The 114,559-nt window shown below is 70.9% G+C and carries 101 protein-coding genes and 1 tRNA gene (1 of these 102 only partly in view); 44 read left to right on the top strand and 58 right to left on the bottom strand.

Annotated features, from left to right (window positions below):
• Positions 1-25: 25 nt before the first annotated feature.
• Together ACIQNU_RS07210 and ACIQNU_RS07205 are read right to left on the bottom strand one after the other, a co-directional pair.
• Complete coding sequence (locus ACIQNU_RS07210) at positions 26-268, bottom strand: DUF397 domain-containing protein (protein ID WP_401361821.1); 243 nt, start codon at positions 266-268, stop codon at positions 26-28.
• Entirely contained in the window at positions 269-1,129 is an 861-nt protein-coding gene (locus ACIQNU_RS07205; RefSeq protein ID WP_401361818.1) for a helix-turn-helix domain-containing protein, read from the bottom strand.
• 213 nt (positions 1,130-1,342) lie between these two features.
• Between ACIQNU_RS07205 and ACIQNU_RS07200 the strand changes: the two genes are divergently transcribed.
• Both ACIQNU_RS07200 and ACIQNU_RS07195 read left to right on the top strand, forming a co-directional pair.
• Entirely contained in the window at positions 1,343-2,032 is a 690-nt protein-coding gene (locus tag ACIQNU_RS07200; RefSeq protein WP_401361816.1) for an ATP-binding protein, read from the top strand.
• Positions 2,023-2,463, top strand: coding sequence for a hypothetical protein (locus ACIQNU_RS07195; protein WP_401361814.1), 441 nt, complete (start codon positions 2,023-2,025; stop codon positions 2,461-2,463). Before ACIQNU_RS07200 ends, ACIQNU_RS07195 begins: the two co-directional genes overlap by 10 nt.
• Positions 2,464-2,630: 167 nt before the next feature.
• Here the strand turns inward: ACIQNU_RS07195 and ACIQNU_RS07190 are convergent, their stop codons facing one another.
• The 5 genes from ACIQNU_RS07190 to ACIQNU_RS07170 form a co-directional block, all read right to left on the bottom strand.
• Positions 2,631-2,804 (bottom strand): hypothetical protein, encoded by a 174-nt coding sequence (locus ACIQNU_RS07190; RefSeq protein ID WP_401361811.1) that lies wholly within the window; start codon positions 2,802-2,804, stop codon positions 2,631-2,633.
• Positions 2,805-3,004: 200 nt separating this feature from the next.
• Positions 3,005-3,769 carry a DUF899 domain-containing protein gene (locus ACIQNU_RS07185; protein ID WP_401361809.1) on the bottom strand — a complete coding sequence of 255 codons (765 nt, stop codon included), beginning with the start codon at positions 3,767-3,769 and terminating at the stop codon, positions 3,005-3,007.
• 209 nt (positions 3,770-3,978) lie between these two features.
• Positions 3,979-5,022: a phosphatidylinositol-specific phospholipase C domain-containing protein gene (locus tag ACIQNU_RS07180; RefSeq protein ID WP_401361806.1), complete on the bottom strand. Its 1,044-nt coding sequence runs from the start codon at positions 5,020-5,022 to the stop codon at positions 3,979-3,981.
• A 166-nt stretch (positions 5,023-5,188) separates the two neighbouring features.
• On the bottom strand, positions 5,189-6,994 hold the full coding sequence (locus ACIQNU_RS07175; RefSeq protein ID WP_401361804.1) for an FUSC family protein: 1,806 nt from the start codon (positions 6,992-6,994) through the stop codon (positions 5,189-5,191).
• 236 nt (positions 6,995-7,230) lie between these two features.
• Positions 7,231-8,724 carry a membrane-associated oxidoreductase gene (locus tag ACIQNU_RS07170; protein WP_401361801.1) on the bottom strand — a complete coding sequence of 498 codons (1,494 nt, stop codon included), beginning with the start codon at positions 8,722-8,724 and terminating at the stop codon, positions 7,231-7,233.
• 213 nt (positions 8,725-8,937) lie between these two features.
• On the opposite strand from ACIQNU_RS07170, the gene ACIQNU_RS07165 reads away from it, so the two are divergent.
• The gene (locus tag ACIQNU_RS07165; RefSeq protein ID WP_401361798.1) at positions 8,938-9,804 is read left to right on the top strand and encodes a serine protease; all 867 of its coding nucleotides are present in this window, start codon (positions 8,938-8,940) and stop codon (positions 9,802-9,804) included.
• 72 nt (positions 9,805-9,876) lie between these two features.
• On the opposite strand, the gene ACIQNU_RS07160 is transcribed toward ACIQNU_RS07165, so the two are convergent.
• Positions 9,877-10,686 (bottom strand): nucleotidyltransferase domain-containing protein, encoded by an 810-nt coding sequence (locus ACIQNU_RS07160; protein ID WP_401361796.1) that lies wholly within the window; start codon positions 10,684-10,686, stop codon positions 9,877-9,879.
• Between the two features lie 75 nt (positions 10,687-10,761).
• Positions 10,762-11,742 carry a threonine/serine dehydratase gene (locus ACIQNU_RS07155; protein ID WP_401361793.1) on the bottom strand — a complete coding sequence of 327 codons (981 nt, stop codon included), beginning with the start codon at positions 11,740-11,742 and terminating at the stop codon, positions 10,762-10,764.
• 175 nt (positions 11,743-11,917) lie between these two features.
• On the opposite strand from ACIQNU_RS07155, the gene ACIQNU_RS07150 reads away from it, so the two are divergent.
• Together ACIQNU_RS07150 and ACIQNU_RS07145 are read left to right on the top strand one after the other, a co-directional pair.
• Complete coding sequence (locus tag ACIQNU_RS07150) at positions 11,918-12,325, top strand: RidA family protein (protein WP_401361790.1); 408 nt, start codon at positions 11,918-11,920, stop codon at positions 12,323-12,325.
• Positions 12,322-12,786: a GNAT family N-acetyltransferase gene (locus ACIQNU_RS07145; RefSeq protein WP_401361787.1), complete on the top strand. Its 465-nt coding sequence runs from the start codon at positions 12,322-12,324 to the stop codon at positions 12,784-12,786. The genes ACIQNU_RS07150 and ACIQNU_RS07145 overlap by 4 nt, the downstream gene beginning before the upstream one ends.
• Before the next feature lie 33 nt (positions 12,787-12,819).
• Here the strand turns inward: ACIQNU_RS07145 and ACIQNU_RS07140 are convergent, their stop codons facing one another.
• From ACIQNU_RS07140 to ACIQNU_RS07125, 4 genes are all read right to left on the bottom strand, one after another.
• The gene (locus tag ACIQNU_RS07140; RefSeq protein ID WP_401362530.1) at positions 12,820-13,851 is read right to left on the bottom strand and encodes an IS30 family transposase; all 1,032 of its coding nucleotides are present in this window, start codon (positions 13,849-13,851) and stop codon (positions 12,820-12,822) included.
• 498 nt (positions 13,852-14,349) lie between these two features.
• The gene (pip, locus tag ACIQNU_RS07135; RefSeq protein WP_401361784.1) at positions 14,350-15,324 is read right to left on the bottom strand and encodes a prolyl aminopeptidase; all 975 of its coding nucleotides are present in this window, start codon (positions 15,322-15,324) and stop codon (positions 14,350-14,352) included.
• A 9-nt stretch (positions 15,325-15,333) separates the two neighbouring features.
• A complete protein-coding gene (locus ACIQNU_RS07130; protein ID WP_401361782.1) occupies positions 15,334-16,167 on the bottom strand; it encodes a uracil-DNA glycosylase in 834 nt (277 codons plus the stop codon).
• 131 nt (positions 16,168-16,298) lie between these two features.
• Positions 16,299-17,066 (bottom strand): SDR family NAD(P)-dependent oxidoreductase, encoded by a 768-nt coding sequence (locus tag ACIQNU_RS07125; RefSeq protein ID WP_401361779.1) that lies wholly within the window; start codon positions 17,064-17,066, stop codon positions 16,299-16,301.
• A 158-nt stretch (positions 17,067-17,224) separates the two neighbouring features.
• On the opposite strand from ACIQNU_RS07125, the gene ACIQNU_RS07120 reads away from it, so the two are divergent.
• A complete protein-coding gene (locus ACIQNU_RS07120; protein WP_401361776.1) occupies positions 17,225-17,878 on the top strand; it encodes a TetR/AcrR family transcriptional regulator in 654 nt (217 codons plus the stop codon).
• Positions 17,879-18,133: 255 nt separating this feature from the next.
• A complete protein-coding gene (locus tag ACIQNU_RS07115) occupies positions 18,134-19,261 on the top strand; it encodes an RNA-binding S4 domain-containing protein (protein WP_401361773.1) in 1,128 nt (375 codons plus the stop codon).
• A 48-nt stretch (positions 19,262-19,309) separates the two neighbouring features.
• Here ACIQNU_RS07115 and ACIQNU_RS07110 read toward each other — a convergent pair whose 3' ends face one another.
• The 3 genes from ACIQNU_RS07110 to ACIQNU_RS07100 all read right to left on the bottom strand — a co-directional run bounded on the left by ACIQNU_RS07110 (position 19,310) and on the right by ACIQNU_RS07100 (position 21,619).
• A complete protein-coding gene (locus ACIQNU_RS07110; RefSeq protein WP_401361771.1) occupies positions 19,310-19,795 on the bottom strand; it encodes a DoxX family protein in 486 nt (161 codons plus the stop codon).
• Between the two features lie 155 nt (positions 19,796-19,950).
• Positions 19,951-20,643 carry a class I SAM-dependent methyltransferase gene (locus ACIQNU_RS07105; RefSeq protein WP_401361768.1) on the bottom strand — a complete coding sequence of 231 codons (693 nt, stop codon included), beginning with the start codon at positions 20,641-20,643 and terminating at the stop codon, positions 19,951-19,953.
• A 64-nt stretch (positions 20,644-20,707) separates the two neighbouring features.
• Complete coding sequence (locus tag ACIQNU_RS07100) at positions 20,708-21,619, bottom strand: acyltransferase domain-containing protein (RefSeq protein WP_401362527.1); 912 nt, start codon at positions 21,617-21,619, stop codon at positions 20,708-20,710.
• Between the two features lie 192 nt (positions 21,620-21,811).
• On the opposite strand from ACIQNU_RS07100, the gene ACIQNU_RS07095 reads away from it, so the two are divergent.
• Positions 21,812-22,072 carry a DUF6343 family protein gene (locus ACIQNU_RS07095; protein ID WP_401361765.1) on the top strand — a complete coding sequence of 87 codons (261 nt, stop codon included), beginning with the start codon at positions 21,812-21,814 and terminating at the stop codon, positions 22,070-22,072.
• Between the two features lie 75 nt (positions 22,073-22,147).
• Here ACIQNU_RS07095 and ACIQNU_RS07090 read toward each other — a convergent pair whose 3' ends face one another.
• The 3 genes from ACIQNU_RS07090 to ACIQNU_RS07080 form a co-directional block, all read right to left on the bottom strand.
• On the bottom strand, positions 22,148-22,528 hold the full coding sequence (locus ACIQNU_RS07090; protein ID WP_401361762.1) for a tetratricopeptide repeat protein: 381 nt from the start codon (positions 22,526-22,528) through the stop codon (positions 22,148-22,150).
• Positions 22,529-22,647: 119 nt separating this feature from the next.
• Entirely contained in the window at positions 22,648-23,247 is a 600-nt protein-coding gene (gene coaE, locus ACIQNU_RS07085) for a dephospho-CoA kinase (RefSeq protein ID WP_401361759.1), read from the bottom strand.
• A gap of 153 nt (positions 23,248-23,400) precedes the next feature.
• Positions 23,401-24,339: a PAC2 family protein gene (locus ACIQNU_RS07080; protein WP_401361757.1), complete on the bottom strand. Its 939-nt coding sequence runs from the start codon at positions 24,337-24,339 to the stop codon at positions 23,401-23,403.
• A gap of 268 nt (positions 24,340-24,607) precedes the next feature.
• Here ACIQNU_RS07080 and ACIQNU_RS07075 point away from each other — a divergent pair, with 268 nt between their 5' ends.
• Entirely contained in the window at positions 24,608-25,585 is a 978-nt protein-coding gene (locus tag ACIQNU_RS07075; protein ID WP_401361754.1) for a right-handed parallel beta-helix repeat-containing protein, read from the top strand.
• Between the two features lie 91 nt (positions 25,586-25,676).
• Here the strand turns inward: ACIQNU_RS07075 and rpsA are convergent, their stop codons facing one another.
• Entirely contained in the window at positions 25,677-27,176 is a 1,500-nt protein-coding gene (gene rpsA, locus ACIQNU_RS07070) for a 30S ribosomal protein S1 (protein ID WP_401361751.1), read from the bottom strand.
• A gap of 436 nt (positions 27,177-27,612) precedes the next feature.
• Between rpsA and ACIQNU_RS07065 the strand changes: the two genes are divergently transcribed.
• Together ACIQNU_RS07065 and hrpB are read left to right on the top strand one after the other, a co-directional pair.
• Positions 27,613-28,428, top strand: a complete 816-nt coding sequence (locus ACIQNU_RS07065) for a class I SAM-dependent methyltransferase (RefSeq protein ID WP_401362524.1) — start codon at positions 27,613-27,615, stop codon at positions 28,426-28,428.
• A gap of 145 nt (positions 28,429-28,573) precedes the next feature.
• Positions 28,574-31,162: an ATP-dependent helicase HrpB gene (gene hrpB, locus ACIQNU_RS07060; protein WP_401361748.1), complete on the top strand. Its 2,589-nt coding sequence runs from the start codon at positions 28,574-28,576 to the stop codon at positions 31,160-31,162.
• Here the strand turns inward: hrpB and ACIQNU_RS07055 are convergent.
• The 5 genes from ACIQNU_RS07055 to polA form a co-directional block, all read right to left on the bottom strand.
• Positions 31,152-32,150, bottom strand: a complete 999-nt coding sequence (locus tag ACIQNU_RS07055) for a DUF3068 domain-containing protein (protein WP_401361745.1) — start codon at positions 32,148-32,150, stop codon at positions 31,152-31,154. The genes hrpB and ACIQNU_RS07055 overlap by 11 nt on opposite strands.
• A 21-nt stretch (positions 32,151-32,171) precedes the next feature.
• Positions 32,172-32,306, bottom strand: a complete 135-nt coding sequence (locus ACIQNU_RS07050; protein ID WP_401361742.1) for an SPW_0924 family protein — start codon at positions 32,304-32,306, stop codon at positions 32,172-32,174.
• Positions 32,307-32,501: 195 nt separating this feature from the next.
• Positions 32,502-34,208 carry a lytic transglycosylase gene (locus ACIQNU_RS07045; protein WP_401361739.1) on the bottom strand — a complete coding sequence of 569 codons (1,707 nt, stop codon included), beginning with the start codon at positions 34,206-34,208 and terminating at the stop codon, positions 32,502-32,504.
• Between the two features lie 226 nt (positions 34,209-34,434).
• Complete coding sequence (locus ACIQNU_RS07040) at positions 34,435-34,752, bottom strand: hypothetical protein (RefSeq protein WP_401361736.1); 318 nt, start codon at positions 34,750-34,752, stop codon at positions 34,435-34,437.
• Between the two features lie 309 nt (positions 34,753-35,061).
• Positions 35,062-37,815, bottom strand: coding sequence for a DNA polymerase I (polA, locus tag ACIQNU_RS07035; RefSeq protein WP_401361733.1), 2,754 nt, complete (start codon positions 37,813-37,815; stop codon positions 35,062-35,064).
• Between the two features lie 188 nt (positions 37,816-38,003).
• On the opposite strand from polA, the gene ACIQNU_RS07030 reads away from it, so the two are divergent.
• From ACIQNU_RS07030 to ACIQNU_RS07000, 7 genes are all read left to right on the top strand, one after another.
• Positions 38,004-40,298, top strand: coding sequence for an FdhF/YdeP family oxidoreductase (locus ACIQNU_RS07030; protein ID WP_401361731.1), 2,295 nt, complete (start codon positions 38,004-38,006; stop codon positions 40,296-40,298).
• Between the two features lie 125 nt (positions 40,299-40,423).
• Positions 40,424-40,897 carry a PaaI family thioesterase gene (locus ACIQNU_RS07025; RefSeq protein ID WP_401361728.1) on the top strand — a complete coding sequence of 158 codons (474 nt, stop codon included), beginning with the start codon at positions 40,424-40,426 and terminating at the stop codon, positions 40,895-40,897.
• Positions 40,898-41,585: 688 nt separating this feature from the next.
• A complete protein-coding gene (locus tag ACIQNU_RS07020) occupies positions 41,586-42,809 on the top strand; it encodes an ABC transporter substrate-binding protein (protein WP_401362521.1) in 1,224 nt (407 codons plus the stop codon).
• A gap of 126 nt (positions 42,810-42,935) precedes the next feature.
• Positions 42,936-43,868 (top strand): branched-chain amino acid ABC transporter permease, encoded by a 933-nt coding sequence (locus ACIQNU_RS07015; RefSeq protein ID WP_401361726.1) that lies wholly within the window; start codon positions 42,936-42,938, stop codon positions 43,866-43,868.
• Between the two features lie 5 nt (positions 43,869-43,873).
• The gene (locus ACIQNU_RS07010) at positions 43,874-45,700 is read left to right on the top strand and encodes a branched-chain amino acid ABC transporter permease (protein WP_401361724.1); all 1,827 of its coding nucleotides are present in this window, start codon (positions 43,874-43,876) and stop codon (positions 45,698-45,700) included.
• Positions 45,701-45,705: 5 nt separating this feature from the next.
• Entirely contained in the window at positions 45,706-46,635 is a 930-nt protein-coding gene (locus ACIQNU_RS07005) for an ABC transporter ATP-binding protein (protein WP_401361722.1), read from the top strand.
• Complete coding sequence (locus ACIQNU_RS07000; protein ID WP_401361719.1) at positions 46,632-47,348, top strand: ABC transporter ATP-binding protein; 717 nt, start codon at positions 46,632-46,634, stop codon at positions 47,346-47,348. The genes ACIQNU_RS07005 and ACIQNU_RS07000 overlap by 4 nt, the downstream gene beginning before the upstream one ends.
• A 74-nt stretch (positions 47,349-47,422) precedes the next feature.
• On the opposite strand, the gene ACIQNU_RS06995 is transcribed toward ACIQNU_RS07000, so the two are convergent.
• A complete protein-coding gene (locus tag ACIQNU_RS06995; protein WP_401361717.1) occupies positions 47,423-48,076 on the bottom strand; it encodes an ANTAR domain-containing response regulator in 654 nt (217 codons plus the stop codon).
• A gap of 102 nt (positions 48,077-48,178) precedes the next feature.
• Here ACIQNU_RS06995 and ACIQNU_RS06990 point away from each other — a divergent pair.
• Positions 48,179-48,251: transfer RNA gene (locus tag ACIQNU_RS06990), tRNA-Leu, on the top strand.
• Between the two features lie 107 nt (positions 48,252-48,358).
• Entirely contained in the window at positions 48,359-49,138 is a 780-nt protein-coding gene (locus tag ACIQNU_RS06985; protein WP_401361714.1) for a helix-turn-helix domain-containing protein, read from the top strand.
• A 47-nt stretch (positions 49,139-49,185) separates the two neighbouring features.
• Here the strand turns inward: ACIQNU_RS06985 and pyk are convergent, their stop codons facing one another.
• Positions 49,186-50,622: a pyruvate kinase gene (gene pyk / locus ACIQNU_RS06980; protein WP_401361711.1), complete on the bottom strand. Its 1,437-nt coding sequence runs from the start codon at positions 50,620-50,622 to the stop codon at positions 49,186-49,188.
• Positions 50,623-50,805: 183 nt separating this feature from the next.
• Positions 50,806-51,519, bottom strand: coding sequence for an SIMPL domain-containing protein (locus tag ACIQNU_RS06975; protein WP_401361709.1), 714 nt, complete (start codon positions 51,517-51,519; stop codon positions 50,806-50,808).
• Positions 51,520-51,724: 205 nt separating this feature from the next.
• Between ACIQNU_RS06975 and ACIQNU_RS06970 the strand changes: the two genes are divergently transcribed.
• Positions 51,725-53,530: a 5'-nucleotidase C-terminal domain-containing protein gene (locus ACIQNU_RS06970; protein ID WP_401361707.1), complete on the top strand. Its 1,806-nt coding sequence runs from the start codon at positions 51,725-51,727 to the stop codon at positions 53,528-53,530.
• Positions 53,531-53,621: 91 nt separating this feature from the next.
• Here ACIQNU_RS06970 and ACIQNU_RS06965 read toward each other — a convergent pair whose 3' ends face one another.
• The 5 genes from ACIQNU_RS06965 to ACIQNU_RS06945 all read right to left on the bottom strand — a co-directional run bounded on the left by ACIQNU_RS06965 (position 53,622) and on the right by ACIQNU_RS06945 (position 61,068).
• Positions 53,622-55,055, bottom strand: coding sequence for a lysine N(6)-hydroxylase/L-ornithine N(5)-oxygenase family protein (locus ACIQNU_RS06965; RefSeq protein ID WP_401361704.1), 1,434 nt, complete (start codon positions 55,053-55,055; stop codon positions 53,622-53,624).
• The gene (locus tag ACIQNU_RS06960) at positions 55,052-56,476 is read right to left on the bottom strand and encodes a pyridoxal phosphate-dependent decarboxylase family protein (RefSeq protein WP_401361701.1); all 1,425 of its coding nucleotides are present in this window, start codon (positions 56,474-56,476) and stop codon (positions 55,052-55,054) included. Before ACIQNU_RS06960 ends, ACIQNU_RS06965 begins: the two co-directional genes overlap by 4 nt.
• Positions 56,477-56,613: 137 nt before the next feature.
• Positions 56,614-59,151, bottom strand: a complete 2,538-nt coding sequence (gene pepN / locus ACIQNU_RS06955; protein WP_401361699.1) for an aminopeptidase N — start codon at positions 59,149-59,151, stop codon at positions 56,614-56,616.
• 703 nt (positions 59,152-59,854) lie between these two features.
• On the bottom strand, positions 59,855-60,175 hold the full coding sequence (locus tag ACIQNU_RS06950) for a chorismate mutase (protein WP_401361696.1): 321 nt from the start codon (positions 60,173-60,175) through the stop codon (positions 59,855-59,857).
• An 11-nt stretch (positions 60,176-60,186) separates the two neighbouring features.
• Entirely contained in the window at positions 60,187-61,068 is an 882-nt protein-coding gene (locus tag ACIQNU_RS06945; protein ID WP_401361694.1) for a helix-turn-helix domain-containing protein, read from the bottom strand.
• 145 nt (positions 61,069-61,213) lie between these two features.
• On the opposite strand from ACIQNU_RS06945, the gene ACIQNU_RS06940 reads away from it, so the two are divergent.
• Positions 61,214-62,983 carry a beta-galactosidase family protein gene (locus ACIQNU_RS06940; RefSeq protein ID WP_401361692.1) on the top strand — a complete coding sequence of 590 codons (1,770 nt, stop codon included), beginning with the start codon at positions 61,214-61,216 and terminating at the stop codon, positions 62,981-62,983.
• A gap of 87 nt (positions 62,984-63,070) precedes the next feature.
• Here ACIQNU_RS06940 and ACIQNU_RS06935 read toward each other — a convergent pair whose 3' ends face one another.
• Positions 63,071-63,856, bottom strand: a complete 786-nt coding sequence (locus tag ACIQNU_RS06935) for a S1 family peptidase (RefSeq protein ID WP_401361689.1) — start codon at positions 63,854-63,856, stop codon at positions 63,071-63,073.
• A 253-nt stretch (positions 63,857-64,109) separates the two neighbouring features.
• On the opposite strand from ACIQNU_RS06935, the gene ACIQNU_RS06930 reads away from it, so the two are divergent.
• The gene (locus ACIQNU_RS06930; protein ID WP_401361686.1) at positions 64,110-64,997 is read left to right on the top strand and encodes a hypothetical protein; all 888 of its coding nucleotides are present in this window, start codon (positions 64,110-64,112) and stop codon (positions 64,995-64,997) included.
• 87 nt (positions 64,998-65,084) lie between these two features.
• Positions 65,085-65,825: an ankyrin repeat domain-containing protein gene (locus ACIQNU_RS06925; RefSeq protein ID WP_401361683.1), complete on the top strand. Its 741-nt coding sequence runs from the start codon at positions 65,085-65,087 to the stop codon at positions 65,823-65,825.
• Between the two features lie 49 nt (positions 65,826-65,874).
• On the opposite strand, the gene ACIQNU_RS06920 is transcribed toward ACIQNU_RS06925, so the two are convergent.
• Positions 65,875-66,843: an SDR family oxidoreductase gene (locus ACIQNU_RS06920; RefSeq protein WP_401362519.1), complete on the bottom strand. Its 969-nt coding sequence runs from the start codon at positions 66,841-66,843 to the stop codon at positions 65,875-65,877.
• 11 nt (positions 66,844-66,854) lie between these two features.
• Positions 66,855-67,646: an SDR family oxidoreductase gene (locus ACIQNU_RS06915; RefSeq protein ID WP_401361680.1), complete on the bottom strand. Its 792-nt coding sequence runs from the start codon at positions 67,644-67,646 to the stop codon at positions 66,855-66,857.
• 69 nt (positions 67,647-67,715) lie between these two features.
• On the opposite strand from ACIQNU_RS06915, the gene ACIQNU_RS06910 reads away from it, so the two are divergent.
• Genes ACIQNU_RS06910 through ACIQNU_RS06895 form a run of 4 tightly spaced genes read left to right on the top strand, consistent with a single transcriptional unit; the run spans position 67,716 to position 71,132 of the window.
• A complete protein-coding gene (locus tag ACIQNU_RS06910; protein WP_401361677.1) occupies positions 67,716-68,483 on the top strand; it encodes an enoyl-CoA hydratase family protein in 768 nt (255 codons plus the stop codon).
• The gene (locus tag ACIQNU_RS06905) at positions 68,480-69,340 is read left to right on the top strand and encodes a CoA transferase subunit A (RefSeq protein ID WP_401361675.1); all 861 of its coding nucleotides are present in this window, start codon (positions 68,480-68,482) and stop codon (positions 69,338-69,340) included. The genes ACIQNU_RS06910 and ACIQNU_RS06905 overlap by 4 nt, the downstream gene beginning before the upstream one ends.
• Positions 69,337-70,080, top strand: coding sequence for a CoA-transferase subunit beta (locus tag ACIQNU_RS06900; protein WP_401361672.1), 744 nt, complete (start codon positions 69,337-69,339; stop codon positions 70,078-70,080). The genes ACIQNU_RS06905 and ACIQNU_RS06900 overlap by 4 nt, the downstream gene beginning before the upstream one ends.
• Before the next feature lie 8 nt (positions 70,081-70,088).
• Entirely contained in the window at positions 70,089-71,132 is a 1,044-nt protein-coding gene (locus tag ACIQNU_RS06895) for an NAD(P)H-dependent flavin oxidoreductase (protein WP_401362517.1), read from the top strand.
• A gap of 23 nt (positions 71,133-71,155) precedes the next feature.
• On the opposite strand, the gene ACIQNU_RS06890 is transcribed toward ACIQNU_RS06895, so the two are convergent.
• From ACIQNU_RS06890 to ACIQNU_RS06875, 4 genes are all read right to left on the bottom strand, one after another.
• On the bottom strand, positions 71,156-71,563 hold the full coding sequence (locus ACIQNU_RS06890; protein ID WP_401361669.1) for a phage holin family protein: 408 nt from the start codon (positions 71,561-71,563) through the stop codon (positions 71,156-71,158).
• 71 nt (positions 71,564-71,634) lie between these two features.
• Entirely contained in the window at positions 71,635-72,792 is a 1,158-nt protein-coding gene (locus ACIQNU_RS06885; protein WP_401361666.1) for an acetyl-CoA C-acetyltransferase, read from the bottom strand.
• A gap of 46 nt (positions 72,793-72,838) precedes the next feature.
• Positions 72,839-73,465 carry a TetR/AcrR family transcriptional regulator gene (locus ACIQNU_RS06880; RefSeq protein ID WP_401362514.1) on the bottom strand — a complete coding sequence of 209 codons (627 nt, stop codon included), beginning with the start codon at positions 73,463-73,465 and terminating at the stop codon, positions 72,839-72,841.
• A 54-nt stretch (positions 73,466-73,519) separates the two neighbouring features.
• On the bottom strand, positions 73,520-74,308 hold the full coding sequence (locus ACIQNU_RS06875; RefSeq protein WP_401361664.1) for an SDR family oxidoreductase: 789 nt from the start codon (positions 74,306-74,308) through the stop codon (positions 73,520-73,522).
• A gap of 87 nt (positions 74,309-74,395) precedes the next feature.
• Between ACIQNU_RS06875 and ACIQNU_RS06870 the strand changes: the two genes are divergently transcribed.
• Positions 74,396-75,559 carry an acyl-CoA dehydrogenase family protein gene (locus tag ACIQNU_RS06870; protein ID WP_401361661.1) on the top strand — a complete coding sequence of 388 codons (1,164 nt, stop codon included), beginning with the start codon at positions 74,396-74,398 and terminating at the stop codon, positions 75,557-75,559.
• Complete coding sequence (locus ACIQNU_RS06865; RefSeq protein ID WP_401361658.1) at positions 75,559-76,542, top strand: acyl-CoA dehydrogenase family protein; 984 nt, start codon at positions 75,559-75,561, stop codon at positions 76,540-76,542. Before ACIQNU_RS06870 ends, ACIQNU_RS06865 begins: the two co-directional genes overlap by 1 nt.
• Before the next feature lie 48 nt (positions 76,543-76,590).
• Here the strand turns inward: ACIQNU_RS06865 and ACIQNU_RS06860 are convergent, their stop codons facing one another.
• Positions 76,591-77,481 (bottom strand): NAD(P)-dependent oxidoreductase, encoded by an 891-nt coding sequence (locus tag ACIQNU_RS06860; protein ID WP_401361656.1) that lies wholly within the window; start codon positions 77,479-77,481, stop codon positions 76,591-76,593.
• A 59-nt stretch (positions 77,482-77,540) separates the two neighbouring features.
• Here ACIQNU_RS06860 and ACIQNU_RS06855 point away from each other — a divergent pair, with 59 nt between their 5' ends.
• Entirely contained in the window at positions 77,541-78,521 is a 981-nt protein-coding gene (locus ACIQNU_RS06855; RefSeq protein ID WP_401361654.1) for a LysR family transcriptional regulator, read from the top strand.
• 37 nt (positions 78,522-78,558) lie between these two features.
• Here ACIQNU_RS06855 and ACIQNU_RS06850 read toward each other — a convergent pair whose 3' ends face one another.
• Positions 78,559-79,359, bottom strand: coding sequence for an SRPBCC domain-containing protein (locus ACIQNU_RS06850; RefSeq protein ID WP_401361651.1), 801 nt, complete (start codon positions 79,357-79,359; stop codon positions 78,559-78,561).
• A gap of 108 nt (positions 79,360-79,467) precedes the next feature.
• Between ACIQNU_RS06850 and ACIQNU_RS06845 the strand changes: the two genes are divergently transcribed.
• The 4 genes from ACIQNU_RS06845 to ACIQNU_RS06830 all read left to right on the top strand — a co-directional run bounded on the left by ACIQNU_RS06845 (position 79,468) and on the right by ACIQNU_RS06830 (position 86,463).
• Positions 79,468-80,379 (top strand): chitosanase, encoded by a 912-nt coding sequence (locus ACIQNU_RS06845; RefSeq protein ID WP_401361648.1) that lies wholly within the window; start codon positions 79,468-79,470, stop codon positions 80,377-80,379.
• Positions 80,380-80,480: 101 nt separating this feature from the next.
• A complete protein-coding gene (locus ACIQNU_RS06840) occupies positions 80,481-85,679 on the top strand; it encodes a caspase family protein (protein WP_401361645.1) in 5,199 nt (1,732 codons plus the stop codon).
• The gene (locus ACIQNU_RS06835; protein ID WP_401361643.1) at positions 85,676-86,020 is read left to right on the top strand and encodes a hypothetical protein; all 345 of its coding nucleotides are present in this window, start codon (positions 85,676-85,678) and stop codon (positions 86,018-86,020) included. Before ACIQNU_RS06840 ends, ACIQNU_RS06835 begins: the two co-directional genes overlap by 4 nt.
• Positions 86,017-86,463, top strand: coding sequence for a hypothetical protein (locus ACIQNU_RS06830; protein WP_401361640.1), 447 nt, complete (start codon positions 86,017-86,019; stop codon positions 86,461-86,463). The genes ACIQNU_RS06835 and ACIQNU_RS06830 overlap by 4 nt, the downstream gene beginning before the upstream one ends.
• A gap of 130 nt (positions 86,464-86,593) precedes the next feature.
• Here ACIQNU_RS06830 and ACIQNU_RS06825 read toward each other — a convergent pair whose 3' ends face one another.
• The 3 genes from ACIQNU_RS06825 to ACIQNU_RS06815 form a co-directional block, all read right to left on the bottom strand.
• Positions 86,594-88,054 carry a glutamate synthase subunit beta gene (locus tag ACIQNU_RS06825; RefSeq protein WP_401361639.1) on the bottom strand — a complete coding sequence of 487 codons (1,461 nt, stop codon included), beginning with the start codon at positions 88,052-88,054 and terminating at the stop codon, positions 86,594-86,596.
• Complete coding sequence (gene gltB, locus ACIQNU_RS06820) at positions 88,047-92,558, bottom strand: glutamate synthase large subunit (RefSeq protein ID WP_401362511.1); 4,512 nt, start codon at positions 92,556-92,558, stop codon at positions 88,047-88,049. Before gltB ends, ACIQNU_RS06825 begins: the two co-directional genes overlap by 8 nt.
• A gap of 561 nt (positions 92,559-93,119) precedes the next feature.
• Positions 93,120-93,851 carry a VIT1/CCC1 transporter family protein gene (locus tag ACIQNU_RS06815; RefSeq protein WP_401361637.1) on the bottom strand — a complete coding sequence of 244 codons (732 nt, stop codon included), beginning with the start codon at positions 93,849-93,851 and terminating at the stop codon, positions 93,120-93,122.
• Between the two features lie 946 nt (positions 93,852-94,797).
• On the opposite strand from ACIQNU_RS06815, the gene ACIQNU_RS06810 reads away from it, so the two are divergent.
• The 6 genes from ACIQNU_RS06810 to ACIQNU_RS06785 all read left to right on the top strand — a co-directional run bounded on the left by ACIQNU_RS06810 (position 94,798) and on the right by ACIQNU_RS06785 (position 102,056).
• A complete protein-coding gene (locus ACIQNU_RS06810; RefSeq protein ID WP_401361635.1) occupies positions 94,798-95,829 on the top strand; it encodes an ADP-ribosylglycohydrolase family protein in 1,032 nt (343 codons plus the stop codon).
• Positions 95,830-95,939: 110 nt separating this feature from the next.
• Positions 95,940-97,127 carry an ADP-ribosylglycohydrolase family protein gene (locus tag ACIQNU_RS06805; RefSeq protein ID WP_401362509.1) on the top strand — a complete coding sequence of 396 codons (1,188 nt, stop codon included), beginning with the start codon at positions 95,940-95,942 and terminating at the stop codon, positions 97,125-97,127.
• A 6-nt stretch (positions 97,128-97,133) separates the two neighbouring features.
• Positions 97,134-98,390, top strand: a complete 1,257-nt coding sequence (locus tag ACIQNU_RS06800) for an ADP-ribosylglycohydrolase family protein (RefSeq protein WP_401361633.1) — start codon at positions 97,134-97,136, stop codon at positions 98,388-98,390.
• Positions 98,387-99,907 carry an ADP-ribosylglycohydrolase family protein gene (locus ACIQNU_RS06795; RefSeq protein ID WP_401361631.1) on the top strand — a complete coding sequence of 507 codons (1,521 nt, stop codon included), beginning with the start codon at positions 98,387-98,389 and terminating at the stop codon, positions 99,905-99,907. The genes ACIQNU_RS06800 and ACIQNU_RS06795 overlap by 4 nt, the downstream gene beginning before the upstream one ends.
• Positions 99,907-101,142, top strand: coding sequence for a CaiB/BaiF CoA transferase family protein (locus ACIQNU_RS06790; protein ID WP_401361629.1), 1,236 nt, complete (start codon positions 99,907-99,909; stop codon positions 101,140-101,142). The genes ACIQNU_RS06795 and ACIQNU_RS06790 overlap by 1 nt, the downstream gene beginning before the upstream one ends.
• Entirely contained in the window at positions 101,139-102,056 is a 918-nt protein-coding gene (locus ACIQNU_RS06785) for an HpcH/HpaI aldolase/citrate lyase family protein (protein WP_401361627.1), read from the top strand. The genes ACIQNU_RS06790 and ACIQNU_RS06785 overlap by 4 nt, the downstream gene beginning before the upstream one ends.
• An 18-nt stretch (positions 102,057-102,074) precedes the next feature.
• Here ACIQNU_RS06785 and lgt read toward each other — a convergent pair whose 3' ends face one another.
• From lgt to hisI, 11 genes are all read right to left on the bottom strand, one after another.
• Positions 102,075-103,031, bottom strand: coding sequence for a prolipoprotein diacylglyceryl transferase (gene lgt, locus ACIQNU_RS06780; protein WP_401361625.1), 957 nt, complete (start codon positions 103,029-103,031; stop codon positions 102,075-102,077).
• A gap of 95 nt (positions 103,032-103,126) precedes the next feature.
• Positions 103,127-103,903, bottom strand: a complete 777-nt coding sequence (locus ACIQNU_RS06775; RefSeq protein WP_401361623.1) for a thioredoxin domain-containing protein — start codon at positions 103,901-103,903, stop codon at positions 103,127-103,129.
• 81 nt (positions 103,904-103,984) lie between these two features.
• Positions 103,985-104,860 carry a tryptophan synthase subunit alpha gene (trpA, locus tag ACIQNU_RS06770; RefSeq protein ID WP_401361621.1) on the bottom strand — a complete coding sequence of 292 codons (876 nt, stop codon included), beginning with the start codon at positions 104,858-104,860 and terminating at the stop codon, positions 103,985-103,987.
• Positions 104,857-106,143 carry a tryptophan synthase subunit beta gene (gene trpB / locus ACIQNU_RS06765; RefSeq protein ID WP_401361619.1) on the bottom strand — a complete coding sequence of 429 codons (1,287 nt, stop codon included), beginning with the start codon at positions 106,141-106,143 and terminating at the stop codon, positions 104,857-104,859. Before trpB ends, trpA begins: the two co-directional genes overlap by 4 nt.
• Positions 106,144-106,179: 36 nt before the next feature.
• The gene (gene trpM / locus ACIQNU_RS06760; RefSeq protein WP_401361617.1) at positions 106,180-106,488 is read right to left on the bottom strand and encodes a tryptophan biosynthesis modulator TrpM; all 309 of its coding nucleotides are present in this window, start codon (positions 106,486-106,488) and stop codon (positions 106,180-106,182) included.
• The gene (gene trpC, locus ACIQNU_RS06755; RefSeq protein WP_401361615.1) at positions 106,373-107,182 is read right to left on the bottom strand and encodes an indole-3-glycerol phosphate synthase TrpC; all 810 of its coding nucleotides are present in this window, start codon (positions 107,180-107,182) and stop codon (positions 106,373-106,375) included. The genes trpM and trpC overlap by 116 nt, the downstream gene beginning before the upstream one ends.
• Before the next feature lie 156 nt (positions 107,183-107,338).
• Positions 107,339-107,701, bottom strand: coding sequence for a DUF2752 domain-containing protein (locus ACIQNU_RS06750; protein WP_401362506.1), 363 nt, complete (start codon positions 107,699-107,701; stop codon positions 107,339-107,341).
• Positions 107,702-107,990: 289 nt separating this feature from the next.
• The gene (locus ACIQNU_RS06745; protein ID WP_401361613.1) at positions 107,991-108,212 is read right to left on the bottom strand and encodes an HGxxPAAW family protein; all 222 of its coding nucleotides are present in this window, start codon (positions 108,210-108,212) and stop codon (positions 107,991-107,993) included.
• A gap of 126 nt (positions 108,213-108,338) precedes the next feature.
• Positions 108,339-108,998 (bottom strand): TIGR02234 family membrane protein, encoded by a 660-nt coding sequence (locus ACIQNU_RS06740; protein ID WP_401361611.1) that lies wholly within the window; start codon positions 108,996-108,998, stop codon positions 108,339-108,341.
• A gap of 316 nt (positions 108,999-109,314) precedes the next feature.
• Positions 109,315-110,793, bottom strand: a complete 1,479-nt coding sequence (locus ACIQNU_RS06735; RefSeq protein WP_401361609.1) for an anthranilate synthase component I — start codon at positions 110,791-110,793, stop codon at positions 109,315-109,317.
• Positions 110,794-110,804: 11 nt separating this feature from the next.
• Positions 110,805-111,173 (bottom strand): phosphoribosyl-AMP cyclohydrolase, encoded by a 369-nt coding sequence (gene hisI, locus ACIQNU_RS06730; protein ID WP_401361607.1) that lies wholly within the window; start codon positions 111,171-111,173, stop codon positions 110,805-110,807.
• 137 nt (positions 111,174-111,310) lie between these two features.
• On the opposite strand from hisI, the gene ACIQNU_RS06725 reads away from it, so the two are divergent.
• Positions 111,311-111,946: a TIGR03085 family metal-binding protein gene (locus ACIQNU_RS06725; protein ID WP_401361605.1), complete on the top strand. Its 636-nt coding sequence runs from the start codon at positions 111,311-111,313 to the stop codon at positions 111,944-111,946.
• A gap of 45 nt (positions 111,947-111,991) precedes the next feature.
• On the opposite strand, the gene ACIQNU_RS06720 is transcribed toward ACIQNU_RS06725, so the two are convergent.
• Both ACIQNU_RS06720 and ACIQNU_RS06715 read right to left on the bottom strand, forming a co-directional pair.
• Positions 111,992-113,227: an MFS transporter gene (locus ACIQNU_RS06720; RefSeq protein WP_401362503.1), complete on the bottom strand. Its 1,236-nt coding sequence runs from the start codon at positions 113,225-113,227 to the stop codon at positions 111,992-111,994.
• 114 nt (positions 113,228-113,341) lie between these two features.
• Positions 113,342-113,932 carry an ArsR/SmtB family transcription factor gene (locus ACIQNU_RS06715; protein ID WP_401361603.1) on the bottom strand — a complete coding sequence of 197 codons (591 nt, stop codon included), beginning with the start codon at positions 113,930-113,932 and terminating at the stop codon, positions 113,342-113,344.
• Positions 113,933-114,098: 166 nt separating this feature from the next.
• On the opposite strand from ACIQNU_RS06715, the gene ACIQNU_RS06710 reads away from it, so the two are divergent.
• Together ACIQNU_RS06710 and ACIQNU_RS06705 are read left to right on the top strand one after the other, a co-directional pair.
• Entirely contained in the window at positions 114,099-114,317 is a 219-nt protein-coding gene (locus ACIQNU_RS06710; protein WP_401361601.1) for a hypothetical protein, read from the top strand.
• Positions 114,318-114,392: 75 nt separating this feature from the next.
• A protein-coding gene (locus tag ACIQNU_RS06705) for an SPFH domain-containing protein (protein ID WP_401361599.1) crosses the window boundary here: on the top strand, positions 114,393-114,559 show its 5' portion. Its footprint extends 1,051 nt past the window's final position; 167 of the gene's 1,218 nt are visible here — the first part of the coding sequence; it begins with the start codon at positions 114,393-114,395; its stop codon lies beyond the right edge, outside the window.

Here is a 114,559-nt window from a genome sequence, read left to right as displayed (position 1 = left end):
TCACCGTGGCGCCCGCCGTCACGTGTCACTGGAGCAAGAAATCCGCTTCGCCCGCCTTCGCCCCCATGATGAACGCGGTGATCTCCCCACGGGTGTAGATCAGGGCCGGCCCGTCGGGATCGGCGGACTGGCGTACGGCCACTCTGCCGTCGGCCAGCATCATGGCTTCGACGCAGTTGCCGCCGTTGCCGCCGCTCCAGGGCTTGTGCCAGCCCTCGCTGCCTAGTTCACGGGCGGGCATACCGTTGTATATCCCGGGTCGATCCATTCACAGCTCCTTGCGGAGATCCCGCAGGATCTCCTTCGTGCGATGTGCCGTGGCGGCCTGAGCCGCCATGCGGTCCATGACCTCCAGGTGGGTTGCCACCTCGTTGCGTCCGTCGAGATAGACGGCGCCGGTCAGGTACTCGCTGTAGACCATGTCGGGCAGTTCCGGCACGGCGAATCGGAACAGCACGAACGGCCCGTAGGTGCCGGGGTGCGGCCCGGCGGCGAACTCGGCGATCTGGAGCGTCACATTCGGCAGCTTCGCGGCTGTCAGGAGCTTGTCGATCTGGCCGCGCATCACCTCGGATCCGCCCGCCTGGCGGCGCAGGGCGGTCTCGTCCATGACGACCCACAGGCGGGGCGCGTCCTCACGGGTGAGCAGTTCCTGTCGCTGCATCCGCAGGTCGACATGGCGCTCTATGTCCTCGGGACTGGTCTGGCCGACGGCTCCGGAGAGCATCACGGCGCGGGCGTAGTCCTTCGTCTGGAGCAGTCCGGGAACGAAATGGGGCTCGTACGTCCGGATGAGGCTCGCGGCGCCTTCCAGGCTGACGTACATCGAGAACCAGCCGGGCAGGATGTCGTGGAAGCGCTGCCACCAGCCGGGCTGGTTGGCGTCCTCCGCGAGCATCACGAAGGCGTCGGCCTCCTCGTCGGAGACGCCGTACGACTTCAGCAGGAGCTGGAGATACGGGATCTTGAGCGCGACCTCGGCCATCTCCATACGGCGCACGGTGGCCGGGGCGACACGGAGGACCTTGGCGGCCTCCTCACGCTTGAGGCCGGCGCGTTCCCGCAGGTCCTGGAGGCGTCGGCCGAGTACGACCTGGCCGACGGTCGGCGCGGACCGCGGTTCGCTCACGTCCACCTCCAGACAGTCACGATGATTACGGCAGCACTAGAACGCGACCCAACTGGGGCCGCGTGGCGTGCTGTTGCGAGCAGTGTGCCATGGGCGCCCGCCGGGGCACACTGCACTCTGCATATTTCAGAGTGCCACTTGCCAAGTGTTCACGGCGGGGAGATAGTGGCAAACGTGACTCCGTCCGCGCCGTTAGGAACAGAAGCCACCGAAGTGGGTACAGGTCCCGTAGCCGCCGCCGGGGCGACCCCCGGCGATTCCGCCGGGCGCCGCTTCCGCTTCGAGCTGGCCGCCCACCCCGGCTCGCCCGCCCAGGCCAGGCGCCTGACCAGGGCGAGGCTGACCGGGTGGGCCGTCGGTGAGGACACCTGTGACGCCGCTGACCTGGTCGTTTCCGAGCTGGTCACCAATGCGATCGTGCACACCGCGTCCGAGCTGATCGTCTGCGAGCTGCACGACGAGGTCGAGAAGGTACGCATAGCGGTCCGTGACGAGGGGTGCGCTCCGGGTGAGCCGCGGCCTTCGCCGCAGCGCCCCGAGGAGGAGCACGGACGCGGACTGCTGCTGGTGGCGGCCGTGGCGAGCGCCTGGGGGGCGCACGAGACGGAGCCCGGACTCCTGGTCTGGGCGGAGCTGCCGCGAGCCGAGCAGAGTGCGGGACAGGGCACCGGGAAGATCGCCTCCCCGCCCCACGCACGGGACGCACAGACCCAGGACGCACAGATACCGGACACACAGGCACACCACGCGCAGGCGCACCACGCGCACAGCCCGCAGCACCACGCACAGCAGGACGCAATGACGCAGGACGCACCGCCGCGGGACTCCGAATCGCCGAGCACGGTGGCGACGGGGCCCGAAGCGGACGGGGCGGTCCGCGGAACGGGGGCCGAATGGGTGTGACGACCGCACGGACGCTGAGCCTCGACACGCTGGTCGCTCTCGACCGCAGACGCCCCCGCGGCACCCGGGAGATACGCGCACAGCGCCTTGAGGTGCCGTCCGGGATGACGGTCCCGCTGGGCTGCGACGCGGTGTCCGTGCCCGCGACCTACGCGCGCAGAATCCTGGCCCGGCTGCCCCGCGTGGGCTGTGTCTACGCGGATCCGGCGCACTGGTGGTGGATCGTCCCGTCGGATTCCGACGTGGCCCTCGACTGGCCGGCGCCCGCGCGGTACGCGACGGGGGCCCTGCTCCCCGACCCGGGCCGGCCGCCGGGGCTGATCCACCGGCCGGACGGGACGGTGCCGTACACGCCGCCGATCCCGCTCTATCTTGCCCTCTGCCGAGTCACTGGGACGCCGCCCGCCTGGTCGCGTCCCGTGACGGCCTGACCGGCGATGCTGGGGGTGTCGCCCGGTCACCCGGTCCGACCGGCGGCCCGTGGGGGTGCCGCCGGTCGGACCGCTTCGTCCGATCACACCGCCCCGTCACACAGCGTCGCCCACGAGGTCGCGAGGTCGGCCGCGATGTCCGGACTGTACGGCTCGGTACGGGTATGTCAGTCCGACGCCTCGCGGGCCCGCACGATGACCAGGAACGCGTCCGACGCCAGATCCATGACGACCTCGGCCTGCTGACCCTCGCTGCGGCGCGCCTGCGCGAACTCCTCCGCGGGCCAGGACCCGCGGGGCCCTCCGGCCGGGAAGCGCTCCAGCACCATGCGTCTGTTCACCGCGTTCTCCTGTTCTGACCATCGGCCCACCGTTCGTGTTCACGGGCCGTTCAAGTAGGAGAACGCGTCAGGGGCCGTTTCGGGTCGCGATGTGACGGGACCGACACCGATTCGGTGACATCACCTTGCCCTCGGTGCCGCCCCCGTCACCGTCAGTCCCCGTCACCATCAGTCCCCGTCACCATCAGTCCCCGTCACCATCAGTCCTCGTACTCGTCGTGGTAGCGGACCCGGGGGCTGCCGGCGGGGGCGCCGAGCGCCGACGACCTGCCCTGGGGCTCCTCCCACTCCTCCTGACGGCCGAGCGCGGTCAGGTCGAGGAAGGTGCTCGTGGAGCCGAGCCCGTCGAGACCGCGGCCGAACGTCGAGTACGTGTGGTACGCGCGGTCGCCATGGCGCAGGAAGCAGCTCAGGCCGGGCAGCTCGAAGGGCTGCTCACCATTGACGTAGTAGTCGGTGCCGGAGCGCTCGTGCTCCTCCTTGGTGCGGTAGTTGTACGAGATCGGCGCGACGGTCTCGTCGAAGGAGACATGGAAGTCGAAGTTGAACTCGCTGCCGTAGGAGGAGTACCAGGGCACCGTCCACCCCATCCGGGCCTTGAACGGAAGGATCTTGGTGAAGGGCGCCCGGGACACGGCGGCGAACGAGGTGCCGCGGGCCCGCAGATGAGCGAGGTGTCCGACCTGGTCGAGGAAGGACGAGCAGCTACGGCAGCCGGCGTCCCACTCGGGGTCGAACATGAAGTGGTAGACGACGAGTTGGTCCCGGCCGTCGAAGAGGTCGAGGAGGGTCGCCTTGCCGTCGGGGCCCTCGAACACGTACTCCTTGTCGACCTCCACCATGGGCAGCCTGCGCCGCTCCGCGTTCAGTTCGTCACGCGCGCGGGTGGCGGCCTTCTCCTTGGCCAGCAGCGCGCCGCGGGCCGCCAGCCAGTCGTCGCGCGAGACGATCTGGGGAAGTGACATCGTTCCTCCTCCGGACGGTTCGGTGGTTCTCAGGGGGATGGACCGTCCGGTCATCGGGAACTCATCGCTCGGCGCGCGGAATTTCTCCAGGAATTTTTTCGGCCCGCTTCCGCCGACGTGTCACGGCGAACCCCGGCGCGGGCGGCGGGCCCGTGCCGGGGCTGAGGGGGCGGGGCGGTCCGGGGCCGCCCCAAGGCCGTCCGGAGGGGTCAGCCCCGGGGCACAACCGTGGCGAGGACCTGCGGCAGCGGGTACCAGTCCGCGGAGACGATGCTCGCCTGGTTCTTCGCGAGCAACGCCACCCGCTCGCGGGCCTGGGCCTCGGTCGGGTTGGTGCCGTCGATGGCCGGGGACACGTTGTGGGCGTCGGTCATGATGACGAGGTAGTTCCGGTCGCCGTACCACTTCGTGTCGATGGAGCCGCCCGCGTAGGCAGAGGCGTCGCCGTCGAAGACGACGAACCAGGGGCGGATCGTCGGGTCGGTGTAGCGGGTGCGGGGGTCGCCCGCCGCCGCCTTGTGCACGGCGGGGAAGGCGGCGGCGGTGCCGAGGCGGCCGTTCGCCGCGAGGTCCCGGAGGTGGGTCGCGTACTCGCGGTCCGTCCAGAGGGTGTCGAGCGGGTTGCTCTCCTCGACGGTGCCGGGGATCAGCTCCACGATGAACTTGCCCGCGAGTGCGGAGCGCTGGGGCCAGCCGTTCGCCTGGACGGCCGCGTCCAGCGTGGCGTGGCCCGCGGCCAGGTCGCCGGGCCGGAACAGGGCGTCGCCGAGCTTGGCCGACAGGAGGGCGTCGAGTTCGGCGGGGCCGCGCCCGTTGTTGGCGAGGAAGCCGTCCTTCATCTCCACCTTGAGGACGACGGGCCGGTGACCGGGGTTGGCGTCGTGCCAGCTCCTGATGTCGGAGAGGCAGCCGGTGAGGCTCTGGTTACGGGCCTTCGTCCGGAGCTGGGCCGGGGTGGTGGCGTTCTCGCAGTTGTTGTCGTTGCCGAGCGGATTGCTGTGCGACACGCGCCAGCCGCTGCCGAACACATTGGTCCATACGTCGAGTTCGAGCATTCCGGCGCCGGAGTCCAGCGCGTCGGCGAAGTACGGGTACTTGGACTTCTCGTACGCGTTGTGCACGCCGACACCGGTCGTCGACGAGTAGGGCGACTGCGCCGGGGCGACGGCGACCGCGGGCCCGCCCGCCGCCACCAGCGCCGCTGCCGCCACCAAGGTCACCACGGTCCCCGTGACCCTCTTCGTGCTCCCCATGCTCCCCGACCCCTTCCCTTGCTTCCGTCTACGTCCGTAGCTTGCGTCAACTCACAAGAAACGTAAGGGAGTTGTGTGGCGCTGGGGAAGACGACGGCTTACCGGACCGGGGCGCGGGAGCAGCGAGTGCCGGTGGAGCGGCCGTGGACGGGTACGGGGAGGGCCGTCAGAGTGCGGCAGGCGGTCGAGGGCCGTCGTTCAGATGAACCGCCGTCGCCGTAGTGGCGTCGACCAGGAGTTCGAGCCGGGCGGCGGTCTCGGCGGTGCCCGCCGTGTGCCGGGCGAGGACGGTGAGTTCGGCGGCGGACAGCGCGGCGGCGGCCCGTACCTGCGCGAGGGAGCGGTACGCGTCGCGGCGCAGCGCCCAGCTCGCCGCGCGGTCGTCGGAGCCGCCGAGCACATGGCCGAGGTAGTCGTCGGCGGCCCGCGCGGCGACCGCGAGCCGCGCCCGTACGCCGTGGCCGCGCTGCCCCGGCAGCGGCAGGTGGCCGACGATCAGCACGATCGCGCAGGCGAGCAGCGTCTCGCCGATCCGGCCGGCGGCGGCCTGCGGTTCCCCGCCCACCTGGACCAGGCCCAGGACGAGGACCGTGACGACGGCGGTCTGGGCGGCGAAGTGCCGGGTGCCGACGGGGATGAGGGCGCCCGCGACGGCGACGACACCGACGGTCCCGTACGGCGTGGGCACCAGCGCGGCGAGTCCGGCGAAGAGGCCCGCGCCCAGCAGGGTGCCGAGCGCGCGGCACAGCACGCGCGACGCCAGCGGCCCCAGGTCGGGCTTGACGAGGAAGACGGCGGTGGCCGGGAGCCAGTACCAGTGCGGGTGGTGCAGCGACTGTGCGACGGCCGTGGAGACGCCGAGGCACAGGGCGACCCGTACGCCGTACTCGCGCCCGGCGGGTCCGACGGCGCGGCGGAAGCCCGTACGGAGTGCGGGTCCTGCCCCCACGGTGACCGGGGCATGGGCGGTCGTACCGGTGTCGAAGGCGTCGGCCGCGTGCAGCAGCGCGTCGTCCAGGGCGCGCAGGGCCGCCGTCGAGCGGGCGGGCGCCGGGAGCGGGCCGCAGGGCCTGGCGTCGCGGACGGCGGCGGCCAGCCGAGTCGGGCCGTCCGCCGCACGGGCGGGCAGCGGAGCCCCGCGCCAGGCGAGCGCGGTCGCCGCCTCGGCGAGCGGCAGCGCGGCGACGTACTGCGCGTGCAGCTTCCGCTCGGCGCCGGAGCGGCGGGGGCGCAGCGGCCGGGGGCCGCGCAGCGCGTCCTGTGCCTGGTCGAGGGCGGCGGTGAGCGCGACCCGCCGGGCGACGGCGTCGGCTCCCCCGGCGGCCCGTAGCAGCGCGGCGACCGCGTCGTAGACGGCGGCGACGGCGGCCCGTTCGATGTCGAGGCCGCGCGCGCCGGGCGACGGCAGGGCGAGCCGCAGCGTGAGCAGCCAGCCCGCGCCCGCGAGGAACAACAGGGCGCGCTGCGCGGGCGGTTCGGGCAGCGGCATGCCCACGCCGGCGGCGGCAGCGACGAGGAGTTGGGTGCCGGCGCCGGACGCGACGGGTCCGATGGCGCTGAGCGCGCCGCCGATCAGCCCGAGCCCGGCGAGCAGCGCGGTCAGGCCGAGCGTGACGAGCAGCGCGGGTCCCTCGCCGCCGCGCAGTCCGGCCGCGTAGGAGCCGATGAGCAGGCCGGTGGCGCCGGCGAGCGCGGGGACGCCGATGCGGTACGCGGAGGCGTGGCGGCTGCCCGGCCGGTCGTTGATCCCGGCGAACATCGCGCCGAGCGCGGCGGCGACCCCGGCCGTCGGGCGCCCCGCGAGTACGGCGAGCAGCAGCAGCGGCCCGGCGGCCAGCGCCCCGCGGACGACGGCGCTCCACGGGACAGGGCCGCGCTGGGTACGCAGGGCGTGCCCGAGCCAGGGCGGAACGGAGCGGGGGCTCCGCACGGAGGCGGGCGGGGGCGGGGGTGTGGGGGTGCGGGCGCGCACGGGGCTCCTGTCGGACGTCGTACGGGACGGCGGGAATAGGGGGTGCCGTCGGACGACGTCGGCCGGGACTGCGCTGTCCACGGTACGGCGCGTTCGCGGAGGGAAAGCGGCCTCCGTGTTTCCGCGATGTGACACTTCGCGGGTCGGCCTGTGCGACGCGTCACCGCGACGGGAGCCCCGCCCGACGAAAGCCCCGCCCAACGGAAGCCCGCACACCCCTCTACTGCTCTACTGCTCTACTGCCGGCTGATCACCCGCGTGATACCGGTCGCGATCGTCGTGGCGAGGATCCAGCCCATGACGATCAGGGCGTAGGAGAGCGACTGGTACCAGCCCTCCGGGGCGTACGCCTGTTCCTGGCCGAAGTCGATGACCGGGAGGAGCAGGTCCAGGGTGTAGAAAACGGGCTGGAAGGTGGGGGCCTCGCCGGGTTTGAGTGCGGGCGGGTGGTGGAGCGTGAAGACGACGGAGCCGACGGCGAGCAGGGACGCGAGCCAGCCGGCGGCCCGTATCGGCCGGAAGCCGTAGCCGACGGTCACCTCCTGGAGGTGGCCCCAGACCTTCGCGTACCAGGGCAGCGTGGTCCGGTGCCGGCGCTGTTTGGCGAGCTGGACGGCGCGGGCGGCGGCCTCGTCGCCGATACGGCGGTAGGCGGTGGCGAGCTGTTCGTAGGAGAACGGCACATAGCCCGCGGTGTCCCGGTCGAGCAGCGGCAGCCGACGGGCGGCCGGTTCGTGCGGGGCGAGCGTGGTGTACGTGAGGCCGTCGAGGTTGACCTCGCGGGGCCAGGTCTCGGGGGCGACGTGGAGGAGTTCGAGCTGGGAGCGGCGGAGGTTGACCTTGCCCTGGACGGGCGGTGAGGCGCGCAGCCACATCTCGCCGCAGACCATGCTGCTGGCGCGCAGGGCCATGCCGCCGGGGTTGGCGAGCCGGGCGTAGGCGAGGTTGAGCTGCCCGGGGATGCGCGCGCCGCGCAGGTCGACCAGGCCCTCGGCGTGCAGCCGCATCGCGCGGAGGTCGGAGCCGACGGTGAGCCGTTCGGCCTGGAGGACGCCGGCGCCCGGGTGGACGAGACGGGCGTCGTCCAGGTCGACGTTCCCGGCCACCACCGCGCCGTCCAGGCGGATTTCGCCGTACGCGACGAGTTCGCGGCCCCAGACGTCGTCCTCGCAGGCGCCCTGGTTGAACTGGAGTACGGGTTCGCGCACGGAGCCACCGGGCCGCGCACCCCCGCTGTCCGGCACCCCCAACCGCGCCCGGTCCAGGAAGAAGGCCCCGGAGATCCTGGCCCCGCCGAGCAGCACAGGCCCCGCGATCCGGCACCCGGTGATCCGCAGCACCCCGTCGACCCGCAGCGTCGCGGCCCGCATCCCCGGCAGCACCGATTCGCTGAGGTTGAGCTGTCTGACCTGGGCGCCGTAGAGATTGAGCACCTCGTCGAACCGGCAGCCCCACAGGCGTATCGCGCAGTCGACGGTCGCGTACTGGAGGTCGAGGCGGCCGGTGACACGGGCGCCTGTGAGGCGCAGGGCGGGTATCTCGCCGTCCGTGCGGGGGCCGGACAGGAGCAGGGCGCGCAACACCTCGGCGCGTACGGTCCGTTCGGGTCCCCAGTCGCCGGAGACCACGGCGTCCTCCGGTTCGCCGTCCGGCCGCAGGTCGACTCCGGCGCCGCTCGGGAACGCCTCCCACAGTCGGCGCTCGGCGGGGTTCAGGTCGGTGATCTCCATCGCGGGGACTCTGTCCCGACGCCGGACGGAGTGTCAACCCCGCACACCGGCACCCCTCTTACAAGCGGCGATACATCAACAGCCGCCTGTCTCCGGGATGTTCGATTCCTGGGCCCTGTTGTCCGCTGAGCCCGACGCCATCACAATGCGCATGACAACAGCACCACTCCACAGGAGCCCCACAGGGCTCCGCACCGGAGAGGAACCCCCCACATGAAGTCATCCCTCGTCGGCGCGCTCACCGCGCTTCTGCTCCTCGGAGCGGGGGCCGCGCCCGTGGCCGCCGCGAGCCAGGCGCCGTCGGCACCCCGGTCGGACGCCCGCGCCCAGGCGGACGCCGGTATCCAGGCCGTCAACTTCGCCGGGACGGTGGCGCTCAGCAACTGTTCCGGTTCGGTCGTCCGCATGCCCGACTCGCTGCCGACGGACCCCGCGCTCGTCATGTCCAACGGCCACTGCCTGGAGACCGGGTTCCCGGCCGCCGGACAGGTCATCGTCGACCGGGCGTCCAGCAGGACCTTCAGCCTGCTCAACTCGGCCGGCACCCGGGTCGCGACCCTGCGCGCCAGCAAGATCGCGTACGGCACGATGACCGACACGGACGTCTCGCTGTACCAGCTGACCAGCACGTATCAGCAGATTCAGACCTCGTACGGCATCGCGGCCCTGGAACTCTCGGACCAGCACCCCACACAGGGCACCGCGATCAGCGTGGTCTCGGGCTACTGGACGCGGATCTACAACTGCAACATCGACGGCTTCGCCTACCGCCTCAAGGAGGGCTCCTGGACCTGGAAGGACTCGGTCCGCTACACCTCGGCCTGCCAGACGATCGGCGGTACGTCGGGCTCCCCCGTCGTGGACCAGGCCACCGGCAAGGTCGTCGCGGTCAACAACACGGGCAACGAGAACGGCGGTCGCTGCACCGACAACAACCCGTGCGAGGTCGACCAGAACGGCACCGTCACCGTGCGCCAGGGCATCAACTACGGCCAGCAGACGTACGGGATACCCGCGTGCGTGGGCGCGGGAAGCAAGATCGACCTGAACGCGCCCGGGTGCACATTGCCGAAGCCGTAGCGGTAGCGGTAGCGGTAGCGGTATGCGGGGGCCGGACCGGTGGGTCCCTTACGCAGGGACCGGCGCGGTCCGTCACGTACGGGCCCGGGGACCGGCCTCCGCCTTGTCGAACTTGTCGAACAGTTCCTCGATCGCCGTGACGCCTCGTGTCAGGGAAGCGGGGTCGTCGGCGCGCAGCTCGGCGAGCACCGCGTCGACGCCCCGCAGTCCGGCCCGCTCAAGGAGCCGTTTCTCGTTGGTGACCCACTCGCCGCGCGCCGCCAGCACGCCGTGCGCCGTCTCCATCGCGGAGGTGGCGAGCGCGCCGGCGAGTTCGGTGAGCCGGCCCGCCGTGACGTGGTTGCCCTTGGCGTACGCGAGGGTGAAGCGGGCCCGGCCGTGCCAGTGCTCGGACGCGGTACGGCGCAGCGCGTCGGGGTAGCCGGGGCGGGGCAGTTCGCCGCGCAGCACCTGGTTGACGGCCAGCTCGGCGACCACCAAGTAGCTGGGGATACCGGCGAGATGGAACATCAGCGGCTCCCAGTGGAACCGTCCTTCGGCCGCCTCCCGGCACTCGTGCTCCACGACGTCGAGGTCCCGGTAGTGGACGTCGACGCGGCGCCCGTCGATCGTCAGCCACGCCCCGCCGTTGAACACGCCCCCGCCCCATCCACCGACGTCGGACGCCTCGCCCTCCCAGCCGAGCGTGCGGCACAGGGCGCGCAGGTCGTCCGGGTCGAATCCGCCCCGGTAGTAGACAGCGAGGTCCCAGTCGCTGTCGGGCCGCTCGGTGCCCTGGGCGCGGGAGCCGCCGAGGGCGACGGCGACCACGGTCGGCAGCCCGGCGAGCCGATCGGCAACCAGGTCGAGGAACGCGTCATCGGTGAAGGTGGAGGTACGCATAAGGCCGTTGACGCTAGCAAACACGCCCCGAGGCGAGAAAGAACTTTACGACGAGGGAGAGCCGGCCTTCGCGGGCTACGCGCGAGCCACCAGATCGCCCGGGTCGGTGTTCGCGCCGCACAGCACCACGCACACCCGCTCCCCCTCGTCGGGCGTGTACGCACCGGTCCGTACCGCCGCGAGCGCGGTGGACGCCGCGTGTTCGACGGCCAGTCTCCGCTGGTCCCACAGGCCTTGACGGGCCGTCACGATCGTGCTGTCGGGGACCAGGACCGAGACGCAGTCCGTACGCCGGGCCCAGTCGAGCGCGGCTGCCGAGACGCGCCGGGCGCCGAGCGAGTCCGCGGCGACGGAGTCGACCGGGACGTCGACCAGGTGGCCGGCCTCGATCGACGCGTTTAGGGCGCGGCAGTGTTCCGGTTCGGCGGCGACGACCCGTACGCCGTGCTCATGGGCCGCCGCCGCGACTCCGCTGAACAGTCCACCGCCACCGACCGCGACGACCACCGTGTCCAGGGCGGGCAGCGCCGCGTGGATCTCCTCCATGAGGGTGCCGGCGCCGGCGGCGATCAGCGGGTTGTCGTAGGCGTGGGACAGGATCGCCCCCGTGTCGGCCGCGTACTGCCGCGACGCCTCCAGGGCCGTCGCGTACTCCGTGCCGACCTGGTGGATGTCGGCGCCGAGGCTCCGCAGCTTGGCGACCTTCACGGCGGGCGCGTTCTCCGGCAGGAACACGGTGGCGCCGACCCCGCACCGGCGGGCCGCCCAGGCGCAGGCGAGACCCGCGTTGCCGCCCGACGCGATGACCACGCCGGCCTCCGGCATGTCACCGGTCTCGACATGCGCCGCCGTGAAGTTGGCGGCTCCCCGCGCCTTGAACGAGCCCGTGTGCTGACTGAACTCGTAGGCGAACCAGCCGTCCGCCGCGCCGATCTCACCGGCGTCGGCCGCGAAGACACCGACGGGCCGGGTGAGCCCGGCGATCCGGCCGGCCGCGGCTTTGACATCGGCGTAGCTGATCACGGGTTCGCTGAGCAGGGGATTCGGGGTGGTCATGCCCTCATCGTAAGCAGAGGGGGTGAGGGCGGAGGGGGCGGAGGGGACGGCGGTACGGGAGCCGGAGAGGGGGCGGCGGGTCGAAATGGGGATGCGGCGCGACGGGTGATCCGCGCATGATCGCGGGAGGTCCCGTTTGGACAGCCCACGCCCGAAACCTTCTGGAGCCGCCGCCGTGATCCGTCGTACCACCGTCCCGTCCCTCTTCACCCCACCGACGTACGCGCACGCCTCCGTGGTCGAGGCGGGTACGCGGATCGCCTTCCTCGCCGGGTCCGTACCGCTCGACGCCGAAGGGCGGCTGGTGGGCGAGGGCGATCCGGTGCGGCAGGCCGAGCAGGTGATCGCCAACCTCACCGAGCAGTTGCGCGCGGTGGGCAGCGACCTGGGGCATGTGGCGTACACGGACGTCTATGTCGTCGCGGCCGAGCCGGGGCCGCTGGCCGCCGTGTGGGAGGTGGTGCAGGCGAGTGGCCTGAGTACGGGCCCGCACTCCTCGACCCTGCTCGGCGTCGCCTGCCTCGGCTACCCGGGCCAGCTCGTGGAGATCACCGCCACGGCCGTCGTACCGGACACCCTGTGAGCGAGACCGAAGCGATCACGCTGCGGCGCGCCGAGCCGACCGACGCCACGGCCGCCGCCCACGTCTTCCTCCGCTCCTTCAGAGCGGCACTCCCGACCGTCGTCCGTCCCCGTACCGACGACGAAGTGCTCTGGTACTTCCGCGAGGTGCTGGTACCGCTCCAGGACACCTGGGTGGCGGTCGCGGACGGCGAGATCGTGGGCGTGATGGCCCTGGACGGCCGCGAACTGTCCCAGCTCTACCTGGCCCCGGAATGGCGCGGCCAAGGCATCGGCGACCGCTTCATCACCCTCGCAAAGTCCCACAGCCCGACCGGCCTTACCCTCCAAACCTTCCAGATCAACACCCCGGCCCACCACTTCTACGAACGCCACGGCTTCACTCCGACGAAGTGGACGGACGGCACAGAAAACGAGGAAAGGGAACCATCCGTCCAATACGAATGGCCCCCACCCCACTAACGGCGCATTCCAGGGGTCGTCGCAACACAGTGATCAACTGGCTGTCGCCAGGAGCTTAGCGAGACGCTCGGCTGGGGTTTCCCAGTCGAGCGTTTTGCGCGGGCGGCCGTTGAGTTCGGCGGCGACGGCGTCCAGCTCCTCGCGGTTGTGGCGGTGCAGGTCCGTGCCCTTGGGGAAGTACTGCCGGAGCAGGCCGTTGGTGTTCTCGTTCGACCCCCGCTGCCAGGGGCTGCCGGGGTCGCAGAAGTAGACGGCCATGTCGGTGGCGGTGCTGAACTCCTTGTGCAGGTGCATCTCGGAACCCTGGTCCCAGGTGAGAGAACGCCTGAGCTGGGCCGGGAGCGTGGAGACGGTCCGTATGAGCGCGTCACGGACCTGGGCGGGCCGTCGGCCGTCGGGGAGGTGGACCAGGGCGACGAAGCGGCTGGAGCGTTCCACCAAGGTTCCGATCGCGGAGCCGTGCCCCTTGCCGATGATGAGGTCGCCTTCCCAGTGCCCGGGGATGGCCCGGTCGGCGACCTCGGCCGGACGTTCGCTGATCATGACCATGTCCTTGGACATGCGGGGCTGGCGCCGGGTCGACTGGCGGTGCGGTCTGCGCATGGTCCGGCCAGTGCGCAGGGCGCGGGCCAGGTCGCGGCGGAGTTCGCCGCGGCCCTGGAGGTAGAGGGCCTGGTAGATCGTCTCGTGGGCCACGTGCATCTCCGGCCGGTCGGGGAAGCGTATGCGCAGAATCCGGCATATCTGCTCGGGGCTCCAGCGGCGTTCCAGGTGCTCCTGGACGAAGTTCGCCAGCGCCGGGTTCTGGCCGATCTTCCCCGGTTTCGGGCGCGGTTTGCGGGCGTCGGCGCGGGCCTGCGCCGCATGCGGCCGGTAGGCCCACACCTTGCTGCCGGCATAGAGGACGCCGTTGCGGCGTATCTCCCGGCTGATGGTGGAGGGGCTGCGGCCCAGCTCGGCGGCGATCGTCCGCATGGACGCCTTCTCCCTGAGCCGATCGGCGATGTGGATGCGCTCCGCCTCCTGGAGACAGCGAGAAGGGCCGGCCGTGGTCGACACCCGTATCGGGGGTGTCGACCACGGCCGGCCCTTGTTCGCGTTGCGCCCGTTGCGCCAGACCTTGCCGGTCCGCCGGTTGATGCCGACGACCCGGCAAGCCTCTGAGTTGCTGTACCCCTCGCATGAGCTGGAAGTATGCCGCCCGCTCAGCGGTCAGCCTCTTCCTGCCCTGCGGCTTGCGGTCCTTCCGGATCGGGTGGTCCATCGCATCCCCTGAGCTGGGGTGTTGCGACGACCACTAGAAGGGAAGAACACCACCACAGCCCACTCCCACACCCCCACCCCGCCCCAACCCGCTGTAGGCAGGCGTCCCGCCCAGTACGAATGGCCCCCACCCCACTAACACCACCACTGCCCGCCCCCACACCCCCACCCCGCCCCAACCCGCTGTGGGCAGGCGTTCCGCACGGCGGAACGGGTGGGCACAGCCCAAGACGCAGAGCCCCCAAACACACCCAGAACCCGAGGCACCCCCCAGCCGGCCGCAGGCCATACGGCACCCGACTATCCGGTCAGCCGGCCGCAGGCCCCCCCCCCATACTTGTCAGTAGCCCGCACCAACTCCGCCCCCACCCCCGCCGCCCCCGCGTCATGCCCCACGTCATCCACCACGATCAACTCACTCCCCGGCCACGCATGATGCAGCCGCCACGCCGTCCCGAGAAGATTCCCGAAGTCGAGGCTCCCCTGCACCAACGTCCCCGGGATCCCACCCAGCCGAGGCGCATCGCGCAGGACGACCCCGTCCTCGCCAAGAAAATGATCGTGGGCGAAATAGTGCGCGACCGTCCGGGCGAACCCGGCACGGAACACCGCGTCCTCGTACCGCGCCACCGACCGCGCCGGCGCCGGCACAATCGCCGTCTCCCAGTCGGTCCACGCCCGCGCGGCCCGCTCCCGTACCTCCGGGTCGGTCGAGGCGAGCAGCCGGTCGTACGCCACCGCCAGATCCCCGTCCCGCTCACCGACCGGCACCTCGTCCCGGAAACGCGCGAACGCCTCAGGGAAAATCCGCCCCAACCCCCGCGTGAGCAGGGCGACTTCGGCCCGTGACCCGGTCGCGATCCCGGTGAGGACCAGCTCCGAGACGACACCGGGAACCGTCTGCGCGTACCGCAGCCCGAGCACCGCCCCCCACGACCCGCCCCACACCAACCACCGTTCGATCCCGAGCCGTTCGCGCAGCAGCTCCAGGTCCGCGATCAGATGCGCGGTCGTGTTCACGCTCATATCGGTCCCGTACACGCTCGCATGCGGCGTCGAACGCCCGCAGCCGCGCTGATCGAGCAGCACGATCCGGTACACCTCCGGATCGAACCACCGCCGAAACCCGGGCGTGCACCCCGAACCGGGCCCGCCGTGCAGCACGACGGCGGGCTTGCCGCGCGGATTGCCGCAGACCTCCCAGTACACGTGGTTGCCGTCGCCGACATCGAGCATCCCGTGCTCGTACGGTTCGATTTCCGGGTAAAGGATCACCCCGGCACTCTACGGTCGCCGGCCAACCCCCTTGCCTCGCACACCCGCACCCGCATCTCTGTACGGCGGGATCCCGGCCACGCCCGCGGCCTCGCGCAGCACGTCCCGCAGCATCGCTGGGGTGAGCCGACCGGTGAAGGTGTTGTGCTGGCTGACGTGATAGCACCCGAACACCTCCAACGCGGCCCCCCGCCCAAGCTCACCACCGCCACCGCCACCGCCACCGCCACCGCCGCCACCACCCCCGCCCCACTCCAACGTCACCCGCGCACCATGCGCGAACCCGGGTCGCGGCCGGGGCACCCTCCACCCGGCCGCCGCGAACGCGGGCAGCGCCGCCTGCCACCCGAACGCCCCGAGCACGACCGCCGCCTTCAACCCCGGCCGCAACAGCTCCAGTTCCCGTACGAGCCAGGGGCGACAGGTGTCCCGTTCCGCCGGGGTCGGCTTGTTGTCGGGCGGAGCGCAGTGGACGGGCGAGGTGATGCGGACGCCGCGCAGCGTCAGCCCGTCGTCGGCCGAGAGGGAGTCGGGCCGTGAGGCGAGCCCGAGGTCGTGCAGCGCGGCGAACAGCACCTCGCCGGAACGGTCGCCGGTGAACATCCGGCCGGTCCTGTTGCCGCCGTGCGCGGCGGGCGCGAGCCCGACGACCAGCAGCGAGGCGTCCGGCGGCCCGAACCCGGGCACGGGCCGCGCCCAGTACGTCCAGTCCCGGAAGGCGGCCCGCTTCGTACGACCCACCTCCTCACGCCAGGCGACCAGGCGGGGACAGGCCGCGCAGCCCGGAATCCGGGCGTCGAGCGCGCCCAGCGATTCCAGGTCCGCGACCACGGGTGTGTCCATGCATCCACGGTAGGTCAGGGGTCTGACATCCACGCTGCGCCATGGGCCGGGACGCCGGACCGGAGAGCCGACCACCGCACCGGGGAAGGCTCCGCGCCGGATCAGGTCTCCACAGGCCGTCGCCCGGTCGCTCAGAGGAGGGCGCCGCCGGATACCTCAATGCGCTGGGCGGTGACCCAGCGCAGGCCCTCGGAGGCCAGCGCGGCGATGGCGTCGCCGATCTCCTCAGGTTCGCCGACACGGCCGAGCGCGGTCTGTCCGGCCAGAACCTGGCGCATCTCGGCGTCGTCCCGCATCGCTCCACCGTTGAAATCGGTGGCGGTCGGTCCCGGGGCGATGGAGTTGACCCGGATGCCGCGCGGGCCGAGTTCTGCGGCGAGGGTACGGCTCAGGGCTTCGACGGCGGCCTTCGAGGCGGAGTAGACCGAGGTGGCGGGGCTGGTGTGGCGGGTCAGTGACGTCGAGACGTTGATGACACGGCCGCCTCGGCTCAGCAGCGGCACAAGTGACTGCATGAGGAAGAACGTGCCCCGGACGTTGGTGCCCATCACCGTGTCGAAGTCGTCGATCGTGACGTCCTCCAGCGGTCCGAAGATCCCCACTCCCGCGTTGTTGACCACGATGTCGAGCCGCGAAGTACCCCAGCGCTCCAACTGCTCGCCCAGTTCGGAGGTGAAGGACGCGAAAGAGGAGACGTCGCTGATGTCGAGCCGGAGAACAGCGGCAGTCCCACCCACCGCCGCCACCTGTTCCACCGTCTTCTCAGCCCCGGCCGCATCACCGCGGTGGGTGACCACGACCCGCACCCCGCGTCTGGCCAGAGCGATGGCCGCGCCGCGCCCGAGACCGCGATTCGCACCGGTCACCAAAGCGATCAAAGCGATCTTGTCGGTCGTCATGAACTGTTCCTCCACCGCGCGGCTACCAGAGGCCACCGGAATTCACTCGGCGCCACAGATACGATGCGAGTCACTCGACTCGCCTTACTTTCGTACCGTAAGCAGGGCAAGCGAGGCGAGTCAAGTGACTCGCCTCGGGTCTGCGACATACTGTCCGCATGGCAGCAGAACTCTCCGCACACCACCGCAAACTCGCTCAGCAGAAACGCGAGGCGATCACCACCGCAGCCACGGAACTGTTTCTGGATCGCGGCTACGACGGCACCTCACTGGCCCGGATCGCCGAAGCGGCCGGGGTCTCGAAGTCCACCCTGTTCAAGCGGTTCCCCACCAAGGCGGCCCTCTTCGAGGCCATCGTCACCGAGTCCTGGCAGCGTGACGCCGGCGACGCCGCCGCGCGGCCACAGACCGGAGATCTGCGCTCCGGACTGACAACCATCGGCCACCGCTATGCCGACCTGATCGGCCGGCCCGGCATGACAGCCCTGTTCCGGATCGTCATCGCCGAAGTGCCTCGCTTCCCCGAACTGGGACGGATGCAGTTCCAACTCGGCAAACTGCCCTATTTCACCTCCGTTCAGCACTACTTGGAATCCGAGCACGAGGCGGGCAACGCTGATGTCCCGGACGCGGTGAGCGCCGCGAACCAGTTCCTCGGCATGATCGCCAACTACGTCCTGTGGCCCCGCATGCTCCTGACCGACTGGAACCCCGCAGCCTCCGACATCCACGAAGCCGTCGAACAGGCCGTCCAGACCATGCTCGCCAGATACACCCCGACCCGCCGTCCTGACCCGAAGCCGGAACGTTGATCACTTGAGGGTGCCACCGTTTGCCGTACAGGCGGCCGACGCGTCCAATTCCGCGAACTGCTCACCTACGCGAGGCCAGGCGACACCGTGCACATCTCCGAGATGGTTCCGCCTCGCACGAGGCACAGGACACATCCTCGACGTACCGGACACCCTCCACCGCAAGCAGGTGGCCCTGCGCATCCACGACGGCGAGCTCTCCGCGACGGACCTCACCGCCCGCCACCCACGCACCGGCGAGCTGCACTGTCCACCGTGAAGTTCTGGAGTTCGCCGGCGGCGACGGCGAGAGTCTGCACCATGCACGACCTCCAGCGAGAACTGACCTACGACGGACTGCGCGCGGCCAACGCCAAGGGCAGCAAGGGCGAACACCGCCCTGCCGTCCCGGCCGACAAGACCGACGCCGTGCGCACCACGTACCTGGAGAACCCCTCCATCCCCGCCCTCGCCCGCAACCACGACGTCAGCCGCGGCGCAATCCGCACGGCCGACCTGGAGCCTGCCGAGCGGGCCGCGCTCGACGAGGACTTGTCGTCCACGGTCCCGCGCGCCCTGAGTCCTCCTTCGACGGGCGTCAGCGGTGTCGGACAGTTCGAGCCGTTCCACCCGGGGAACCCCGGAAATAAGCCCGGACACCGCTCGCGACCGACGACTAAGGTCGGGGACATGGCTGGACAGGACAACACCGGAAGGACCCCGAAGACCCCGGACAGGGAGAACCCTCGGGGCGCGGACACTGGGGCGGAACCGGGCGCGGAAACGAGTACGGGTACGGGTGTCGGCGAGGGATCGGACCTCGGTACGGACGTCGATGCCCGTACGGGTACCGGTTCCGGTACGAACTCCGACGCCGGTGCGCCGGCGGGCGCCACCGTCGCCCCCGACCCTTCCCAGGGCAGCGTCCGGGTCGACAGCTGGATCTGGTCCGTACGGCTGGTGAAGACCCGGTCCATTGGCGCCACCGCCTGCCGGGGTGGCCATGTGCGGGTCAACGGTGAGCGGGTGAAGCCCGCCTACGCGGTCCGGGTCGGCGACGAGGTCCGCCTCCGCCATGGTGGCCGCGAACGGATCGTCGTGGTCAAACGCGTCATCCGCAAACGCGTCGGACCCCCTGTCGCCGTCGAGTGCTACGTCGACAACAGCCCTCCCCCGCCCCCACGAGAGGCGATCGCCCCCGCCGGTGTACGGGACCGGGGCGCGGGCCGCCCGACCAAACGCGACCGACGCGAGATGGAACGCCTGCGCGGTGTACTCGGCCCCGGAGGCCCCGGAAGCCCGGGAGACCCGACCGGCACACCCGGCGTATCCGGTGCACCCGCCGAACCCCGACGACGGCGGCCGAGGACTCCCCCGACCGCACCGGGAAAGTCCTCGCGATGACGAACTGAGCCACCTGCCCGGCCGGGCGATCAACCCGGCCGGGTCTGGTCAGGCCCGCTGTCGCACCAGCCGGAGCAGCTCTCCTGTGCGGTGCCGGCGGGCCCAGGCGATCAGGGCGAGCGGCACGATCAGTATCAGCGGGGTGGCCGCGTTCTCACCGTCGAACACCGTCACCTGGGTGATGAAGGCGCCGACCATCAGCAGACTGAGCGCGATCGCCGCCACCGAGACCAGCGCCGGGATCACCAGGGCGACACCACCGAGGAGTTCGAGGACCCCGACGGTGTACATCCCCGGCCGACCCCAACCCATCTTGTCGAACGACTCGACGGCGGAGGAGTGCGCGATCAGTTTCGGCACCGCGCTCGCGATCACATAGAACAGAGCGAGCAGGACCTGGAGCGAACGCAGCGCGATATCGGCTCGGCGCCCGGCGCGCCGCGTACCGCTCCGGGCGGCGGAGCGGGCCGTACCGTTGGCGGCGGTGTCGACGGTGGCGGCGGTGCCTGCGGTCTCGACAGTGGTCTCGGACATGGGGTTCTCCTCTGTGGGGACGCTGCGCTTGCTGTCACAGAGGTAGACGACGGACCCGACCCCAACTCATCGCGGCACAGGAAACTTTCCCGGACTCATCCAGCGGTCAGCGCCGGACCACGCGCCCGACCCCACTCCCGAACCCGACCCGTGACTCAAGCCGCCGGCACCGGCTCCGGCACCGCCCTGACCCATATCCCGTCCTCCGTGAGATACCGGTCGACTCTCAGCCCGGACTCCGCGAGTGCGTCCTCGAACGCCTCCTTGGTCAGGGGACGGGAGAGGAACGTCTGGGTCCAGGTCGCGTCCGGGAACACATACTCCGCGCGCACCGAGTGGACGCCCTCCGACACCGGCTCCGCCGACAGCATCCGCACCGTGAACCCGTGCGGGTCGACCCGCTCGCGCGGCAGGTTCTCGTGGTAGTCGGCGCCTTCGCGCTGGATCAGCACACAGCCGTCGTCGGCGACATGGCGACGGCAGGTGTCGAGGAATCCCCGGCGCACATCGAGGTTCCCCGTGTGGACCAGGAACGACGCGAGCATCACCACATCGAAGGTCTCCGCCAGGTCCAGCCCTTCGATCGGACCGCATATGGTGCGCGCGCCCCGGACCCGCTCCAGCATCTCCGGGGATTCGTCCACGGCGGTGACATCGAATCCCCGTTCAAGCAGCGGATGCGTCACCCGCCCCACTCCGCAGCCCAGTTCGAGCAGACGAGCCCCCGTCGGTACGGCCGCCGCGATGATGGCGGGCTCGTCTCCCACGGGCAGTCGGCTGTACAGCTCCACCGCGCAGCCGTCCGGCGTGATCTCGCCGGGCCCCGTGCCCTCGTGTCCCTCACGCATCTCAATCTTCATACCCGTCCAACGCGCCACGCCCTCCCGTCAGTTCCCGCCGATGTGGATTCCGTCACATCGGAAACCATCCGTGCCGGACGTACCAGTGCCCACCGGCTCGGAGGTGGTCGCCGACCGCGCGCTCGACCGCGGTGCGCCGGGGCAGCAGGTCAGGCGCCAGGTCCGGGTCGCCGAAGACGAAATGGACGGGTGCCTTGTCATCGGGCTGGAGTCGTGGTTCGCGGGTCGGGTCCGTCAGCCGGAAGCGGTCCTGGAACCGGACGATGTTGGAGTCCTCGGGCAGATAGCTCTTCAACTGCGGGTCGAGCAGCCAGGAGTGACAGGTCGCGACCGTGTGGCGCTCCTCGGGGAAGTACCGGGGGAAGAACTCCCGCGCCCGGTCGATCGAGGCCTCGCAGGCGCTCGGGGTGAGGGGACCGCGGAAGTCGGGGATGTGGAGGCCCAAGGAGCGGTCTCCCGCCCCGGCGCCGATTCCGGCGGCCTGGACGACCGGCCCCAGGGTCTCGCCGAGCCGCGCCCGATGGAACTGGAGCCGGCCCAGCTCGTACAGCTCCCCATGGAAATGGAGGGAGTTCCACCAAGGGAAGAGGAGCCCGGGGGTGCCGTGCCTTCTGCGGTGGACGGCCAGATGGCGGCCCAGGTCGGCGAGGGTGCGCCGGGACACGTCGTCGGGTATCCCGCGCTCACGGTGGTAGGCCCGTGCATGGGGCAGCGCGGCGACGAACACGAACACGGAGAAGCACCGGCCGAGCGGATCCTTCTCGTCGGGCAGCGCCCGGGGGGCGATGCCCTGGTCCGGATCGCCCATACCGTGGACGAGGCCGCTCACGGAGCGTTCCATGAGCCAGCGGAGGTCACGGTCAGCGGTGAGGCGGCGGCCCAGGGCGACGAGTTCGTTGATGTCCTGGTGCGGCACGGCGAGGTCCAGCAGGACGTCGGGCAGCTCGTCGGTGTCCGGCAGCACGGCCTCCACCTGCGGAAGGTCCGGGTTCTCCAGCTCCTTCAGCCAGCGCGCGAACCCGTCCTCGCCCCTCAGCTCATCCAGCACGGCCTGTCCCTCTCCACTCGCCCGCCTCGTTCGTCCATCCCGTACGTCCACTTTGTCGTGCTCCGGCGGATGCGGGAGGTACTTTGCAATAAGGAGTGATGATGCACGATGCGTACGGGCAGTGAACCGATGACCGCGCGCAGTCCCCTGCGGATGCGTTTCTGGCTGAGCGTGTGGGGGCTGATCTGGACGGTCGCGGGAACCGTGGCGTTCGCCCTGGCCGGGCGGCCGGGCTGGGCGGCGGCCTGTGCCGCGCTGTGGCTGGTCGTCACCGTGGACATGGTGATGATCATCCGGCACATCCGGCAGGGTCCTCATTTTCAGCCGGGCCGGGACGTACCCCCGTATCAGCCACCGCCCGACCGCTGACCGACCTCCCTCTCACGTCACGTGAGCGCCGTACGCGCGCCGCGTGGGCATGTCGCGGGCCTTCCGGGCGGGGCGTCACTCGTCGAATCGGGCCGCTGCCACGTACTCCGGGCAGGGGTCGAGGGCCGCCGCGAGCCGGAAGTGCCTGACGGCCTCCTGGGGGCGCCCGGCGCGCTCATAGGTGCGGGCCAGCGCGAAGTGCGCGAACGCGTTGTCCGGTTCCCGCTCCAGGACGATGGTGAATTCGAGTTCGGCGGGACGCAGTTGCGCGGCGGCGAAGAAGGCACGCGCGCGCAGCAGCCGCGCCGCCGTGTTCTCCGGGTGTGCCGCGATGACCGGGTCGAGGAGCTTGACGGCTCCGCGGGGGTCTCGTGCGGCAAGGAGCTGTTCGGCGGCACGGAAGTCGATGACAAGCGTTTCCGGAGTACGTCGCATGGGTCCGCTGCTCTCGGGCACGAATGAGTCCTTCCCTGACCGTACGGTTTCAACGCGCATCACGCGCGCCGGTATTCCTCCCCGCCCCTCCCTCATCCTGCCCGCCCCAGCCCACCCTTACTGTCGCGGCGGCTCCGCGGTCACGCCCTCGCGCGCGTGGTGAGGTCCGCCCAGACCTCCCGCACCCGGGTCTCCAACTCGGGCAGCGACAGGTCGTTGTCGATGACGATGTCCGCGATGGCCAGCCGTTCGTCGCGGGTCGCCTGTGCGGCCATCCGCGCGCGGGCGTCCTCTTCGGTCATGCCGCGCAGCCGGGTCAGCCTGTCCAGTTGGGTCGCCGGGTCCACGTCCACGACGATCACCAGGTCATACAGTCCCGACAGGCCGTTCTCGGTGAGCAGGGGGACGTCGAAGACGACTACGGCGTCCTCGGGGGCGTCCTCTTCCAGTTCGGCGGAGCGGGCGCCGACCAGAGGGTGCACGATCGAGTTGAGCTTCGTCAGCTTGTCGGCGTCGGCGAAGACGATCGCGCCCAGTGCGGGCCGGTCGAGCGAACCGTCCTCGGCGAGCACGTCCTCGCCGAAGGCTTCAACGATCGTGGCGAGTCCGGGAGTTCCCGGTGCGACCACCTCGCGTGCGATCCGGTCCGCGTCGATCAGGACGGCGCCACGCTCCACGAGGAGACGCGACACCTCGCTCTTGCCGGCTCCGATGCCCCCGGTCAGGCCCACTTTCAGCATGACCCGCAGCTTAGGGCGTGCGGCACCAAGTGTCCTTTGCGGTTCAGGGACAACAGCCTCACCCGTCACCCGTCACCCGTCACCCGTCACCCGTCACCCGTCACCCGTCACCCGCGCGTCACCCGTCACCCGCGACCCGTCACCCACCACTCCTCAGCCGTCGCCTTCGCGCTCCGCAAGGAATCGCTCGAACTCCTGACCGATCTCGTCGGCCGAGGGGATGTCGGTGGGCTCGGCGAGCATGTTGCCCCGGGTCTCGGCCCCGGCGGCGGCGTCGAACTGGTGCTCAAGTCCCTGGACCAGCGCGACCAGTTCCTCGTCGCCCTCCTGGATCTGCCGGTCGATCTCCATCTGCGTGCGGTACGCCTCGGTGCGCAGCGCGTGCGCGACGCCCGGCAGGACCAGGCCCGTACCCGCGGTGATGGCCTCCAGGACCGTCAGCGCCGCGTCCGGGTAGGGCGAACGGGCGATGTAGTGCGGCACGTGCGCGGCGACGCCCAGGATGTCGTGGCCGGCCTCCATGAGGCGGTACTCGACCAGCGACTCGGCGCTTCCGGGGACCTGTGCCTCGTCGAAGGGGCTGGTGTGTCCCGGCACCAGGTCGGTGCGGTTGCCGTGCGGGGTGAGACCCACCGGGCGGGTGTGCGGGACGCCCATCGGGATGCCGTGGAAGTTGACGGAGAGTCGCACACCAAGGCGTTCGACGATCTGCTGTACGGCGACGGCGAAGCGCTCCCACTCCACGTCCGGCTCGGGCCCGGACAGCAGCAGGAAGGGCGCGCCAGTAGCGTCCTGGACGAGCCTGACCTCCAGCGTGGGCACCTCGTAGTCCGTCCAGCGGTCGCGCCGGAACGTCAACAGGGGGCGTCGCGCGCGGTAGTCGACGAGCCGGTCGTGGTCGAAGCGGGCCACGACCTGGTGAGGCAGCGAGTCGAGCAACCGGTCGACGATCTGGTCGCCGGTCTCACCCGCGTCGATGTAGCCGTCGAAGTGGTAGAGCATGACCAGTCCGGCCGATTCCTGGGCCAGTGCCATGTCGACGACAGCCAGGCCCTTCGGCTCCCATACGTACAAACCCTGCGGATCTAGCACTGTGACCGCTCCTCCTCGTGTCCACCATTCAGAACGCGCCCCAGGACACGAGCATTCCCGTCCGGCGCCCCTCACATCCGACTCTCACCCGGCACTCACCCCTCACTTCTCCTTGTTCACGTTCCTGAATCTCTCTGTCTCCGTTTTTGGTCCAGACCTTGACGCGGACATGCAGTCCCTCTACCGTCCCGGGGCACTGGGTGTTCAGCAATACGCCCAGAGTTCATATACCAGAATGCAGCGTACGCCTACGGGAAGGCTGATCCGCATGCGCACCCGAACACTGCTCACCCCGACCGCAGCCGCGATAACAGCGGTCATCGCCTTGTGCGGCCTGGGCGCCTCGACAGCCGTGGCCGCCCCCGATGCCGCCGCCGCGGTCATCAATGTGACCACCGCCGCCCAACTAAAGACCGCGCTCACCTCCGCGGCGCCCGGCGACACCATCCAGCTCGCGGACGGCACGTACACAGGCAACTTCAAGACCACGATCGTGGCGCGCTCGGACGCCAAGATCACGCTCAAGGGCTCGTCCAAGGCCATCCTGACGGCGAGTGGCGGCTACGGTCTGCACCTCAACGGCGCCTCGTACTGGACGGTCCAGGGTGTGACCGTCACCGGCGGCCAGAAGGGCATCATGATCGACTCCGCCAAGGGGGTCGTCGTGGACAACGTCACGGTGCACGGGCTCGACATGGAAGGCGTGCACTTCCGCAACTCCAGCCCCGACGGCATCATCAAGAACTCCCGTATCTACGACACGGGGAACGACGGGCGTGGCATGGGTGAGGGCGTCTATGTCGGCTCGGCGAACACTCTGTCCGACAAGAGCGACCGCGTGCAAATCCTCAACAACACGATCGGCCCGGACGTCGGCGGCGAGAACATCGACATCAAGGAAGGCACGACCGGCGCGAAGATCTCCGGCAACACCTTCGACGGCAACGGCCTCACGGGCGCCAACTACGACGACTCCTGGGTCGACGTGAAGGGCAACAACGTCGTCGTGGAGAACAACACCGGCAAGAACACCACCAACAACGGCTACGAGACCCACACGCAGCAGTCCGGTTGGGGCTGCGGCACGGTCTTCCGCGGCAACACGTCGAACCTGAGCGGCTCCAACGGCGCCCACCAGCTCGCGTTCAACGTCACCAACTACAGCTCCAGCTGCAAGACCACGGTCTACAGCAGCAACACGGTGTCGGGCGGCAAGGGCCTGACGAACATCACCGTGACGCCGTAGCCATCCCCGCACACAGCAACGAGTGCCCGCACCCCCGAAGGGTGCGGGCACTCGTCTACGTGCTGCTGTGCCGCTGTCTAGCGGTGAGCGATCAGCTCTGGCCGCCGGCCAGCTTCTCGCGCAGCGCGGCCAGGGCCTCGTCCGACGCCAGGGCGCCGGAGTTGTCCGCGGACTCCGAGGAGTACGAGCCACCGCCGGACGCGGCCGGAGCCGCACCCGCCGTGTCGCCGCCCTCGGCCGCCGCCTGGGCGTCGGCCTCGCGGGACTTGATGACCTGCGCCTGGTGCTGCTCGAAGCGGGTCTGCGCCTCGGCGTACTGGTGCTCCCACGCCTCGCGCTGGGTCTCGTAGCCTTCGAGCCAGTCGTTGGTCTCGGGGTCGAAGCCCTCGGGGTAGATGTAGTTCCCCTGGTCGTCGTACGACGCGGCCATGCCGTACAGCGTCGGGTCGAACTCGACCGAGGCCGGGTCGGCACCGAAGGACTCGTTGGCCTGCTTCAGCGAGAGGCTGATGCGGCGACGCTCCAGGTCGATGTCGATGACCTTGACGAAGATCTCGTCGTTGACCTGGACGACCTGCTCCGGGATCTCCACGTGGCGCTCGGCCAGCTCGGAGATGTGCACCAGACCCTCGATGCCCTCGTCGACGCGGACGAACGCACCGAACGGAACGAGCTTGGTGACCTTGCCGGGGACGACCTGACCGATCTGGTGCGTCCGGGCGAACTGCTGCCACGGGTCTTCCTGCGTCGCCTTGAGCGACAGGGAGACACGCTCGCGGTCCATGTCGACGTCGAGGACCTCGACGGTGACTTCCTGGCCGACCTCGACAACCTCGGAGGGGTGGTCGATGTGCTTCCAGGACAGCTCGGAGACGTGCACCAGGCCGTCGACGCCACCCAGGTCCACGAAGGCACCGAAGTTGACGATGGAGGACACGACGCCGGAGCGGACCTGCCCCTTCTGGAGGGTGGTGAGGAACGTCTGGCGGACCTCGGACTGGGTCTGCTCCAGCCAGGCACGGCGGGACAGGACCACATTGTTGCGGTTCTTGTCCAGCTCGATGATCTTCGCCTCAAGCTCCTTGCCCACGTAGGGCTGGAGGTCGCGGACGCGGCGCATCTCGACCAGGGAGGCCGGGAGGAAGCCACGGAGGCCGATGTCGAGGATGAGACCACCCTTGACGACCTCGATGACGGTACCGGTGACGATGCCGTCCTCTTCCTTGATCTTCTCGATCGTGCCCCACGCGCGCTCGTACTGCGCACGCTTCTTGGACAGGATGAGACGGCCTTCCTTGTCCTCCTTCTGGAGAACCAGGGCCTCGATCTCATCGCCAACGGCGACGACCTCATTGGGGTCGACGTCGTGCTTGATCGAAAGCTCGCGGGAGGGGATGACGCCTTCGGTCTTGTAACCGATGTCGAGCAGGACCTCGTCCCGGTCGACCTTCACGATGACGCCGTCGACGATGTCGCCGTCGTTGAAGTACTTGATCGTCTCGTCGATCGCGGCGAGGAAAGCTTCCTCGTTACCGATGTCGTTGACCGCTACCTGCGGGGTGGTGGCGGTGGTCTCGGTGCTGCTCGTCATGTGGGAAAGGGCTCCGGTACGGACATTGAAGTCGTAGGTACTGCTACGCCGGGAGCCCGTGTCGCTCTGATGAAGCCGGACAGCTCAAGAAGCGCGATTCCCGGCCCCTCCCTCAACGGGAGAACGGAACGCGCCTCGACAACCGAGGGGACATACAACAGATGCGAGCGCAGCCTGCTAGGTCTGAGGAGCGCAGGCTCGCAGCGCAACTTGTAGCATACGGGGGCCGCAGGGCAGGGTCAATGCGCGAAGGCGCACACCCGGGGCGGATCGCCCCATACCCGGCACAAGAACTGTTGTATGAGGCCACACGGGCCGCAGCGCGCTCCGGCGCGACGCCCCGCGGCGGTTGTGCCGCGGTTCTGCCACGGTCCCGCTGCGTTCCGCTGTGTGGTCCCGCTGTGGTTTTCGACGGAAGAGTACGACGAGGGAGCCGATCATCCAAGAGCGCGAGCTGCCCGAGCCGGAGGCCACCCGGCGTACCGCTTCGGGCACCGAGAGCAGCCGTGCGAACCGCGGCTGGTGGGACCGGAACGCGGACGAGTACCAGAGCGATCACGGCGCGTTCCTCGGCGACGACCGTTTCGTGTGGGGCCCCGAGGGGCTCGACGAGGCCGACGCGGGTCTGCTCGGTCCGGCGGGGGGTCTCGCGGGTCGGGCGGTTCTGGAGATCGGCGCGGGCGCGGCGCAGTGTTCGCGCTGGCTCGCCGCGCAGGGCGCGCGGCCCGTCGCCCTGGACCTCTCGCACCGCCAGTTGCAGCACGCGCTGAGGATCGGCGCCGAGGGGGTGCCACTGGTGGAGGCGGACGCGGGGGCGCTGCCGTTCGCCGACGGCTCGTTCGACCTGGCGTGTTCGGCGTACGGTGCGCTGCCGTTCGTGGCGGATCCGGTGCGGGTCCTGCGGGAGGTGCACAGGGTACTGCGGCCCGGCGGGCGCTTCGTGTTCTCGGTGACGCACCCGATCCGCTGGGCGTTCCCGGACGAGCCGGGTCCGGAGGGCCTGTCGGTGGCGGCCTCCTACTTCGACCGCACGCCGTATGTGGAGCAGGACGAGCGGGGCGGCGCGGTGTACGTCGAGCACCACAGGACGATCGGCGACCGGGTTCGGGACGTCGTCGCGGGTGGCTTCCGTCTGCTGGACCTGGTGGAACCGGAGTGGCCGGCCTGGAACAGCCAGGAGTGGGGCGGCTGGTCGCCGCTGCGGGGTCATCTGATCCCGGGGACTGCGATCTTCGTCTGTGAGCGGGAGTAGCCCCCGGGAGCGGCCCGGCCACGGCCCGGCCACGGCTGGTGAACAGCCTCGGAAACAGCCCGGGATCAGTCATACAAACTGACTGCCAGGGCGTGCCTGTGGACAACCCGACACGGCGTCCGCCGCCGAGGCCCAGACTGAACGCATGATCCGAACCGACGCACTCGACCGCCTCCCGGTACGCACCGCCGTACCCGGCCTGCTCGCGGCCCTGGACGCCCACGGCACCGCCGTGCTGTGCGCTCCGCCGGGCACGGGCAAGACGACGCTGGTGCCCTTGGTGCTGGCGGGGCTGCTCGGGGACACGGCCATAGGTGCCGGGCGGGTGGTCGTCGCCGAGCCGCGGCGGATTGCGGCGCGGGCAGCGGCGCGCCGTATGGCCTGGCTGTTGGGTGAGCGGGTCGGCGAGAGCGTGGGGTTCACGGTGCGCGGCGAGAGGTCCGTCGGCCGGAGAACCCGTGTGGAGGTCGTCACGACCGGTGTCCTCCTCCAGCGCCTCCAGCGGGACCAGGAGCTGTCCGGGGTCGATGCCGTGATGCTCGACGAGTGCCATGAGCGGCATCTCGACGCGGACACGGTCGCGGCGTTCCTCCTGGACGTACGGGCGGCGCTGCGGCCCGAGCTGCGGCTGCTGGCGGCATCGGCGACGACCGACGCGGAGGGCTGGGCCCGGCTGCTCGGCGGGGCGCCCGTGGTGGAGGCGGAGGGCACCACGTATCCGGTGGACGTGGTGTGGGCGCCACCTCCGCGCGCGGTACGGCCGCCGCACGGCATGCGGGTCGATCCGGCGTTGCTCACGCATGTCGCGTCGGTGGTGCGCCGGGCCCTCGCCGAGCGGCCCGGGGACGTGCTGTGCTTTCTGCCCGGAGTAGGGGAAATCGCCCGGGTGGCGGGGCAGTTGGGCGGGCTGGGGGACGTCGAGGTGCTTCAGGTGCACGGCCGGGCGCCGGCGGCGGTGCAGGACGCGGTGCTCGCGGGAGGCTCGGGGCGGCGGGTGGTCCTCGCGACATCGGTCGCGGAGTCGAGTCTGACGGTGCCGGGGGTGCGGATCGTCGTCGACTCGGGGCTCGCGCGGGAACCCAGGGTCGACCACGCGCGGGGACTCGGGGCGCTGACGACGGTGCGGGCGTCGCAGGCGGCGGGTCGTCAGCGTGCGGGCCGGGCGGGGCGGGAGGCGCCGGGTGCGGTGTACCGGTGCTGGACGGAGGCGGAGAACGGCAGGCTGCCCCGATTCCCCGCGCCGGAGATCAAACTCGCTGATCTCACGCCGTTCGCGTTGCAGACGGCGTGCTGGGGAGATCCGGACGCCTCCGGTCTCGCCCTGCTCGATCCGCCGCCCGCCGGGGCGATGGCGGCGGCGCGATCGGTGCTCACGGCGATCGGCGCGGTCGACACCGCATCGGGGCGGCCGACAGCGCGCGGTACGCGGATGGCGCGGCTCGGACTGCATCCCCGGCTCGGCCGGGCCCTGCTCGACGGCTCCCGGGAGATCGGCGTGCGGCGGGCGGCCGAGGTGGTGGCGCTGCTCAGCGAGGAGCCGCCGCGCGAGTACGGCGACGATCTCGCCGGGGCGTGGCGGGCGGCACGGCGCGGAGGCGACGCGTACGGGGCGCGGTGGGGTGCGGAGGTACGGCGGCTGACATCGGCCCTGGAAACCCCGGCGGACCGTGGTACCCCGCCGGATCGGGGCGGGGCCCCGGAACCCGCCTCGCCGGGCGAGCGGGCCCCGGCGCCGACCGGCATCCGGGGCCAGGACGGTCAGGACCACGCCGCCGGGCTGGTCGCGGCGCTCGCCTTCCCCGAGCGGGTCGCGCGGGACCGGGGCGAGGGCGGGTACCAGATGGTGTCGGGTACGCGTGCGGAGCTGGCGGACGGTTCGACGTTGCGGGGCACGCCGTGGCTGGCCGTGGCCGTCGCGGACCGGCCGGTCGGTGCGGGACATGCGCGGGTACGGCTGGGGGCGGTGATCGGTGAGGACGTGGCCCGCCGGGCGGCGGCCCCGCTGCACGGGGAGGGTGAGGAGGTGGCCTGGGTGGACGGTGACCTGGTAGCGCGGCGCGTCGAGCGGCTCGGGGCCGTCGAGTTGGCGGTGCGCCCGCTGCGCAACCCCGATCCCGGGCTGGTTCGGGAGGCGCTGCTGGACGGGTTGCGCCGGGAAGGGCTGGGGGTGCTGCGGTGGAGCCGGGACGGTGAGGTACTGCGGCAGCGGCTGGCCTTTCTGCACCGGCGGCTGGGCGGCGCCTGGCCCGACGTGGCGGACGAGGCGCTGCTGGGCCGGGCCGGGGAATGGCTGGAGCCGGAGTTGAGCCGGGCACGGAACCGGGCGCAGTTGGAGCGGATCGACGCGGGGCAGGCGTTGACGCGGTTGCTGCCGTGGGCGACCGGTGAGGCGGCGCGGCTGGACGCGTTGGCGCCGGAGCGGATGGAGGTGCCCAGCGGATCCCGGATCCGGGTGGACTACGCCGATCCGGAACGGCCGTTGCTGGCCGTGAAGTTGCAGGAGATGTTCGGGCTCGCGGAGACCCCGGAGGTCGCAGGGGTGCCGCTGCTGGTGCACCTGCTGTCGCCTGCGGGGCGGCCGGCGGCGGTGACGGCCGACCTGGCGTCGTTCTGGCGGGACGGGTACCGGGCGGTGCGGGCGGAGTTGCGGGGACGGTATCCGAAGCATCCCTGGCCCGAGGACCCGGCGACGGCGGAGCCCACGCGGCACACGAAGGCGCGGCTCAGACGTTGACGGGTTGAGGCGCCGGTTCCGGGTCGCCCGTGGGGGCCGGGTCGCCGGGGCGGCGGCTGCGGGCCTCCAGGACGAGCGACAGGGTGAGCAGGGCGGCGCCGAGTCCGAGGAATCCCCACGGAAGATAGGAGGTGAGCAGCACGACAAGGACCCGCTGGGACTTGACGAGGTCCACCGTGTACTTGATGTAGTCCTCGCGCATCTTGACGTGTCCGGAGAAGGCGGTGACCTTGTCGCGGTCGCCGAGGAGGGTGCCACCGCGCAGCTCCTCCCGGTGGATCTCCTCGCCGTAGACAGGCGCGCCGGTGACGGGTTCGACCCAGAATTTGCGGACGGTCGTGTACCAGCGGGTGGTGCCGGTCTTGGCCACGGATTCGGGGGTGATGCCCTCGACCGGCATGACCTTGGGCATGCTGACCTTGGTCCAGGGGATGGTCTGCTCGAAGTAGTAGACGTCCAGGCCGCGGAAGTTCTGGGTGCCCTTGTAGTGGATGGGGGCGGTGGTGCGGGTCTGGGCGTCGAAGTACTCGTAGTCCCGTTTCTCGGTGAGGAAGGGCCATTTGAACTCGATGCCCTGGCGTTTGACGGGGTCGCCGTCGACCATCTCACCGGTCGCGTGGACGGGTTCCTGGCTGTGGGCGTCGAAGATGTAGCGCTCGGGGATCTTGGAGACCATCTCGCCGTCGGGGCCCTGGACATAGGAGAGGGAGTCCCAGACGACGACGTCGCGTCCGGCGCTCTTGCCGATCTTCTGCGCCTCCTCGACGTTGCCCTTGAGGGTCTGCACGATGGTGATCTTGTCGACCTGCTTGGCCTGCATCGTGCCGTAGTCGAGAAGGGTCGCGGGCTTCGCCTCCAGGACCATGTCCTGATACTGGCTGGGCGGGATCTTCGCGAGCCGGGGGAAGGCGTACCAGCGCAGCAGCGGGGACAGGGCCGTGAAGAACACGGCGAGGGCGAGCAGGATCAGGCTGGCCTTTCGGCGCATCGCGACGGCCTCCCTTACCGGTTACGGATGTGCGGGGACGGTGGTGAGCAGGGGTTTGGGTGAGGTCTCGCCGGGTGGTGCGCCGACGGCCGAGACGGTCAGGACCAGGGCGAGGGCGACCGAGAGGCCGATGGCTGCGGCGATGAGGGCGCGCATGGCTGGGCCTCCCGGTGCGACAAGAATCTGATGCTGCGTCAGGGCTGGGGCACCGTAGCAATGGAGGGGCGAGATGAGAACACGTCGCACACACAGCGGCGCCCCTCGGCCCGTGGAGTGGGGCGGAGGGGCGCCGGTGACGCCTGTCGCTGGTGGCGGGCGGAGGCCCCCGGTGCGGGGGCCGTGCCGGGGATGTCAGGCGGCGGGAGGTGCCTCGACCTTCAGTTCGACGGTGAGGGCGGCTCCGCCGGTGGTGGTGATACGGAGCAGGAAGGTGCCGGTGGTGTCGTCGGCGTAGAGCTTGGGGAGCTTGAGGAGTCCGTCGGCGTCGGTCGTCAGGCCCGTAAGGGTGCGGACGGGCTGGCCGTCGGCACCCTCGAAGTAGGGGCCCTTGTCGTTCTCGGTGGCGTCGTCGGCCGCCTTGACGAGGGTGGCGGTCGCGGCGACGCGGTCGGCCGGGGCGCCCTGGTAGGTGGCCTTGACCTCGACGTCGTCGGCGAACGTGCCGCCCGGGGCGCAGCTCAGTGCCGTGTCACTGGTCCGGGCGAGGGCGTCGGCCTCGCGGGCGGTGACGGTCGCCGCGAAGTCGAGGCCCTGGACGGTGCGGCCGACGACGGTGGCGCGGACGGTGAAGCCGCCGGTCTTCTCGCCGGCCTGGAGAGCGGGCGCGGTGGCGATGCCGCCGGCGCCGGTGACGACCGTGGCGACCTTCTCGCCGCCGGTGAAGGTGGTGTCCGTGTCACCGACGAGGGTGAAGCGGATCCGGACCTTCGGTACGGGCGTGCCGGTCCTGGTCTGGGCGCGGGCCTTGACCTGCGCGGCGAAGGCGTCACCGGCGGTCGCCGTGAGGGTGCCGGTGTCCGCGTCCTGGAGGCTCGCCACCGAGTCCGTGCCCGTGGGCGGAGTGGTGGGCGGATTCGTCGGCGTGCCGGGGCCGCCGCTGCCGGGCGGCTTGGTCGGCTCATTGACCGGATCCTTCGGCTTGCCCGACGGCGGCATCTTCGGGGACTCGCCCGGGTCGGGCGAAGACCCGGAGCCGGATGACGTGCCGTCGCTGCGATCGCGGGGCACGGTGCCCGTGCCGTCCGGGACCTCGTGGGTGCCGCGGCGGTAGTACTCCAGCCACGACAGCACGGTGTTCAGATAGTCCGTCGAACGGTTGTAGCTGAGGATGGCCGCGCGGAGGTCGGAGGTGACCGCCAAGTCGCGGTCGCCGGCGCAGAGATAACGGCCGGCGGCGAGGGCCGCGTCGTAGATGTTGTTGGGGTCCCGCTTGCCGTCGCCGTTGCCGTCGGCGCCCCAGCCCTTCCCGTCGGGGCCGCCCTGGCCCCAGGTGGAGGGGATGAACTGCATGGGGCCGACCGCGCGGTCGTGGACGCTGTCGCCGTCGTAGACACCGTTGTCGGTGTCGGTGATCAGGGCGAAGCCGTTGCCGTCGAGTACGGGGCCCAGGATCGGGGAGGTGGTGGTGCCGTCAGCGTCGACGCGACCGCCCCTGGCATGGCCGGACTCGACCTTGCCGATCGCGGCGAGGAGTTGCCAGGGCAGGTTGCAGCCCGGCTTGGAGGCGCGGAGGGATTCCTCGGCCTTCTTGTACGCGTCGAGGACCGTGGCCGGGATACCCGCTTCCGCAGGACCGCGGCTGACGGGGTCACCGATGGTGGGCGGTGCGGTGGGGCTGTTGAGCGGGGGCAGCTCGGTGTAATAGGGGGAGTCGCCGGTGGCGGATCCACCACCGTCGGCGGTGCCGTCGGCCGAGGGTTCGGACCCGGACGTCCGCTGACCGCCGCCCGCGTCGTTCACCCCCGGAGCCTGGGACGCGGCCAGTGCCGCGACCGCTGCCGCGGCCACCGCCGTGGTTACCGCCCCTCTGCGCAGCCTCCTGCCGAATTGCGCCGCCATTCCGTGGACCCCTCCGTAGTTGACGTCCGTGCCGCGCGCTCCCCAGCGCTCCGACCCAGGCGACCCTACGGCAACTTCCCCCGCGCAGACAGTTGTTCGTGCCCGATATTCACCGGTTGTCCACGAGCCAGTCGTTCGGCGGGAACGGGCTGGTGGGAAAGGGGACCGGCGAGGACCCGGAAGTCAGGGCCAAAGCCCCTCAGGGGCGCGGTGGTTCGGGCTCCGGTTACCGGAAATGGCGCAAAGAGGCGGCCCGGGTGAGGGCGCGGCGGAGCGCTGAGACGACGATCGGATCGTCTTCGGGGTGCTCGCGGCGCACGCTGACATCGGGGCAGAACGGTCCGCCGGGTCCTCGGTGCCGGATGCGGGGCCGGAACGACAGCGCCGCCCGGATGTCGGGGGACATCCGGACGGCGTACTCCCGTTCCCGGGCGGCACGGCGCAGGCGCTCGGCGGCGGCACCGACCCGGGATATCGGCGCGAGGACGACCACGAGCACACCGGCGACGCCCCCGTCGAGCCGTGCGCGCAGCATGTGACCCATGCCAGGCATCCTCGCGGGGCGCCACGGGGGTGGCCCGGGGGCGGGGTCCAAGCGGGTGACCGTCAAGGGCAACCATGGGTGCCCGTTCGGGCCCCACCCAGTAGCCCGCCAACCGCGAAACGGACTCTCGTACGGGAAGAACCCCCAGGTCAGCAGGCTTCACCGGGCCCGTACGGACAAGACCGACCGGCGCCCCGCGCCTCAAGCCGTCCACACCCGGCCCCGCACCTCAAGCGCCCTGCACCTCAAGCGCCCCGCCCCAGACAACCCGCTTCCCCACCCACCTACTGCGCCGGCCCACCACGCCGACTAATGCGCCGCCGATTCCCAGTCGTCCCCCACGCCCACCGACACATCCAGCGGTGCCCGCAACTGCACGGCGTCGGCCATATGCGTGCGGACCAGGGATTCGACCTTCTTACGCTCACCGGGGGCGATCTCCAGGACTACTTCGTCGTGGACCTGGAGCAGCATGCGGGAGGTGAGGCCGGCCTCGGTGAGGGCACGGTCGACGTTCAGCATGGCGATCTTGACGATGTCGGCGGCGGTGCCCTGGATGGGGGCGTTCAGCGCCATCCGCTCGGCCATTTCGCGGCGCTGACGGTTGTCGCTGTTGAGGTCGGGCAGATAGCGGCGGCGGCCGAAAAGGGTCTCTGTGTACCCGGTCGCGCGGGCCTCGTCGACGACACGGCGCAGATAGTCCCGTACACCTCCGAAGCGCTCGAAGTAGGTGTCCATCAGGCCGCGGGCCTCCGCCGCCTCGATGTTCAGCTGCTGCGAGAGGCCGAACGCCGACAGACCGTACGCCAGGCCGTAGGACATGGCCTTGATCTTGCGGCGCATCTCCGCGTCGACGCCGGAGCGGGTGACACCGAAGACCTGGGACGCGACGGTGGTGTGCAGATCCTCGCCGGAGGTGAACGCCTCAAGCAGGCCCTCGTCCTCGGAGAGGTGGGCCATCACGCGCAGCTCGATCTGGCTGTAGTCCGCCGTCATCAGCGACTCGAAGCCCTCGCCGACGACGAACCCGCGGCGGATCGCGCGGCCCTCGTCGGTACGGACGGGGATGTTCTGCAGGTTCGGGTCGGTGGAGGACAGGCGGCCCGTCGCGGCCACGGTCTGGTTGAACGTGGTGTGGATACGGCCGTCCGCCGCGACCGTCTTGATCAGACCCTCGACGGTGACCCGCAGCTTCGCCTGCTCCCGGTGGCGCAGCATGATCACGGGCAGTTCGTGGTCGGTCTGGGTCGCGAGCCAGGCGAGGGCGTCCGCGTCCGTCGTGTAACCGGTCTTGGTCTTCTTCGTCTTGGGCAGGTCCAGCTCGCCGAAGAACACTTCCTGGAGCTGCTTGGGCGAGCCGAGGTTGAACTCGTGCCCCACGGACGCGTGCGCCTCCTTCACCGCCTGCTGCACGGCGCCCGCGAACATCTGCTCCATCGCCTCCAGATGGGCGCGGTCGGCCGCGATGCCGTGCCGCTCCATCCGGGCGAGCAGCGCCGACGTGGGCAGCTCGACATCCCGCAGAAGGTCGGCCGCGCCGACCTCGGCGATGCGGCTCTCGAACGCTTCGCCGAGGTCGAGGATCGCGCGGGCCTGCACCATCAGCGCATCGGCCTCGGCCTGGTCGTCCGCGCCGAACGCGAGCTGACCGTCGGCGGCCGACGCGGGCTCCAGCTCCCGGCCGAGATACTCCAGCGACAGGGCGTCCAGCGCGAAGGAGCGGCGGCCCGGCTTGACGAGATACGCGGCGAGCGCGGTGTCCATGGTGACGCCCTCGACGCGCCAGCCGTGCTCGGCGAACACCCGCATGACGCCCTTGGCGTTGTGCATGATCTTCGGCTTCGCGGGGTCGGCGATCCAGGCGGCGAACGCCGTCTCGTCGTCCTCGTCGAGCTGCGCCGGGTCGAACCAGGCGGCGGTCCCGTCCGCCCCGGCCAGCGCCACCTCGGTGACCGAACCGGTCCCGAGCGACCACGAGTCCACGGCGGCCAGGCCCAGGACCTCACCGCCGTGCTCCCCCAGCCAGGGCGCGACCTCGCCGGTGCCCAGCACCGTGCCGTCGACCTCGACGCCCGCCTCGGGCTGCGCCGGAGTCTCGGCCTCGGCGCCCGGGTCGACGGCGAGCAGCCGCTCCCGCAGCGACGGGTTACGGATCTCCAAGGTGTCCAGGACCAGGGCGACGCCCTTGCGGTCATAGGGAGCACGCTCCAGGTCGGCGACCGCCTTCGGCAGCTCGACGTCGCGCACCATCTCGGTCAGCCGACGGTTGAGCCGCACCGCGTCCAGGTGATCGCGGAGATTCTGCCCGGCCTTCCCCTTGACCTCCTCGACCCGCTCGACCAACTCGGCGAACGACCCGAACTGGTTGATCCATTTCGCGGCGGTCTTCTCACCGACCCCCGGAATACCCGGCAGATTGTCGGACGGGTCACCGCGCAGCGCCGCGAAGTCGGGGTACTGCTGGGGCGACAGACCGTACTTCTCCTGAACCTTCTCCGGCGTGAACCGGGTCAGCTCGGAGACACCCTTCGTCGGATACAGGACAGTGGTGTGCTCGCTGACCAGCTGGAACGCGTCCCGGTCTCCGGTGACGATCAGCACCTCGAAACCCGCGGCCTCGGCCTGCGTCGCGAGGGTCGCGATCACGTCGTCCGCCTCGAAGCCGTCGATCGCGAACCGCACCGCGTGCATCGCGTCCAGCAGCTCACCGATCAGCTCGACCTGGCCCTTGAACTCGTCGGGGGTCTTCGAGCGGTTCGCCTTGTACTCCGTGAACTCCTCGGAGCGCCAGGTCTTGCGGGAGACGTCGAACGCGACCGCGAAGTGCGTGGGCGCCTCGTCACGCAGGGTGTTCGCGAGCATCGACGCGAAGCCGTAGATCGCGTTCGTCGGCTGGCCCGTCGCGGTCGTGAAATTCTCCGCGGGCAGCGCGAAGAACGCGCGATACGCGAGCGAGTGCCCGTCCATGAGGAGCAGGCGCGGCCGGTCGCCGCCCGCCGTCGTCTGCGCCGGACCGGCCGGATTCGCCGGGCTGACCGTCTTCTTCGATGCTTTCTCTGCCACGTCCCCGATCCTGCCACGCCCCACTGACAACCGGCCCCGCCCCGGGCCCGTACCGGACCGGTGTCCACCCTTGCCGGACCGGCGTCCACCCTTGTCGAACCGGCATCGCAGGGGAACCGGATCGGTGTCAGAGGCACATGGGAGACTCGGCCGAGTACCCCGAAGCGCGTGCTCGAAGAGGAGCAGAGATGGCCAGCAAGCCTCCCCAGAGTGATCCGGTGCAGGACGCACCGCAGGTCAGCGCCGTCCAGCACGCCGCGGCGGGACTGCCCGCGATCGGTCACACCCTGCGCATGGCCCAGCAGCAGATGGGTATCCGGCGCACCGCGTTGACGCTGCTCCGCGTCAACCAGAAGGACGGCTTCGACTGCCCCGGCTGCGCCTGGCCCGAGCCCGACCACCGGCACGCGGCCGAGTTCTGCGAGAACGGCGCGAAGGCGGTCGCCGAGGAAGCGACGCTGCGCCGGGTCACCCCCGACTTCTTCGCGGCGCACCCCGTGACGGACCTGGCGACCCGCAGCGGGTACTGGCTGGGCCAGCAGGGCCGCCTCACGCACCCCATGTACCTGCCCGACGGCGCCGATCGCTACGAACCGGTGACCTGGGAGCGGGCCTTCGCGATCATCGCCGAGGAGTTGGCCGCGCTCGACTCGCCGGACGAGTCCGTCTTCTACACCTCGGGCCGCACCAGCAACGAAGCCGCGTTCCTGTACCAACTGTTCGCGCGCGAGTGGGGCACCAACAACCTGCCGGACTGCTCCAACATGTGCCACGAGTCGTCGGGCTCCGCGCTCACGGAGACCATCGGCATCGGCAAGGGCAGCGTCCTCCTGGAGGACCTGTACCAGGCCGACCTGATCATCGTCGCCGGACAGAACCCGGGCACCAACCACCCCCGCATGCTGTCCGCGCTGGAGAAGGCCAAGGCGAACGGCGCGAAGATCATCTCCGTGAATCCGCTGCCCGAGGCGGGCCTGGAGAAGTTCAAGAACCCGCAGACCCCCAAGGGCCTCCTCAAAGGCGCCCCGCTCAACGACCTGTTCCTGCAGATCCGCCTCGGCGGCGACCAGGCCCTGTTCCGACTCCTCAACAAGCTGATCCTGGAGGCGGATCACGGAGTCGACGAGGACTTCGTCCGCGAACACACCCACGGGTACGAGGAGTTCGTGGCCGCCGCGCGCGCCGCCGACTGGGACGACACCCTCACGGCGACCGGTCTGGAACGCCCGGCCATCGAGGAGGCGCTGCGCATGGTGCTCGCCTCCCGGCGCACGGTCGTCTGCTGGGCGATGGGCCTGACACAGCACAAGCACGCGGTGCCGACGATCCGGGAAGTCGTCAACTTCCTGCTGCTGCGCGGCAACATCGGCCGTCCCGGCGCCGGCGTGTGCCCGGTACGCGGCCACTCGAACGTGCAGGGCGACCGCACCATGGGCATCTTCGAACGCCCCGCACCCGCGTTCCTGGACGCCCTGGAGAAGGAGTTCGGGTTCGCTCCCCCGCGCGAGCACGGCTACGACGTCGTCCGGGCCATCCGCGCGCTGCGCGACGGCGAGGCGAAGGTGTTCTTCGCGATGGGCGGCAACTTCGTGTCCGCGTCACCCGACACCGAGGTCACCGAGGCGGCGATGCGGCGCGCCCGCCTCACCGTCCACGTGTCGACCAAGCTGAACCGTTCGCACGCCGTGACCGGGGCACGCGCGCTGATCCTGCCCACACTCGGCCGCACCGAGCGTGACCTCCAGGTCGGCCCGGAAGGGAAAAGCACGGAACAGTTCGTGACCGTGGAGGACTCCATGGGCATGGTGCACGCGTCACGCGGGCGCCTGGAGCCCGCAAGTCCCCACCTGCTGTCCGAACCGGCGATCGTGTGCCGCCTCGCCCGCGCCGTGCTCGGGCCCGACAGCGACACCCCGTGGGAGGACTTCGAGAAGGACTACGCGACCGTACGCGACCGCATCGCGCGCGTGATCCCCGGTTTCGACGACTTCAACGCGCGCGTGGCGCACCCCGGGGGCTTCGCCCTGCCGCACGCCCCGCGCGACGAACGACGCTTCCCCACCGCGACCGGCAAGGCCAACTTCACCGCCGCGCCCGTCGAGTACCCGAAGCTGCCCGCCGGCCGGCTGCTGCTCCAGACCCTGCGCTCGCACGACCAGTACAACACCACGATCTACGGTCTCGACGACCGCTACCGGGGCATCAAGAACGGCCGCCGCGTCGTCCTGGTCAACCCCGACGACGCGCGGGAACTGGGCATCGCCGACGGCTCGTACACCGATCTGGTGAGTGAGTGGGAGGACGGTGTGGAGCGGCGGGCACCCGGGTTCCGCGTCGTGCACTACCCCACCGCGCGCGGGTGCGCCGCCGCGTACTACCCGGAGACGAATGTGCTGGTGCCGCTGGACGCGACCGCCGACACCAGCAACACGCCCGCGAGCAAGTCCGTCGTCGTCCGGCTGGAACAGACCGCCACGGCCTGAGCGGCGGGAACAAACCGGCACCGCCTAAGCGTTCGCTCAGTCGACCTGATAAGAACAGGCTGCACACAGGGTGCACACGGCACGTAACGCCGTAACGCCTTACGACGACGAACGGAGCCTGCCCCATGGGCGAGCAGCACACCGTGAAGTTCCCGCAAGAGGTCATCGACGAGTACGCGGCGCTCGGCGTCGACCTGGCCGCCCTGTTCTCCGCCGGCCATCTCGGCAGCCGGATGGGTATCCAGATCAAGGAGGCGTCGGCGGACCGCGTCGTCGGCACCATGCCCGTCGAGGGCAACACCCAGCCCTACGGGCTGCTGCACGGCGGAGCGTCCGCGGTGCTCGCCGAGACCCTCGGCTCGGTCGGCTCGATGCTGCACGGCGGCGTCGGCAAACTCGCCGTCGGCGTCGACCTCAACTGCACCCACCACCGCGCCGCCAAGTCCGGCCTGGTCACCGGCGTCGCCACACCCGTCCACCAGGGCCGCTCCACGGCCACGTACGACATCGTGATCAGCGACGAGGACGGCAAGCGGGTGTGCAGCGCGCGGCTGACGTGCCTGCTGCGCGAGGTCTCCCCGGGCGACGCCCCACGCTGAGGCGGCGGGTGCGGCAGCCCCCACCCGGCAGCCGCACCGCCCAAGCCCATACCCATACCCCCAGCCCCAGCCCCAGCCCCAGCCCCAGCCCCAGCCCCAGCCCCAGCCCCAGCAACCCCATACTCCCCTCAAGCCCATTGATTCCGGATTCTCCGGACTTCCGTTCGCGACCCTCCCGAAAAGGCCTTTTGCCGGGGACAGCCGGACAACTCGGTGTATCGCTGAGCGGACATAAGTGGCTGATTCCTCGGAACTACGGCTGAATGCCGATCTTCCCTTCTTCCGTCGGTCGCGGTAACGCTACGTAACACGCGCGCAATACGGCCGCCCCCGGCCGATCTCCGCCGGCACCCGCCTCCGTGATCTTTCCCAGCCGCTTCGTACGGCCTCCGATTCCAAGAACTCCGGACCCCGCCCGACGGCCAAGCGGAGGTGGGGGTTTTCAGAATGTGGACGGCGGAGGCAAAGCACCAGACCAGCCGACACTCCCCTTTACGGAACCTCAAATTCCGCCCCGTCATAACAAGAGAGTCACAAGCACGCCAGCATCACTGCCTAAGGCCAAGGACCAGGCTTAGAGTCACCGCCAGTCACCGCTCCATCGGGAGTTCGGTACCAGCGCGGCAGGCGGCCGACTCAGCAGAGAAGGCCCCGCCAGCGGAAAGGACTGATTGTGCGACAGCGTTCTTTGCTGATCCTTACCTCCGTTCTCACCACCGGAGCCCTGACCCTCACCGCGTGTGGCTCCCGTGACGACAGCGGCAAGAGCGGCAGCGGCGACGGCGACACCACCACGCTGACCATCGGCGTCGACGCCCCCCTCTCCGGCGAGAACTCCGCCACCGGCCTCGGCATCCAGTACGGCGCCCAGATCGCCGTCGACGACGCCAACAAAAAGAACACCGTGCCGGGCGTCAAGTTCAAGCTCCTGGCCCTCGACGACAAGGCACAGCCCGCCACCGGGCAGCAGAACGCCACCGCCCTCGTCGGCGACAAGAGCGTCGTCGGCGTCGTCGGCCCGCTGAACTCCGGCGTCGCCCAGTCCATGCAGCAGGTCTTCGAATCCGCCAACCTGGTCGAGATCTCGCCGTCCAACACGAACCCCGAGCTGACCCAGGGCAAGAACTGGCAGACGGACAAGAAGCGCCCGTACAAGACGTACTTCCGCACCGCCACCACCGACGCCCTCCAGGGCGGCTTCGCGGCCGACTACGCCTTCAACGGCCTCAAGAAGAAGAACGTCTTCGTCGTCGACGACAAGCAGACCTACGGCGCCGGCCTCGCCAAGATCTTCAAGGAGCAGTTCACCAGCCTCGGCGGCAAGGCCGTCGGCACCGACCACGTCAACACCGGCGACAAGGACTTCGGCTCCCTCGTCACCAAGATCAAGGCCGCCAAGGCCGACATCGTCTACTACGGCGGCCAGTACGACGAGTCGCAGCTCATCACCAAGCAGCTCAAGGAAGCCGGCGTCAAGATCCCGCTGTTCGGCGGCGACGGCATGTTCACCCCGACCTACATCGAGACCGCCGGCGCCACCGCCGAAGGCGACCTCGTCACCTCCGTCGGCGTCCCCGTCGACACCCTGCCCGCCGCCAAGGAATTCATCGCCACCTACAAGGCCAAGGGCTACAAGGGCGACTACGGCACCTACGGCGGCTACTCCTACGACGCCGCCACCGCCATCATCAACGCCGTGAAGGCCGCCAAGGCCGCCAACGGCGACAAGCTCCCCACCGGCGACGACCTCCGCTCCAAGGTCGTCGAAGAGGTCGGCAAGAGCGACTTCGAAGGCATCACCGGCAAGGTCTCCTTCGACGAGTTCGGCGACACCGGCAACAAGCAGCTCACCGTCTACCAGGTCAAGAGCGGCAAGTGGGAGGCCGTCAAGACCGGCACCTACACCGGCTGACACCACCAGCACACCCGCACCACACCAGCACCACACCAGGGCCGCGCGGAAGGCAGACCCCAACCGCGCGGCCCACCTGTTACCCCCACCCTTGCATTCACTTCCAGCGACAATGGAGGCCATGCGGTGAACACCCTGCCGCAGCAGCTGGCCAACGGGCTGCTCCTCGGCTCGATGTACGGGCTGATCGCCATCGGATACACGATGGTGTACGGCATCGTCCAGCTGATCAACTTCGCCCACGGCGAAATCTTCATGACCGGCGGCTTCGGTGCCCTCACCGTGTACGCGTACGTGCTGCCATCCGGAATATCGATCTGGACCGCCCTCCCCCTGATGCTCATAGGAGGCGGCCTCATCGCCGTCCTCTTCGCCGTCGGGGCGGAACGGTTCGCCTATCGACCACTACGCGGCGGCCCACGCCTGGCCCCCCTCATCACCGCCATCGGCCTCTCCCTGGCGCTCCAGGAAGTCGTACGCAACTTCTACCCCAAGGCCGACAAGCCCCGCGTCTTCCCCGAACTCGGCAGCGGCTCCTACGACATCGGCTCCCTCACCATCAGCAACGCCGACATCTTCCTCCTCGGCGCAGCCGCCCTCTGCATGACCTCACTCGCCCTGTTCGTCCGCCGCAGCCGCACCGGACGCGCCATGCAGGCCACCGCCCAGGACCCCGACACCGCACAGCTCATGGGCATCGACACCAACCGCATCATCGTCATCGCCTTTGCCATCGGCGGCTTCTTCGCCGCCGTCGCCGCCGTCGCCTACGGCTTCAAATACGGCCACGTCGAATACCGCATGGGCTTCCTCATGGGCCTCAAGGCATTCACCGCCGCCGTACTCGGCGGCATCGGCAACATCTACGGCGCCATGCTCGGCGGCATCGTCCTCGGCCTCTCCGAAACCCTCGCCAGCGCCTACATCGACGGCATCCCCGGCATGCAGCAGCTCGGCGGCGCCAGTTGGGCCAACGTCTGGGCCTTCTGCCTCCTCATCCTCGTCCTGCTGTTCAGGCCACAAGGCCTGCTCGGCGAACGCGTCGCGGACAGGGCGTGAACACGATGACGACCACCACCAAGAACACGGCCACCCCGACGGCCACCGCCCTCATCCCCCTCCCCCAGGCCACCGCCCGCGCCCTCACCGTCGCCGGCGGCATCGCCACCGCCGTATCCGCCTTCCTCGCCTGGACCTGGACCAGCGACTTCCCCGGCGACCTCACGGTCTACGGCTACCCCGGCGGCCTCCAGTGGATGACCCTCATCGCCGGGCTCATCACCACCCTCTACGGCCTCGCCGCCTACGACATCCCGGCCCTGCGCCGCGTCAACCCCGGTGGCACCGACGCACCCCTCTTCCTCGCCGCACTCGGCGCCTTCGGCACCACCTGGTTCACCGTCATCGCCATCGCCGCCAAACTCGGCGGCGTCGCCAACCTCGAACCCGGCGGATACATCGCCGCCGTCGCCAGCCTCCTCCCCGTCATCGGCGCCCTCGCCCTCCCCCAGCACACCGGCACCACCCCCGGCGACGGCACCAACCCCGTAAAAGAAACCCTGCGCACCCTCATCAGGAAGCCCGACCGCTTCCCCGCCCCGCAGGAAATGCGGCCCTGGCTCCAGCGCGCCGTCATCACCCTCACCGCCGTCATCGGCCTGGTGATCTTCACCTACGGCATCGACACCCCCTCCGAAGAAGGCGAAACCTTCATCGGATACCTCATCGTCGTCGTCTTCGCCGCCTGGGCCCTCATCACCGCCGGCATCGTCGACCGCCTCTCCCGACTCGCCGCCGACAACCGCGCCTTCACCCTCGCCATGGGGTTCATCGCGGCCATCGCCTTCCCCTTCACCCAAAGCGACGACCACTACGCCAACATCGGCGTCAACATCCTCATCTTCGGAACCGTCGCCCTCGGCCTCAACATCGTCGTCGGCCTCGCCGGACTCCTCGACCTCGGCTACGTCGCCTTCCTCGGCGTCGGCGCCTACGCCGCAGCCCTCGTCTCCGGCTCCGAATTCTCCCGCTTCGCCGGCGTCCAATTCCCCTTCTGGGCCGCCGCCCTCACCGGCGCCGCCGCATCCCTCATCTTCGGCGTCCTCATCGGCGCCCCCACCCTGAGGCTCCGCGGCGACTACCTCGCCATCGTCACCCTCGGCTTCGGAGAAATCTTCCGCATCGCCGTCAACAACATGGACGGCGACTCCGGACCCGACATCACCAACGGCCCCAACGGCATCCCCGCCATCCCCGACCTGGAATTCTTCGGCTTCAACCTCGGAGAATCCCACGACATCGCCGGCATCACCCTCGGCCGATTCGCCAACTACTACCTCCTGATGGTGCTGATCATGGCCATCGTCGTCCTCGTATACAACCGCGCATCCGACTCCCGCATCGGCCGCGCCTGGGTCGCCATCCGCGAAGACGAAACCGCCGCCACCGCCATGGGCATCAACGGCTTCCGCGTCAAACTCATCGCCTTCGCACTCGGCGCCACACTCGCCGGACTCGCCGGCACCGTCAGCGCCCACGTCACCTACAACGTCGTACCCAACCCCTACCAATTCGCGGGCTCCACACCACCCAACTCGGCGTTCCTCCTCGCCGCCGTCGTCCTCGGCGGCATGGGCACCGTCAGCGGCCCCCTCCTCGGCGCCGCACTCCTCTACCTGCTCCCCGAAAAACTCGTCTTCCTCAAAGACAAATCACTCCTCGCCTTCGGCATCGCCCTCGTCCTCCTCATGCGCTTCCGGCCCGAAGGCATCATCGCCAACCGCCGCCAGCAACTCGAATTCCACGAAACCGGGCAACTCGACGTACCCGAACAAGGGCTCAGCCCCGAATCGGCCACACCCACCGTCGACGTCACCAAGGCGGGGGCGTAACCACCATGACAACCACCACCCCGACCACCACCGGCACCCCCGTACTCGAAGCCACCGGCGTCACCATGCGCTTCGGCGGCCTCACCGCCGTACGCTCCGTCGACTTCACCGTCAACAGCGGCGAAATCGTCGGACTCATCGGCCCCAACGGCGCCGGCAAAACCACCTTCTTCAACTGCCTCACCGGCCTCTACATCCCCACCGAAGGCCAAGTCGCCTACAAAGGCACCGTCCTGCCACCCAAACCCCACCTCGTCACCCAGGCAGGCATCGCCCGCACCTTCCAAAACATCCGACTCTTCTCCAACATGACCGTCCTGGAGAACGTCCTCGTCGGCCGCCACACCCGCACCAAAGAAGGACTCTGGTCCGCACTCCTCCGCGGCCCCGGCTTCCGCAAAGCCGAAGCCGCGTCAGAAGAACGCGCCATGGAACTCCTCACCTTCATCGGCCTCGCCCACAAACGAGACCACCTCGCCCGCAACCTCCCCTACGGCGAACAACGCAAGCTCGAAATCGCCCGCGCACTCGCCAGCGACCCCGGACTCCTCCTCCTCGACGAGCCCACCGCCGGCATGAACCCCCAAGAAACCCGCGCCACCGAAGAACTCGTCTTCGCCATCCGGGAACAAGGCATCGCCGTCCTCGTCATCGAGCACGACATGCGCTTCATCTTCAACCTCTGCGACCGAGTCGCCTGCCTCGTCCAAGGCGAAAAACTCGTCGAAGGCACCAGCGACGTCGTCCAAAGCGACGAACGCGTCATCGCCGCCTACCTCGGCACCCCCTTCGAAGGCGCACCCGAAGACCCCGCCATCGAAGAAGTCCAAGCAGCCGAAGCCGCCGCCGATCACGACGAAAACCCCGTCCAGGACGCCGCCCCCGCCAAGGCACCCCACCCCACGGACGGCCCCTCGGAAGGAGACGACCAGTGACCACACTCCTCCAGGTCGAGGACCTCAAAGTCGCCTACGGCAAAATCGAAGCCGTCAAAGGCATCTCCTTCACCGTCGAGGCCGGCCAGGTCGTCACCCTCATCGGCACCAACGGCGCCGGAAAAACCACCACCCTCCGCACCCTCTCCGGCCTCCTCAAGCCACTCAGCGGCAAAATCACCTTCGACGGGAAACCCCTCACCGGCACACCCGCCCACAAAATCGTCTCCCTCGGCCTCGCCCACTCCCCCGAAGGCCGCCGCATCTTCCCCCGCCTCACCATCGCCGAAAACCTCAAACTCGGCGCGTTCCTCCGCAAGGACCAGGACGGCATCCAAAAAGACATCCAACGCGCCTACGACCTGTTCCCCATCCTCGGAGAACGCCAGAAACAAGCCGCCGGAACCCTCTCCGGAGGCGAACAACAAATGCTCGCCATGGGCCGCGCCCTCATGTCACAACCCAAACTCCTCATGCTCGACGAACCCTCCATGGGCCTCTCACCGATCATGATGCAGAAAATCATGGCGACCATCACCGAACTCAAAGCACAAGGCACCACCATCCTGCTCGTCGAACAGAACGCCCAAGCAGCGCTCTCACTCGCCGACCAGGGACACGTCATGGAAGTCGGCAAAATCGTCCTCTCCGGCACAGGACAAGACCTCCTCCACGACGAATCCGTCCGCAAGGCATACCTCGGCGAGGACTGACACACCGGGCAGTGACATGGCGGAGGGCGGTATCCCCGGGGATACCGCCCTCCGCCATGTCACGACCCCGGGATCTACGACCCCTTCGCCGACTTCTTCTCCTTGGCGTCCTCAATGACCGCCTCCGCCACCTGCTGCATCGACAAACGCCGATCCATCGACGTCTTCTGAATCCACCGGAACGCCGCCGGCTCCGTCAACCCGTACTCCGTCTGCAACACCGACTTCGCCCGATCCACCAGCTTCCGCGTCTCCAGCCGCTGCGTGAGGTCCGCGACCTCCTTCTCCAACGTCCGCAACTCCGTGAACCGCGACACCGCCATCTCAATCGCCGGCACCACATCACTCTTGCTGAACGGCTTCACCAGATAAGCCATCGCACCCGCATCACGCGCCCGCTCCACCAGATCGCGCTGCGAAAACGCCGTCAGCATCAAAACCGGCGCGATCGACTCCTCGGCGATCTTCTCCGCCGCCGAGATACCGTCCATCTTCGGCATCTTCACATCCAGGATCACCAGATCAGGGCGGTGCTCCCGAGCCAGCTCGACAGCCGCCTCACCGTCCCCCGCCTCACCGACGACGCTGTAGCCCTCCTCCTCCAGCATCTCCTTCAGATCGAGACGGATCAGCGCCTCGTCCTCGGCGATGACGACACGGGTGGTCAGCGGAGGCACGTGCGACTTGTCGTCATCGGCAACGGGCTGGTGCGACTCGGGGGCGGTCACGGGGGCTCCTTGGTCAGGGCAGAGATACAGCTCCCAAGAGCGTACCGAGCTACGGTATGGTGGGGGCACGGCGGGTGACCCCGTACCTTCGTTTTACAGGAAGCCTCGGTAGTCCAGCGGTAGAGACACGGTGCTCAAACCACCGCCAGCGTGGGTTCGAATCCCACCCGAGGCACTTTTCCTTAGATCTCAAGGTCACGACACCAAAGCGGATGTCCACGTTCTCGTGAACATCCGCTTTTTCGCTACCCAAAGCAGCGACCGGTGACGCAGAGTAGTCACATGGACCACCACAGCTCTTCGATCCGCGAACAAGCGGTCGCACTCATGCGCCAGGGAATCCCCAACCACGTCGTCGCCGAACATCTCGGTATCCCTCGCGGAACCATCGGATGGTGGCGCAGCGAAGACCGCAGGTTACGAGGTGAGGTGTACGAGCAGCCAACGGACTGTCCTCGCTGCACGCAACGCCCGTACGACCGAGAGGCGTACGCCTATCTGCTGGGCCTCTATCTCGGAGACGGGCACATCATCGCCAAGCGGAAACAGCACCACCTGTCGATCTTCTGCAATGCGAAGCAAACCGGACTGGTCGCGGCGGCCGAGCAGGCAATGTTCAAGGTGATGCCCCAGGCGAACATCAGCCGCAGGACCAGGACGGGCTGCACCGAGGTCAAGTCGTACAGCATGCATTGGCCCTGCCTGTTCCCCCAGCACGGTCCCGGCAAGAAGCATGAGCGGGTCATCGCGCTGGAGCCTTGGCAGCAGGATGTCGTGGACGCCCATCCGTGGGAGTTCCTGCGGGGGCTCATCCACTCCGACGGGTGTCGGGTCGTCAACTGGACCGAGCGGACCGTCGGTGGTGAGCGGAAGCGCTACGAGTATCCGCGGTACTTCTTCACGAACGTCTCCGACGACATCAGGGGGCTGTACACGGACACTCTCGACGGACTCGGCATCACATGGACCCACTGCACCCGACAGGGGAATCCGTACAACATATCCGTGGCCCGCAAGACCGATACCGCCCTCATGGACCAACACATCGGGCCGAAGTACTGATCCGTGCTCAGTACCCCGGCCCTGGTATCCCCGTCGCGACGGGGTGCTTACTTCGGGGAGTCGTCCTCGCCGATGTGGTGGACGCGGACCAGGTTGGTCGAGCCGGAGACTCCGGGCGGGGAGCCGGCCGTGATGACGACGATGTCGCCCTTTTCGCAGCGCCCGATCTTCAGGAGCTGTTCGTCGACCTGGTCGACCATCGCGTCCGTGGAGTCGACATGCGGGCCGAGGAAGGTCTCGACGCCCCAGGTGAGGTTGAGCTGGGAGCGGGTCGCCGGGTCGGGGGTGAAGGCGAGCAGCGGGATGGGTGAGCGGTAGCGGGAGAGGCGTCGGACGGTGTCGCCGGACTGAGTGAAGGCGACGAGGAATTTGGCGCCGAGGAAGTCGCCCATTTCGGCGGCGGCGCGGGCGACGGCTCCGGCCTGGGTGCGGGGCTTGTTCCGTTCGGTGAGCGGCGGCAGTCCCTTGGCGAGGATGTCTTCCTCGGCGGCTTCGACGATGCGGGACATGGTGCGGACGGTTTCGACGGGGTACTTGCCGACGCTGGTTTCGCCGGAGAGCATGACGGCGTCGGTGCCGTCGATGACGGCGTTGGCGACGTCGGAGGCTTCGGCGCGGGTGGGTCGGGAGTTGTCGATCATCGAGTCGAGCATTTGGGTGGCGACGATGACGGGTTTGGCGTTGCGCTTGGCGAGTTTGATGGCGCGTTTTTGGACGATGGGGACCTGTTCGAGGGGCATTTCGACGCCGAGGTCTCCGCGGGCGACCATGATGCCGTCGAAGGCGGCGACGATGTCGTCGATGTTCTCGACGGCTTGGGGTTTTTCGATTTTGGCGATGACGGGGAGGTGGCGGCCTTCTTCTTTCATGATGCGGTGGACGGCGTCGATGTCGTGTCCGGTGCGGACGAAGGAGAGGGCGATGACGTCGAAGCCGGTGCGGAGGGCCCAGCGGAGGTCTGCTTCGTCTTTTTCGGAGAGTGCGGGGACGGAGACGGCGACGCCGGGGAGGTTGAGGCCTTTGTGGTCGGAGACCATGCCGCCTTCGATGACGGTGGTGTGGACGCGGGGGCCGTCGACGGAGGTGACTTCGAGGCAGACTTTGCCGTCGTCGACGAGGATGCGTTCGCCGGTGGTGACGTCGGTGGCGAGGCCGTCGTAGGTGGTGCCGCAGGTGTGGCGGTCGCCTTGGTGGCCGTCTTCGACGGTGATGGTGAAGGTGTCGCCGCGTTCAAGGAGTACGGGGCCTTCGCTGAAGCGGCCGAGTCGGATCTTCGGGCCTTGAAGGTCGGCGAGGAGGCCGACGCTGCGGCCGGTTTCGTCGGCGGCTTTGCGTACGCGCTGGTAGCGGTCCTCGTGGTCGGCGTAGGTGCCGTGGCTGAGGTTGAAGCGGGCTACGTCCATTCCGGCTTCTACGAGTGCTTTGATCTGCTCGTACGAGTCGGTGGCGGGGCCCAGGGTACAGACGATTTTTGCTCGGCGCATGGGTCGAGCCTAGGGCTTACCGGTGGGTAGAGAATTGGTCGCGCATGACTACTCAACAACCTTTGCGTGAAGGACTCTTGACAAGTGTTGAATTGTGCGCGGGGGTGCTCCGATGAGCATATGGGGCGCCCCCGTGCGCTGTTTTCCGGGGCGGTTTTTCTGTGACTGCGGGTGGTGTTTTGGTCACAGGTGGGGTGGGGCCATGGTGAAGCGGGCGTTGACCTCTGCGTAGACGTGTTGGCGTTGGGGTTCGAGGTCGAGGGGTGCGGCTTCGTCGGTGGCGCTGCCTGCGTAGGCGGCCATGCGCATGCCGCCGCCGGCCATCTCCATGGCGGGGTAGGGGTTGGTGTTTTCGGCGCCGATGTCGGCGAGTTCGACGAGGGCGGCGAGGGTGGTGCCGAGGGCGTCGGCGTATTCGCGGGCGCGTTGGACGGCTTCTTGGACGGCGGTGCGGCGGGCTTGGCGGTGGGCGGGTGAGTCGGGGCGGAGGTCCCACCAGGGGCCGTCGACGTGGGTGAGGTCGAGGTCGGCGAGGCGGGTGGTGAGTTCGCCGAGTGCGGTGAAGTCGGTGAGTTCGGCGGTGAGGTGGACGCGGCCGTGGTAGGCGCGGATGCGTTCGCCGCGGCCGTGTTTGGTGAGTTGGGGGCTGATGGAGAAGGCGCCGGTTTCGAGTTTTTCGACGGCGTCTCCGTAGGTTTTGACGAGGTCGAGGACGGTGGTGTTGCGGCGGGTGAGGTCGGTGAGTGCTTCGCGGCGGTCGGTGCCGCGGGCGGTGACGGTGATGGCGATGCGGGCGATTTCGGGGTCGACGTCGAGGTGGGCTTGGCCGCGGACGGCGATGCGGGGGGCGTCGGGGGTGCCGTAGGGGACGGGGGGTGGGGGTTCGTGGGTGGTCATGTCCCCACTGTGGCATCGGGGCCGGGGCCTTTGGGTGGTCGGCGGCTTGTCATCCGATGGAAATGTGTGGGGGGTGTTGCGGGAGGGCGTGGGTGGTCCAGAATCTACGCGCGTTGTGTCTCGGTCCATCGGCGGCACGCGCCACCCCCACGCGTGCGCGGTCGCCGACCGTGTCCACTGGTTTCGAAGGTGTCAGGGAGTAGAAATGCCGCTCGACAGAAGGTCGTTCCTGGGTCGGACCGCTGCGACGGGGGCGGGGGTCGCGCTGGCGTCCTCGGTGGCCTCGCCCGCGGTGGCGTCGGGTTCCGGGGGCGCGCATCAGGACCGGGCGAAGCGGTATTCGTTCACGGTGCTGGGGACGACGGATCTGCACGGCAATGTCTTCAACTGGGATTACTTCACGGACAAGGAGTTCGACGACGCGGCGCACAATGATGTGGGCCTGGCGAAGATCTCGACGCTGGTGGAGCAGATCCGTAAGGAGAAGGGGCGTGGGAACACGCTGCTGATCGATGCGGGTGACACGATTCAGGGTACGCAGCTGTCGTATTACTACGCGAAGGTCGATCCGATCACGGCGAAGCGTGGTCCGGTGCATCCGATGGCGCAGGCGATGAACGCGATGCGTTATGACGCGGCGGCGCTCGGTAACCATGAGTTCAATTATGGGATTCCGGTGCTGCGGAAGTTCGAGGAGCAGTGCTGTTTCCCGCTGCTGGGTGCGAACGCGCTGGATGCGAAGACGTTGAAGCCGGCTTTCCCGCCGTATGTGATCAAGAGCATGCGTACGCCGCATGGGCGGGATGTGCGGGTGGCGATCCTGGGGCTGACGAATCCGGGGATCGCGATCTGGGACAAGGCGAATGTGCAGGGGAAGATGGTGTTCCCGGGTCTGGAGGAGCAGGCGGCGAAGTGGGTGCCGAAGCTGCGGTCGATGGGTGCGGACGTGGTGATCGTGTCGGCGCATTCGGGGTCGAGCGGCACGTCGTCGTACGGGGATCAGGTGCCGTATGTGGAGAACGCGGCGGGTCTGGTCGCGGAGCAGGTGCCGGGGATCGACGCGATTCTGGTGGGTCACGCGCATGCGGAGATCGCCGAGAAGTTCGTAACGAACAAGCAGACCGGTAAGCAGGTGCTGTTGTCGGAGCCGGCCAAGTGGGGTCAGCGGCTGACGGTGTTCGACTTCGACGTGGTGTGGGAGAAGGGCCGCTGGACGGTCGAGAAGGCGGGGGCGAAGGTCCTCAACTCGAACACGGTGGCGGAGGACCCGAAGATCACTCGTCTGCTGTCGGACGAGCACAAGAAGGTCGTGGCGTACGTCAATCAGGTGGTGGGGACGAACGCGGTCGCGATGACGTCGGCTGAGGCGCCGTACAAGGATGTGCCGATCATCGATTTGATCAATCACATTCAGGCGGCGGCGGTGAAGGACGCGCTGGCGGGTACGGAGTATGCGGCGCTTCCGGTGCTTTCGCAGGCGGCGTGTTTCTCGCGGAGTGCGGTGATTCCGGCGGGTGAGGTGACGATCCGTGATGTGGCGGGTCTGTATGTGTTCGAGAACACGCTGGAGGCGCGTCTGATGACGGGTGCGCAGATGAAGGCGTATCTGGAGTTCTCGGCGAATTATTTCGTGCAGACGGCGGCGGGTGCTCCGGTGGATCCGGCGAAGCTGACGAATGCGAACAACACGCCGGACTACAACTACGACGTGGTGAGCGGGTTGTCGTACGAGGTGGACATCGCGAAGCCGGCGGGGTCGCGGGTGTCGAAGGTGATGTTCGAGGGTGCTCCGCTGGCGGATGGTGCGCAGTTCGTGTTCGCGGTGAACAACTACCGTGCGAATGGCGGCGGTAACTTCCCGCATGTGGCCGCCGCCAAGCAGGTGTGGGCGAATTCGGACGAGATCCGTAACACGATGATCTCGTGGGTGAAGACGAAGGGGGCCATTGACCCGGCGGAGTTCGCTTCCGTCGACTGGAAGCTGACGCGGGACGGTGTGCCGGTCTTCTAGGAGCGGGTTTCGCCGGGGGCCGGTGCGGAATCTGCGGGCCGTCTGTGGCTGGTCGCGCAGTTCCCCGCGCCCCTGCGGGCGCGGATCCCGCTCAACGCGGTTCCACCAGTGGTGTGAGGGTTTTGGCCGGTCCGGGTGTGGTGTGCTCGGGCCGGTCGAGGCCGAAGGTGGTGAACGCGGTGCGGTGGGGCAGTGGGTAGGGGTTCTTGCCGGTGAGGGTGTTGAGGATGGTGGCGCTGCGCCAGGCGGCGAGTCCGAGGTCGGGGGCGCCGACGCCGTGGGTGTGGCGTTCGGCGTTCTGGACGTAGATGTGGCGTCCGGTGCGGCTGATGGAGGGGTCGAGGGTGAGGCGGTAGTGCTGGTCGATGCGGGGGCGTTCGGATGCGTCGCGGCGGAGGTAGGGGGCGAGTCCGGCGAGGAGGTGGTCGAGGGGGCGTTCGCGGTAGCCGGTGGCGAGGACGACGGCGTCGGTGGTGAGGCGGGTGCGGGTGTTCTGCTGGGTGTGTTCGAGGTGGAGTTCGACGCGGGTGGTGGCGACGCGGCCTGCGGTGCGGACGGTGACGCCGGGGGTGAGGACGGCGTCGGGCCAGCCGCCGTGGAGGGTTCGCCGGTACAGCTCGTCGTGGATGGCGTTGATGGTGTCGGTGTCGATGCCTTTGTGGAGTTGCCATTGGCGGGGGACGAGGCTGTCGCGTACGGGTTCGGGGAGGGTGTGGAAGTAGCGGGTGTAGTCGGGGGTGAAGTGTTCGAGGCCGAGTTTGGAGTACTCCATGGGTGCGAACGCTTCGGTGCGGGCGAGCCAGTGGAGTTTTTCGCGGCCCGCGGGGCGTGCGGTGAGCAGGTCGAGGAAGATTTCGGCGCCGGACTGTCCTGAGCCGATGACGGTGACGTGGTCGGCGGCGAGGATGCTGTCGCGGTGGCGGAGGTAGTCGGCGGAGTGGATGACGGGGACGCCGGGGGCTTCGGCGAGGGGTTTGAGGGGTTCGGGTACGTGGGGTGCGGTGCCGATGCCGAGGACGATGTTCTTGGTGTAGGTGCGGCCGAGGGCTTCGGCTTCTCCGTCGGCGTCGGTCTGGGTGAAGTCGACTTCGAAGAGGGTGCGTTCGGGGTTCCAGCGGACGGCGTCGATCTGGTGGCCGAAGTGGAGTCCGGGGAGGTTTTCGCTGACCCAGCGGCAGTAGGCGTCGTATTCGGCGCGTTGGATGTGGAAGCGCTCGGCGAAGTAGAAGGGGTAGAGGCGGTCGCGGGTGCGGAGGTAGTTGAGGAAGGACCAGGGGTTGACGGGGTCGGCGAGGGTCACGAGGTCGGCGAGGAAGGGGACTTGGAGGGTGGCGCCGTCGATGAGGAGTCCGGGGTGCCAGTGGAAGGCGGGCCGTTGGTCGTAGAAGACGGTGTCGAGTTCGCTGAGGGGGTGGGCGAGGGCGGCGAGGGAGAGGTTGAAGGGGCCGATGCCGATGCCGACCAGGTCGCGGGGTGCGTCGGGTTCGTGGCGGGGTGCCGGGATGGTGGGTCGGGTCGGGCTCATCGGGGGGTGTGTCCTTCCACGAGGGTGAGGAGGGCGGTGAGGTCGGCGGGGCGGGTGTGGGGGTTGAGGAGGGTGACTTTGAGCCAGAGGCGTCCGTCGGCGCGGGCGCGGCCGAGTACGGCGTGGCCGTTGTCGAGGAGGGTGCGGCGTACGGCGGCGATGTGGGTGTCGTCGGTGTCGCGGGGGCGGAACAGGACGGTGCTGATGGTGGGTGGGGCGTAGAGGTCGAAGGCGGGGTGTGCGGCGGTGAGGTCGGCGAATTCGCGTGCGTGGGCGCACACTTGGTCGACGAGGGTGGCGAGTCCGGTACGGCCGAGTGCTTTAAGGGTGACGGCGATTTTGAGGATGTCGGGGCGGCGCGTGGTGCGGGGGGAGCGGCCGAGGAGGTCGGGGAGTCCGGCTTCGGTGTCGTCGTCGGCGTTGAGGTAGTCGGCCTGGTGGGCGAGGGTGTCGAGGTCGGTGGGGGTGCGGACGGCGAGGAGTCCGGCGGCGACGGGTTGCCAGCCGAGTTTGTGGAGGTCGAGGGTGGTGGTGTCGGCGTGTTCGATGCCGGTGAGGCGGGGGCGGAGGGTGTCGCTGAAGAGGAGGCCGCCTCCGTAGGCGGCGTCGATGTGGAGGCGGGCGCTGTGGGTGGCGCACTGGTCGGCGATGCGGGGCAGTGGGTCGATGAGTCCGGCGTCGGTGGTGCCGGCGGTGGCGACGACGAGTGCGGGTCCGTCGGTCTGTTCGAGTGCCTCCCCTACGGCGAGGGGGTCGAGTACGCCTCGGGGTGTGGGCACGATCAGGGGTGCGGGCAGTCCGAGGAGCCAGGCGCCGCGTACGACGGAGTGGTGGGCGTTCTCGCCGCAGACGATGCGTAGGGGGCCGAGGAGTTCGCGTGCGAGGAGCAGGGCGAGTTGGTTGGCCTCGGTGCCGCCGGTGGTGACGATGCCGCCGGCGGGCGCGGCGCCGGTCTCACTGGTCTCACTGCTCCCCCCGGTCTCACTGGTCCCGCCGGTCCCGTACACCTGGGCGGCGAGGGTGCGTACCACGAGGGTTTCGAGTTCGGAGGCGGCGGGTGCCTGGTCCCAGGAGTCGAGGGAGGGGTTGAGCGCGGACACGGCGAGGTCGGCCGCGGCGGCGACGGCGAGGGGTGGGCAGTGGAGGTGTGCGGCGCACAGTGGCTCGGCGGGATCGGCGGCGCCTTCGGCCACCGCGCGCACCAGTTCCCGCAGGGCGGTTTCGCTTCCGGTGCCCTGCTCGGGGAACAGTGGCTCGCAGATGTCCCGTACCCGCTGGGCGACGGCGTCGGGCCCGCCGCGTGGCAGTGGCCCGCCGCGTGCCTCGGCGCCGTCGCGCAGCGCGTCCAGCACGGTGTCGACCAGTGGGCGCAGCGCCTGCGGCCCGTGAACGCCCCCGGCGAGGGGCGGCAGACTGCTCATGCTGGTGGTGCCCTTCGGGTGCGTGAGGCCAGAGGGCACCAGCCTGGACCCCGTACCGGTGCGGAATCCGTCCGGTACGGGGAACCGAACCCGAAAGGGTGAGCGCGGGACGGAACGCCGTCGGGGGCGGCGCGGTGTCAGGCGCCGCGTACCCGCAGGGCCCGCGCCAAGTCGTCGAGCTGGTCGGTGAGTTTGCGGCGCAGGGCGGGGGTGGGCCCGGCGTCGCGGAGGCAGGTCTCGCCGAGGGCGAGGGTGTCGGCGTCGACGGCGTGGACGGGGAAGGCGTGCTGTCCGGCGGCTGCGGCGATGGCGGGTCCGCGGCGGGCGGCGAGGGCGACGGCGTCGGTGAAGAAGCGGGGTACGTACTCCCGTACGAGGTCGGCCTGTTCGGGTTTCCAGAAGCCCTGGGCGGTGGCGGTGAACAGGTAGTTGGACAGGTCGCCGGTGGAGTCGGTGCCGTCGGTGCCGTCGGTGCCGAACAGGGCGTTCCAGGCGGCTTGTTTGGCGGCCGGGTCGGGCAGGGCGGCGCGGCAGCGGGCGGCGCCTTCCTGGCCGGTGGCGCTGGGGTCGCGGGCGAGTTCGGCGTCGATGGCGGTGCCGTCGGTGGCGCCGAGTACGGCGAGCCGGGTGAGGATGCGCCAGCGCAGTTCGGGGTCGAGTTCGGGTCCGCCGGGTACGGTGCCGTCGGTCAGCCAGGCGGTGAGGGTGCCGGGGCGGGCGGCGGAGTCGATGAGGTGGCGTACGGCGAGGAGGCGCAGGCCGGGGTCGCGGCCGTCCTCGGTGCGGCGGATGAGGTCGCGGCAGAGGTCGGTGAGGGTGGCGAGCGCTGCTTCGCGGCCTGCGGGGTTCAGATAGCGGTCGGCGATCTGGGTGCGGGCGAAGCCGAGGACGCCTTGGACGAGTGCGAGGTCGGTCTCGTCGGGGAGGTGGGCGCGGGCGGTCTCCAGGTAGGCGGCGGGTTCGAGGTCGCCGTCGCGGACCATGTCGCGCAGGGTGTTCCACAGGACGGCGCGGGTCAGCGGGTCGGGGACGCCGGAGAGGGAGCGCAGGACCGTCTCGGCGGAGTGTTCGTCGAGGCGGATCTTGGCGTAGGTGAGGTCCTGGTCGTTGGGGACGACGAGGGCGGGGCGTACGCCGGGGAACGGTTCGGGGGTGGTGGTGTCGGGGATGTCGGTGTCGTGGCGGTCGCGCAGGACGAGGGCGCGGGCGTCGGTGAGGTCGCGGTCGTAGGTGCCGACGGTGACGCGGTGGGGGCGGCTGCCGGCGCGGTCGACGGTGAGGGTCCAGTGGCCGGGTTCGGTGGCGACGGTTGCGGTGAGGGTGTCGACGCCGGTGGTGCGCAGCCAGGCGTCGGCCCAGGCGTGGACGTCGCGTTCGGTGGCCGATGCGAGGGATGCGATGAAGTCGGCGAGGGTGGCGTTGGCGAATTTGTGGCGGGTGAAGTGGGTGTTGATGCCGGTGAGGAAGTCCTTCTCGCCGAGCCAGGTGGTGAGTTGGCGCAGGGCGGAGGCGCCTTTGGCGTAGGAGATGCCGTCGAAGTTGAGGAGTGCGGACGCGGTGTCGTCGACGGCGTCGGGGGCGACGGGGTGGGTCGAGGGGCGCTGGTCGGCGTCGTAGCCCCAGGGGTTGCGGACGGCGCCGAAGTCGACCCAGGTGTCGGTGAAGCGGGTGGCTTCGGTGAGGGTCTGGTAGCCCATGTATTCGGCGAAGGACTCGTTGAGCCAGATGTCGTCCCACCACTTGAGGGTGACGAGGTCGCCGAACCACATGTGTGCCATCTCGTGGGCGATGACCATGGCGCGGGTCTGCCGCTCGGTGTCGGTGACGGCGGAGCGGAACACGAATTCGTCGCGGAAGGTGACGAGTCCGGGGTTCTCCATGGCGCCGGCGTTGAACTCGGGGACGAACGCCTGGTCGTAGGAGTCGAAGGGGTAGGGCTCTTCGAACTTCTCGTGGTAGCGGTCGAAGCAGGCGCGGGTGATGTCGAGGAGTTCGTCGGCGTCGGCGTCGAGGTGGGGGGCGAGGGAGCGGCGGCAGTGCAGGCCGAAGGGCAGGCCGCGGTGTTCGGTGCGGAGGGAGTGCCAGGGGCCTGCGGCGACGGCGACGAGGTAGGTGGAGATCAGGGGGGTTTCGGCGGCTTTCCAGCGGCCGTCGCCGAGGTGTTCGGTGGTGCCGTTGGCGAGGACGGTCCAGCCTTCGGGGGCGGTGACGGTGAGGTCGAAGACGGCCTTGAGGTCGGGCTGGTCGAAGGCGGCGAAGACGCGTTGTACGTCGTCCATGAAGAGCTGGGTGTAGAGGTACGTTTCGCCGTCGGCGGGGTCGGTGAAGCGGTGCATGCCTTCGCCGGTACGGGAGTAGCGCATCGTGGCCTCGATGCGCAGGGCGTGTTCGCCCTCGGTGAGGGTGAGGGGGATGCGGTTGTCTTCGAGGGTTTCCGGGGGGAGGGGGGTGCCGTCGAGGGTGAGGGAGTGGATTTCGGCGGGCTTGATCTCTACGAAGGTGTCCGCGTCCGCGCGGGAGGTGAAGCGGATTTCTGTGCGGGAGACGAAGGTGGCGTCGTCTCCGGCTCCGTCTCCGTCTCCGGTGAGGTCCAGGTCGATCGTGTAGCGGTGGATGTCTAGGAGCTGGGCTCGGTTGTGCGCTTCTTCGCGCGTCAGTACGGACATGGGGGACATGGTGCCGGATCGCTGGGCGCTTGGCCTAGGCGGTGTCTTGGCGCGGGGGGTGTCTCGGTGCAGGGGCTGTCCGGCCCCCGGGGGGCACCTGCGGTGGGCCCTGCCTTGCGGGTGCCCTGCGTCTTGGGCTGTGCCCACCCGTTCCGCCGTGCGGAACGCCTGCCCACAGCGGGGCGGGTGGGGGTGCGGGGGCGGGTGCGGGTGCGGGTGCGGGGTGAGTGGGCGGGACGGCTGGCCGCAGCGGGGGCGGGTGCTGGTGCGGGAGCGGGTGCGAGGTGCGTGGGCGGACCGCCTGCCCGCAGCGGGCACGTCCCGGTGCGGGAGCGGGTGCGAGGTGCGTGGGCGGAACGGGTGCCCACAGCTGGTGCGGGGACGGGTGCGAGGTGCGTGGGCGGAACGGCCGCCCGCAGCGGGTCCGGGTGCGGGTGCGGGAGCGGGTGCGTGGGCGGAACGCCTGCCCGCAGCAGGTCCGAGTGCGGGAGCGGGTGCGTGGGCGGAACGCCTGCCCGCAGCAGGGCCGGGTGCGGGTGCGTGGGTGGAACTGCTGGCCGCAGCGGGTGCGGGTGCGTGGGCGGAACGGCTGCCCGCAGCGGGTCCGGGGGCGGGTGCGTGGGTGGAGCTGGTGGCCGTAGCGGGGGCGGCGGGTGGGCGGTGCGCATGGCCGCGCCGGGAGGGTAAGGGACGGTTGCAGGCGTGGAGGGGGTTACTGGGTGCCGTCTGCGATTTGTTCGTGGTGGCGGATTACCTCGGCGATGATGAAGTTGAGGAGTTTTTCCGCGAAGGCCGGGTCGAGTTTGGCGTTTTCGGCGAGGCGGCGTAGGCGGGTGATCTGTTCTGCCTCGCGGGACGGGTCCGCCGGGGGCAGTTGGTGGGCGGCCTTCAGGTGGCCCACCTGCTGGGTGCATTTGAAGCGTTCGGCGAGCATGTGCACCACGGCGGCGTCGATGTTGTCGATGCTGTCCCGCAGCCGGGCGAGTTCGGCGCGCACGGCGGGGTCCACGTCGTCGGTGTTGCTGGTGGTCATGGGGGATCACCCTACGGTGACCGGAGCATCGGGGGATCGTCGGGGTCGGGGACCGTGGTGCTCCAGCCACCGTGTACGGCGCGGCCCTGCTGTTCGCGGAAGCGGACCGGTGCCATGCCGACGCGGCGGGTGAACAGGCGCGAGAAGTACGCCGGGTCGTCGTATCCGATGCGGCGGGCGATGGAGGCGACGGGCAGTTCGGTGGCGACGAGGAGTTCCTTGGCGCGGCCGAGCCTGATACCGAGGAGGTAGTCCTTGGGGCTGCGGCCGGCGGCGCGGCGGACGACGGTGCGCAGTTCGGCGGGGGTCATGCCGTGCCGGGCGGCGTGTTCGGCGACGGACAGCGGCTGGAAGGCGTCGCGGGCGAGCGCCTTCAGGACGGGGTCGCCGTCGGGGGCGAGGTCGGCGCGGGCGCGGCGCAGGGCGACGAGGAGTTCATGGACGGCGGCGCCGGTCTCGACTTCCAGGAGCGGGTTGCCGCGCCGGGCGGCCCGTGCGATGCGGCCCACGGCGGCGCGGGCGCCGGTCGCGTCGGAGAGGGCGACGACCGGCCGGTCGGGCTCGATGTAGCCGAGTTCGGTGTAGGTGGTGGTGGCGGGTCCGGTGAAGTCGACGAAGCATTCGTCCCAGCCGGTGCCGGGGTCGGGTCCGTAGTGGTGGGGTACGCCAGGGGTGAGCCAGAGCACGGCGGGGGCCGTGACGGGGGTGCGGCGGCCGTCGGGGGCGCGGAACCAGCCGCCGCCGGCGCTGATGACGACGGCGACGTGGTGGTCGAGGGTGCGGGGGCCGACGGTGGGCAGGGTGCCGTACTGGAGGCCGACGCCGAGGCAGACGAGGCCGAGGCGGTGGTGGACGGGGCTCGGCGTGAAATACCGCATCCAGGTGTGGTACATCCGCTGCCGTCCTTTCCGTACGCGTCCGGTGCGTCATCGGGTCCGTCTGTCGGTCTGTCCGTCCAATCACCTCCGATCTTTGTCCATGGACCGTGCCGCCCGCCAGAGGTGATCGTGACGGCGGTATGTGAAGCGGGAGGACGCGATGGCCGAGTTCAGGGTGGGCGAGGACGACTTCGAGGTGGACGGGCGACCGGTCCGGCTGCTGTCGGGCGCCCTCCACTATTTCCGGGTGCACGAGGCGCAGTGGGGGCACCGGCTCGCGATGCTGCGGGCGTTGGGCCTGAACTGTGTGGAGACATATGTGCCGTGGAATCTGCACGAGCCGCGCCCCGGTGAACTCCGTGATGTGGCGGCGGTGGGGCGGTTCCTGGACGCGGTGCGTGCGGCGGGGATGTGGGCGATCGTGCGGCCGGGCCCGTACATCTGTGCGGAGTGGGAGAACGGTGGGCTGCCGCACTGGGTGACGGGGCCGCTGGGGTCGCGGGTGCGGACACGGGATCCGGAGTTCCTGGCTGCGGTCACGCGGTGGTTCGAGGTGCTGTTGCCGGAGATCACGCGGCGGCAGACGGGGCCGGGTGGAGACCGGCCGGGGCCGGTGATCATGGTGCAGGTCGAGAACGAGTACGGCTCCTACGGTTCGGACGGTGTCTATCTGCGGCATCTGGCGGGTGTGCTGACGGATCTCGGCGTGACCGTGCCGCTGTGCACGTCGGACGGGCCCGAGGATCACATGATCACCGGGGGTTCGGTCCCGGATGTGCTGGCGACCGTCAACTTCGGCTCGCACGCGGGGCTGAGCTTCGAGAGGTTGCGGCGGCACCGGCCCAAGGGGCCGCTCATGTGCATGGAGTTCTGGTGCGGCTGGTTCGACCACTGGGGTGCCGGGCCCGTCGTACGGGATGCGCGGGACGCGGCTCAGGCGCTGCGGGAGATCCTGGAGTGCGGGGCGTCGGTGAATCTGTACATGGCGCACGGCGGTACGAGCTTCGGTGGCTGGGCGGGGGCCAACCGGGGCGGCGAGCTGCACGAGGGGCCGCTCCAGCCCGATGTCACCTCCTACGACTACGACGCCCCGGTTGATGAACGCGGGCGCCCCACCGAGAAGTTCCGGCTGATGCGGGACGTTCTCGCCGAGTACGCGGACGGGCCGCTGCCCGATGTGCCGCCCGCACCGCCGGCGCTGGCCGCGCCGGTGACCGCTGATCTCGGCGGCTGGGCGCCGCTGGACGCGGTCCTTGATGCGCTCGGTGGTCCGGAGGGGCGGTACGCGGTGCCGCCGACGTTCGAGGAGTTGGACGTGGACCGGGGTCTGGTGCGGTACGCGGTGACGGTGCCGGGGCCCCGGGAGCCGTATCCGCTGCGGGTGCGGGGGCTGCGGGACCGGGCGGTGGTGACGGTGGACGGGGTGCGGGCCGGGGTTTTGACGGAGGAGTCGCCCGCCCTGGCGGCGCCGGTCGCGGGGCACGCGCGCGTGGAGCTGTGGGTGGAGTCGCTGGGCCGCGTCAACTACGGGCCGCGGACCGGTGAGTCCAAGGGCATCACCGGGGGCGTCCTGCACGAGCGGCAGTTCCTGCACGGCGTACGCGCGCGGGGGCTGCGTCTCGACGCGTTCGACGAGGGGGACCGGGTGCGCGGGATTCCGGTGGGCCCGGTGCCCGCGGACCGCTCCCCCGGGCTGTACCGGGGGGTGGCCGAGGTGCGCGGCGCGGGCGACGCGGCGCTCGAACTGCCGGGGTGGACACGGGGGTTCGTGTGGGTCAACGGGTTCGCGCTGGGCCGCTACTGGTCGGTGGGTCCGCAGCGGTCGCTGTATGTGCCGGGGCCGGTGCTGCGGGACGGCGTGAACGAGGTGTGGGTGCTGGAGCTGGAGGAGGCGCCGGAGGGTGGGGCGGCGCGGGTCACGCTGAGCTGAGGGACCTACGGTGCCCCGCGGGGCCGGAGTGCGCGACTCCGGCCCCGCGAGGGTCCTCACGTACGGGTGCTCAGGACGCCGACCGACCTACAGGGTGGCCGCCGCCGAGGCGATGTTCGACGCGAAGGTCGAGACCTCGCTGTAGACGCCGGGGTAGCCCGGCAGTGCGCAGCCGTTGCCCCAGCTCACGATGCCGACCTGGATCCAGGCGCCCGCGTCGTCCTTGCGGAACATCGGGCCGCCGGAGTCGCCCTGGCAGGTGTCCACGCCGCCCTGCTGCACGTATCCGGCGCAGATCTCCTCGCTCGGCACGAGGTCGGAGCCGTATGCCTGCTGACAGGTGGCGTCGCTCACGAAGGGCACGTTGGCCTTGAGCAGGTAGCGCTGCTGGGCGCCGCCCTGGGTCGCGGCGCCCCAGCCCGCGACGGTGAAGGTGCCCGAGTTGTACGCGGTGGTGGTGGCGATCTTGAGGGTGGGCAGGTTGATGGGCTGGGCGAGCTTGATGAGCGCCCAGTCCTTGCCCTTGCCGTTGTAGCCGGGGGCCTGGAGGACCTTGGTCGACTTGACCTTGATCGCGCTGGCGCTCTGCAGGTCGACGACGCCGGCCGTGGCGGTGATCGAGGTGTTGTTGCCGGATCCGCTCACGCAGTGCGCGGCGGTCAGGACTATCTGCTGGGTGTACAGGGCGCCGCCGCAGCCCATGGAGAGGCGCACCATGAACGGGAATTCGCCCTGGGCGGCACGGGTTCCGCCGACGACGGGCGCGGGCGCTGCCTGCGCGGTGGAGAGGGGCTGGAGCGAGACCGCGGCGAGGGCGACCGCGGTGACGGCGAGGAGTCGTCTCACGCCGCTGATCTTCTTGAGGAACTTCACCGTACGTCCTTTCGTGGGGGGTGGTGCGTGGGGGGAGCGTGGGGGTGGTGCGTGGGGGGTTGCGCGCCGTGGCCGGTCCCCGCCGTCCCCCGCACAGGAACCCGTGGGTGGCATGGACCCGCCAAAGCGTTGTTGGATTATCGAGATCGCCGGACGTCCACGGCAAGGGCCGGTTTCCGGTCACCTGCCGCGCCCCACCGGCGCGAATCCACCTACAGTGGAAATCGGTTCAGCGCCTTCAGGGGGTATGGACGTGGCGAACGGCGGAACGGTCGAGCACGGCTATCCGCATCTGGAGACGGTGCGGGCGGCGATCACCGCGCTGTACCGGCGGCTGTCCCCGGACACCGTCCAGACCTTCGCGACCAGCGTCGTCCCGTCCGACGTGGCCTTCTCCGACGAGGACGATCTCCATCTGGGGGCGCAGCGGGTGGCGCGCGAACTGGTGCGGCACTACCGGTTGCCGGACGCGCGCATGATCATCAGCTTCCGCGAGATGCACCATGCCGCGAATGTGGAACTGGCGGCGGGGCCCGAGTACTTCATCGAGTTGAACGACCGCTTCCGGACGCATCGGCGTGATATCGGGGCCGCACTCGCCCATGAAGTGATGCATGTGTACCTGCACCGCCTGGACCTGTCGTTCCCGGGAACACGGGACAACGAGATCCTGACGGACACGGCGGCGGCGTATCTGGGGGCGGGGTGGCTGCTGCTCGACGCGTACCGGGAGGACGCCACGTCGTCGCAGAAGCTGGGGTATCTCACCCCTGAGGAGTACGGGTACGTACTGGCGAAACGGGCGCTGGTCTTCGGTGAGGACCCTTCGCCGTGGTTCACGAGTCCGCAGGCGTATCCGGCGTACACACGGGGTCTTGCCCTGGCGCGGCGGGACGGGCAGCAGCCGCCGTTGACGGCCGCCGGGTGGGCGGGGCGGCGGCGGTACGCGAAGGACCGGCGGTACGCGCAGGACCATCCGGGTTCCGGCGTGCGGACGGGGCCGTACTCCTTCGACGGAGGTTCACCCCTGCGGGTGGCTTTCCCGTGCCCGACCTGCCACCAGCGGATCAGGGTGTCGGTCCAGGGTCCGGTGCGGGTGCGGTGTGTTTTGTGCAGGACGGTGCTGGACTGTACGACGTAGCCAGGACCCCGCGCCCCCTCCCTCGCCCCCTCTCCCCCGCCGACAAATGCGTTGCGGGCGGGGAGGAGGGGTGGGCAGGGTGAGGGGATGGGTGATCAGTTGGTCGAGGCCGTGTATCAGGGGGACGAGCGGGGCCTGGCGAGGGTGTTGGAGAGCGGCGTCGAGGTCGATTCGGCCGGGGACGACGGGCTGACCGCGCTGTATGTCGCCTCCGTGCAGGGCGAGGCCGCCCTCGTACGGCTGCTGCTCGCGGCCGGCGCCGATCCCGACCGACTGAGCGCGGACGCGGACCTTCCGCTCTGTGGCGCGGCCTGTGGCGGATACGCCGAGGTCGTCCGTGCCCTGCTCGGCGCGGGTGCGCGGCCCGACCTCCGTGAGGAACACGGGTTCACGGCGCTGACCTGGGCCGTCCGCCAGGGCCACGGCGAGACGGTGGATGCGCTGCTCGACGGCGGCGCCGACCCGGATCTGCCGGGACCGGACGGCGTACCGCCGCTCGTGGCGGCGGCCCGGCGCGGCGGCCCGGCGAGTGTGCGGGCGCTCCTCGCGCACGGCGCCCGTGACCGCGCCGCCGCCCTGGCCGAGGCCCGTGACTGGCGGGACCGGGATGTCGAGGCGGAGCTGCGGGCGGGCCTCGTGGAGGCGTACGGCCCGGACAAGGAGACGCGGACCACCCGTACGCGGCACGCGGACGGCACCGAGACCATCGAGGTGGAGGTCCTCCGGGACGGCACGCCGGCCGCGGGCAACAACCAGGAGAACGGGCACGCGGCGATCGTCGCCCTGCTGGAGACATCCGGCACCGGCCGACCCGAACCCTCCATCTGACCTGGACTCTCCACCTGGCCCGAACCCGCCCCCGCCCCCACCCTCCGCATCAGGCCCCGTACACCGCCCCCGGCGCCTCCGCCCGCGCCAGCAGTTCGCGCGCCGCGTCGCCCGCCTCCGCCGGGGTCCAGCGGGCGCCTTTGTCGACGGTCGGGCCGGGGCGCCAGCCCTCCATGACGGTGATCCGGCCAGCCTCGGTCTCGAAGACGCGGCCGGTGACCCCGTCGCTGGCGGGCGCGCCCAGCCAGACCACCAGCGGGGACACGTTGTCGGGGGCCATCGCGTCGAAGGAGGCATCGCCGGGCGCGGCCATCGTCTCGGCGAAGGTCCGCTCGGTCATACGGGTACGGGCGGCCGGGGCGATGGCGTTGACCTGGACGCCGTACCGGGCGAACTCCGCCGACGCGACGAGGGTGAGGCCGACGATGCCGGCCTTCGCGGCGCTGTAGTTGCCCTGTCCGACCGAGCCCAGCAGACCCGCTCCGGAGCTGGTGTTGACGACCCGGGCGACCGGCGTACGGCCCGCCTTGCTCTCCGCCCGCCAGTGCGCCGCCGCGTGTTTCAGCGGCAGGAAGTGGCCCTTGAGGTGGACCCGGATCACGGCGTCCCACTCGTCGTCGCCGAGGTTCACGAGCATCCGGTCGCGCAGGAATCCGGCGTTGTTCACGAGGGTGTCCAGGCGGCCGAAGGTGTCCAGGGCGGTCGCGACCAGGGACGCGGCGCCCTCCGTGGTCGCGATGTCTCCGCCGTGGGCGACCGCGCTGCCGCCCAGCGCCCGGATCTCCGCGACCACGCGGTCCGCCGGGCCCGCCACCCGGTCCCCCGCTCCCGCCCCCGTACCGTCGGGCGATCCGTCGGGCGACCCGTCGAGCGCGACCCCGAGGTCGTTGACGACGACGTGGGCGCCCTCGGCCGCGAAGGCCAGCGCGTGGGCGCGCCCCAGCCCCCGCCCGGCCCCGGTGACCACGACCACTCGCCCCGCGCACAGCCCGCCCCGGTCCGCCGATGCGTCCGTCACGTCAACTTCCGTCACGTCAACTCCCCTTTCCCGTAGGTCTCTTCGGCCCTGTTGACCGTGGCGGCGTCCAGGAACGCCGGCCGTTCGCCGCCGCCGTGCACCAGCAGGCTCGCCCCGCTGATGTACGCGGCCCGGGGCGACGCCAGGAACACCGCCGCGTCGCCGATCTCGTCGGGTTCGGCGAGGCGGCCCAGCGGTACCGTGCGGCCCACCGACGCGACGCCGTCCTCGTCGCCGTAGTGCAGGTAGGCGAGTTCGGTGCGGACCATGCCGAGGACCAGCGTGTTGACGCGGACCTCGGGCGCCCACTCGACCGCCATCGAGCGGGCGAGGTTGTCCAGGCCCGCCTTGGCCGCGCCGTAGGCCGCCGTGCCGGGTGAGGGCCGGGTGCCGCTGACGCTGCCGATCATCACCACCGAGCCGCGCGCGGCGCGGAGATGGGGGTACGCGGCGATGCTCGCCGTGAGGGGCGCGGTGAGGTTGAGCGCGATGACGCGCGCGTGCCGGGCGGCGCCGCCCTCGCCGAGCGGCCGGTACGGTGCGCCGCCCGCGTTGTTGACCAGGACGTCGATCCGTCCGTGTGCGGTGGCGACCGAGGGGAAGAAGGCGTCCACGGCGTCCGTGTCCCGCAGGTCCAGGGCGCGGAATTCGGCGGTCCGGCCGTGGGCGGTGACGGGCGTGTCCGGTGGGCGGCGGGCGCAGACGACGACGTGTGCGCCGGCCGCGAGGAGCGCCCGGGTGATGCCGGCGCCGACGCCGCGCGTGCCGCCCGTCACGACGGCGACCCTCCCCTTCAGTTCCATGCGGTGCTACCTTCCTCACCTGAACGGCTCACCTAACAAATGTTTGGTGGAAAGGTAGCTGATCCGCTCATGGGTGTCTCCACCACCGGCCCGGAAAAGGGCGTTTCCTTCGTCACCGTCGACCATCCACCCGTCAACGCCCTTCCCGTACAGGGCTGGTACGACCTGGCGGACGCCGTGCGCGCGGCGGGCCGCGACCCCGAGGTCCGCTGTGTCGTGCTGGCCGCCGAGGGGCGCGGCTTCAACGCGGGCGTCGACATCAAGGAGTTGCGGGACGATCCGGGCCACGAGGCGCTGATCGGCGCGAACCGCGGCTGTTTCGAGGCGTTCGCGGCGGTCTACGAGTGCGAGGTCCCGGTCGTCGCGGCGGTCGGCGGCTTCTGTCTCGGCGGCGGGGTCGGCCTGGTCGGCAACGCGGACGCGATCGTGGCTGCGGACGACGCCACCTTCGGCCTTCCGGAGCTGGACCGGGGCGCGCTCGGGGCGGCGACGCATCTGGCGCGGCTGGTCCCGCAGCATCTGATGCGGACGCTGTACTACACGTCCCGGACCGTCACGGCCGCCGAGCTGCACGCCCACGGTTCGGTGTGGCGGGTCGTGCCGCGCGCGGAACTGCTGGACGCGGCAAGGGAGTTGGCGTACGAGATCGCGGCGAAGGACGGGCGGCTGATCCGGCTCGCGAAGGCCGCGATCAACGGGATCGACCCGGTCGACGTGCGCCGCAGTTACCGCTTCGAGCAGGGGTTCACCTTCGAGGCGGGCCTCAGCGGGGTCGCCGACCGGGTGCGGAACACCTTCGGGGCGCCCGACGGAAGGAAGGAGGGCGGAGCGTCATGACGGACAAGACCATGTCCCCGCAGGACGTCGTCGCGCGGCTGCGCAGCGGGATGACGATCGGGATCGGCGGCTGGGGGTCGCGGCGCAAGCCGATGGCGCTGGTCCGGGCGATCCTCGCGTCGGAGCTGACGGATCTCACGGTGATCGCGTACGGCGGTCCGGACGTCGGGCTGCTGGCCGCCGCGGGGCGGATCCGCAAGCTGGTCACGGCGTTCGTGACGCTCGACTCGATCCCGCTGGAGCCGCAGTACCGGGCGGCGCGGGAGAGCGGTGCGTTCGAGCTGGCCGAGGTGGACGAGGCGATGTTCATGTGGGGGCTGCGGGCCGCCGCGCAGCGGCTGCCGTTCCTGCCGGTCCGCGCGGGTCTCGGCTCGGACGTGATGCGGGTCAACCCGGGTCTGCGGACGGTGACTTCGCCGTACGAGGACGGTGAGGAGCTGGTCGCGATGCCGGCGCTGCGGATGGACGCGGCGCTGGTGCACCTCAACCGCGCCGACCGGCTGGGCAACGGCCAGTACCTGGGGCCCGACCCGTACTTCGACGACCTGTTCTGCGAAGCGGCGGACACCGCGTACGTGTCGTGCGAGCGGATCGTCGACACGGCCGAGCTGGCGAAGGCGGGCCCGCCGCAGAGCCTGCTGGTCAAGCGGCACACGGTGACGGGCGTGGTCGAGACCCCGAACGGCGCGCACTTCACGTCGTGCGCCCCCGACTACGACCGCGACGAGCCCTTCCAGCGGCTCTACGCGTCCACACCCTGGGAGGAGTTCGCGGAACGGTTCCTCCGGGGTGACGAGCGCGCGTACCAGTCCGCCGTGCGGGTCTGGCAGGAGTCCCGGCAGGAGGAGTCCCGATGACGAACGGTGGCGTGAGCCGCGCCGAGTACTGCGTGATCGCGTGCGCCGAGGCGTGGCGCGGTGGCGGGGAGATCCTTGCGAGCCCGATGGGCGTGATCCCGTCGGTGGGGGCGCGCCTTGCCCGGCGGACGTTCGCGCCGGATCTGCTGCTGACGGACGGTGAGGCGATGCTCGTCGGCGCGGACGGGGAGCGCGAGGGCTGGCTTCCGTACCGGCAGCATCTGGCGCTGGTGACCGGCGGGCGACGGCACGTGATGATGGGCGCGAGCCAGATCGACCGGTACGGCAACCAGAACATCTCCTGCATCGGCGACTGGCAGCGGCCGACACGGCAGCTCCTCGGGGTGCGCGGCGCACCCGTCAACACCCTCAACAACCCGACGAGTTACTGGGTGCCGAAGCACTCACGGCGGGTCTTCGTGGAGCGGGTCGACATGGTGTGCGGGGTCGGGTACGACCGGGCGGCGGCGGCAGGCCCGTCGGCGACCCGCTTCCACCGCATCCCCCGGGTCGTGTCGAACCTGGGCGTCTTCGACTTCGCGACCCCGGACCACGCGATGCGGCTGGCGTCGCTGCATCCGGGGGTGACGGTGGACGAGGTCCGCGCGGCGACGGCGTTCGACCTGGCGGCCCCGGACGACGGCATCCCGTACACGCGTGAGCCCACGGACGGTGAACTGCGGCTGATCCGCGAGGAGTTGGATCCGAAGGGGCTGCGGAACCGTGAGGTCGGGGGGTGAGCGGGCTCCTGGACACGGCGCTGACGCGGCTCGTCGGGGTCCGGTACCCGATCGTGCAGACGGGGATGGGCTGGGTGTCGGGCCCCCGGCTGGTGGCGGCGACCGCGAACGCGGGCGGCCTGGGCATCCTCGCGTCGGCGACGATGACGCCCGATGAGCTGCGCGCGGCGGTACGGAAGGTCAGGTCCCGTACTCAGGCGCCGTTCGGGGTGAATCTGCGGGCGGACGCGGGGGACGCGCGGGAGCGGGTGCGGATCGTGGTCGAGGAGGGCGTACGGGTCGCGTCCTTCGCGCTGGCGCCGTCGCGGGAGCTGATCGCGGAGCTGAAGGACGCGGGGGTGGTCGTCGTGCCGTCGATCGGGGCGCGGCGGCATGCGGAGAAGGTCGCCGCGTGGGGCGCGGACGCGGTGCTCGTGCAGGGCGGCGAGGGCGGCGGCCACACGGGCGAGGTGGCGACGACGGTGCTGTTGCCACAGGTGGTCGACGCGGTGGACATCCCGGTGATCGCGGCGGGCGGCTTCCATGACGGCCGGGGGCTGGTCGCGGCGCTGGCGTACGGGGCTTCCGGGATCGCGATGGGTACGCGGTTCCTGCTGACGTCGGACTCGGCGGTGCCGGACGCGGTGAAGGCGGCGTACCTCGCGGCGACGGTGCGGGATGTGACGGTGACGACGGCGGTGGACGGCATGCCGCACCGGATGCTCCGGTCCGATCTGGTGCGCTCCCTCGAACAGGCGGGCAGGACGCGGACGCTGGCGCGTGCGGTGCGGCATGCGGCGGGCTTCCGGAAGCTGTCGGGGCTGAGCTGGGCCCGGATGGTCCGCGACGGTCTGGCGATGAAACACGGCCGTGAGCTGACATGGAGCCAGGTGCTGCTGGCCGCGAACACGCCGATGCTGCTGCGGGCGTCGATGGTGGAGGGCCGGACGGACCTGGGGGTGATGGCGGCGGGGCAGGTGGCGGGCGTGATCGAGGACCTGCCGAGCTGCGAGGAGCTGATCAGCCGGATCGTGCGGGAGGCGGTGGAGGTACGGGACCGGTTGACGGGCTGACGGCGCCTCGGTCCGCATTCCGGTCAGTCCGATGCGGCGGTGGCGCCTGGTGTCGGGGCGAGGGCGAGGAACACCAGGACGGCCGTACGGACGATCATACCGCCGAGGAGCGCGGCGACGAACCCGTCGACGTCCACGCCGCCGCCCATGGTGCCGGCCAGCCAGGAGACGAGCAGCCACAGGAGCGTGTCCTGCACGAAGCCGATCAGGGTGAGGATCAGGACCACGAGCGGCGGTGCGGTTCTGATGGAGTGCGGGTAGCTGTAGATCAGTTGGTTGGCGGCGGAGAAGACGACGACGGCGAAGAAGACCGCGACGTAGGGGGAGACCCCGTCGACGGCTATCCCGGGCAGGAGGGCCACGGCGGCGCAGACCCCGGCCGTGGTGCCCAGGAGACGCAGTGGCTTGTTCGATGCGGTGTGAGTTCCCATGCGCGCCATTTTGACATCAGACTCACCACCTTTGCCTGTGAATTCGGTTCACAACTTCGCAACAACAGGCGCTACACCCGCTCCACGATGGTCACATTGGCCTGCCCCCCGCCCTCGCACATCGTCTGGAGTCCGAACCGGCCGCCCGTGCGCTCCAGTTCGTGCAGCAGTGTCGTCATCAGCTTCGCCCCGGTCGCGCCGAGCGGGTGGCCGAGGGCGATGGCGCCGCCGTTGACATTGACCCGGTCGGGGTCCGCGCCCGTCTCCTTGAGCCAGGCGAGGACGACGGGTGCGAACGCCTCGTTGATCTCGACCAGGTCCATGTCGCCGATGCCCATACCGGTCTTCTTCAGCGCGTGCGCGGTCGCGGGGATCGGCGCGGACAGCATCCGGATGGGGTCCTCGCCGCGTACGGACAGATGGTGGATCCGGGCGCGGGGCGTCAGCCCGTGTTCGCGTACGGCCCGTTCGGAGGCGATGAGGAGGGCGGCGGCGCCGTCCGACACCTGTGAGGAGCAGGCCGCCGTGATGGTGCCGCCGGGCATCACCGGGTTCAGGCCCGCCATCTTCTCCAGTGAGGTGTCGCGGCGCGGCCCCTCGTCCACGGCCACGTCACCGTAGGCGACGGTCTCGCGGGCGAAGCGGCCCTCGTCGACGGCGTGGATCGCCCGCTGGTGCGACCGGAGTGCCCACTCCTCCTGGTCGCGGCGGGTGATCCCCCACTTGGTGGCGATGAGTTCGGCGCCGTGGAACTGGTTCACCGGCTGGTCCCCGTACCGCGCCCGCCAGCCCTCGCTGCCCGCGTAGGGGCCGTCGGTGAGCCCCAGCGGCTCGGCGGCCTGCCGGGACGCGAACGCGATGGGGATCATGGACATGTTCTGGGTGCCGCCCGCGACGACCAGGTCCTGGGTGCCCGACAGGACGGCCTGCGCGGCGAAGTGGACGGCCTGCTGCGACGATCCGCACTGCCGGTCGACGGTGACGCCCGGCACCTCGTCGGGCAGTCCGGCCGCGAGCCAGCAGGTACGGGCGATGTCCCCGGCCTGCGGCCCGACCGTGTCGAGGCAGCCGAAGACGACGTCCTCGACGGCCGCCGGATCGACGCCGGACCGCTCGACAAGGGCCTTGAGGACATGCGCCCCCAGGTCGGCGGGGTGCACGGCGGCGAGCCCGCCCCTGCGCCGCCCGACGGGTGTGCGGACCGCTTCGACTATGTACGCCTCGGCCATGACCGATCCTCCGCTTCGTGCGCGCCCAGCGCGCTGCCGGTGGTACTCAGGTCGTGCTCAGGTCATGCTCAGCCCGGTGTTGAGGGGTCTCCCGTACGGCGATGCCGTCCAGGACCATCGACAGGTACTGGCGGGCGATCTCCTCGGGGCTGTGGTGCCCGCCCGGCCGGTACCAGGACGCGGCGACCCATACGGTGTCGCGCACGAAGCGGTACGTCAGACGGATGTCGAGGTCCTTGCGGAAGGAGCCGTCCACGACTCCGCGCTCCAGCGTGCCGAGCCATGCCTTCTCGAACTTCTGCTGGGAGTCGGCGAGGTAGGTGAAGCGGGGCTGCGCGGACAGGTGCCGCGCCTCCTTCTGGTAGATCGCGACGGCGGCGAGCTGCCGGTCGATCTCCCGGAACGACTCGGTGACCAGCGCCTCGATGGTCGCGCGGGGCCCGAGCCCGGCGGCGAGCACGGCGTCGTAGCGGTCCCACAGCTCGTCCAGGAAGGTCGACAGGATCTCGTCGACCATCGATTCCTTGGAGTCGAAGTGGTAGTAGAGGCTGCCGGCGAGCATTCCGGCCGCGTCGGCGATCTTGCGGACGGTGGTGGCGTTGTAGCCCTGCGCGGCGAACACCTCGGCGGCCGTATCAAGCAGTTCGCGGCGCCGCTCGGGCGACGGGGTCACCGGGGGCTTCTTCGGCTGGTTCTTGTGGTTCGTGGGCACCCGTCCATTGTCGGCCTACGCATGCTGGCTGCTGACGGAGACCGATTCGCCGGTCATGTACGAGGAGTAGTCCGAGGCGAGGAACACGATGACGTTGGCCACCTCCCACGGTTCCGCGTACCGCCCGAACGCCTCTCGTGCGGTGAGGTCGTCCAGCAGTTCGGCGGAGGTGACCTTCACCAGGTGCGGGTGCATGGCGAGGCTCGGTGACACGGCGTTGACACGTACCCCGTAGGCCGCGGCCTCGATCGAGGCGCACCGGGTGAGCGCCATGACGCCGGCCTTCGCGGCGGCGTAGTGCGCCTGCCCGGCCTGGGCGCGCCAGCCGACGACGGACGCGTTGTTGACGACGACCCCGCCGCGCCCGCTGTCGCGGAAGCCCCGCAGGGCGGCGCGTACGCAGCGGAAGGTGCCGTTCAGCGTGACATCGAGGACACGTGACCACTGGTCGTCCGTCATGTCGACCAGGTCCGCCGTACCGCCGAGTCCGGCGTTGTTGACGACGATGTCCAGGCCGCCGTGCACCCGTCCGGCCTCCGCGAACAGGGCGGTGACCTGGTCCTCGTCGGTGACATCGCAGGGCAGCGCGGTGACGCGGTCCGCGCCGAACGCGTCCGCGAGGTCCGCCCGCGTCTCCGTCAGCCGCCGCGCGTGGGCGTCGCTGAGGAGGACATGGGCGCCCTCCTCCAGGAACCGGCGGGCGGTGGCCCCGCCGATGCCGGCGCCCGCCGCGGCGGTGATGACGGCGGTGCGCCCGTCGAGGAGGCCGTGCCCATTGACGTACGACGGCTTGTTGTCTGTCACACCGTCAGGCTAACCTACCAAACACTTGTTAGGGAACCGGCGGACCACCGCGGGGTCCCGGTCGTCGGTGGAGGGAGTGGGTGGCGCGTGGATCTGGACGACACGCCGGAGGAGCACGCCTTCCGCGAGGAGGCGCGCGCCTGGCTGACGGCTCATGTCCCCGCCGCACCGCTGCCCTCGCTGGAGACGGAGGACGGCTTCGCCCTCCACCGCGCCTGGGAGGCGACCCTCGCCGCCGACCGCTGGTCGGTGGTGTCCTGGCCCGGGGAGTACGGGGGCCGGGGCGCCGACATCTTCAAGTGGCTGATCTTCGAGGAGGAGTACTACGCGGCCACCGCACCGGGTCGCGTCAGCCAGAACGGCATCAACCTCCTCGCACCGACCCTCTTCGACCACGGAACTCCCGAGCAGCGCGCCCGTGTGCTGCCTCCGATGGCGAGAGGTGAGGTGGTGTGGGCGCAGGCGTGGTCCGAGCCGGAAGCGGGCTCGGACCTCGCCTCGCTCACCTCGCGCGCGGTCCGCACGGACGGGGGCTGGCTGCTGCACGGCCAGAAGACCTGGTCGTCACGGGCCGCCTTCGCCGACCGCGCGTTCGGCATCTTCCGTACGGATCATCCGGATCGCACTGATCCGCAGGCGCCGAAGCCCCATCAAGGGCTGACGTATCTGATGTTCGACCTGCGTGCGCCCGGTGTGACGGTCCGTCCGATCGGGCGTCTCGACGGGAAGCCGGCGTTCGCGGAACTCTTCCTGGACGGTGTCTTCGTGCCCGACGAGGACGTGATCGGGCAGCCGGGCCAGGGCTGGCGGATCGCGATGTCGGCGACGGGCAACGAGCGGGGTCTGACGCTGCGTTCGCCGGGCCGTTTCCTCGCGGCGGCGGACCGGCTGACCGCGCTGTGGCGGGACGGGGGCCGCGATCCGGCGCTGCGCGACCGGGTGGCCGACGCGCGGATCGGCGCCCGCGCGTATCAGCTCTTCACCCGGGCCGCCGCGTCCCGCTTCGCCGCAGGTGAGCCGATGGGCGCGGAGTCGAGCCTGAACAAAGTGTTCTGGTCCGAGTACGACATCGCGCTGCACGAGACGGCGCTCGATCTGCTGGGCCCGGCGGCCGAGGTGGCGGACGGCGGCGACGGGTGGGCGGAGGGGTACGTGTTCGCGCTCGCGGGACCGATCTACGCCGGTACGAACGAGATCCAGCGCGACATCGTCGCCGAGCGGCTGCTCGGCCTGCCGAAGGGGCGCCGCTGATGGGGTTCCTGGCGACACCGGAGCAGCGCGATTTCGGGCGCACCCTGGACCGGATGCTGACGGCGGCCGACACACCGGGCGCCGTAAGGGCTTGGGCGGCGGGCGACCACGGACCGGGCCGGGCGCTGTGGTCCCGGCTGGCGGAGGCGGGCGTGCCCGCGCTGGCGGTTCCGGCGGCGTACGAGGGCGGGCTCGGACCGCTCCCGGTCGAACTGGCCATCTCCTACGTGGAGTTGGGCCGCCACGCGGTACCGGGTCCGCTGGTGGAGACGGCGGTGGCGGTCTCCCTCCTGGCCGACGCGGCGCCGGACGCGGCGAAGGTGTGGCTGCCGAGGGTGGCGTCGGGCGATGCGCTGCTGTCGGTCCGTTCGCCGGGGTCGCCGTTCGCGCTGGACGCGGAGGTGGCGGACGCGGTGCTCACGGTCGAGGGCGACACTCTGCGGATCGCGCCGATCGCGCCGGGGCACGGCGGCCCGGCCGAAGCGTCCGCCGACCCGGCGCGGAGGCTGTACCGGGTGGCGGCGGACGGCGAACCGCTGGCGCACGGCGGCGAAGTGGCGGAGGCGATGTCCCGCGCCATGACGTGGGCCCGGCTGCTGACGGCGGCCCAGTCACTGGGCGTGGGGCTGACGCTGCTGCACCGGACGGTCGCGTACGTGGGTCAGCGGCGGCAGTTCGGCCGGGAGATCGGCTCGTTCCAGGCGGTGAAGCACCGGCTGGCGGATGCGCTGCTGGCCCTGGAGTTCGCGCGCCCCCTGGTGCTGGGCGCTGCGGTGACACGGGACCCGGCGGATGTGGCGGCGGCCAAGGTGGCGGCGGGCGAGGCCGCGTACACGGCGGCCCGCACGGCGCTCCAGCTCCACGGCGCCATCGGCTACACGGAGGAGCTGGACCTCTCCCTCTGGCTGCGGAAGGCCCGCCCGCTGAGGGATGCGTGGGGTACGCCGGGTGAGTGCCGGGAGACGGTTTTGCGGGATGTGTGAGGGGGCGGCCCAGCAGGGTGGAGGGTGTCCGAGGACGGTCGCCGCCCGCTACTTCCCCGTCGCCCGCACGTATTTGACGAGCTGGCCGAGATCTTCCTCCGCCGCCCCTGGATCGGCGAGCAGTTCGTCCCGTACCGCACTCGCGACCGGCAGTGCGGTGCCGGCGGCGGACAGGGCCAGCGACACGTCCTTCGCCGCGAGCCGGATCGGGTAGTGGGCGCCCTGTCCGAACGCGCGGCCCGCGACCCCCGCCAGCGGGGACGCCGCCATCGCGCCCTTCACCAACTCCTCCGGCAGACCGAGCGCGTCCGCGAGGGCCATCGCCTCGGCGACGACGGCGACGCCGTTGATCACGCCGTTGATGAGGACGACCTTCAGGGCCGCTCCCGTACCGACCGGGCCGGTACGCGTCACCGTGCCGAACACCTCAAGGAGCGGCAGGACCGCGTCCGCGTCGCCGCCGACGAGCAGCGACAACTCCCCCGACGCGGCCCGGTCGGCGCTGCCCATCACCGGTGAGTCGATCAGCGTCACGCCGTCGGGCAGCAGGGCCGCGACCTCGCGCAGCACGTCGGGGCCGATCGTCGACGACTCGATGAGCCGGGCGCCGGGGCGCAGCGCGGGGGCGATCGCGGTGACCACCGCGCGGACCGCCGCCGGGTCGGCGAGCATCGTGACGACGACGTCCGCGTCCCGTACGGCGTCGGCGGGCGTGTCCGCGACGCGGGCGCCGCCCGCCGCGAACGGCGCCGAGCGCTCCGGGGAGCGGTTCCATACGGTCAGCGGGTGGCCGGCGGCCAGCACCCGGCGCGCCATGGGCGCCCCCATGGTGCCGAGGCCGAGGAAGGCGACCCGTACGTCCCTGGTCTGCCAGGCGTTCTCCGCGACCCCTGCGGTGTCTGTGTTCGCGCTGTCCACGTTCATGGCGTCCCTGTTCATGCCGTCCACGCTAGACACTCCCTTTGCGATGTGAAAAGCGAATGTCTAGCATGAATGCCATGCCCGCCTCGCATGACACGCTCAGATCCGCGCCTGGTTCCTCAACCGTCTCCTCGCCCGGAGCGCGGGATCTGTCCACGCCTCTGCTGCGCGTGTTCGTCGAGGTGGCCCGGCTGGGGTCGTTCACTGCCGCGGGTCCCGCGCTCGGGTACACGCAGTCGGCGGTCTCCCGGCAGATCTCCGCGCTGGAGGACGAGGCCGGGACGGCCCTGTTCGACCGGTTGCCGCGCGGGGTGCGGCTCACCGAGCCGGGGCGGCGGCTGCTCGGCCACGCGGAGGCCGTGCTCGACCGGCTCGACACCGCCCGCCGCGACCTGGCCGATCTGCGCGAACTGGCCACCGGGCGGCTGCGCGTGGGCGCCTTCGCCACCGCCGACGCGGCCCTCGTCCCACGGGCCGTCTCGGCGTTCCGCCGCAGCTACCCGGAGGTCACGGTCACGCTCAGGGAGGGGTTCACGCCGGAACTCCTCGCCCTCCTGGCCGCCGGGGACGCCGATGTCGCCGTGGTCAGCTATCCGGGGCCGCACCACATCGACGGCTTCGACCTGCGCAAGCTGTGCGACGACTACATGTACGTGGCCCTGCCCCCCGGCCACCGGCTCGCCGGGACCCGGCAGGTGCGGCTCGCCGATCTGGTCGCCGAGGAGTGGATCGCGGGGAGTTCACGGCCGGAGGACACCCTGATCAGCTCCTGTCTGCGGACCGGTTTCCAGCCGAGGATCGGTTTCGTCGCGCGGGACTGGATGGCCAAGCAGGGCTTCGTGGCCGCCGGGGTCGGCATCACGCTGGTCCCCTCGCTCGCCGCCGACGCCGTACGCTCCGACATCGCCCTGGCGCTGCTGCACCCCGACGACATCCCGCCCCGGCAGGTGTACGCGGCGACGGCGAGCGGCTTCACGCCCTCACCGGCGACCCGGGAGTTCCTGGCACTCCTGGGCCGCAGGCCCCACCGTCCGGGCGACCGGCGACCCAAGAGCTGACGCCTCCAGGAAGCCGGCGCCTCCAGGAACCGGAGGCTCAGGCGTACAGGCTCTCGCCCGTCTCCAGCAGCGACTTGAGGTCGCTGAGCGTCTCCGGCCAGCCGCCACCGGCACCCTCGGCCTCGCCCGCGACCTGCGCACCCGTCTGCGGTGCGTCCCGCACGTCATGGGTCAGGGTCAGCGAGCACACGCCGTTCTCGCCCTCCTTGATCTCGTACGTGAGCTTGGTGAAGGGCTCGTCCATCCAGGTCGGGCGCCAGGTCTGCACGAGGCGGTGGGGCGGGTCGACCTCGATGACCTCGCCCTCGACCATGCAGGCGTCCGCGGCCATGCCGGGCATGCCGTCACCGGCGAGGGCGCGGAAGCTGCCACCGGGGCGCAGGTCGTACTCGGCGACGGCCCGGTATCCGTAGCGCCGGGTCCAGTCGGGGTCGGTGATCGCGGTCCAGATCGCCTGCGGGGTCGCCTTGATGAAGACGCGGTGCACCTGCACGGTCGTCCCGGTCTTCTCGGTGGTCGTCATGGCTGTCTCCAACTCGTTCTTCAAGTCGACGAGCGCCGAGACTTGCGGCTCGGTGTACTTGTCGATCCAGCGGTCGTGGATGAGCCGGATGGGCACCGCGTTCAGGAAGTGCAGCTTCTCCCGGCCGGCCTTGCGGGTGACGACGAGCCCTGCCTCCTCAAGGAGCCGCAGATGCTTCATCACACCGAATCTCGTCATGTCGACATCGGATTCCAGCTCCGTGAGTGTCCGCCCGTCCCGCTCGAAGAGCCTGTCGAGCAGCAGCCTGCGGGTCGGATCGGACAACGCCTTGAACACGCGGTCGCCATCGGTCACACCAACGAAAATAGGTGACCAGAAGGTCACATGTCAAGAAAGCAAACCCTCGCCGTCCTCCCGCCGTCCCCTGCCAACTCCCGCCGAAGCCCCCCGTATCCTGCCGAAATGAAACGACCCGGACTGCTGCTCCTCCTCGTCGCGCCCCTGGCCACCGCAGGCGTCTTCCTGTACTCGACCGTCGTCGATGCCGGGGCCGGAAACGGAGGAGACGGGTCCGGGAAGCCGACCGGGGCGGCTCGTCCGGACGACCGGACACCGAGCGAGAAGAAGCGGGACGACGCGTACCTGAAGTCGCTCCCGCCGGGTCTCGAAGCGCCCGACAAGAAGGAACTCGCGCAGCGGATCGTCGCGAGCGCCGAGAACTCCTCGCTCGACTGGAAGGCGCAGTACGGCTATGTCGAGGACATAGGCGACGGCCAGGGCTACACCGCGGGCATCATCGGGTTCTGCACCGGCACCCATGACCTGTCGGCCCTGGTCGAGCGCTATACGAAGGCCCACCCGGACAACGGCCTCGCCCGCTATCTCCCCGCCCTGCGCGCGGTCGACGGCACCGACTCGCACGAGGGCCTGGACCCGGGATTCACGGCGGCCTGGAAGAAGGAGGCCGAGGTCCCCGCCTTCCGCGCGGCCCAGGACGCCGATCGTGACCGCTTCTACTTCAACCCGGCGGTCCGCCTCGCGAAACTCGACGGCCTGGGCACCCTGGGCCAGTTCATCTACTACGACGCGATGGTCCTGCACGGCCCCGGCTCGGAGCCCGGCGGCTTCTACGGCCTGCGCGAGGCCGCGATGGCCGAGGCGGACACCCCGGCGGACGGCGGCAAGGAGAAGACGTACCTCGACATCTTCCTGGACGTCCGCAGCAAGGCGATGAAGTCCGACAAGAGCCACCAGGACACCACCCGCATCGACACGGCCCAGCGCCAGTTCCTCTACGACGGCAACCTGACCCTGCGCACCCCTCTGGAGTGGAAGGTCTACGGCGAAACCTTCCGCGTAGACCACGTGAACTGACCGCCCCCGGACACGTCACGGCATGCCCCCAACTCCGTTTCCCCGCACGTCACTTCTGGGAAGATGACCCGAACTTCCCGGCGACGAGAGGGACCGCAGGCGTGGAACCGGTACCGGACGGGCCGCCGCCCGAAGGGCGCAGACGCGCCCTGCTCATCGGCGTCAAGGACACCCCGTATCTGGCCCGGCACCCCGAACTCGCCGCGCGCTATCCCCGGCTCGACTTCGCGGAGTGCGACGTCTCGCTGATCCGGACCGCGCTGGGGCACTCGGACTACACGGTCGACGTCGAGCACGAGGACACCGGGGGCGGCCCGCTGGCCGGCCGGGTGAGCGAGTTCCTGGCGTCCTGCGAACCCGGCGACACCGCGTTCCTCTACTTCTCCTGCCACGGCGAGACGGTGAACGGGCGCGACCACCTGGTGCTCTCCGACAGCCAGCCCGGCCGCCCCGCACCCGACGGCAGCCGCGGCCTTCTCGCGAAGTCCCTCCTTAGGGCGGATCCGAGTGGACTCCTCGACGCCCTGCCACCGGGCGTCACGGCCGTGGTCTGTCTCGACACCTGCCGTACGACGAGTCCGGAGCCCGATCGGTCCCCGGACGGCGTCTGGTCGCGCAAGCACGACGCGTACTGGCTCTACAGTTGCGGCGCCGGACAGCGGTCGTACGCCGACCCGGTGGAGGGAAGCTGGTTCGCCCGCGCCCTGGCCAAGGCGCTGTCGCCGGGGTCGCCGCCGACGACGTTCCACGAGGTCGCCCAGTACACGCAGGGCGAACTGCTGCGCATCGCGGACCAGAACCCCGAGGTCGAGCCGCCCGGCGTGGACACCGTGCTGCCCGTGCCGGCACAGCAGGAGGAACACCGCGACCCTCTCCTGTGCGAAGGCTCACGGCAGACCCTCGACTGGACTCGGACCATCCGCGAGTCGGGGCTGTGGGACCACACGTCCGGCACCCCGGCCGCGCACGAACGCGTCAAGGACCGTCTGACCGAGCTGGTGCACTGGATCGCCGACAGTTGTGTCGGCACCGGAGGACACCGTGACGACCCGTGGGCCGACGCGCTGTATCCCGCCCGGGTGGAGACCCGGCTCACCGATCTGGTGACACGGGCGGCGCCACAGGGCGACGAGCGGCTTTCGCCCGCCGAGACGGCGTGCCTGCTGTCGGCGGCGATCGTGCACGAAGGCATCGTCGCCATCGCCCTGGACGAACTCCGCACGCTGCTGCCGGGACGGCTCGACCCGGGTCCGCGCGGCCGGGACGAACGCGAGGGGGACCACTCCTGGCTGGTCCGCAACGCGGCACGTGACGTGTGCCGCGCGCACTCCCTCGTCCTGCGCGCCCTCGACACCTTGCGAGTGCGGTCCCTCACCGACGCCACGACCGCGGCCGACCACTGGCTGCGGCACCGGTTCATCGCCGACTGGGACCGCCTGTGGGAACGCACCGGCGACTATCCGCTGGTCGACGAGGTGATCAACCTCGTGGTGCGGGCGATCGAAGCGGCGGCCGACGACCCGGCGGCCGGACCGCGCACCCAGGAGACCCGGCGCAACATCGACAGCCAGGTCCGCCAGGTGCTCGGACACCTCACGGTCAAGCCCGGCCGCAGCCCTCGTATCGACGACCCAGAGCACGGCGACGACACCTGGACCAAGTACCCCCCGGTGCGCGGCAACCAGTGGCGCGGACAGCAGCTCGCGAAACTGCTGTGGACGGCCGGGCTGCTCGCCGCCGACCCGCGCCGGCTCTCCAGCGTCCTCGTCGACCACCTCGGCGCGCACGAACCGCTCCGCGCGACGGACGTCGTGGGCGCGCTCGGCGCGGAGCTCGACTACGACGACACCGCGGGCCGCGCCCGGGACGCGTACGGTCTCGCCGTCCGGTTCACCTGCCCCCACCCCGCGCTGCACGCGGCCGTCGAGGAACTGGCGCTCCAGGCCGACGCGACGGTACGGCAGTTCCGCGAGCCCGCGGTGAACGATGCGCTGCTGCGGGGGCTGCCCGACCGGGTGACGACGGAGCAACTGCGGGCGCTGCCCGGCCGGTACAAGGAGCCGCTGGAGCGCTTCCGGCTCGCCGAGGACGAGATCCGCCCGCTGCTGATGGGCACCCAGTTGTACGGGGACCGGATGCTCGCGGTGCGGGAGCTGTACCAGAACGCGCTCGACGCGTGCCGGTACCGCGACATGCAGCGGAAGTATGGCGGCGACCGGTCCTCCGGGACGCAGGGAGAGATCCACCTCACCCAGGGCTCGCACCAGGGCCGGCCCTACATCGAGTGCGAGGACAACGGCTCCGGCATGACCCGGACCAGGCTCACCACGATGTTCGCGCGGGCCGGGAAACGCTACGAACAGGACCCGGAGTTCGTCCTGGAGCGGCGCAACTGGCGGCGCCGGGGCCTGGTGGACCGGCAGATGAACTCCCGTTTCGGCATCGGCGTGTTCAGCTACTTCATGCTCGCGGAGGAGGTCGTGGTGTGGACGCACGCCGTCGACCAGAACGGCCGGGCGGGCAAGGAGCCGCCGCTGCGGGCCGACATCCAGTCGGGTTCCGGGCTGCTCCAGATCAACCAGTGCCGCGACTCCGAGGTCCCCAAGGACGGCGGGACGCGGGTGCGGCTGTATCTGGCGGAGCCCCGCGAGGGCGAGAAACGGCCGTCTCTGGTGGAGACACTGCGATCCCTTTTGTGGGTGACCGAACATCCCGTGCATGCCGTGGAGTTGAACGAGGACGAGCGGGTGCTGCGGGAGTTCGCATGGAAACCCGACGTACTGAAGCACCGGGACGGGTGGCACGGGGAGCCCGTGCCCCTGGGCCATGACGCGTGGCTGGTGCAGGGCGAGGGACAGTTCCTCCTCGACGGGGTCGCCATCCCGAAGGGGCCGGAGGTGTACGGACGGGTGATCAACCTCCGCGAGCGGCACAGCCCGGTCCCGAGCGTGGACCGCAACCAGCTTCTGAAGTACGACAAGGATCTGGTCCTCCACGAACTCCTGGAGTTCGTGGAGGACGCGGCGCGACGCATGTCCGAGGTGTCCCTGCGCTGGCTGTGGCGGCTGGCCGAAGAAGCACCCCGCGTCGCCGTGGGCCTGCTGAAGGCTCTGCCCGAACGGACCGTCGCGGTGCTCGGCTACGAGGAAGGAGAGCATTGGGGACTGGGGCGGCTGGAACTCGCCACCGTGGGGTGCCTCCCCTACGACGCACAGGTGCTGCACTCCTCGCACCGCACGCTCCTGCTGGGCCGCGGCCGGCGTGCGGAGGGCGCGCTGTTGACGAGCTGGCGGTTCACCAGGCTGGGTATCCAGCAGGGGCATGAGGACTTCGCGCCCGAGGGATATCCGGCGCCCAGCGGTCTCGACGCCCTGCTGTACCTCACAGGTACCCCCGCCGGGTGGGTCGCGGTGCTCCAGGCGTCCGCCCAGGCAGAGGTGTCCGTGCGGAAAGCATTGCAGGCCATACGCCGCCATGCGATCACTGGCGTCGTGGTGCCGGAGGTGCGGGACATCCGGTCCCTGGACGGGCACACGGTCGATCGGCCGGCCGCCGACTTGTACGCCGCCTACGCGGATCTCGCCGAAGACGCTCGCTCCGCCCCGGCGGGCGGCACTCCGCCGTTGCGGAGCCAGGACACCGGATGGACCAGGGAACGGACGCCCGCGGTGCACGCACCTCTGCCGCTGGTGTCCGCCCTGCACAACCTGACGTTGGGGCGAGCCGCCGAACTCCTGGGCCGTCTGAGGGTGTGGGACCCCGCACTGCCGCCCCCTCCGGAACTCGACCCCGCACTCGCCGCCGAGAAGATGACAACGGGCGAGGTCGAACGGTTGGTGGTCAAGAAGGGGCAGCGGGCTCCCTGGAACTCCGGTGGTGTGTGGCGCGCCGGAGCCGTGGGCCCCGTCGACCTCCTCAGCAGGGCGGAACCGCCGTTCTCACTCAGTGAACTGGCCCTGCGCATCGAGCGGTTGGCGCCGTTCGGTCTGACGCTCGACGCTCCTCCCACGCCTGCCGCGCTTGAGGCCGGGGGGCTCACGGACGAAGAGCGGGTGATGCTCTCCGCGGATGGGGACCGTGAAGCGCCCTGGCTGGAGGGCGAACTCCCCGTGCCGTTGTTCCTCACCATGTCCCAGCGGCTCAAAGCCCGAGTCGGTGACCTGGCCGCGCGGATGAACGCCACCTCGCGGATCACCGGGGTCCGCGCTCCCGAGATTCCGGAGACGGCCGTGGCCTGGTCCGTGCCCGACTGGATCCCCGTCACCTCGTCCGCCCCGCGTCAGCGGCTGATGCCCTGGGAGTTGACCGGTGCCGCGAGCCGCCGCGCCCGCAACCAGGACCGGGACGGCCTCGCCCAGGACCTCCGGCATCTGGACGCCTTCGGGGTGATCGACTGGCGCGGGACGGACGCCGACGCCGTCGCGGCACAGATCACCCTGCCGCACCGGCTGCTGGTCCCGTTCCCGCACGGCATCCCCCTCACCGACGACGTCTACCCGCAATTCGGCGGCGACCTGGACCGCGACGGCATCACACCCGCGTACGTCATGCTCCTCGCCGCCCGGGACGACACCCGTCTGGGCCGTGTCGTGGATCAGTTGGCCGGTCTGTCCACGGCGCTGCCTCTCACTTTCACGGAGCTGCCGCCCGAGATCCGTCCCCTGCGCCCTTCCGCGTCCGATCTGGTCGCCCTGACGTCCGCGCCCGCCGGCTCGCGGCCCATTCGCTTCAAGTCCGCACTCTCCCTCTCCGATCTCTTGGAGCACGCCGATTCCACCAGGAACTCTCTCGCCGCCACCGTCACCCGCCTCGCCCGGTTCACCCCGCTCGGCGCCGCCGCCCCGCCCGGCGACTTCACCGGCCCCGACGCCGAGGCCCTGGAGGACTTCCACCCCGACCGGTTCGACCACGCGGCGTTCGACAAGGGGCTGCTCGGGCCCGGTCGGCTCGGCGCGCTCGAACTGGTGCTGGTGGCCGGGCGGTTCGGGTGGAGCCTGGGGCGTACGTACGAGCGCTATGCCCCCTTCCGGTGTCTCGGGCTCGACGTCGAGGTACGGGCGCCGAAGGCGGAGGACGAGAGCGAACTCGTCCCCGACTGGCGGGACGTCATCCTGCTCACCGAGCGGCTGACCGGCCGGGCCCCCGCCCTGTCGGGGCAGGTCGATCCGGACCACATCGCACTGTGCGCGGAGGAGACCGACCTCGACGAGGACGCCGTCCACGACCGGCTCACCCGCTACGCCGACCTGTTCGGGCTGAAGCTTCCGGACCGCCCCGCAAAGGAGACCGACCAGCCGTGAGTGCGCCCGTCGCCTATCGCACCGTCCGTCACGAGCCCGTACTGACCTTCCAGTGGGAGGACCTGTCGGACGAGGACCTCGTCCAGTACCGCGCCACGGGAGCGTGCCCGGTCTGCGGGTGCCCCATGACGCACGTCTACGGATTCGGGCAGCCCCTCGTCGGCAAGGGAGGGTTCCTGGGCCGCCGCGAGGACCCGGGTCGCGGTGTCTACCACACGCGGTGCCGGTGCGAGAGCCTGCACATGCCCCGGCCTGCCGATGTGCCATCCGGCTGCGGCGCATGGCTGAGGATCGCCGCTCCGCCCGCCGGCTTCACGGCGAACGGCGGGGGCACACCGTGACCTTCACCGATGAGCAACTGCGGGACGCCGACCGCCGGGGCGACGCCCTGCTCGACCCGCATCAGCAACTGCGCCTCGCGCTTCAGCAGGCGGAGGGCTACCGCACCTTCCTGTCGTCGCTGACGGGCCTGCTCACGGCGGTGTTCGTCCTCAAGGGGCAGGAGAATCTGAGCAAGCTGCCCGACGGTCCGCGGTGGACGGTGGTCGCGCTGCTCGCCGCCGGGTTCCTGGCGCTGATCGCCGCGTCCTGGCTGAGCGTCACCGCGGCGCACGGCCGACCCGGCGTCCAGGTCAGCTCGGAGCCGGAGCGCCTGCTGCGGTACGAGGTGCGGCGCACCCGGACCATCTGGCGGCTGGTGGAGTGGGCGCGGTGGCTGGCGCTCGCCGGGGTGGTGTCCGTGGCCGGCGCGGTGATCGTCACCTGGGTCGCTCCCGGAAGGTGACACGTCACGGCGCCTGCCAAGTCGTCCGGTCGGGGACAGGGAGGCAGGCGCCGCGCTGTGTTCCGTACGCCTTTGTACGGGACGTTCATGAGGGACCGTCAGGTCCGGTTGTCCGTTACGCGTTGTCCGGTCAGACCGTCAAGGCGCGGTCCGTGGGGCGGATCGGGGACGGCAGGTCGCTGGCCCCGGTGAGGAAGCGGTCCACGCCGCGCGCCGCGGAGCGGCCCTCGGCGATGGCCCACACGATGAGGGACTGGCCTCGTCCCGCGTCACCGGCGACGAAGACACCGGGGACATTGGTGTGGAAGTCGCCGTCGCGGGCGATGTTCCCGCGCGCGTCCAGTGCGAGGCCGAACTGCGCGACCAGACCGTTCTCCTGGTCGGTGCCGGTGAAGCCCATGGCGAGGGTGACGAGCTGCGCGGGGATCTTCCGCTCGGTGCCCGGCTTCTGTGTGAGCTTGCCGTCGGTGAACTCGACCTCGACGAGGTGCAGGAACTGGACGTTGCCGTCCTCGTCGCCCTCGAAGTGGGTGGTCGACACGGAGTAGACGCGCTCGCCGCCCTCCTCGTGCGCCGATGTCACCTTGTAGAGCATCGGGAACGTCGGCCAGGGCTGGCCCGGCGCCCGGTCGTCACCGGGGCGCGGCATGATCTCCAGCTGGGTGACCGAGGCGGCGCCCTGACGGTGGGCGGTGCCCACGCAGTCCGCGCCGGTGTCGCCGCCGCCGATGACGACGACGTGCTTGCCCCGGGCGGTGAGCGGGGGCGCCACGTAGTCACCCTCCTGCACCTTGTTGGCGAGCGGCAGATACTCCATGGCGAAGTGGATGCCGTTCAGATCGCGGCCCGGCACCGGCAGGTCGCGCGAGACGGTGGCACCGGCCGCGACGACCACCGCGTCGTAGCGCTTGCGGAGCTTCGCGGCGTCGATGTCACGGCCGATCTCCACACCCGTACGGAACTTGGTGCCCTCCGCGCGCATCTGCTCGATGCGCCGGTTGATGTGCCGCTTCTCCATCTTGAACTCGGGGATGCCGTAGCGCAGCAGGCCGCCGATGCGGTCGGCGCGCTCGTAGACGGCGACGGTGTGGCCCGCCCGGGTGAGCTGCTGGGCGGCGGCGAGGCCCGCGGGGCCCGAGCCGACCACGGCGACGGTCTTGCCGGACAGCCGCTCGGGGGCCTGCGCGGCGACGCTGCCGCTCTCCCAGGCCTTGTCGATGATGGCGACCTCGACGTTCTTGATGGTCACGGCCGGCTGGTTGATGCCGAGGACGCACGCCGACTCGCAGGGCGCGGGGCACAGCCGCCCGGTGAACTCGGGGAAGTTGTTGGTGGCGTGCAGCCGCTCGGACGCGGCGCTCCAGTCCTCGCGGTACGCGAAGTCGTTCCACTCGGGGATCAGGTTCCCCAGCGGACAGCCGTTGTGGCAGAACGGGATGCCGCAGTCCATGCAGCGCCCGGCCTGCTTGCTGATGATCGGCAGCAGGGAGCCGGGGACGTAGACCTCGTTCCAGTCGCGTACGCGCTCGTCGACCGGGCGGGTCCTGGCGACCTCACGGCCGTGGTTCAGGAAGCCCTTGGGATCAGCCATTGGTCGCCGCCTCCATCATCTTCTCGGTGATCTCGGACTCGGAGAGTCCGGCTCGCTCGGCGGCGTCCTTGGCGGCGAGCACGGCCTTGTACGTACTGGGGATGATCTTGGTGAAGCGGTCCACCGCGGTGTCCCACTCGGCGAGGAGCTTCTCGGCGACCGTGGAGCCGGTCTCCTCCTGGTGGCGGCGCACCACGTCGTGCAGCCACTGCTTGTCGGTGTCGTCCAGGGGTTCGATCGCGGCGAGGTTGCCCGCGTTGACGTGGTCCCGGTCGAGGTCGACGACGTAGGCGATGCCGCCGGACATGCCGGCCGCGAAGTTGCGTCCGGTCTCGCCGAGTACGACGGCGTGCCCGCCGGTCATGTACTCGCAGCCGTGGTCGCCGACGCCTTCCGCGACGACGGTGGCCCCGGAGTTGCGGACGCAGAACCGCTCACCGGTCCGGCCGCGCAGGAACAGCTCACCGCCGGTCGCCCCGTACGCGATGGTGTTGCCCGCGATGGTGGAGAACTCGGCGAGGTGGTCGGCGCCCCGGTCCGGGCGGACCACGATCCGGCCGCCGGACAGGCCCTTGCCGACGTAGTCGTTGGCGTCGCCCTCCAGGCGCAGGGTCACGCCGCGCGGCACGAACGCGCCGAACGACTGGCCCGCCGAGCCGGTGAAGGTGATGTCGATGGTGTCCTCGGGCAGACCGGCGCCGCCGAACTTCTTCGTCACCTCGTGGCCGAGCATGGTGCCGACCGTGCGGTTGATGTTGCGGATGGCGACCTGGGCGCGTACGGGCTGCGCGTCGGCCTGGGCGTTCGCGGCGAGCGCGTCGGCGGCGAGCTTGATCAGCTCGTTGTCGAGGGCCTTCTCCAGGCCGTGGTCCTGTGCGACGACCTGGTGGCGTACGGCGCCCTCGGGCAGTGCGGGGACGTGGAACAGCGGTGCCAGGTCGAGGCCCTGGGCCTTCCAGTGCTCTATGGCGCGGGCCACGTCGAGGTGTTCGGCGTGTCCGACGGCTTCCTTCAGGGTGCGGAAGCCCAGCTCGGCGAGGATTTCGCGGACCTCTTCGGCGATGAACTCGAAGAAGTTGACGACGAACTCGGCCTTGCCCGCGAACCGCTCCCGCAGCACCGGGTTCTGTGTGGCGATGCCGACCGGGCAGGTGTCGAGGTGGCAGACGCGCATCATGACGCAGCCGGAGACGACGAGCGGCGCGGTCGCGAAACCGAACTCCTCGGCGCCGAGCAGCGCGGCGATGACGACGTCGCGGCCCGTCTTGAGCTGGCCGTCGGTCTGGACGACGATCCGGTCCCGCAACCCGTTGAGCAGCAGGGTCTGCTGGGTCTCGGCGAGGCCCAGCTCCCAGGGGCCGCCCGCGTGCTTGAGCGAGGTGAGCGGCGAGGCGCCCGTACCGCCGTCGTGTCCGGAGATGAGGACGACGTCCGCGTGGGCCTTGGAGACGCCCGCGGCGACCGTGCCGACGCCGACCTCGGAGACCAGCTTGACGTGGATGCGGGCCTGAGGGTTGGCGTTCTTCAGGTCGTGGATGAGCTGGGCGAGGTCTTCGATGGAGTAGATGTCGTGGTGCGGCGGCGGCGAGATGAGCCCCACGCCCGGCGTCGAGTGCCGGGTCTTCGCCACCCACGGGTACACCTTGTGGCCGGGCAGCTGGCCGCCTTCGCCGGGCTTGGCGCCCTGGGCCATCTTGATCTGGATGTCGTCGGCGTTGACGAGGTATTCGCTGGTCACGCCGAAGCGGCCGGAGGCGACCTGCTTGATGCTGGAGCGGCGCGCCGGGTCGTAGAGCCGGTCGGCGTCCTCACCGCCCTCGCCGGTGTTGGACTTGGCGCCCAGCTGGTTCATGGCGATGGCAAGGGTCTCGTGGGCCTCGCGCGAGATGGAGCCGTACGACATGGCGCCGGTGGAGAACCGCTTGACGATCTCGGAGACCGGCTCGACCTCGTCCAGCGGGACGGACGGCCGGTCGCTGGCGAAGCCGAACAGGCCGCGCAGGGTCATCAGCCGCTCGGACTGCTCGTTCACCCGGCTCGTGTACTGCTTGAAGATGTCGTAGCGGCGGCTGCGCGTGGCGTGCTGGAGCCGGAAGACGGTCTCCGGGTCGAAGAGGTGCGGCTCGCCCTCGCGGCGCCACTGGTACTCGCCGCCGATGTCGAGGGCGCGGTGCGCGGGCGCGATGCCGGACGCGGGGTACGCCTTGGCGTGCCGGGCGGCGACCTCGCGGGCGATGACGTCGATACCGACGCCGCCGATCTTCGTGGCGGTGCCGTTGAAGTACTTCTCGACGAAGCCCTCGTCGAGTCCGACGGCCTCGAAGACCTGGGCGCCGCGGTAGGACGCGACGGTCGAGATGCCCATCTTGGACATGACCTTGAGTACGCCCTTGCCGAGGGCGTGGATCAGGTTGCGGATGGCGGTCTCGGACTCGGTGCCGGGCAGGAAGGTGCCGGCCCGGACCAGGTCCTCGACGGACTCCATCGCGAGGTACGGGTTGACGGCGGCGGCGCCGAAGCCGATGAGCAGCGCGACATGGTGGACCTCGCGGACATCGCCCGCCTCCACGACCAGGCCCACATGGGTGCGCTGCTTGGTGCGGATGAGGTGGTGGTGCACGGCGGCGGTGAGCAGCAGCGACGGGATCGGCGCGTGCTCGGCGTCGGAGTGCCGGTCGGACAGGACGACGAGCCGGGCGCCGGCCTCGATGGCCGCGTCGGCCTCGCCGCAGATCTCCTCGATCCGGGCGGCGAGCGCGTCGCCGCCGCCGGAGACCCGGTAGAGACCGGAGAGGGTCACGGCCTTCATGCCCGGCATGTCGCCGTCGGCGTTGATGTGGATGAGCTTGGCCAGCTCGTCGTTGTCGATCACCGGGAAGGGGAGCGTGACGCTGCGACAGGACGCGGCGCTGGGGTCCAGAAGGTTGCCCTGCGGGCCGAGCGAGGACCGCAGCGACGTGACGAGTTCCTCGCGGATGGCGTCCAGCGGCGGGTTGGTGACCTGCGCGAACAGCTGCGTGAAGTAGTCGAAGAGCAGCCGGGGGCGGGAGGACAGGGCCGCGATCGGGGTGTCCGTGCCCATCGAGCCGATCGGCTCGGCGCCGGCCTTGGCCATCGGCGCGACGAGGACGCGCAGCTCCTCCTCGGTGTAGCCGAAGGTCTGCTGCCGGCGGGTGACCGAGGCGTGGGTGTGCACGATGTGCTCCCGCTCGGGCAGGTCCTCCAGCTCGATCTCTCCGGCCTCCAACCAGTCCTGGTACGGCTGTTCGGCGGCGAGCGCTTCCTTGATCTCGTCGTCCTCGATGATGCGGTGCTCGGCGGTGTCGACGAGGAACATCCGGCCGGGCTGGAGGCGGCCCTTGCGGACGACCTTGGCGGGGTCGATGTCGAGGACGCCGACCTCGGAGCCGAGGACGACGAGGCCGTCGTCGGTGACCCAGTAGCGCCCGGGGCGCAGGCCGTTGCGGTCGAGGACGGCGCCGACCTGGGTGCCGTCGGTGAAGGTGACGCAGGCGGGGCCGTCCCAGGGCTCCATCAGCGTGGCGTGGAACTGGTAGAAGGCGCGGCGGGCCGGGTCCATGGAGGCGTGGTTCTCCCAGGCCTCGGGGATCATCATCAGCACGCTGTGCGGCAGGGAGCGCCCGCCGAGGTGGAGCAGCTCCAGGACCTCGTCGAAGGTGGCCGAGTCCGACGCGTCGGGCGTACAGACGGGGTACGTGCGCTCCAGGGCGTCCTGGGTGCCGAACAGGTCGGAGGCGAGCTGCGACTCGCGGGCCCGCATCCAGTTCCGGTTGCCCTTGACGGTGTTGATCTCACCGTTGTGCGCGACGAAGCGATACGGGTGGGCGAGCGGCCAGCTCGGGAAGGTGTTCGTGGAGAACCGGGAGTGCACCAGGGCGATGGCGCTCGCGAAGCGGCGGTCCGACAGGTCGGGGAAGAAGGGCTCCAGCTGGCCGGTGGTCAGCATGCCCTTGTAGACGAGGGTGCGCGAGGACAGCGAGGGGAAGTACACCCCGGCCTCACGCTCGGCGCGCTTGCGCAGTACGAAGACCTTGCGGTCCAGGTCGATGCCGGTGCTGCGGCCGTCGGTGACGAAGAGCTGCCGGAAGGCGGGCATCGTGGAACGGGCCGTGGCGCCGAGGAGTCCGGGGGCGACGGGGACCTCGCGCCAGCCGAGGACCGTCAGCTCTTCCTCATGGGCCAGCGTCTCGATGCGTGAGACGGCGTCGGCCGTGCCGTCCAGGGGCAGGAAGGCGGTGCCCACGGCGTACGCGCCGGCCTCGGGCAGATCGAATCCGGCCACCTCGCGGAGGAACGCGTCGGGGACCTGGGAGAGGATTCCGGCACCGTCGCCGGAATCGGGTTCGGAGCCGGTGGCGCCGCGGTGCTCCAGGTTCCGCAGAACCGTGAGCCCCTGCTCGACCAGCGTGTGGCTCGCCTCGCCGGTGAGGGTGGCCACGAAGCCGACGCCGCAGGCGTCGTGCTCGTTGCGCGGGTCGTACATCCCCTGCGCGGCAGGGCGAGCATCCATGTATGACCAGTTCTGGCCGGTCATGGAGTGCTGGGACGGCTGGCGCGGCGTACGCATCGGCTCTCCCGTCGTCGTCGGTGGCATATAGCAGGTGCCGAGGGACGACGTTGGCCCTCTGCGAGAAATTTCGTGCAGGTTACATGATGGAATGGTTCTCGGAAAGTGGATACTTCATTCCAGCATGCGGACACTGCGGGTGCGGTCGCAGTGTGGTCGCTGTGCGGTCGCGGCGCGGTCGCATGGGGGGTGGCGGTGCGACGGCGGTGCGGTGACGGCGGTGACGGCGGTGGTGGTGCCGTGGGTGACGGCGGAGCCCAGGGGCCTACGGATCACTTTCGGGGACCGTGACGGACAGATCGATGACCGCTGGTCCGGGGTACTGCGAGATGACGGAGCAGGCGTCATTGCCCACGGCGCTTACGGCTCATGCCCCGCCGTCAAGGACTCGAAACCGCCCCGTAACAGCTACCTATACGGTCCCTCGTATAGGTGAGCACCCGGAGAGAGCCGGAATGGGGCGAACGGTGTGGCGGGTCACCCTAGCGCCGTACCGAACAGCGTGCCCAGGGCGTACGTCACACCGGCCGCCGCGCCGCCCAGGGCGAGCTGCCGCAGTCCGCTGTACCACCAGGACCGCGCGGTCACCTTGGCCACGACGGCGCCGCAGGCGAAGAGTCCGGCGAGGGCGAGGAGCACGGCGGGCCACATGCTGGTCGCGCCGAGCAGATAGGGCAGGACCGGGAGCAGGGCGCCCAGCGCGAAGGAGCCGAACGACGACACGGCGGCCACGGTCGGCGAGGGCAGGTCGCCCGGGTCGATGCCCAGTTCCTCGCGGGCGTGTATCTCCAGCGCCTGTTCCGGGTCCTTGGACAGTTGCCGGGCGACCTCGCGGGCCAGCTCGGGCTCGACGCCGCGCGCCGCGTACAGCTCGGCGAGTTCCTGCTCCTCGTCCTTGGGGTGCTTCTTCAGCTCGCGGCGCTCGACGTCCAGCTCGGCCTCGACGAGTTCGCGCTGCGAGGCGACGGAGGTGTACTCGCCGGCCGCCATCGAGAAGGCGCCGGCGGCCAGGCCCGCGAGGCCGGTGATGACGAGGGTCTGCTGCGAGACGGCTCCGCCGGCGACACCGGTCATCAGGGCGAGGTTGGACACGAGTCCGTCCATGGCGCCGAAGACGGCGGGGCGCAGCCAGCCGCCGTTGACATCGCGGTGCGTGTGATTGTCACGATGCGCCGCGTGCAGGCTCGCCTCGGTGTCGATGATCGCCATGACTCTCCGTACTCCTCACTCCAGCGCCCGCTTTCGCGGAACACCGTCGAACCTACGCACGAAAAACCCCTCCCGCCAGCAAGGAAGGCCGTACTTACCAGCGCCCCTCGCGGGACCCCGCTCACCACCGGGCAGGGTCAGTGGCCCTGCGGACCGGCCCGAACACCGCCGGGCGGGTGGGGGGTGGTTACTCGCCGTCGCGGCGGATCTTGGGGGCCGAGCCCCCACCTGAGCCACCCGCTCCGAGGGGCGCGGATCCGGGTCGGAGAACGGGGCAAAGGAGCGCAGCCCCTGGAACCGAGAGCGGGCGAAGGGGCGCAGCCCCCTCAAACTCCGCCGCGACGGCGAACAACCACGACGGCGCAAACCGGCGGCGCCAAGCCACCCGAACGACCGGGACTCAAGGGCGCAGCCCTTGGAAGCGAGGCGGGTCCGAGAGGCGCAGCCCCTGGAACCGAGAGCGGGGCGAAGGGGCGCAGCCCCCTCAAACCCCGCCGCGACGGCGAACAACCACGACGGCGCAAACCGGCGGTGCCGAGCCGCCCGAACGACCGGGACTCAAGGGCGCAGCCCTTGGAAGCGAGGCGGGTCCGAGGGGCGCAGCCCCTGGAACCGAGAGCGGGCGAAGGGGCGCAGCCCCTTCACAACCCCGCCGCGACGGCGAGCAACCACGACGGCGCAAACCGGCGGTGCCGAGCCGCCCAGAAGGCCGGGTCCCGAGGGCGCAGCCCTTGGATCCGGGAGCAGGGCGGAGGGGCGCAGCCCCACAACCCCGCCGCGACGGCGAGGCAACCCCCACGGCGCAAACCGGCGGAGCCAATGCTCATCCGAACACACCCCCGCACATATGTCGAAGGGGTGACACTCCCCCCCGCCAAGGTCCAGCGACAGCGCAACGTGGGACAGATCCAGGAAGCAGACCCGGCCTCGGTAAGGCGGCACTTCCATGGCGTCCACTGCCCGCACACCCTCGATCCCGGCGCCCCCGGACGCCCGCGAACGGGCCCGAGGCGCGCTGCTCGGCCTCGCCGTCGGCGACGCGCTCGGGGCACCCGCCGAGAACATGCGGCCCTCGGAGATCCGCGCCCGCTGGGGCCGTATCACCGGATACGTGGTGGACAGCCCGGCCGGCACCGACGACACCGAGTACGCGATCTTCTCGGGCCTGCTGCTCGCCCGGCACGGCTCCGCCCTCACCGTCGCCCACGTCGAGGCGGCCTGGCACCAGTGGATCGCGGACCTGGACGAGGGCCCGTTCCGGGGCGCGGGCTTCAGCGAGCGCGGCACCCTGGAGAACCTGCGGCGCGGCCTCGCCGCCCCCATCTCGGCGCAGCACCGGCACGCCTGGAGCGACGGCCTCGCGATGCGGGCCGCGCCGTTCGGGGTGTTCGCGGCGGGCCGCCCCGCCGAGGCGGCCCGGCTCGTCGCCATCGACGGCACCGTCAGCCACGACGGCGAGGGCATCTACGGCGGCCAGGCGGTCGCGGCCGGGGTCGCCGCCGCGATGGCCGGCGCACCGCCGGTCACGGTGGTCGCGTCGGCCCTGTCGGTCATCCCCGACGACTGCTGGACGGCCCGCTCGCTGCGCCGCGCGGTCGGGGTCGCGCACCTCGGGGAGCGCGCGGTACGCCGGGCCGTGGTGATCGGCGGCTATCCGTGGACGGACCTCGCGCCGGAGGCGGTCGGCCTGGCCTTCGGCGCGTACGCGGTCGCCGACGGCGACTTCACCGATGCCGTTCTGACCGCGGTCAACATGGGCCGCGACGCGGACACCACGGCGGCCGTGGCCGGCGCGCTCGCGGGCGCGACCCGGGGCATCGCCGCGATCCCACCGGCCTGGACCACCCCCATCGGCCCCTGCCGGGGCAGTTGTCTCCCCTCGATGAAGGGCCACCACATTCTCGACATCGCGGACCTCCTGACCCCGGACGAGGACGGCCCGGCGACCCGAATCGCCCGTCACGGGGTGATCGCGTGAGCCCGGCGTACGTGGCCTCCGGACAGGGCGAACCGGAGGGCCCCGCGAACCCTCAGACCGCAGCCGAGACCCCCCTCGACACCACCACCACGGCCACAGCCACCACGGCCATCACCATCACCACCGCCACCACCCCCGCACCCCTCACCCACACCCGCCCACCCCGCCGCATCGAAGGGCTCCTCCTCGGACTGGCCGCAGGCGACGCCGCCGGATGGCCCGCCGCACGGCACCGCGCCGCGCGGATGCCCGAGTGGACCCGGCGCCTCACCCGGGAGCTGGACACCTTCGCCGAACAGAACGCGACCACCACCCTGCCCGTACCGATCGCGCTCAACCAGCCGCCCGAACCCCTCCGCCTCGGCCCGTCCGACGACGCCGAATGGGCCGTGTTCACGGCGGAGGCCGTCCTGCGCGCGGCCGGCGCCGGACCGCTGGACGACCTGAGCCGAAGCCGCCGTACCCGCTCCGCGCTCGACCTGTCCTGGACCTGCCTCGCCGCCGAGATCGCCGCCGCGGCGGACCGCGCCCCCGAGGTCGAGTCGGCCGTCCTCCCCCTGCGCGCCCGGATCTCGGTCCGCGCGGGGCTCGGCAACCTCGCCGCCGGACTGCGCCCGCCCGCCACCGGCCACGACAACCCGCACTACTTCGACGACGCCGCCTGTGTACGGGCCTGTGTGCTCGCCGTGGTCCACCCGGGCGACCCCGGACAGGCCGCGGAGCTGGCCGAGTTCGACGCTCGGTACACCCAGGACGGCGACGGAGTGCACGGCGCCCGCGCGATGGCGGCGGCCGTCGCGGCGGCGCTCGGCGGCGCGGACGTCGACACCTGTGTGAACGCGGCCCTCGCCCAGCTCCCCGAGCCCACCGAGATCGGCCGCAACGCACGGCACGCGATCCGGCTCGCCCGCGACACCGACGGCGCCTTCGCCCTCGTACCCCTCCTCGAACACCAAATCGTCGACCACGTCTACAGCTACGGCATCGCCGCCGCCGAGACCGTCCCGGTCGCCCTCGCGCTCGCCGTCGCCGCGCGGGGCCGGATCGCCGAGGCCGTGCCCGCCGCGGCCTGTCTGTCGCGGGTCGCGGACTCAGCGCCCGCACTCGCAGGAGCGCTCACCGGCGCGCTCGGCGGCGGTGACACGCTGCCCGCCACCTGGCGCGCCGCCTGCCGGACCCTGTCGGGCTGTGCGCTCCCCCGTCTGACGGGTACGGACCTCGTGGAACTCGCCGCCCACCTCACCGCCACGGAACCCACCGCACCCACCACGCCCGTACCGCCCACACCAGGAGGCTGATCCGGCATGACGCTCACCGACCCCGAGACGGACCCGGAGCCCGCGACCGGAACCCGCCACGCAGACCCCGACCTCACCGACCCGGGGCCCACCGACCCCGACCTCTCCGCCCGCATCGCCGGCGCACTCGCGGGCGCCGCCGTCGGCGACGCGCTCGGCGGCCCGGTCGAGGGCTGGACCCCCGAGCAGATCGCCGAACGGCACGGCGGCCGGGTGCGGGGCGTCGTCGGCCCCTGGCACGGCGACGACTGGCGCACCGCCCGGCCGATCGCCCCGTACCACAAGGGCGACGGACACGTCACCGACGACACCTTGATGACACACGCCCTGATCCGCGTGTACGGCAAGGTCCGTGACCACCTCGACGCGTACGCCGTCGCCGAGCACCTGGTCCCCGAGCTGATCACGAACCCGGTCTGGATCCCGGAGCTGGAGGCCGAGGCGCTGCCGCTGCAACGGATCTTCCTCGCCGAGAAGTGGCTGGTCGCACGGTTGCACTACGGGCATGTGGACCCGCGCGAGGCGGGCACCGGCAACATCGTCAACTGCGGCGCCGCGATGTACATGGCCCCCGTCGGCCTGGTCAACGCCGCGAATCCGCGCGGCGCCTACGCCGAAGCCCTCGACATGGCGGGCGCCCATCAGTCGTCGTACGGGAGGGAGGCGGCCGGTGTGTTCGCGGCGGCCGTCGCCGCGGCGTGCCGACCCGGCGCGACGGCCGAGTCCGTGGTCGACGCCTGCCTCGGCCTCGCGAAGGACGGCACGCGGACCGCGATCGAGGCGGTGTGCGAGGTCGCCGCGCGGCACGACGACTTCGAGTCCGCGCTCGGCCCGCTGCGGACCGCCGTCGCACCGTACGACACGGTCGGGCCCGACTACCGCGCCCCGTCCCTCGGCGCCCGCCGCCCGTCCCGGCTGCACGCGATCGAGGAACTGCCGATCGCGCTCGGCATGGTCCTGGTGGCCTCCGGCGACTGCCGTCAGGCGGTGCTCGGCGCCGTCAACTACGGCCGCGACTGCGACTCGATCGCCACCATGGCGGGCGCGCTCGCGGGCGCCCTGGGCTCACCGGTCCCCGAGGAGTGGACGGACACCGTCCGCACGGCCAGCCGCCTCGACCTGCACGGCCCGGCCACGACGCTCACGGAGGTCACGTACGAGATCGCGGCCCGGGACCGTGAGCGGCACCGCGCCCGGGACGAGGAGTTCGCCCACCTCACCCGGACCACCCCGGCCACCAACGCCCCCACGGACCCCCGATGACCGGCCCCGCGCGCCCGGCGGCCGACCCGCTGCGGCTCACCTGGGTGCAGCCCGAGGACCTGGTCGGGCACGAGCTGCGGCAGGCCACGCAGGACGGCCGGGACGCATCGGCGGTCGCGGCCCGCTGGCGCGCGGCGGGCGGCCCGGCGGCGCCCGACCGGGCCGGCGCGTCCCCCGTACCGGCGCCGCCGGACCTGCGGGCGCTCGCCGTCGAACTCCTAGACGAACTGGACGCGTTGCCGTGTCCTTCGGCCGCCCACGAGCCCACCGACCTCGCCGAGATCAAGGCGCTGTGCGCCCACTGGCCGGCCCCACCGGCCGACACCGGAAGAGCCGGTACCGGGGCCGGTACCGGAAGGGCCACCCCTGGAAGGGCCACCGCCGGCGGCGCCGTCCCGGTCGCCCGCCTTGAGGCCGCCTGGCTCGGCCGCGCCGTCGGCTGCCTCCTCGGCAAACCGGTCGAAAAGCTGCCGCTCGCCGGAATCCGCGCGCTCGCCGGGGTCACCGGCAACTGGCCGCTGCACACCTGGTTCACGGCGCGCGGGGTCCCCGCCGACCTCGCCCGCGCCCACCCCTGGAACCGGCGCTCCGCCACCACCTCGCTCGCCGAGAACATCGACGGCATGCCCGAGGACGACGACCTCAACTACCCCCTCCTCAATCTGCTGTTGCTGCGCCGCCACGGCCCCGGCTTCAGCACCGCGGACCTGGCCCGGCTCTGGCTCGACGAACTCCCCGCGGGCCGCACCTTCACCGCCGAGCGCATCGCGTACCGCAATCTCCTCGACGGGATCGAGCCGCCGGAGACGGCCCGCCGCCGCAATCCGTTCCGGGAGTGGATCGGCGCGCTCATCCGCGCCGATCTGCACGGCTGGACCCATCCGGGCGACCCGGCCGCCGCCGCCGCGCAGGCCCACCGCGACGCGACCCTGACCCACACCGCGAACGGGGTGTACGGGGCGATGTTCACGGCCGCCGTCATCGCCACGGCGGCGGGCGGAGCGGCGCCCGGCGCGGCGGGGCGCCCCTCCAGTGACGTGCACGCCTGTCTGCGGGCGGGGCTCGCCGTCGTCCCACCGGAGTCACGGCTCGCCCGCGCGGTGCGGCAGGGCATCCGGCTGGCCCGGCAGGAACGCGACTTCGACACCGTCGTGGACCAGCTCCACCTCCTGTACGGCGACCACCACTGGGTGCACGTCCTGCCCAACGCCGCCCTGGTCGCCGCCGCGCTCACCCACGCCGACGGCGACTTCGGCGGCTCCATCTGCCGTGCGGTGTCGGGGGGTTGGGACACCGACTCGAACGGGGCGACGGCTGGTTCGATCGCCGGTCTGATCGCCGGTCACCCCGACGCGCTGCCGTCGCGCTGGACGGCGCCGCTGAAGAACCGGCTCGCCACCTCGGTCGCGGACTTCGACGGCATCGGCTTCGACGCGCTGGCCGCCCTCACCCACGACCTCACGGCGGCGCGGCCCGCGGCCCCCGCCCCCGACGCACGCACAGGAGCCGACACCTGATGACCGACGCGACGACGACCCCGGCCACGGCCCACCGGGCTGCGCCTCGTACCGCTCCCCTCTCCGGCCTGCGCGTCCTCGACCTCGCGACCCTCTTCGCGGGACCGCTCGCCGCGACGATGCTCGGCGACTTCGGCGCCGAGGTGATCAAGGTCGAGCATCCGCGCAGGCCCGACCCGTCCCGTGGCCACGGCCCCGCGAAGGACGGCGTGGGCCTGTGGTGGAAGCTCCTCGGCCGCAACAAGCGGCCGATTACGCTCGACCTGTCGGCGGCCGGCGGACGCGCGACGCTGCTGCGCCTGGTCGCCGACGCGGACGTGGTGATCGAGAACTTCCGCCCGGGAACCCTGGAGAAATGGGACCTGGGCTGGGAGGAGCTGTCGGCCGCGAACCCGCGCCTGGTGCTCGCGCGGGTCACCGGCTTCGGCCAGTTCGGGCCGTACGCCCGCCGTCCCGGGTTCGGGACGCTCGCCGAGGCGATGAGCGGCTTCGCCGCCGCGACCGGCGAGCCGGACGGCCCACCGACACTGCCGCCGTTCGGCCTCGCCGACTCCATCGCGGGCCTGGCGACGGCGTACGCGGTGATGACGGCGCTCGCCGCCCGGGACCGCACCGGGCGCGGACAGGTCGTGGACCTCGCGATCATCGAGCCGATCCTGCTGGCGATCGGCCCGCAGACCCTCTGGTACGACCAGCTCGGCCACGTACAGCCCCGCACCGGCAACCGCTCCACGAACAACGCGCCGCGCAACCTCTACCGCACGGCGGACGGCGCCTGGGTCGCCGTGTCCACGTCGGCGCAGTCCGTCGCTGAGCGGGTGATGCGTCTGGTGGGCCGCCCGGACCTGGTCGACGAGCCGTGGTTCGCGACGGGCGCCGACCGCGCCAAGCACGCGGACGTCCTGGACGCGGCGGTCGGCGACTGGATCGCCCGGCGCACCCGCGACGACGTGGTGGCGTCGTTCGAGAAGGCGGAGGCGGCGGTGGCCCCGATCCAGGACGTACGGGACGTCATGACGGATCCGCAGTACGGGGCTCTGGACACGGTCACCACCGTGGACGACCCGGATCTCGGCCCGCTGCGGATGCAGAACGTCCTCTTCCGCCTCTCCGAGACGCCCGGTGCGATCCACTGGGCGGGCCGGGCGCATGGCGCCGACACGGACGAGGTGCTGGGCGAGCTGGGGCTCACCGGCCCGGAGATCATGGCGCTGCGCGCGGAAGGTGCCGTATGACGGACCCGAGCACGGTCGCCCGTACGCCGCTGACCTGGCTCTATGCCCCCGGGGACCGGCCTGATGTGGTGGCGAAGGCGTTGGTGGCGGGCGCCGATGTGGTGGTGATCGACCTGGAGGACGCGGTCGCCCCCGACCGCAAGGAGTACGCCCGCGCGGCCACGGCCGAACGTCTCACGGCGCCGCAGCCCCTGCCGGTACACGTCCGCGTGAACGCGGTCGACGGGCCGCTCGCCGCGGTCGATCTCGCCGCGATGGCGGGCCTGGCCGGGGTGTCGGGGCTACGGCTCCCGAAGGTGACCAGGCCCGCCCAGGTCCGCACGGTGGCCCGGCAGTACGCCCCCGTGCCCCAGGGGTGGGCCGGCGCGGACCCCCGCACCGGCGAGTGCTGCGGCCCTGGCGACGGCGCGGGCACCCCCGAGGTACCGGCGCTGCACCCCCTGCTGGAATCCGCCCTGGGCATCGAACAGGCTTTCGCCATCGCAGAGGCCCATCCGGCGGTACGGGGCCTTGCCCTCGGCGAGGCGGATCTACGGGCCGATCTGGGCGTACGCGAGGATTCGGCGCTGGACTGGGCGCGGGGCCGGGTCGTGGTGGCGGCCCGCGCGGCCGGGCTCGCGGCGCCCCCGCAGTCGGTCTTCCCCGATGTACGGGACCTGGACGGCCTGGCGGCCTCCTGCGCGCGGGGCCGTGCCCTTGGCTTCTTCGGCCGGATGGCGATCCACCCCCGCCAGCTCCCGGTGATCGCGAAGGCGTTCCTGCCGTCCGACGAGGAGGTGGCCAGGGCACGGGAGGTGCTGGCGGCGGCGGCCGGGAACGAGGGCGCCCAGGCCCTTCCCAACGGCCACTTCATCGACGCGGCCGTCGTCAGAGCGGCCCATCACACTCTGACGACGGCCGACCCGGCCTGCTGACGGATCAGCGCACGGGTGTCAGACCTTCTTGGCGTCTTCTGCCGGTTTCGTCAGGTCCGGAACCGGAGCGCCGACCGCCTCGTCAAGGGCCTCCGCGTCCGCGGAAGCCTCCGGGGAATCGGAGGACTCGGTTGCCGTGGCGGACTCGGTCGCGTCGTCGGCCCCGGGCTCCACGACCTCTTCCCGGCCCGGACGGGACCGCGCCGAGAGGACGAAGTAGAGCACCGCGAGGAGGAAGACGCCGAGCGCGGTCCAGTTGTTGAGGCGCAGGCCCAGGAAGTGGTGGGCGTCGTCCACCCGCAGGTACTCGATCCAGAAGCGGCCTACGCAGTACGACGCGACGTACAGCGCGAACGCCCGCCCGTGTCCGAGGTTGAACCGCCGGTCCGCCCAGATCACGAGGACCGCGACGCCGATGCACCACAGCGACTCGTACAGGAAGGTCGGGTGGTACGTCCCCGGCACCCGCCCGTCCGTCGCGGATGTGATCTTCACGGCCCACGGCAGATCGGTCGCCTTGCCGTACAGCTCCTGGTTGAACCAGTTGCCCCAGCGGCCGATGGCCTGGGCGATGGCGATGCCGGGGGCGACGGCGTCGGCGTACGCAGGGAGCGGGATACCCCGCCTGCGGCACCCGATCCAGGCACCGACCGCGCCGAGCGCAATGGCACCCCAGATACCGAGGCCGCCCTCCCAGATCTTGAAGGCGTCCACCCAGTCACGGCCGTCGCTGAAGTACAGCTGGTAGTCCGTGATCACGTGGTAGAGCCGGCCGCCGACGAGGCCGAAGGGCACCGCCCAGACGGCGATGTCGGCCATCGTGCCGGGCCGTCCGCCGCGGGCGACCCAGCGCTTGTTGCCGAGCCACACCGCCACGAAGACGCCGATGATGATGCAGAACGCGTAGCCGCGCAGCGGAATGGGGCCGATGTGCACCACACCGCGCGAGGGGCTGGGGATGAAGGCAAATTCCATGGCAGGGTCGACGCTACCCTGCCGGATGGGAGGGGCGGCAACCCCCACGGCTACGGCTCCATAACGGGAGCCCCGCACCCGCCCCCGGCACGGCCCTATTTGTTCGCCGCGTCCACCATCTGCGTCAGCTTCTGCGGGGTCAGTGGGTTCTGCTGGTCGCCGTAGACATTCTTGCCGTCGAGCAGGATCGTCGGGGTGCCCTGGAATTTGCCGGCCTGGAAGGCCTTGTTGGACTGGGCGACCCAGCTGTTGTGCGTCCCGTCGTTCACACACTTCTTGAACGTGTCCGTGTCCAGCCCCGGCACCTTCCCGGCCAGCTCGATCAGCTTGGGGTTGCTGGCGAAGGCGTCGTCGGTCTCGGCGGGCTGGTTCTCGAAGAGCACGTCGTGGTACTCGGTGAACTTGCCGGCCTCCTGCGCGCACGCCGCCGCGTTCGCCCCGTGGAGCGAGCCGCTGCCGCCCAGATTGCCGTCGATGAGGGTCGCGAAGTGGTACTCGACCTTCAGCTTTCCGCTGCCGGTCAGCTCATGGATCGTCGAGCGGTACATGTCCTCGAACTGTTTGCAGACGGGGCAGCGGAAGTCCTCCCAGATCGTGAGGGTCGACTTGGCGGTGTCCTGGCCGACCGGAATGGCCAGCGAGTCCTTGCCGGTCGCCCCCTTGGGCGCGACCACCGGCCCCGAGGTGTTGCCCTTGCTGCCGCCGGTGTTCGCGGCGATCACTCCGATGACGGCCGCCAGCGCGAGGACGCCGACGACGGCTCCGCCCACGATCAGGCCCCGGCGCCGCTTGTCCCGGCTCTTCTCGCGCTGCCGCTCGGCGGCCAGCCGCTCACGCGCAGTGCGCTTTCCCTCACGGTTCTTCTCACTCACACCCCGCCAACGAACCGGGGAGGCACCAGCGTGCCTCCCCGGTCCCAGGTCCACTCGGACGAGTTACGCGCCCCGTGAGGACTACACGCCGCGCCGCACTCCCCGCCGCACGCCTCGCGCGAGATCCCCCGCCAGCGCCCGCACCGCGTCGAGGCCCGCCGCGGCGTCCGGCGCGTCGAGCATGCGCTTGACGAAGGCCGAGCCGACGATGACGCCGTCCGCGAAGCCGGCGACCTCGGCGGCCTGGTCGGCGTTGGAGACGCCGAGGCCGACGCAGACCGGCAGGTCGGTGGTGGCGCGGGTGCGCCGCACCAGGTCCTGCGCCTGCGCGCCGACCGACTCCCGGGTGCCGGTGACGCCCATCAGGGACGCCGCGTAGACGAAGCCGGAACCGGCGGCCGTGATCTCCGCGAGCCGCACGTCCTTGCTGCTGGGCGCGACGACGAAGACGGTGGTGAGTCCGTGCTTCTCGGCGTGTTCGCGCCAGTGCGCGGACTCCTGGACGGGCAGGTCGGGCAGGATGCACCCGGCGCCGCCCGCCTCGGCAAGCTCGGTGGTGAACCGCTCGACGCCGTACCGGTCGATCGGGTTCCAGTACGTCATCACGAGGACCGGCTTGCCGGTGGCCTCGTGGGCCTCGCGGACCGTGCGCATCACATCGGCGATCTTGACGCCGCCGCGCAGGGCGATGTCGTCGGCGGTCTGGATGACCGGCCCGTCGAGCACCGGGTCGCTGTGCGGAAGGCCGACCTCCACGATGTCGGCGCCGCCGTCGAAGACCGCCTTGACCGCCTCGATACCGCCGTCCACCGTGGGGAAACCGGCCGGGAGGTAGGCGATGAGGGCCGCGCGGTTGTCGGCCTTGGCGGCGGCGAGGGTGTCGGCGAGCAGCCGTCCCTGGCCACCGCCGGAACGCGCCCCGCTGGAAGATGCCCCGCTGGAAGGTGTCCCGCTCACTTCGCGTCCCCCTGGATCTCGGCGGAGCCGCCGTTCGCGTCCGCCTCGACGGCGGCGTCCGTGTCGTACAGGCCGAAGTAGCGCGCGGCGGTGTCCATGTCCTTGTCGCCGCGTCCGGAGAGGTTGACCACGACCAGCCCGTCGGGGCCCAGCTCGCGGCCCACCTCCAGGGCGCCCGCGAGCGCGTGGGCGCTCTCGATGGCCGGAATGATGCCTTCGGTACGGGACAGCAGCCGCAGCGCCTGCATGGCCGCGTCGTCGGTGACGGCCCGGTACTCGCCGCGCCCGCTGTCCTTGAGGTACGCGTGTTCGGGGCCGATGCCCGGGTAGTCGAGGCCCGCCGAGATCGAGTACGGCTCGGTGATCTGGCCCTCCTCGTCCTGGAGGACGTAGGACCGGGAGCCGTGCAGGATGCCGGGCTCGCCCGCGGTGAGGGTCGCCGCGTGCTCCCCGGTCTCGATGCCGTGCCCGGCGGGCTCGCAGCCGATGAGGCGTACGGAGGCGTCGGGGATGAAGGCGTGGAAGAGGCCGATGGCGTTGGAGCCGCCGCCGACGCAGGCGACGGCCGCGTCGGGCAGCCGCCCGGCCCGCTCCAGGATCTGGCGGCGCGCCTCGACACCGATGACCCGGTGGAAGTCCCGGACCATCGCGGGGAAGGGGTGCGGCCCGGCCACGGTCCCGAACAGGTAGTGCGTACGGTCCACATTGGCGACCCAGTCGCGGAACGCCTCGTTGATGGCGTCCTTGAGGGTGCGGGAGCCGGACTTCACGGCGATGACCTCGGCGCCGAGCATCCGCATCCGGGCGACGTTCAGCGCCTGCCGCTGGGTGTCGATCTCGCCCATGTAGATGGTGCATTCGAGGCCGAACAGGGCGCAGGCGGTGGCGGTGGCCACGCCGTGCTGTCCGGCGCCGGTCTCGGCGATGACCCGGGTCTTGCCCATGCGCCGGGTGAGCAACGCCTGCCCGAGCACATTGTTGATCTTGTGGGATCCGGTGTGGTTGAGGTCCTCACGCTTGAGGAACATCCGTACGCCACCGGCGTGTTCGGCGAACCGGGGCACTTCGGTGAGCGCGCTGGGCCGCCCGGTGTAGTGGACGAGCAGGTCGTCCAGCTCGGCGGCGAAGGCGGGGTCGGACTTGGCCTTGTCGTACTCGACGGCGACCTCGTCCACGGCGGCGACGAGCGCCTCGGGGATGAACTTGCCGCCGAAGGCGCCGAAGTACCCCTCGGCGCTGGGAACGGTCCCGTCGGGATCGGGAAGGAAGAACTCACTGGACATGCGGTACCTCACGGGGTGCGTCGGGGCACCCTGGGTCTAGGTCTGACGGAGGTCGTGGAGGGGTGCCGGGGCGGTGCCCCGGCGCCGGCGCCATCGCTGACCGTTGACCTGACCTGGCTCGTCCCCGATCACGTACCGCACGCGCCGCCCGTGCACGCGCCTCGCGGGGGCGCGGCAGCCGCGGGGGCGGCAGCCGCGCGCGAGGCGGGACGAGATCGGCATGGCGGGATCAGCTCCTGCCGTGCCGGAGTGCCGGGTGGGCGCCCGCCGCGACGAGGTCGGAGACGGCGGCCCTGGGGTCCTTGCCGGTGACCAGGGACTCGCCGACGAGTACGGCGTCGGCACCCGCGTTGGCGTACGCGATCAGGTCGTGCGGCCCGCGGACGCCGGACTCGGCGACCTTCACGATCTCGTCGGGGATCTCAGGGGCGACCCGCTCGAAGGTGGAGCGGTCGACCTTGAGGGTCTTCAGGTCGCGTGCGTTGACCCCGATCACGCGGGCGCCCGCGTCCACGGCGCGCTCGACCTCGTCCTCGTCGTGGACCTCGACGAGCGGGGTGAGCCCGATGGACTGGGCGCGCTCGATGAGGGATTCCAGGGCGGGCTGGTCGAGGGCGGCGACGATCAGCAGGGCGAGGTCGGCGCCGTACGCGCGGGCCTCCCACAGCTGGTACGAGGTGACGATGAAGTCCTTGCGCAGGACGGGGATCGCGACCTTGGCGCGGACGGCCTCCAGGTCGGCGAGCGAGCCGCCGAACCTGCGCTGTTCGGTGAGGACGGAGATGACGGCGGCGCCGCCCGCCTCGTAGTCGGCGGCGAGGGCCGCGGGGTCGGCGATCGCGGCGAGGGCGCCCTTGGAGGGGCTGGAGCGCTTGACCTCGCAGATGACCTTGACGCCGTCACCGCGCAGCGCGGCCACGCCGTCCTTCGCCCGGGGAGCCTTCGCGGCGCGCTCCTTGAGTTCGTCGAGGCTGACGCGCGCCTGTCGTTCCGCGAGGTCGGCACGGACTCCGTCGATGATCTCGTCGAGCACACTCACGCGAGCGGACCCCTTTCCCTGACGGTGAACTGTGAAGCTGTCGAACCGGACGGGACCGAAAGCGGTTCCGGCGGTCCTTGCGATGGTATCCGCAGGACGCGGCCTGCCTCGCATCTGGTGGCGCGTGGTCCCATTACCTGGACGTTCTCCTGGTGATCAAGGATGCAGCCAGCCACCGAACGGCAGGTTCCGGACAATGGTGAAGAGCAGCACGAGGGCGCCCGCGCTCCACAGCACCGCCGGGCGCGGCACGATCCTCAGGGGCTGTCCCCGGGCCGCCCGGACGGCCCAGACGACCCACAGGACGGCGAAGAGTCCGTAGCCGATGACGGCGGGCGCGTTGGCGCCGAGCGCGGTCACCAGGTCGCCGTGGATGAAGGCGTGCGCGCTGCGCAGACCGCCGCAGCCGGGGCAGTAGATGCCAGTGAGGCGCAGCAGGGGGCAGGCCGGGTAGTGGCCGGGCTGGTTGGGGTCGACGCTGCCGACGTACGCGAAGGCGGCGGCGACCGAGCCGAGCACACCGACGGGGGTGAGGAGCCGCCGGGCGAGGTTGCCCCGGGGCGGGGCGGGGGCGAACGCGAGGTACGGGCCCTGCGGAGGCGGGAGCGCGTACGGGTGGCCGGGGGCCTGGGCGCTCTCGGGTTCGGCGGTCACGCGAGCATTCTGCCCCGGGGACGCACGGGGCGCGCGACGGGTGGGGGTACGGGTGTCGGTGCGGCGCGTGGGGCGGGTTCCGTACGCGCGGGAGGCGGGCGCCGGCGTGCTGCCGGGGCCCGCCTCAGGTGCGGTCTGCGGGTGTGCCGGGGGCTCAGCTCTCGGAGCCGGCGGGCTGCTGCGGACGGCGCTGGCCCATGCCCGCCAGGCGCATGGCACCGCCGACGAGGCCACCGACGGCGATGACGGCCATACCGACCCAGAAGCCGATCGCGTTGGCCATGACCATGAAGGCACCCGCGACGCAGAAACCGATGAAGACGATGATGACACCGGTCCAGGCGGCCGGGGTGTGACCGTGGCTGCTGCCCGCCATGGCTTGCTCCTCGTTGCTGTATGTGTGCTGCGTGTGTGCTGCACGTTTGGTGAGCCGGATGCTCGTCGCCCATTGTCCCGTACGTGGTCGCCGAGGGTGAGCGCGGGGTGGGGCCGCCGCGCGTCGTCAGCCCGTGGGGTCCTCGCCGCGGTCGAGGGCTTTCCAGATGTCCTCGGGGCGGTCGGGGTCGACGGTGGGGGCCTTACGGGGGCGGGGGGTGCCGTCGCGTTCGTAGCGGCCCGACATGGCGGGCCACCCGCTGCCGTAGCGCAGGGCGAGCAGGCCCGCGAGCAGGATCAGGAGGCCGCCGAGCGCGGCGACGTAGGGCCAGGCGGTGTGGCTGAGGTCGCTGATGCCGGCGATGCCGCCGCCGGCCACCTCCTCGGCCTTCCCGTCGAGTCCGGCGCGGTCGGCCGCGCCGATCAGGGCGGCGGCGATGGTGCCGGCGCCGCTGAGCGCGAGGAGCGCGGAGACCAGGAGGCGGCCGGAGCGGCGGACGGCGAACACGGCGACCAGGGCGGCGAGGCCGACTATCGCGAGGGCCGCGGGGACACCGGTGACGTCGCTGCCCTTGACGGTCAGCGGGAACGTTCCGCCCGGCACGATCGCCTTGCCGGAGGCCCAGCCCTGCCGCGAAGCGAGCAGCACGACGGCCGAGCCGACGGCACCGAGGAGGAGGGCGGCACCAAGTGTCCGTCCGACGGTGGACCGGCTTCGGGCGCCGGCACTCACACCGAGAGCGGCGTCGGTACCGGGGACGGAATGGGGCGGCACGGCAGAAGTCACCTCCCCACTATCCCGCAAGGACCGGAATGCCAGGAGACCGGGGGCAGAGGCAGAGGGACACCGCCGCTGACCCCGGCGGGGGGCTGAGCACCGCTGCGGCGGAATCCAACCCCGGCGGAGCCGGGACCCACACGGAGGTGGCAAGGCGACTCGGCACCGCCGATGACCCGACCGGGGGCTGAGCACCGCTGCGGCCGGAAGAGGATGTGCGTGCCCGGATTCGCCGGGAAAACAATCCCGCCGCAACCCTGCTCAGCCCACGGCGTGGACCCCGGCGGTGCCAAGCCGACAGAAGTGGCGGTGGGGTCGGTGTCGGCTACAGGCGGTTCGCTGTGTGGACCGCCCTCAGCACCGCCGCCGCCTTGTTGCGGCATTCCGTGTCCTCTGCCTGGGGGTTCGAGTCGGCCACTACCCCCGCGCCTGCCTGGACGTATGCCGTGCCGTCGCGCAGGAGGGCCGTGCGGATGGCGATGGCGGTGTCCGAGTCGCCGGCGAAGTCGAGGTAGCCGACGCAGCCGCCGTACAGCCCCCGGCGGGACGGTTCGAGTTCGTCGATGATCTGCATCGCGCGGGGCTTCGGGGCGCCGGAGAGGGTGCCTGCGGGGAAGCAGGCGGTCAGGACGTCGTACGCCGTGCGGCCGTCGGCGACGCGGCCGGTGACCGTGGACACGATGTGCATCACGTGCGAGTACCGCTCGACGGACATGAAGTCGACGACCTCGACGGAACCCGGCTCGCAGACGCGCCCCAGGTCATTGCGCCCGAGGTCGACCAGCATGAGGTGTTCGGCGCGCTCCTTGGGGTCCGCGAGGAGTTCCTCGGCGAGGGCCTGGTCCTCCTGCGGTGTCGCGCCCCGGGGCCGCGTACCGGCGATGGGGTGCACCATCGCGCGGCCGTCCTCGACCTTGACCAGGGCCTCGGGCGAGGACCCGACGACGTCGAAGCCGTCGAAGCGGAACAGGTACATGTACGGCGAGGGATTGGTGGCCCGCAGGACGCGGTAGACGTCGAGCGCGCTCGCCGTGCAGGGCGTCTCGAACCGCTGCGACGGCACGACCTGGAACGCCTCGCCCGCGCGGATGCGCTCCTTGATGTCCTCGACCGCCACCTGGTAGTCCGGGCCGCCCCACAGGGCGGTGAACGGCGGCAGTTCGGACGGCGGGAGCGCGGCGGCCGGCTGGGCGACCGGCCGCGACAGGTCGGCCTCCATGGCGTCGAGCCGGGCGACCGCGTCCGCGTACGCCTCGTCGACGCCCGTGTCGAGGTCGTTGTGGTTGATGGCGTTGGCGATGAGCAGCACCGAGCCGTCCCAGTGGTCCAGGACGGCCAGGTCGGACGTGAGCAGCATCGTCAGTTCGGGGAGCTTCAGGTCGTCGCGCTCACCGGGGCCGATCTTCTCCAGGCGGCGCACGATGTCGTACCCCAGATAGCCGACCATGCCGCCCGTGAAGGGGGGCATCCCGGAGGCCAGGTCGCGGGGGGTGTGCAGGGCCTCGACGGTGGTGCGCAGCGCGGCGAGCGGGTCCCCGTCGACGGGGACGCCGACCGGCGGGGTGCCCAGCCAGTGCGCCTGGCCGCCGCGCTCGGTGAGGGTGCCTGCGCTGCGGACGCCGACGAAGGAGTATCGCGACCACGACCTCCCGTTCTCCGCGGATTCCAGCAGGAACGTGCCGGGGCGCTCGGCGGCGAGCTTGCGGTAGAGCCCGACGGGCGTGTCCCCGTCCGCGAGGAGTTTGCGGCTCACGGGGATCACACGGCGGTCGCCGGCCAGCTTGCGGAAGGTCTCCAGGTCCATGGCCGGTGACCCTACTGGCCCAGCGGCAGGTCGCCGGAGTCGAAACAGGTCCGGTCGCCCGTGTGGCAGGCGGCTCCGACCTGGTCGACCTTGACGAGGACGGTGTCCGCGTCGCAGTCGAGGGCCACCGATTTCACGTACTGCGCGTGGCCCGATGTGTCGCCCTTCACCCAGTACTCCCGGCGGCTGCGGGACCAGTAAGTACAGCGGCCCGTCGTCAGGGTGCGGTGCAGCGCCTCGTCGTCCATCCAGCCCAGCATCAGCACCTCCCCCGTGTCGTACTGCTGGGCGATGGCGGGGAAGAGGCCGTCGGCGCCGCGCTTGAGGCGGGCGGCGATCTCGGGGTCGAGCGGACTGGGCGCGGCGGGCGTGCTGGTCATGTCTGCCATTGTGCGCGACGGGTACGACATCCCGGCGCCGCCGTCCGGTCGCTGGACGCCCCACCGGACGCCGCGGGTCGTGTCCTGACGGCGTACGTCCCGTGGCAGCGCCGGAGGCGTCGCCGTAGGCTGACGGCATGTCGACCCATGCCAAGCGTGAACGACTGCTCCTCGCCGACCTGTTGGAGGGTGCGGGCCCCGACGCGCCGACCCTGTGCGAAGGGTGGCTCACGCGCGACCTGGCCGCGCATGTCGTGGTGCGTGAGCGCCGCGCGGACGCGGCGGGCGGAATCCTTATCAAACCGCTGGCCGACCGCCTCGCGCGCGTGCAGGCCGAATTCGCCGCGAAGCCGTACGAGGAGCTGATCCAGCTCATCCGTACGGGTCCGCCCCGGTTCTCGCCGTTCGCGCTGAAGCAGATCGACGAGGTGTCGAACGCGGTCGAGTTCTACGTCCACGCCGAGGACGTACGCCGTGCCCAGCCGGACTGGACCCCGCGCCCTCTGGACCCGGTCTTCTCGGACACCCTGTGGTCACGCCTTGAGCGGGCCGCCCGGATGCTGGGCCGCAAGGCGCCGGTCGGTCTCGTGCTGCGGCGCACGGACGGCCAGACGGTGGTGGCGCACAAGGGCGCCCCGGTCGTGACGGTGACCGGGGAGCCGGGCGAGCTGACGATGTTCGCGTTCGGCCGCCAGGACGTCGCGGACGTGCAGGTGGAGGGCGACCAGGAAGCCATCGAGAAGCTCCGCGGTACGAAGCAGCTCGGCCTCTGAGCCGGGGCCACCGCCATAAGGCCGCCCCAGGGACCCTCCCGGGGGTCAGCGCGGTAGCTCCGCCCTGCGCACCGGCCCGCGCAGCAGCCCGTACACCCCGCCCAGGCAGACGAAGGCGGCGCTCGCCGTGAAGACCGGGCCGGTGCCCCACAGGCCGACGGCGGCGCCCGTCATGGGGAAGGTGAGCGGGGCGATGCCGAGGCTGAAGAACGTCGACACGGACATCACGCGGCCCACGAAGGCCGGATCGGACTCGGTCTGGACGAGGGCGCCGCACAGGGCGCCGCTGAGCCCGGCGAGCAGACCCACGGCGACGGCCATGGCGACGGCGGACCACACGGCCGTGGCCTGGGCCAGGCCCGCGATGGAGAGCGAACCGGCGACGGCGGTCAGGGACAGGACGAGCCCCGCGCGCGGGACACGTCCCCACACGGCCAGCGTCAGGGACGCGGCCCCGGCGCCCACGCCGAACCCGGCGAGGATCAAGCCCATGCCGGACGCGCCCCAGCCGCGCTCGTCGGCGAGGAGGGTGAGGCCGACGTTCAGCGGGCCGACGAAGCCGAGGTCGCTGAGGGCGATGACGACGAGGAGCGGGGCGAGGACGCGGCTGCGCCGGATGTGACGCATGCCGTCCGCGAGGTCCCCCCAGGCACCGCCGGGGCGCGTGTCGTCGGTCTTGGCGGGGAGGTCCCGGACGCGGAGGGACATCAGCAGGGGCAGCGAGGCGGCGAAGAGCAGCCCGGCGATCCCGAAGGCGGTGGCGGCGCCGCCGAGTGCGACGCAGAGGCCGCCCAGGGGCGCCCCCAGGACGTGGGCGACGCGTACGGCCATCCCGCGCAGACCCTGGACGCGGGCGAGCTGGTCGCGGGTGGTGATGCGGACCGGGAGGGCGCCGACGGCGGGCAGGAACACGGCGTCGACGATGCCGAAGACGATCGCGAGGGCGGCGAGCAGCCAGAGCGCGGGGCTGGTCGCGAGCAGCACGCCCGCGACCGCGACGACGGCGGCGCAGCGGACCGCGTCGGACGCGATGACGACCCGGCGCGGTCCGAACCGGTCGGCCAGCACGCCCCCGAAGAGCATCAGCAGGGCCCGCGGCACGGCGCTGACGGCCATGACGAGACCGGCCTCGGCGGGGGTGCCGGCGCGGACGGCGGCCCAGGACAGGGCCAGGTAGTAGATGTTGTCGCCGATCATCGACGAGGCGTAGGCGCCGAGCCAGCGCAGGACGTTGCCGTCGCGGTGGGCGGGGCGCGGAGACTTGCCTTCCCCCGCCTCCAAGTCCACGGGACCCGCCCCGACCCCGCTCCCGATCCCGTCCTCGGTCCCTCCCCCGATCTCGCCCTCGGTCCCTGTTTCCGTCCCCTGCGGCACGTGTGACATCCCCGTCCCCCCTCAGGCCCGGAACGGGAAGCCGTACACGTGGACCGCGACGTTCTCCCGTCCCTCGGTGTCGCCCGCGGCCTCGGCGGCCCTCGCGCGCTGGTCGGAGCGCCTGATCACGGCGTCGATCTCGGCGTTCAGCTCGGCGAGTTCGGTGGCGGTCAGGCGCTGCATGTACTCGGAGGCCGTGGCTGCGTTGCTCCACTCGGTGGGCCAGACACCCGTCTGGTCCAGATAGGAGCGGTACAACTCGGCCTGCTGCTCGAAGAAAAGGCGGGTGACGGCGGCCTTCACGGCGACCTTCTCGGGGGCGTCGCTGAAGTCCTCGTCGCGGAAGCTGAGGCCGTGCGAGGCCGGCTTCCACCAGCGCTCCCGGCCGTCCGTGCCCTCCCCCTCGGCCTCTTCGATCAGACCGTGCTCGGCGAGTTTGCGCAGGTGGTAGCTGGTCAGGGAGACCGCTTCACCGACCCCGTCGGCGAGTTGGGACGCGGTGGCGGTCCGGGCGATGAACAGCGCCCGGTACAGCCTCATCCGCAGGGGATGCCCGAACGCCTTGAGCGTTTCCAGGTCGGTGATACGTCGATTTCCCTCGCGTTCCGTCATGCGGGCAGCCTAGTTAGGAAAGAAATCTTGCGCAATATAAGTTGCGCAACTTTCCTTGCGGAACTGCTGGGCCGAACCCTGGACGGACCCTTCGGACGGACCCCGCCGGGCGTCCCGGAGTACCGTTGAACGCAAGGGATTGGTGGTCGTCGGCTGCAGAGGGCCTATGCGCGAGGATGATGCGGCACAGACCCCGGTCGGGGCGGTCGGCACAGTGACCGTGCCGATCCCTCCGGACGGTCCGGGTGAGGTGCTGGTGAGCGTGCGCGGCGGTTCGGAGGTCTACGCGGCCTGGTCGGTGACGCCGATCGGCAGAGGCACCCGTGTAGTTGTCGTCGACATGATCTCGGCGCGGTCGGTGAGGGTCGAACCGCTGCCGACGTGAGGGACGCCCGCAGGGCGTGTTCCCACCACGAAGCCATGAAGCCATGAAGCTTTGAAGCAGGTCAGGTGGTCTCCCATGTTGTTCTGGCAGGTTCCCGCACCGAATGAGGCGATGCTCATCTCGGGTTCCAAGCGGCAGGTGCAGGACACACAGTTCCGCATCGTCACCGGGCACGGCAGCTTCGTCATGCCCGTCAAGCAGAAGGCCCGCATGCTGTCCCTGGCGCTGCGTGAGGCGGAGAT

The organism is Streptomyces sp. NPDC091292, assembly GCF_044757265.1.
Classification (GTDB): Bacteria; Actinomycetota; Actinomycetes; order Streptomycetales; family Streptomycetaceae; genus Streptomyces.
The sequence above is the reverse complement of the archived record's forward strand: the minus strand, read 5'-3'. Positions and strand labels throughout refer to the sequence as shown.

Excerpts from the sequence above, each read along its gene's own strand:
- rpsA (WP_401361751.1), bottom strand. The coding sequence starts at position 27,176 with ATGACGAGCAGCACCGAGACCACCGCCACCACCCCGCAGGTAGCGGTC.
- ACIQNU_RS07025 (WP_401361728.1), top strand. The coding sequence starts at position 40,424 with ATGGGCGAGCAGCACACCGTGAAGTTCCCGCAAGAGGTCATCGACGAG.
- ACIQNU_RS07030 (WP_401361731.1), top strand. The coding sequence starts at position 38,004 with ATGGCCAGCAAGCCTCCCCAGAGTGATCCGGTGCAGGACGCACCGCAG.
- ACIQNU_RS07075 (WP_401361754.1), top strand. The coding sequence starts at position 24,608 with ATGCGCACCCGAACACTGCTCACCCCGACCGCAGCCGCGATAACAGCG.
- ACIQNU_RS06910 (WP_401361677.1), top strand. The coding sequence starts at position 67,716 with ATGGGTGTCTCCACCACCGGCCCGGAAAAGGGCGTTTCCTTCGTCACC.
- pyk (WP_401361711.1), bottom strand. The coding sequence starts at position 50,622 with ATGCGCCGAGCAAAAATCGTCTGTACCCTGGGCCCCGCCACCGACTCG.
- ACIQNU_RS06795 (WP_401361631.1), top strand. The coding sequence starts at position 98,387 with ATGACCGGCCCCGCGCGCCCGGCGGCCGACCCGCTGCGGCTCACCTGG.
- ACIQNU_RS06790 (WP_401361629.1), top strand. The coding sequence starts at position 99,907 with ATGACCGACGCGACGACGACCCCGGCCACGGCCCACCGGGCTGCGCCT.
- ACIQNU_RS06945 (WP_401361694.1), bottom strand. The coding sequence starts at position 61,068 with ATGTACCACACCTGGATGCGGTATTTCACGCCGAGCCCCGTCCACCAC.
- ACIQNU_RS07185 (WP_401361809.1), bottom strand. The coding sequence starts at position 3,769 with ATGTCACTTCCCCAGATCGTCTCGCGCGACGACTGGCTGGCGGCCCGC.
- ACIQNU_RS06915 (WP_401361680.1), bottom strand. The coding sequence starts at position 67,646 with ATGGAACTGAAGGGGAGGGTCGCCGTCGTGACGGGCGGCACGCGCGGC.
- ACIQNU_RS06865 (WP_401361658.1), top strand. The coding sequence starts at position 75,559 with ATGGGGTTCCTGGCGACACCGGAGCAGCGCGATTTCGGGCGCACCCTG.
- ACIQNU_RS07165 (WP_401361798.1), top strand. The coding sequence starts at position 8,938 with ATGAAGTCATCCCTCGTCGGCGCGCTCACCGCGCTTCTGCTCCTCGGA.
- ACIQNU_RS07155 (WP_401361793.1), bottom strand. The coding sequence starts at position 11,742 with ATGACCACCCCGAATCCCCTGCTCAGCGAACCCGTGATCAGCTACGCC.
- ACIQNU_RS06800 (WP_401361633.1), top strand. The coding sequence starts at position 97,134 with ATGACGCTCACCGACCCCGAGACGGACCCGGAGCCCGCGACCGGAACC.
- ACIQNU_RS06785 (WP_401361627.1), top strand. The coding sequence starts at position 101,139 with ATGACGGACCCGAGCACGGTCGCCCGTACGCCGCTGACCTGGCTCTAT.
- ACIQNU_RS07105 (WP_401361768.1), bottom strand. The coding sequence starts at position 20,643 with ATGCGTGAGGGACACGAGGGCACGGGGCCCGGCGAGATCACGCCGGAC.
- ACIQNU_RS06860 (WP_401361656.1), bottom strand. The coding sequence starts at position 77,481 with ATGAACAGGGACGCCATGAACGTGGACAGCGCGAACACAGACACCGCA.
- ACIQNU_RS07195 (WP_401361814.1), top strand. The coding sequence starts at position 2,023 with ATGGGTGTGACGACCGCACGGACGCTGAGCCTCGACACGCTGGTCGCT.
- ACIQNU_RS07160 (WP_401361796.1), bottom strand. The coding sequence starts at position 10,686 with ATGCGTACCTCCACCTTCACCGATGACGCGTTCCTCGACCTGGTTGCC.
- ACIQNU_RS06965 (WP_401361704.1), bottom strand. The coding sequence starts at position 55,055 with ATGAGCCCGACCCGACCCACCATCCCGGCACCCCGCCACGAACCCGAC.
- ACIQNU_RS06950 (WP_401361696.1), bottom strand. The coding sequence starts at position 60,175 with ATGACCACCAGCAACACCGACGACGTGGACCCCGCCGTGCGCGCCGAA.
- ACIQNU_RS06825 (WP_401361639.1), bottom strand. The coding sequence starts at position 88,054 with ATGGCTGATCCCAAGGGCTTCCTGAACCACGGCCGTGAGGTCGCCAGG.
- ACIQNU_RS06845 (WP_401361648.1), top strand. The coding sequence starts at position 79,468 with ATGAAACGACCCGGACTGCTGCTCCTCCTCGTCGCGCCCCTGGCCACC.
- ACIQNU_RS07170 (WP_401361801.1), bottom strand. The coding sequence starts at position 8,724 with ATGGAGATCACCGACCTGAACCCCGCCGAGCGCCGACTGTGGGAGGCG.
- ACIQNU_RS06900 (WP_401361672.1), top strand. The coding sequence starts at position 69,337 with ATGACGAACGGTGGCGTGAGCCGCGCCGAGTACTGCGTGATCGCGTGC.
- pepN (WP_401361699.1), bottom strand. The coding sequence starts at position 59,151 with ATGTCCCCCATGTCCGTACTGACGCGCGAAGAAGCGCACAACCGAGCC.
- ACIQNU_RS06735 (WP_401361609.1), bottom strand. The coding sequence starts at position 110,793 with ATGGACCTGGAGACCTTCCGCAAGCTGGCCGGCGACCGCCGTGTGATC.
- trpB (WP_401361619.1), bottom strand. The coding sequence starts at position 106,143 with ATGTCCAGTGAGTTCTTCCTTCCCGATCCCGACGGGACCGTTCCCAGC.
- ACIQNU_RS06940 (WP_401361692.1), top strand. The coding sequence starts at position 61,214 with ATGGCCGAGTTCAGGGTGGGCGAGGACGACTTCGAGGTGGACGGGCGA.
- lgt (WP_401361625.1), bottom strand. The coding sequence starts at position 103,031 with ATGGAATTTGCCTTCATCCCCAGCCCCTCGCGCGGTGTGGTGCACATC.
- ACIQNU_RS07040 (WP_401361736.1), bottom strand. The coding sequence starts at position 34,752 with ATGGGTCACATGCTGCGCGCACGGCTCGACGGGGGCGTCGCCGGTGTG.
- ACIQNU_RS07210 (WP_401361821.1), bottom strand. The coding sequence starts at position 268 with ATGGATCGACCCGGGATATACAACGGTATGCCCGCCCGTGAACTAGGC.
- ACIQNU_RS07120 (WP_401361776.1), top strand. The coding sequence starts at position 17,225 with ATGGCAGCAGAACTCTCCGCACACCACCGCAAACTCGCTCAGCAGAAA.
- ACIQNU_RS06905 (WP_401361675.1), top strand. The coding sequence starts at position 68,480 with ATGACGGACAAGACCATGTCCCCGCAGGACGTCGTCGCGCGGCTGCGC.
- ACIQNU_RS06745 (WP_401361613.1), bottom strand. The coding sequence starts at position 108,212 with ATGGCGGGCAGCAGCCACGGTCACACCCCGGCCGCCTGGACCGGTGTC.
- ACIQNU_RS07125 (WP_401361779.1), bottom strand. The coding sequence starts at position 17,066 with ATGACGACCGACAAGATCGCTTTGATCGCTTTGGTGACCGGTGCGAAT.
- ACIQNU_RS06970 (WP_401361707.1), top strand. The coding sequence starts at position 51,725 with ATGCCGCTCGACAGAAGGTCGTTCCTGGGTCGGACCGCTGCGACGGGG.
- hrpB (WP_401361748.1), top strand. The coding sequence starts at position 28,574 with ATGATCCGAACCGACGCACTCGACCGCCTCCCGGTACGCACCGCCGTA.
- ACIQNU_RS07095 (WP_401361765.1), top strand. The coding sequence starts at position 21,812 with ATGCGTACGGGCAGTGAACCGATGACCGCGCGCAGTCCCCTGCGGATG.
- ACIQNU_RS06975 (WP_401361709.1), bottom strand. The coding sequence starts at position 51,519 with ATGACCACCCACGAACCCCCACCCCCCGTCCCCTACGGCACCCCCGAC.
- ACIQNU_RS06985 (WP_401361714.1), top strand. The coding sequence starts at position 48,359 with ATGGACCACCACAGCTCTTCGATCCGCGAACAAGCGGTCGCACTCATG.
- ACIQNU_RS07110 (WP_401361771.1), bottom strand. The coding sequence starts at position 19,795 with ATGTCCGAGACCACTGTCGAGACCGCAGGCACCGCCGCCACCGTCGAC.
- ACIQNU_RS07130 (WP_401361782.1), bottom strand. The coding sequence starts at position 16,167 with ATGGACACACCCGTGGTCGCGGACCTGGAATCGCTGGGCGCGCTCGAC.
- ACIQNU_RS06810 (WP_401361635.1), top strand. The coding sequence starts at position 94,798 with ATGGCGTCCACTGCCCGCACACCCTCGATCCCGGCGCCCCCGGACGCC.
- hisI (WP_401361607.1), bottom strand. The coding sequence starts at position 111,173 with ATGACCAGCACGCCCGCCGCGCCCAGTCCGCTCGACCCCGAGATCGCC.
- ACIQNU_RS07045 (WP_401361739.1), bottom strand. The coding sequence starts at position 34,208 with ATGGCGGCGCAATTCGGCAGGAGGCTGCGCAGAGGGGCGGTAACCACG.
- ACIQNU_RS06890 (WP_401361669.1), bottom strand. The coding sequence starts at position 71,563 with ATGGGAACTCACACCGCATCGAACAAGCCACTGCGTCTCCTGGGCACC.
- ACIQNU_RS06715 (WP_401361603.1), bottom strand. The coding sequence starts at position 113,932 with ATGACGGAACGCGAGGGAAATCGACGTATCACCGACCTGGAAACGCTC.
- ACIQNU_RS06725 (WP_401361605.1), top strand. The coding sequence starts at position 111,311 with ATGTCGACCCATGCCAAGCGTGAACGACTGCTCCTCGCCGACCTGTTG.
- ACIQNU_RS06925 (WP_401361683.1), top strand. The coding sequence starts at position 65,085 with ATGGGTGATCAGTTGGTCGAGGCCGTGTATCAGGGGGACGAGCGGGGC.
- ACIQNU_RS07050 (WP_401361742.1), bottom strand. The coding sequence starts at position 32,306 with ATGCGCGCCCTCATCGCCGCAGCCATCGGCCTCTCGGTCGCCCTCGCC.
- ACIQNU_RS06815 (WP_401361637.1), bottom strand. The coding sequence starts at position 93,851 with ATGGCGATCATCGACACCGAGGCGAGCCTGCACGCGGCGCATCGTGAC.
- ACIQNU_RS07005 (WP_401361722.1), top strand. The coding sequence starts at position 45,706 with ATGACAACCACCACCCCGACCACCACCGGCACCCCCGTACTCGAAGCC.
- coaE (WP_401361759.1), bottom strand. The coding sequence starts at position 23,247 with ATGCTGAAAGTGGGCCTGACCGGGGGCATCGGAGCCGGCAAGAGCGAG.
- ACIQNU_RS07010 (WP_401361724.1), top strand. The coding sequence starts at position 43,874 with ATGACGACCACCACCAAGAACACGGCCACCCCGACGGCCACCGCCCTC.
- ACIQNU_RS07055 (WP_401361745.1), bottom strand. The coding sequence starts at position 32,150 with ATGCGCCGAAAGGCCAGCCTGATCCTGCTCGCCCTCGCCGTGTTCTTC.
- gltB (WP_401362511.1), bottom strand. The coding sequence starts at position 92,558 with ATGTACGACCCGCGCAACGAGCACGACGCCTGCGGCGTCGGCTTCGTG.
- ACIQNU_RS06885 (WP_401361666.1), bottom strand. The coding sequence starts at position 72,792 with ATGGCCGAGGCGTACATAGTCGAAGCGGTCCGCACACCCGTCGGGCGG.
- ACIQNU_RS06960 (WP_401361701.1), bottom strand. The coding sequence starts at position 56,476 with ATGAGCAGTCTGCCGCCCCTCGCCGGGGGCGTTCACGGGCCGCAGGCG.
- ACIQNU_RS06855 (WP_401361654.1), top strand. The coding sequence starts at position 77,541 with ATGCCCGCCTCGCATGACACGCTCAGATCCGCGCCTGGTTCCTCAACC.
- ACIQNU_RS06710 (WP_401361601.1), top strand. The coding sequence starts at position 114,099 with ATGCGCGAGGATGATGCGGCACAGACCCCGGTCGGGGCGGTCGGCACA.
- ACIQNU_RS07180 (WP_401361806.1), bottom strand. The coding sequence starts at position 5,022 with ATGGGGAGCACGAAGAGGGTCACGGGGACCGTGGTGACCTTGGTGGCG.